The organism is Actinoplanes sp. NPDC048988 (assembly GCF_043197815.1).
In the GTDB taxonomy this organism is placed as follows: Bacteria; Actinomycetota; Actinomycetes; order Mycobacteriales; family Micromonosporaceae; genus Actinoplanes.
In genome coordinates this window covers 1-111,880 of the sequence record NZ_JBICTW010000027.1, presented here as the reverse complement: position 1 = coordinate 111,880, position 111,880 = coordinate 1, and the positions used below count along the sequence as shown (strand labels likewise).

At 70.3% G+C, this 111,880-nt stretch carries 102 protein-coding genes and 2 pseudogenes; 61 read left to right on the top strand and 43 right to left on the bottom strand.

Features of this window, described 5'->3' with window-relative positions:
• Positions 1 to 306, bottom strand: a pseudogene (locus ACGFJ7_RS44990) (hypothetical protein); the annotation flags it as partial.
• Positions 306 to 806, bottom strand: coding sequence for a sigma factor-like helix-turn-helix DNA-binding protein (locus tag ACGFJ7_RS44985; protein ID WP_360257666.1), 501 nt, complete (start codon positions 804 to 806; stop codon positions 306 to 308). The gene ACGFJ7_RS44985 and the pseudogene ACGFJ7_RS44990, both read right to left, overlap by 1 nt.
• Before the next feature lie 406 nt (positions 807 to 1,212).
• Between ACGFJ7_RS44985 and ACGFJ7_RS44980 the strand changes: the two genes are divergently transcribed.
• The 4 genes from ACGFJ7_RS44980 (at position 1,213) to ACGFJ7_RS44965 (ending at position 5,058) form a co-directional block, all read left to right on the top strand.
• Entirely contained in the window at positions 1,213 to 2,427 is a 1,215-nt protein-coding gene (locus tag ACGFJ7_RS44980; protein WP_392648440.1) for an MFS transporter, read from the top strand.
• Between the two features lie 79 nt (positions 2,428 to 2,506).
• Positions 2,507 to 3,649, top strand: a complete 1,143-nt coding sequence (locus tag ACGFJ7_RS44975; protein ID WP_360257670.1) for a hypothetical protein — start codon at positions 2,507 to 2,509, stop codon at positions 3,647 to 3,649.
• Positions 3,650 to 3,658: 9 nt separating this feature from the next.
• Complete coding sequence (locus ACGFJ7_RS44970; RefSeq protein ID WP_360257672.1) at positions 3,659 to 4,159, top strand: hypothetical protein; 501 nt, start codon at positions 3,659 to 3,661, stop codon at positions 4,157 to 4,159.
• Positions 4,156 to 5,058, top strand: coding sequence for an aldo/keto reductase (locus ACGFJ7_RS44965; protein ID WP_360257674.1), 903 nt, complete (start codon positions 4,156 to 4,158; stop codon positions 5,056 to 5,058). Before ACGFJ7_RS44970 ends, ACGFJ7_RS44965 begins: the two co-directional genes overlap by 4 nt.
• A gap of 14 nt (positions 5,059 to 5,072) precedes the next feature.
• On the opposite strand, the gene ACGFJ7_RS44960 is transcribed toward ACGFJ7_RS44965, so the two are convergent.
• On the bottom strand, positions 5,073 to 6,461 hold the full coding sequence (locus tag ACGFJ7_RS44960; protein WP_360257676.1) for a diguanylate cyclase domain-containing protein: 1,389 nt from the start codon (positions 6,459 to 6,461) through the stop codon (positions 5,073 to 5,075).
• Between the two features lie 81 nt (positions 6,462 to 6,542).
• Here ACGFJ7_RS44960 and ACGFJ7_RS44955 point away from each other — a divergent pair, with 81 nt between their 5' ends.
• The gene (locus tag ACGFJ7_RS44955) at positions 6,543 to 7,400 is read left to right on the top strand and encodes a virginiamycin B lyase (RefSeq protein ID WP_360257679.1); all 858 of its coding nucleotides are present in this window, start codon (positions 6,543 to 6,545) and stop codon (positions 7,398 to 7,400) included.
• Between the two features lie 4 nt (positions 7,401 to 7,404).
• Here ACGFJ7_RS44955 and ACGFJ7_RS44950 read toward each other — a convergent pair whose 3' ends face one another.
• Together ACGFJ7_RS44950 and ACGFJ7_RS44945 are read right to left on the bottom strand one after the other, a co-directional pair.
• Positions 7,405 to 7,533: a hypothetical protein gene (locus ACGFJ7_RS44950; RefSeq protein WP_360257682.1), complete on the bottom strand. Its 129-nt coding sequence runs from the start codon at positions 7,531 to 7,533 to the stop codon at positions 7,405 to 7,407.
• Positions 7,534 to 7,560: 27 nt separating this feature from the next.
• Positions 7,561 to 7,788: a hypothetical protein gene (locus ACGFJ7_RS44945; RefSeq protein WP_392648435.1), complete on the bottom strand. Its 228-nt coding sequence runs from the start codon at positions 7,786 to 7,788 to the stop codon at positions 7,561 to 7,563.
• A 60-nt stretch (positions 7,789 to 7,848) separates the two neighbouring features.
• On the opposite strand from ACGFJ7_RS44945, the gene ACGFJ7_RS44940 reads away from it, so the two are divergent.
• The 11 genes from ACGFJ7_RS44940 to ACGFJ7_RS44890 all read left to right on the top strand — a co-directional run bounded on the left by ACGFJ7_RS44940 (position 7,849) and on the right by ACGFJ7_RS44890 (position 17,489).
• Entirely contained in the window at positions 7,849 to 8,190 is a 342-nt protein-coding gene (locus tag ACGFJ7_RS44940; RefSeq protein WP_392648432.1) for an LLM class flavin-dependent oxidoreductase, read from the top strand.
• Positions 8,191 to 8,343: 153 nt separating this feature from the next.
• Entirely contained in the window at positions 8,344 to 9,135 is a 792-nt protein-coding gene (locus tag ACGFJ7_RS44935; RefSeq protein ID WP_392648430.1) for an ABC transporter ATP-binding protein, read from the top strand.
• The gene (locus ACGFJ7_RS44930; RefSeq protein WP_360257688.1) at positions 9,132 to 9,947 is read left to right on the top strand and encodes an ABC transporter permease subunit; all 816 of its coding nucleotides are present in this window, start codon (positions 9,132 to 9,134) and stop codon (positions 9,945 to 9,947) included. Before ACGFJ7_RS44935 ends, ACGFJ7_RS44930 begins: the two co-directional genes overlap by 4 nt.
• A gap of 29 nt (positions 9,948 to 9,976) precedes the next feature.
• The gene (locus tag ACGFJ7_RS44925; RefSeq protein ID WP_360257691.1) at positions 9,977 to 11,065 is read left to right on the top strand and encodes an ABC transporter substrate-binding protein; all 1,089 of its coding nucleotides are present in this window, start codon (positions 9,977 to 9,979) and stop codon (positions 11,063 to 11,065) included.
• 41 nt (positions 11,066 to 11,106) lie between these two features.
• Positions 11,107 to 12,135 (top strand): LLM class flavin-dependent oxidoreductase, encoded by a 1,029-nt coding sequence (locus ACGFJ7_RS44920; protein WP_392648426.1) that lies wholly within the window; start codon positions 11,107 to 11,109, stop codon positions 12,133 to 12,135.
• Positions 12,132 to 12,740: a cysteine hydrolase family protein gene (locus tag ACGFJ7_RS44915; protein WP_392648424.1), complete on the top strand. Its 609-nt coding sequence runs from the start codon at positions 12,132 to 12,134 to the stop codon at positions 12,738 to 12,740. The genes ACGFJ7_RS44920 and ACGFJ7_RS44915 overlap by 4 nt, the downstream gene beginning before the upstream one ends.
• Complete coding sequence (locus ACGFJ7_RS44910; RefSeq protein ID WP_392648422.1) at positions 12,737 to 14,071, top strand: NtaA/DmoA family FMN-dependent monooxygenase; 1,335 nt, start codon at positions 12,737 to 12,739, stop codon at positions 14,069 to 14,071. The genes ACGFJ7_RS44915 and ACGFJ7_RS44910 overlap by 4 nt, the downstream gene beginning before the upstream one ends.
• Positions 14,071 to 15,477: an MFS transporter gene (locus ACGFJ7_RS44905; RefSeq protein WP_392648420.1), complete on the top strand. Its 1,407-nt coding sequence runs from the start codon at positions 14,071 to 14,073 to the stop codon at positions 15,475 to 15,477. Before ACGFJ7_RS44910 ends, ACGFJ7_RS44905 begins: the two co-directional genes overlap by 1 nt.
• Before the next feature lie 155 nt (positions 15,478 to 15,632).
• Complete coding sequence (locus ACGFJ7_RS44900) at positions 15,633 to 16,415, top strand: riboflavin kinase (RefSeq protein ID WP_360257702.1); 783 nt, start codon at positions 15,633 to 15,635, stop codon at positions 16,413 to 16,415.
• A 107-nt stretch (positions 16,416 to 16,522) separates the two neighbouring features.
• Entirely contained in the window at positions 16,523 to 17,002 is a 480-nt protein-coding gene (locus ACGFJ7_RS44895; RefSeq protein WP_392648417.1) for an NADPH-dependent FMN reductase, read from the top strand.
• A complete protein-coding gene (locus ACGFJ7_RS44890; RefSeq protein ID WP_360257707.1) occupies positions 16,995 to 17,489 on the top strand; it encodes a flavin reductase family protein in 495 nt (164 codons plus the stop codon). The genes ACGFJ7_RS44895 and ACGFJ7_RS44890 overlap by 8 nt, the downstream gene beginning before the upstream one ends.
• Before the next feature lies 1 nt (position 17,490).
• On the opposite strand, the gene ACGFJ7_RS44885 is transcribed toward ACGFJ7_RS44890, so the two are convergent.
• Entirely contained in the window at positions 17,491 to 17,991 is a 501-nt protein-coding gene (locus ACGFJ7_RS44885; protein ID WP_392648414.1) for a pyridoxamine 5'-phosphate oxidase family protein, read from the bottom strand.
• Positions 17,992 to 18,201: 210 nt separating this feature from the next.
• Here ACGFJ7_RS44885 and ACGFJ7_RS44880 point away from each other — a divergent pair, with 210 nt between their 5' ends.
• The gene (locus tag ACGFJ7_RS44880) at positions 18,202 to 18,948 is read left to right on the top strand and encodes a serine hydrolase (protein WP_360257711.1); all 747 of its coding nucleotides are present in this window, start codon (positions 18,202 to 18,204) and stop codon (positions 18,946 to 18,948) included.
• Positions 18,949 to 19,158: 210 nt separating this feature from the next.
• Here ACGFJ7_RS44880 and ACGFJ7_RS44875 read toward each other — a convergent pair whose 3' ends face one another.
• Complete coding sequence (locus ACGFJ7_RS44875) at positions 19,159 to 21,951, bottom strand: S8 family serine peptidase (RefSeq protein ID WP_392648412.1); 2,793 nt, start codon at positions 21,949 to 21,951, stop codon at positions 19,159 to 19,161.
• Positions 21,952 to 22,137: 186 nt separating this feature from the next.
• Here ACGFJ7_RS44875 and ACGFJ7_RS44870 point away from each other — a divergent pair, with 186 nt between their 5' ends.
• Complete coding sequence (locus ACGFJ7_RS44870) at positions 22,138 to 23,565, top strand: Dyp-type peroxidase (RefSeq protein ID WP_392648409.1); 1,428 nt, start codon at positions 22,138 to 22,140, stop codon at positions 23,563 to 23,565.
• Between the two features lie 6 nt (positions 23,566 to 23,571).
• On the opposite strand, the gene ACGFJ7_RS44865 is transcribed toward ACGFJ7_RS44870, so the two are convergent.
• Positions 23,572 to 27,561 carry a tetratricopeptide repeat protein gene (locus ACGFJ7_RS44865; RefSeq protein ID WP_392648406.1) on the bottom strand — a complete coding sequence of 1,330 codons (3,990 nt, stop codon included), beginning with the start codon at positions 27,559 to 27,561 and terminating at the stop codon, positions 23,572 to 23,574.
• Positions 27,562 to 27,709: 148 nt separating this feature from the next.
• Between ACGFJ7_RS44865 and ACGFJ7_RS44860 the strand changes: the two genes are divergently transcribed.
• Together ACGFJ7_RS44860 and ACGFJ7_RS44855 are read left to right on the top strand one after the other, a co-directional pair.
• A complete protein-coding gene (locus tag ACGFJ7_RS44860; protein WP_360257720.1) occupies positions 27,710 to 28,303 on the top strand; it encodes a hypothetical protein in 594 nt (197 codons plus the stop codon).
• A 33-nt stretch (positions 28,304 to 28,336) separates the two neighbouring features.
• Complete coding sequence (locus ACGFJ7_RS44855) at positions 28,337 to 29,566, top strand: hypothetical protein (protein ID WP_360257722.1); 1,230 nt, start codon at positions 28,337 to 28,339, stop codon at positions 29,564 to 29,566.
• On the opposite strand, the gene ACGFJ7_RS44850 is transcribed toward ACGFJ7_RS44855, so the two are convergent.
• Together ACGFJ7_RS44850 and uxaC are read right to left on the bottom strand one after the other, a co-directional pair.
• On the bottom strand, positions 29,553 to 30,701 hold the full coding sequence (locus ACGFJ7_RS44850) for a mannitol dehydrogenase family protein (RefSeq protein WP_392648403.1): 1,149 nt from the start codon (positions 30,699 to 30,701) through the stop codon (positions 29,553 to 29,555). The two genes, ACGFJ7_RS44855 and ACGFJ7_RS44850, sit on opposite strands and share 14 nt — an antisense overlap.
• Positions 30,698 to 32,074, bottom strand: a complete 1,377-nt coding sequence (gene uxaC, locus ACGFJ7_RS44845; protein ID WP_392648400.1) for a glucuronate isomerase — start codon at positions 32,072 to 32,074, stop codon at positions 30,698 to 30,700. Before uxaC ends, ACGFJ7_RS44850 begins: the two co-directional genes overlap by 4 nt.
• Positions 32,075 to 32,173: 99 nt before the next feature.
• Between uxaC and ACGFJ7_RS44840 the strand changes: the two genes are divergently transcribed.
• Positions 32,174 to 33,391, top strand: a complete 1,218-nt coding sequence (locus ACGFJ7_RS44840) for a lactate racemase domain-containing protein (RefSeq protein WP_392648398.1) — start codon at positions 32,174 to 32,176, stop codon at positions 33,389 to 33,391.
• On the opposite strand, the gene ACGFJ7_RS44835 is transcribed toward ACGFJ7_RS44840, so the two are convergent.
• Entirely contained in the window at positions 33,304 to 34,359 is a 1,056-nt protein-coding gene (locus ACGFJ7_RS44835; protein ID WP_392648396.1) for a LacI family DNA-binding transcriptional regulator, read from the bottom strand. The two genes, ACGFJ7_RS44840 and ACGFJ7_RS44835, sit on opposite strands and share 88 nt — an antisense overlap.
• A gap of 67 nt (positions 34,360 to 34,426) precedes the next feature.
• Between ACGFJ7_RS44835 and ACGFJ7_RS44830 the strand changes: the two genes are divergently transcribed.
• The 3 genes from ACGFJ7_RS44830 to larC are packed head-to-tail and all read left to right on the top strand — an operon-like array spanning position 34,427 to position 37,183.
• Positions 34,427 to 35,275 carry an ATP-dependent sacrificial sulfur transferase LarE gene (locus tag ACGFJ7_RS44830; RefSeq protein ID WP_360257732.1) on the top strand — a complete coding sequence of 283 codons (849 nt, stop codon included), beginning with the start codon at positions 34,427 to 34,429 and terminating at the stop codon, positions 35,273 to 35,275.
• Positions 35,268 to 35,933, top strand: a complete 666-nt coding sequence (larB, locus tag ACGFJ7_RS44825) for a nickel pincer cofactor biosynthesis protein LarB (protein ID WP_392648393.1) — start codon at positions 35,268 to 35,270, stop codon at positions 35,931 to 35,933. The genes ACGFJ7_RS44830 and larB overlap by 8 nt, the downstream gene beginning before the upstream one ends.
• Positions 35,930 to 37,183 carry a nickel pincer cofactor biosynthesis protein LarC gene (larC, locus tag ACGFJ7_RS44820; RefSeq protein WP_392648390.1) on the top strand — a complete coding sequence of 418 codons (1,254 nt, stop codon included), beginning with the start codon at positions 35,930 to 35,932 and terminating at the stop codon, positions 37,181 to 37,183. The genes larB and larC overlap by 4 nt, the downstream gene beginning before the upstream one ends.
• On the opposite strand, the gene ACGFJ7_RS44815 is transcribed toward larC, so the two are convergent.
• Complete coding sequence (locus ACGFJ7_RS44815) at positions 37,119 to 37,757, bottom strand: TetR family transcriptional regulator (RefSeq protein WP_392648388.1); 639 nt, start codon at positions 37,755 to 37,757, stop codon at positions 37,119 to 37,121. The genes larC and ACGFJ7_RS44815 overlap by 65 nt on opposite strands.
• Positions 37,758 to 37,823: 66 nt before the next feature.
• On the opposite strand from ACGFJ7_RS44815, the gene ACGFJ7_RS44810 reads away from it, so the two are divergent.
• The 6 genes from ACGFJ7_RS44810 to ACGFJ7_RS44785 all read left to right on the top strand — a co-directional run bounded on the left by ACGFJ7_RS44810 (position 37,824) and on the right by ACGFJ7_RS44785 (position 44,687).
• A complete protein-coding gene (locus ACGFJ7_RS44810; RefSeq protein ID WP_360257740.1) occupies positions 37,824 to 38,645 on the top strand; it encodes an SDR family NAD(P)-dependent oxidoreductase in 822 nt (273 codons plus the stop codon).
• A gap of 14 nt (positions 38,646 to 38,659) precedes the next feature.
• Complete coding sequence (locus ACGFJ7_RS44805; protein WP_392648386.1) at positions 38,660 to 38,962, top strand: spore photoproduct lyase family protein; 303 nt, start codon at positions 38,660 to 38,662, stop codon at positions 38,960 to 38,962.
• A gap of 30 nt (positions 38,963 to 38,992) precedes the next feature.
• Positions 38,993 to 40,615, top strand: coding sequence for a recombinase family protein (locus ACGFJ7_RS44800; RefSeq protein ID WP_392648384.1), 1,623 nt, complete (start codon positions 38,993 to 38,995; stop codon positions 40,613 to 40,615).
• Positions 40,616 to 42,571: 1,956 nt separating this feature from the next.
• Positions 42,572 to 42,778 (top strand): hypothetical protein, encoded by a 207-nt coding sequence (locus ACGFJ7_RS44795; protein WP_392648382.1) that lies wholly within the window; start codon positions 42,572 to 42,574, stop codon positions 42,776 to 42,778.
• A gap of 136 nt (positions 42,779 to 42,914) precedes the next feature.
• Positions 42,915 to 44,069, top strand: a complete 1,155-nt coding sequence (locus ACGFJ7_RS44790; RefSeq protein ID WP_392648379.1) for a phage major capsid protein — start codon at positions 42,915 to 42,917, stop codon at positions 44,067 to 44,069.
• A gap of 246 nt (positions 44,070 to 44,315) precedes the next feature.
• On the top strand, positions 44,316 to 44,687 hold the full coding sequence (locus ACGFJ7_RS44785) for an HNH endonuclease (RefSeq protein ID WP_392648377.1): 372 nt from the start codon (positions 44,316 to 44,318) through the stop codon (positions 44,685 to 44,687).
• Positions 44,688 to 44,936: 249 nt separating this feature from the next.
• Here the strand turns inward: ACGFJ7_RS44785 and ACGFJ7_RS44780 are convergent, their stop codons facing one another.
• The gene (locus ACGFJ7_RS44780) at positions 44,937 to 45,656 is read right to left on the bottom strand and encodes a hypothetical protein (protein ID WP_392648374.1); all 720 of its coding nucleotides are present in this window, start codon (positions 45,654 to 45,656) and stop codon (positions 44,937 to 44,939) included.
• Between the two features lie 346 nt (positions 45,657 to 46,002).
• On the opposite strand from ACGFJ7_RS44780, the gene ACGFJ7_RS44775 reads away from it, so the two are divergent.
• Positions 46,003 to 46,299 (top strand): hypothetical protein, encoded by a 297-nt coding sequence (locus ACGFJ7_RS44775; RefSeq protein WP_392648372.1) that lies wholly within the window; start codon positions 46,003 to 46,005, stop codon positions 46,297 to 46,299.
• 62 nt (positions 46,300 to 46,361) lie between these two features.
• Here the strand turns inward: ACGFJ7_RS44775 and ACGFJ7_RS44770 are convergent, their stop codons facing one another.
• From ACGFJ7_RS44770 to ACGFJ7_RS44755, 4 genes are read right to left on the bottom strand one after another with little or no spacing between them, the layout of a single operon-like run.
• Complete coding sequence (locus tag ACGFJ7_RS44770; protein WP_392648370.1) at positions 46,362 to 46,586, bottom strand: hypothetical protein; 225 nt, start codon at positions 46,584 to 46,586, stop codon at positions 46,362 to 46,364.
• On the bottom strand, positions 46,583 to 46,843 hold the full coding sequence (locus ACGFJ7_RS44765) for a hypothetical protein (RefSeq protein ID WP_392648368.1): 261 nt from the start codon (positions 46,841 to 46,843) through the stop codon (positions 46,583 to 46,585). The genes ACGFJ7_RS44770 and ACGFJ7_RS44765 overlap by 4 nt, the downstream gene beginning before the upstream one ends.
• 53 nt (positions 46,844 to 46,896) lie before the next feature.
• A complete protein-coding gene (locus tag ACGFJ7_RS44760) occupies positions 46,897 to 47,562 on the bottom strand; it encodes a DUF2637 domain-containing protein (protein WP_392648365.1) in 666 nt (221 codons plus the stop codon).
• Positions 47,559 to 48,155 (bottom strand): helix-turn-helix domain-containing protein, encoded by a 597-nt coding sequence (locus ACGFJ7_RS44755; protein WP_392648362.1) that lies wholly within the window; start codon positions 48,153 to 48,155, stop codon positions 47,559 to 47,561. The genes ACGFJ7_RS44760 and ACGFJ7_RS44755 overlap by 4 nt, the downstream gene beginning before the upstream one ends.
• Positions 48,156 to 48,230: 75 nt before the next feature.
• Here ACGFJ7_RS44755 and ACGFJ7_RS44750 point away from each other — a divergent pair, with 75 nt between their 5' ends.
• Positions 48,231 to 49,031 carry a spore photoproduct lyase family protein gene (locus tag ACGFJ7_RS44750; RefSeq protein WP_392648360.1) on the top strand — a complete coding sequence of 267 codons (801 nt, stop codon included), beginning with the start codon at positions 48,231 to 48,233 and terminating at the stop codon, positions 49,029 to 49,031.
• Here the strand turns inward: ACGFJ7_RS44750 and ACGFJ7_RS44745 are convergent, their stop codons facing one another.
• Both ACGFJ7_RS44745 and ACGFJ7_RS44740 read right to left on the bottom strand, forming a co-directional pair.
• Complete coding sequence (locus ACGFJ7_RS44745; protein ID WP_360257745.1) at positions 49,032 to 49,583, bottom strand: hemerythrin domain-containing protein; 552 nt, start codon at positions 49,581 to 49,583, stop codon at positions 49,032 to 49,034. It lies immediately after the preceding gene.
• A 50-nt stretch (positions 49,584 to 49,633) separates the two neighbouring features.
• A complete protein-coding gene (locus tag ACGFJ7_RS44740; protein ID WP_392648357.1) occupies positions 49,634 to 50,443 on the bottom strand; it encodes an SDR family oxidoreductase in 810 nt (269 codons plus the stop codon).
• Positions 50,444 to 50,764: 321 nt separating this feature from the next.
• On the opposite strand from ACGFJ7_RS44740, the gene ACGFJ7_RS44735 reads away from it, so the two are divergent.
• Positions 50,765 to 52,462: an ABC transporter ATP-binding protein gene (locus tag ACGFJ7_RS44735; RefSeq protein ID WP_392648355.1), complete on the top strand. Its 1,698-nt coding sequence runs from the start codon at positions 50,765 to 50,767 to the stop codon at positions 52,460 to 52,462.
• A gap of 901 nt (positions 52,463 to 53,363) precedes the next feature.
• Here ACGFJ7_RS44735 and ACGFJ7_RS44730 read toward each other — a convergent pair.
• From ACGFJ7_RS44730 to ACGFJ7_RS44705, 6 genes are read right to left on the bottom strand one after another with little or no spacing between them, the layout of a single operon-like run.
• Positions 53,364 to 54,152, bottom strand: coding sequence for an ABC transporter ATP-binding protein (locus tag ACGFJ7_RS44730; protein ID WP_392648352.1), 789 nt, complete (start codon positions 54,150 to 54,152; stop codon positions 53,364 to 53,366).
• Positions 54,145 to 54,942, bottom strand: coding sequence for an ABC transporter ATP-binding protein (locus ACGFJ7_RS44725; RefSeq protein ID WP_360257753.1), 798 nt, complete (start codon positions 54,940 to 54,942; stop codon positions 54,145 to 54,147). Before ACGFJ7_RS44725 ends, ACGFJ7_RS44730 begins: the two co-directional genes overlap by 8 nt.
• A complete protein-coding gene (locus ACGFJ7_RS44720; protein ID WP_392648349.1) occupies positions 54,942 to 55,847 on the bottom strand; it encodes an ABC transporter permease in 906 nt (301 codons plus the stop codon). Before ACGFJ7_RS44720 ends, ACGFJ7_RS44725 begins: the two co-directional genes overlap by 1 nt.
• A complete protein-coding gene (locus tag ACGFJ7_RS44715) occupies positions 55,844 to 56,800 on the bottom strand; it encodes an ABC transporter permease (RefSeq protein WP_360257757.1) in 957 nt (318 codons plus the stop codon). The genes ACGFJ7_RS44720 and ACGFJ7_RS44715 overlap by 4 nt, the downstream gene beginning before the upstream one ends.
• Complete coding sequence (locus tag ACGFJ7_RS44710) at positions 56,800 to 58,296, bottom strand: ABC transporter substrate-binding protein (RefSeq protein WP_360257760.1); 1,497 nt, start codon at positions 58,294 to 58,296, stop codon at positions 56,800 to 56,802. Before ACGFJ7_RS44710 ends, ACGFJ7_RS44715 begins: the two co-directional genes overlap by 1 nt.
• Positions 58,293 to 58,970, bottom strand: a complete 678-nt coding sequence (locus ACGFJ7_RS44705) for a DUF1684 domain-containing protein (protein ID WP_360257763.1) — start codon at positions 58,968 to 58,970, stop codon at positions 58,293 to 58,295. The genes ACGFJ7_RS44710 and ACGFJ7_RS44705 overlap by 4 nt, the downstream gene beginning before the upstream one ends.
• Before the next feature lie 192 nt (positions 58,971 to 59,162).
• Here ACGFJ7_RS44705 and ACGFJ7_RS44700 point away from each other — a divergent pair, with 192 nt between their 5' ends.
• Complete coding sequence (locus ACGFJ7_RS44700) at positions 59,163 to 60,509, top strand: FAD-dependent oxidoreductase (protein ID WP_360257765.1); 1,347 nt, start codon at positions 59,163 to 59,165, stop codon at positions 60,507 to 60,509.
• Positions 60,510 to 60,712: 203 nt separating this feature from the next.
• Here the strand turns inward: ACGFJ7_RS44700 and ACGFJ7_RS44695 are convergent, their stop codons facing one another.
• Complete coding sequence (locus ACGFJ7_RS44695; protein WP_360257768.1) at positions 60,713 to 61,093, bottom strand: helix-turn-helix domain-containing protein; 381 nt, start codon at positions 61,091 to 61,093, stop codon at positions 60,713 to 60,715.
• Between the two features lie 66 nt (positions 61,094 to 61,159).
• On the opposite strand from ACGFJ7_RS44695, the gene ACGFJ7_RS44690 reads away from it, so the two are divergent.
• The 3 genes and pseudogenes from ACGFJ7_RS44690 to ACGFJ7_RS44680 form a co-directional block, all read left to right on the top strand.
• A complete protein-coding gene (locus ACGFJ7_RS44690) occupies positions 61,160 to 61,525 on the top strand; it encodes a DoxX family protein (protein WP_360257770.1) in 366 nt (121 codons plus the stop codon).
• A gap of 12 nt (positions 61,526 to 61,537) precedes the next feature.
• Complete coding sequence (locus ACGFJ7_RS44685; protein WP_360257773.1) at positions 61,538 to 62,401, top strand: LLM class flavin-dependent oxidoreductase; 864 nt, start codon at positions 61,538 to 61,540, stop codon at positions 62,399 to 62,401.
• A gap of 56 nt (positions 62,402 to 62,457) precedes the next feature.
• Positions 62,458 to 62,700, top strand: a pseudogene (locus ACGFJ7_RS44680) (peptidase S1); the annotation flags it as partial.
• Here the strand turns inward: ACGFJ7_RS44680 and ACGFJ7_RS44675 are convergent.
• The gene (locus tag ACGFJ7_RS44675) at positions 62,697 to 63,200 is read right to left on the bottom strand and encodes a cupin domain-containing protein (protein ID WP_392648344.1); all 504 of its coding nucleotides are present in this window, start codon (positions 63,198 to 63,200) and stop codon (positions 62,697 to 62,699) included. The pseudogene ACGFJ7_RS44680 and the gene ACGFJ7_RS44675 overlap by 4 nt on opposite strands.
• A gap of 69 nt (positions 63,201 to 63,269) precedes the next feature.
• Between ACGFJ7_RS44675 and ACGFJ7_RS44670 the strand changes: the two genes are divergently transcribed.
• Positions 63,270 to 64,883: a PAS domain S-box protein gene (locus tag ACGFJ7_RS44670; RefSeq protein WP_392648342.1), complete on the top strand. Its 1,614-nt coding sequence runs from the start codon at positions 63,270 to 63,272 to the stop codon at positions 64,881 to 64,883.
• On the opposite strand, the gene ACGFJ7_RS44665 is transcribed toward ACGFJ7_RS44670, so the two are convergent.
• Entirely contained in the window at positions 64,877 to 65,428 is a 552-nt protein-coding gene (locus tag ACGFJ7_RS44665; RefSeq protein WP_392648340.1) for a snapalysin family zinc-dependent metalloprotease, read from the bottom strand. The genes ACGFJ7_RS44670 and ACGFJ7_RS44665 overlap by 7 nt on opposite strands.
• Before the next feature lie 163 nt (positions 65,429 to 65,591).
• Between ACGFJ7_RS44665 and ACGFJ7_RS44660 the strand changes: the two genes are divergently transcribed.
• Together ACGFJ7_RS44660 and ACGFJ7_RS44655 are read left to right on the top strand one after the other, a co-directional pair.
• Positions 65,592 to 66,536, top strand: coding sequence for an aldo/keto reductase (locus tag ACGFJ7_RS44660; protein WP_392648337.1), 945 nt, complete (start codon positions 65,592 to 65,594; stop codon positions 66,534 to 66,536).
• A 94-nt stretch (positions 66,537 to 66,630) separates the two neighbouring features.
• Positions 66,631 to 66,882 carry a type B 50S ribosomal protein L31 gene (locus ACGFJ7_RS44655; protein ID WP_097329175.1) on the top strand — a complete coding sequence of 84 codons (252 nt, stop codon included), beginning with the start codon at positions 66,631 to 66,633 and terminating at the stop codon, positions 66,880 to 66,882.
• Positions 66,883 to 66,921: 39 nt separating this feature from the next.
• On the opposite strand, the gene ACGFJ7_RS44650 is transcribed toward ACGFJ7_RS44655, so the two are convergent.
• Both ACGFJ7_RS44650 and ACGFJ7_RS44645 read right to left on the bottom strand, forming a co-directional pair.
• Positions 66,922 to 68,223: an FtsX-like permease family protein gene (locus ACGFJ7_RS44650; RefSeq protein WP_392648335.1), complete on the bottom strand. Its 1,302-nt coding sequence runs from the start codon at positions 68,221 to 68,223 to the stop codon at positions 66,922 to 66,924.
• On the bottom strand, positions 68,220 to 68,951 hold the full coding sequence (locus ACGFJ7_RS44645; protein ID WP_392648332.1) for an ABC transporter ATP-binding protein: 732 nt from the start codon (positions 68,949 to 68,951) through the stop codon (positions 68,220 to 68,222). The genes ACGFJ7_RS44650 and ACGFJ7_RS44645 overlap by 4 nt, the downstream gene beginning before the upstream one ends.
• A 95-nt stretch (positions 68,952 to 69,046) precedes the next feature.
• Here ACGFJ7_RS44645 and ACGFJ7_RS44640 point away from each other — a divergent pair, with 95 nt between their 5' ends.
• A complete protein-coding gene (locus tag ACGFJ7_RS44640) occupies positions 69,047 to 69,955 on the top strand; it encodes a TetR/AcrR family transcriptional regulator C-terminal domain-containing protein (RefSeq protein ID WP_392648329.1) in 909 nt (302 codons plus the stop codon).
• Here the strand turns inward: ACGFJ7_RS44640 and ACGFJ7_RS44635 are convergent.
• Entirely contained in the window at positions 69,898 to 70,497 is a 600-nt protein-coding gene (locus tag ACGFJ7_RS44635) for a DsbA family protein (RefSeq protein WP_360257790.1), read from the bottom strand. The genes ACGFJ7_RS44640 and ACGFJ7_RS44635 overlap by 58 nt on opposite strands.
• A gap of 79 nt (positions 70,498 to 70,576) precedes the next feature.
• Entirely contained in the window at positions 70,577 to 71,365 is a 789-nt protein-coding gene (map, locus tag ACGFJ7_RS44630) for a type I methionyl aminopeptidase (protein ID WP_392648327.1), read from the bottom strand.
• 42 nt (positions 71,366 to 71,407) lie between these two features.
• On the opposite strand from map, the gene ACGFJ7_RS44625 reads away from it, so the two are divergent.
• Positions 71,408 to 71,674, top strand: a complete 267-nt coding sequence (locus ACGFJ7_RS44625; RefSeq protein ID WP_360257796.1) for a helix-turn-helix transcriptional regulator — start codon at positions 71,408 to 71,410, stop codon at positions 71,672 to 71,674.
• Here the strand turns inward: ACGFJ7_RS44625 and ACGFJ7_RS44620 are convergent.
• A complete protein-coding gene (locus ACGFJ7_RS44620) occupies positions 71,669 to 73,174 on the bottom strand; it encodes a chitinase (protein ID WP_392648325.1) in 1,506 nt (501 codons plus the stop codon). The two genes, ACGFJ7_RS44625 and ACGFJ7_RS44620, sit on opposite strands and share 6 nt — an antisense overlap.
• 110 nt (positions 73,175 to 73,284) lie before the next feature.
• Here ACGFJ7_RS44620 and ACGFJ7_RS44615 point away from each other — a divergent pair, with 110 nt between their 5' ends.
• Together ACGFJ7_RS44615 and ACGFJ7_RS44610 are read left to right on the top strand one after the other, a co-directional pair.
• The gene (locus ACGFJ7_RS44615; RefSeq protein ID WP_392648323.1) at positions 73,285 to 75,561 is read left to right on the top strand and encodes a glycosyltransferase family 2 protein; all 2,277 of its coding nucleotides are present in this window, start codon (positions 73,285 to 73,287) and stop codon (positions 75,559 to 75,561) included.
• A gap of 73 nt (positions 75,562 to 75,634) precedes the next feature.
• Positions 75,635 to 76,390: an SDR family NAD(P)-dependent oxidoreductase gene (locus tag ACGFJ7_RS44610; protein WP_392648320.1), complete on the top strand. Its 756-nt coding sequence runs from the start codon at positions 75,635 to 75,637 to the stop codon at positions 76,388 to 76,390.
• A 29-nt stretch (positions 76,391 to 76,419) separates the two neighbouring features.
• Here ACGFJ7_RS44610 and ACGFJ7_RS44605 read toward each other — a convergent pair whose 3' ends face one another.
• From ACGFJ7_RS44605 to ACGFJ7_RS44590, 4 genes are all read right to left on the bottom strand, one after another.
• Positions 76,420 to 77,268 (bottom strand): helix-turn-helix transcriptional regulator, encoded by an 849-nt coding sequence (locus ACGFJ7_RS44605; RefSeq protein WP_392648317.1) that lies wholly within the window; start codon positions 77,266 to 77,268, stop codon positions 76,420 to 76,422.
• A 119-nt stretch (positions 77,269 to 77,387) separates the two neighbouring features.
• Positions 77,388 to 79,091: a glycerol-3-phosphate dehydrogenase/oxidase gene (locus ACGFJ7_RS44600; protein WP_392648443.1), complete on the bottom strand. Its 1,704-nt coding sequence runs from the start codon at positions 79,089 to 79,091 to the stop codon at positions 77,388 to 77,390.
• Positions 79,088 to 80,605, bottom strand: coding sequence for a glycerol kinase GlpK (gene glpK / locus ACGFJ7_RS44595; protein ID WP_360257809.1), 1,518 nt, complete (start codon positions 80,603 to 80,605; stop codon positions 79,088 to 79,090). The genes ACGFJ7_RS44600 and glpK (ACGFJ7_RS44595) overlap by 4 nt, the downstream gene beginning before the upstream one ends.
• Positions 80,598 to 81,431 carry an MIP/aquaporin family protein gene (locus ACGFJ7_RS44590; RefSeq protein WP_360257812.1) on the bottom strand — a complete coding sequence of 278 codons (834 nt, stop codon included), beginning with the start codon at positions 81,429 to 81,431 and terminating at the stop codon, positions 80,598 to 80,600. The genes glpK (ACGFJ7_RS44595) and ACGFJ7_RS44590 overlap by 8 nt, the downstream gene beginning before the upstream one ends.
• Before the next feature lie 123 nt (positions 81,432 to 81,554).
• Here ACGFJ7_RS44590 and ACGFJ7_RS44585 point away from each other — a divergent pair, with 123 nt between their 5' ends.
• From ACGFJ7_RS44585 to ACGFJ7_RS44550, 8 genes are all read left to right on the top strand, one after another.
• Positions 81,555 to 82,307, top strand: coding sequence for an IclR family transcriptional regulator (locus ACGFJ7_RS44585; RefSeq protein ID WP_360257814.1), 753 nt, complete (start codon positions 81,555 to 81,557; stop codon positions 82,305 to 82,307).
• Between the two features lie 21 nt (positions 82,308 to 82,328).
• Positions 82,329 to 83,822 (top strand): glycerol kinase GlpK, encoded by a 1,494-nt coding sequence (gene glpK / locus ACGFJ7_RS44580; RefSeq protein ID WP_392648313.1) that lies wholly within the window; start codon positions 82,329 to 82,331, stop codon positions 83,820 to 83,822.
• Positions 83,823 to 83,851: 29 nt separating this feature from the next.
• Entirely contained in the window at positions 83,852 to 85,630 is a 1,779-nt protein-coding gene (locus ACGFJ7_RS44575; protein ID WP_392648311.1) for a hypothetical protein, read from the top strand.
• 84 nt (positions 85,631 to 85,714) lie between these two features.
• A complete protein-coding gene (locus tag ACGFJ7_RS44570; protein ID WP_392648308.1) occupies positions 85,715 to 86,902 on the top strand; it encodes a M20 family metallopeptidase in 1,188 nt (395 codons plus the stop codon).
• 93 nt (positions 86,903 to 86,995) lie between these two features.
• Positions 86,996 to 87,682, top strand: coding sequence for an SDR family NAD(P)-dependent oxidoreductase (locus ACGFJ7_RS44565; RefSeq protein WP_392648306.1), 687 nt, complete (start codon positions 86,996 to 86,998; stop codon positions 87,680 to 87,682).
• A gap of 71 nt (positions 87,683 to 87,753) precedes the next feature.
• Complete coding sequence (locus ACGFJ7_RS44560; protein WP_392648303.1) at positions 87,754 to 88,653, top strand: TolB family protein; 900 nt, start codon at positions 87,754 to 87,756, stop codon at positions 88,651 to 88,653.
• A gap of 544 nt (positions 88,654 to 89,197) precedes the next feature.
• A complete protein-coding gene (locus ACGFJ7_RS44555) occupies positions 89,198 to 89,659 on the top strand; it encodes a hypothetical protein (protein ID WP_392648301.1) in 462 nt (153 codons plus the stop codon).
• Positions 89,660 to 90,706: 1,047 nt separating this feature from the next.
• Positions 90,707 to 91,003: a hypothetical protein gene (locus ACGFJ7_RS44550; protein WP_360257832.1), complete on the top strand. Its 297-nt coding sequence runs from the start codon at positions 90,707 to 90,709 to the stop codon at positions 91,001 to 91,003.
• Here ACGFJ7_RS44550 and ACGFJ7_RS44545 read toward each other — a convergent pair.
• From ACGFJ7_RS44545 to ACGFJ7_RS44520, 6 genes are all read right to left on the bottom strand, one after another.
• Positions 90,987 to 93,305, bottom strand: a complete 2,319-nt coding sequence (locus ACGFJ7_RS44545; protein ID WP_392648300.1) for an FdhF/YdeP family oxidoreductase — start codon at positions 93,303 to 93,305, stop codon at positions 90,987 to 90,989. The two genes, ACGFJ7_RS44550 and ACGFJ7_RS44545, sit on opposite strands and share 17 nt — an antisense overlap.
• 117 nt (positions 93,306 to 93,422) lie before the next feature.
• Entirely contained in the window at positions 93,423 to 93,800 is a 378-nt protein-coding gene (locus tag ACGFJ7_RS44540) for a YccF domain-containing protein (RefSeq protein WP_360257836.1), read from the bottom strand.
• A gap of 28 nt (positions 93,801 to 93,828) precedes the next feature.
• Positions 93,829 to 94,602, bottom strand: coding sequence for a SigB/SigF/SigG family RNA polymerase sigma factor (locus ACGFJ7_RS44535; protein ID WP_360257838.1), 774 nt, complete (start codon positions 94,600 to 94,602; stop codon positions 93,829 to 93,831).
• Positions 94,599 to 96,461, bottom strand: coding sequence for a glycoside hydrolase family 15 protein (locus ACGFJ7_RS44530; protein ID WP_392648296.1), 1,863 nt, complete (start codon positions 96,459 to 96,461; stop codon positions 94,599 to 94,601). Before ACGFJ7_RS44530 ends, ACGFJ7_RS44535 begins: the two co-directional genes overlap by 4 nt.
• 114 nt (positions 96,462 to 96,575) lie before the next feature.
• A complete protein-coding gene (locus ACGFJ7_RS44525) occupies positions 96,576 to 98,375 on the bottom strand; it encodes an alkyl/aryl-sulfatase (RefSeq protein ID WP_392648293.1) in 1,800 nt (599 codons plus the stop codon).
• A gap of 34 nt (positions 98,376 to 98,409) precedes the next feature.
• Positions 98,410 to 99,000, bottom strand: coding sequence for an acyltransferase (locus ACGFJ7_RS44520; protein WP_360257845.1), 591 nt, complete (start codon positions 98,998 to 99,000; stop codon positions 98,410 to 98,412).
• Positions 99,001 to 99,230: 230 nt separating this feature from the next.
• Between ACGFJ7_RS44520 and ACGFJ7_RS44515 the strand changes: the two genes are divergently transcribed.
• The 9 genes from ACGFJ7_RS44515 (at position 99,231) to ACGFJ7_RS44475 (ending at position 111,760) form a co-directional block, all read left to right on the top strand.
• A complete protein-coding gene (locus tag ACGFJ7_RS44515) occupies positions 99,231 to 100,289 on the top strand; it encodes a Gfo/Idh/MocA family oxidoreductase (RefSeq protein WP_360257986.1) in 1,059 nt (352 codons plus the stop codon).
• On the top strand, positions 100,286 to 101,266 hold the full coding sequence (locus ACGFJ7_RS44510) for an NAD-dependent epimerase/dehydratase family protein (RefSeq protein ID WP_392648290.1): 981 nt from the start codon (positions 100,286 to 100,288) through the stop codon (positions 101,264 to 101,266). The genes ACGFJ7_RS44515 and ACGFJ7_RS44510 overlap by 4 nt, the downstream gene beginning before the upstream one ends.
• A gap of 8 nt (positions 101,267 to 101,274) precedes the next feature.
• Entirely contained in the window at positions 101,275 to 102,390 is a 1,116-nt protein-coding gene (locus ACGFJ7_RS44505; protein ID WP_360257988.1) for a DegT/DnrJ/EryC1/StrS family aminotransferase, read from the top strand.
• Entirely contained in the window at positions 102,387 to 103,016 is a 630-nt protein-coding gene (locus ACGFJ7_RS44500) for an acetyltransferase (protein WP_360257849.1), read from the top strand. The genes ACGFJ7_RS44505 and ACGFJ7_RS44500 overlap by 4 nt, the downstream gene beginning before the upstream one ends.
• Before the next feature lie 10 nt (positions 103,017 to 103,026).
• A complete protein-coding gene (locus ACGFJ7_RS44495; RefSeq protein WP_392648288.1) occupies positions 103,027 to 104,118 on the top strand; it encodes a DegT/DnrJ/EryC1/StrS family aminotransferase in 1,092 nt (363 codons plus the stop codon).
• A 100-nt stretch (positions 104,119 to 104,218) separates the two neighbouring features.
• The gene (locus ACGFJ7_RS44490) at positions 104,219 to 107,857 is read left to right on the top strand and encodes a DUF4082 domain-containing protein (protein ID WP_392648286.1); all 3,639 of its coding nucleotides are present in this window, start codon (positions 104,219 to 104,221) and stop codon (positions 107,855 to 107,857) included.
• 183 nt (positions 107,858 to 108,040) lie between these two features.
• Entirely contained in the window at positions 108,041 to 108,916 is an 876-nt protein-coding gene (locus tag ACGFJ7_RS44485; protein ID WP_392648285.1) for a hypothetical protein, read from the top strand.
• Positions 108,913 to 110,289, top strand: coding sequence for an O-antigen ligase family protein (locus tag ACGFJ7_RS44480; protein ID WP_360257857.1), 1,377 nt, complete (start codon positions 108,913 to 108,915; stop codon positions 110,287 to 110,289). The genes ACGFJ7_RS44485 and ACGFJ7_RS44480 overlap by 4 nt, the downstream gene beginning before the upstream one ends.
• A 13-nt stretch (positions 110,290 to 110,302) precedes the next feature.
• On the top strand, positions 110,303 to 111,760 hold the full coding sequence (locus ACGFJ7_RS44475; RefSeq protein WP_360257860.1) for a lipopolysaccharide biosynthesis protein: 1,458 nt from the start codon (positions 110,303 to 110,305) through the stop codon (positions 111,758 to 111,760).
• The last annotated feature ends 120 nt before the right edge of the window (positions 111,761 to 111,880 follow it).

Genomic DNA, 111,880 nt, shown 5'->3' with positions numbered 1-111,880 from the left:
CTCATAGCCGACCTCGTCGACGAGCTCGGCGCAGGCGTCGAGCATGCGTTGGACCCGGGCCACGCTTCTGCCCTGCACCGGAACCCGGCGCAGGGCGGGAACCGCGTCCGGCGCGGGCACTCCACCGCGACCGAGGGTTCGCCGGACCAGCTCGCCTGACGGGCCCCGATCGGCACCATGGCCCGGCTCGGCCAGGGAGGAGTCCTCGATGAGATCGTCGATCTCGCGCGCGGACACCGCGGCCGGCGAGTAGGGGGCCCGAGGCGTGGGTGCTTGTGCGGTTGTCCCCGCGTTTCGCTCGTCCATCACACCTCCTCCTGGCCTCGAAGGCCCTTGCGTGCGCGATGCAGCAACGCCGTGGTGGCGGCGATCGGCACTCCGAGCAAACGAGCGATCTGATCGTGAGTCAAGCCCTGCGCCTCGAGAACCAGGACACGCTGCCGACGCTCGGGGAGGGCCGCCCATCTCCCGATGATCTGCTCTTTGGCGATGACCTCGCTCTCCGGAGTCTTCCAGTCAGCGGACTCGGGCTCGGGCCGATCCGCGGTGGCCGCCACGGATCGGCTCCCGCTCCGCCGCCACGTGCGGAACGCGTTGGGGTAAGCGTCGATGCACATGCCGATGAAGTACGTCAGAGGGCTGGCGCCGCGATCGGGACTCCATCGTCCCGCGATCAGCCCGGAGCGCATCCATCCTTCGATGGTTCCGAGACCGTGCCGGGCGAGCCGCTCGGCGAAGCGCGTATATCCGTCGCCCTGGAAGCCGTTCGCCCGCAGGGCGTCGACAAGTTTCTGATCGCGAAGCAACTGGCCGTCGTCAGTGTCTTGACCCGATGTCGGCGATTCGGGGCCGGCGGAGGGGTCGTGGCGCGGAGAGGTCATTGTCTGTCCGCGACCACGCTCGATCTGTCACGGGTGGTGACCCGCGATGCGGTCGGGTGTATCACACCGAAAAGCTGGCATGCCGGCGTCATGCGTCACAGGCCTCGAACACATCACCAAGCACAACACGAATGGTGACGGAGGCCAAGATGCCCAACGGACGAACCGGTGATTCTCTGATCGACCTCCGGTCGGCGGTGATCGGAATCGGCGCTGCGGGTGTGGCGCTCGGCGTCGGAGTGCTCGCTAGCTGGGGCCATGCACCGGACGTATCGAGGTCGCTGATCCCATGTATTGGACGCATGCGTTCCGGCGGTGAAAAGTCGGTCGGGTGAGCACGTATCGCGCCGGGACGCCCGGCTACCGCCGGATCTGTCTGACTCTGTTCGCGGCCGGGGTGGCCACGTTCGCTCTGCTCTACAGCACGCAGGCGCTGTTGCCGAATCTCGCCGTGGCGTTCGGGGTGACGCCGGCGCAGAGTGCCTGGTCGCTGTCGCTGGCCACGGTCGGGCTGGGTGTGGCGCTGCTGGTCACCGGGCCGCTGTCGGAGAAGGCCGGGCGTACCCGTCTCATCCACCTGTCGCTCGCGAGCTCGGCCGTGGTCGGGCTGGCCTGCGCGGTGGCGCCGACCTGGCACGTGTTGCTGGGGCTTCGGCTGCTCCAAGGCGTCACGCTGGCCGGGCTGCCCGCGGTGGCCACCGCCTACCTGCGGGAGGAACTGCACCCGGACACGCACGCGCGGGCGGCCGGGCTCTACATCGGCGGCACCGCTCTCGGTGGCATGGCCGGGCGTCTGATCACCGGGTGGGCCGCCGAGGCGTACGGCTGGAGATGGGCCCTGGCCGCAGTGGCCCTGCTCGGCGTGGCCTGCGCCGTGGTGGTGGCGGTGCTGCTGCCGCGGTCGCGCAACTTCGTGGCCCGGCCGGCTGCGGCCATGACCCGGCGGGCGCTCAGTGATCCGGCTTTGCTGAGCCTCTACGCGATCGGGGCGTGCGCGATGGGCGCGTTCGTCGCGGTCTACAACGCCGTGGGTTTTCGCCTGACCAGCGCGCCGTTCCTGCTCGGCGCGGGTGCGGCCGGCGCCGTCTTCCTGGTCTATCCGGTGGGCACGCTGAGCTCGGCGGTCTCGGGCCGGTTGGCCGACCGGTACGGGCGGCGGGCGGTCATGCCCTTCGGCGCCGTCCTGACCGCCGTGGGGCTGCTGCTCACGCTGCCGGACAGTCTGCCGCTCATGGTGACCGGGCTGGCCGTGATGACCGCCGGGTTCTTCTGCGTGCACGGGGTGGCCAGCGGCTGGGTGCCGGTGCGGGCGCACGCCGGTGGGGTGCCGGCCGGGCAGGCGGCGTCGTTCTACCTGTTCGCGTACTACGCGGGCTCGTCGATCTTCGGCAGTCTGGCCGGTACGGCCTGGTCGCTGGGCGCGTGGCCGGCGGTCGTGGCGCTCGCGTCGGTCTTCGCCGGGATCAGTGGGGTGCTCGCGCTGAACCTGCGGCGCGTACCCGCTCTGGGCCCCGCGGCACAGGTGAACGCCGGAACTTCATCCTGAGATGTGGCTATTACGTCTCTTGGGCGAACTCGTCGGAGTGTTTTACGACTTTCCCGGTCGACTTTGATCAGATGGCCTTGTGGCCAGGCGAGTCTTTCTGCACATCGGTGCGCCGAAAACCGGCAGCACCTACATCCAGAACGTTCTCTGGGGCAACCAGGACACCCTGCGCGACCGGGCCGGCGTCCTCGTGCCGCACACGCTCTACGCCCACGACCAGGCCATGGCCGACCTGCGCGAGGTGCCCTGGTACGACCCGTCGTCCGGCTGGACCTGGGACCGGCTGGCCGGGCTGGCCAACGCCTGGCCGGGCGACGTGGTGATCAGCAGCGAGGGGCTCGGCGCGGCCACCCCGCCGCAGGTGGCACGCGCCTTGGCGAGCTTCGGCGAGGCGGAAGTGCACGTCATCGTGGCCGGGCGCGACCTGTGGCGCACGCTGCCGTCGATGTGGCAGCAGAGCATCCGGGGCCGCAGCACGTGGCGCTTCGAGGACTTCCTGTCGGCCGTGGAGAAGGGGCGCTACCAAGCCTTCTGGGACGAGCACACGGCCGACCGCATGCTGCGCCGCTGGGGTGACCCGCTGCCGCCCGGGCACCGCCACCTGATCACGGTACCGCCGGCCGGGTCGCCGCACGACACGCTGTGGCGCCGGTTCGCCGGGGTCGTCGGGGTGCCCGGCGACCTCTGCCGGCTCGAGGAGCCGACGGCCAACGTCTCGCTCGGCGCGGCCGAGATCGAGCTGCTGCGCCGGGTCAACCAGGCCCTGGGCGACCTCTACCCGCACCGGGTGCCCTACCAGCGGGTCGTCCAGCGGCACCTGGTCGACGCCGTACTCAAGCAGCGGGCCAACGCGCTGCGCTTCGGCATCGGGGCCGACCGGGCGGCCTGGGTGCTGGCGGTGGCCGAGGAGCAGATCGCCACCCTGCGCAACTACCCGTGCGACATCGTGGGCGACCTGGACGAGCTGCGCCCGGTGGCCGTGCCGGTCACCGGGCCGAGCCCCGACCAGCTGCCGGACACCCAGGTGCTGGAGGCGGCCATCGACACCATCGTCGGCATGCTCGGGCACGCGGCGTCGCTCGACCGGCCGCTGGAGAAGCGCTCCCCGGGGACGCTGAACCGGCTGCGGGGCATGCGGCGCCGGTTGCGCGACACGGTCACTTTCGGCACCCGCGTAACCGATCCGGCCGACCGGGTACCCGGGGCGCGCCCCCGGGCATAGCCTGGGCCCATGCCGTACGTCGCCGCCCGCGACGGCCGCCGGCAGCGCGGCCCTCAGGATCGGGCACCCTCCGTCCCCGAACGACTCGACGACCTTCGTGGCCACAGCGTGGGAGTGCTGGAACTCCCGCATCACATGGCCGCCGGCCACAAGTCCCGCCGCCGGTTCGACCTGGAAGACCCGGCGCAGCAGCGGCTGGCCTACCAGACCGTGCTGTGCCAGGCCTCGGACTGCTGCGAGATCAACGATCTCCTGCATCCCGGCGTGCTCCGCCGCCTGTGGCGCCACCTGCACATTCCTGACCGCGTCCGGCAGGCGTGGGAGAACCGCTACCCGGATCTGAACGCGCCCGCCCCGTCGTCCGAGACGAAGATCCCCACCGCCGAGCTGATCGCCCCGCGCACCGACGACGGCTTCCGGCGGGCCGGGCGCCGGCCGACCGCCTCGGTGCCGGCCGACCGCCTCACCGCCGCGCAGATGATCGCCGCCCGTACGGCCTCCAGCCGTTGATCTCGGTTCGGGGCGTCGGCCTGGGCCTGGCCGCCGTCGCCCGCCCCGGGTACATCAACCTGGGGCGCGACGCCGACCTGCCCGCCGACCGTACGGTGGAGTCGCTGCGCACGCTCGTCTTCGCGCTGCTCGACGACGCGTACGGCAAAGGGGTCAGGTATTTCGACGTCGCCCGTTCCTACGGGCGCGCGGAGGAGTTCCTGGCCGCGTGGCTGCGTGCCCGTGACCCCGAGGGCGTCGTGGTCGGCAGCAAATGGGGCTACACCTACACGGCCGGATGGCGGGTCGACGCCGACGTGCACGAGGTCAAGGACCACAGCGTGGCCACCTTCGACCGGCAGATCGAGGAGACCCAGGACCTGCTCGGCGAGCGCCTGGACATCTACCACGTCCACTCGGTCACCCCGCACAGCACGGCGCTGACCGACAAGGTGCTGCACCGCCGCCTGGCTGGCCTCGCCGCCCAGGGCATCATCGTGGGCGTCTCGACGAGCGGCCCCGCCCAGGCGACGGCGATTCGAGAGGCTTTGGCCGTACGGATCGACGGCGAGCCTTTGTTCCGCAGCATCCAGGCCACGTGGAACCTCCTCGAGCCGTCGGCCGGTCCCGCCCTGGCCGAGGCCCACGAACAGGGCTGCCTGGTCATCGTCAAGGAGGCCATGGCCAACGGCCGCCTGGCCTCGGCCGGCGAGCTGGGCGAGGCCCCGGACGCGGTCGCCCTGGCCGCGGCCCTGGCCCAGCCGTGGGCCAACGTGGTGCTGTCGGGAGCGGCCACCCTCGAGCAGCTCGACTCGAACCTGCGCGCCCCGGCCGTCGATGTCGACGCCGAAGCGCTCGCGCACCTGGCCGAGCCGCCCGAGGAGTACTGGTCACACCGCTCGACCCTCGCCTGGACCTGACCACCGCCCGGCCGTCACCGTGACGCGGCACCGACCCGCCGGGACTTCGCCTCGTACATGGCGCCGTCGGCGCGGCGCAGCACCGAGACGGCGTCGTCGCCGGGGGCGGCGCGGACCGCGCCCACGCTGACGCCGACAGAAGCCGGCTCGCCGGTGACCACGAACGGGGCGGCGAAGGTGGCCTCGATCCGGGGCACCACCTCGGCCGAGGCGTCGCGGCACAGGACGACGAACTCGTCGCCGCCGTAGCGGGCGAGCAGGTCGGTGTCCCGGACGCACGCGGACAGGCGTACGGCAACCTGTCTCAGCAGTTGATCTCCGGCCACGTGGCCCAGGCCGTCGTTCACCGCCTTGAAGCCGTCGAGGTCGCAGAACAGGATGAGCGGGGCTTCGCCGGCCGCCAGGGCGGCGTCCAGGCCGTCCAGGAACTTCTTGCGGTTGGCGAGGCCGGTCAGCGCGTCGTGGGTGGCCTCGTGGGCCAGCGCCCGCTCGGCCCGCGAGCGCTGCGCCGACAGCATGCCGATGCGGACCATCACCATGGGCACGATCACCGCGGTGCCGACCGCGAGCAGCACGGCGTCGATCGGCCGGCCGGCGAGCTGCTGCACGGCGGCCACGACCGGGTTGAGCGCGATCGCGCTGCCGAGGAAGGCCAGCCGGCCGGGGCCGAGCCGGTCGGCCGACACCGGGCCCGGGCGCTGCAGCTGATCCATCGAGCGGTCGGCGACGCCCGTGCCGGCCACGATGTAGCCGGCCAGGAAGAGCGTGTCGACCCAGCCCGGCCGGGTCAGCGGGGTGTCGGCCGCGTACCAGAGCAGGCTCAGGTTACCGATCAGGGCCAGCGGCAGGACCACGACGAAGGCGCGCAGGGCGAGCAGCGACTCGCGCCCGGCGCTCTCCACGCGCAGCAGGGCGCCCAGCATGCCGGCCAGGCACAACGCCATCACGAGCAGGCCCGCCCGCGAGCCGGCGGACAGCTCGCTGGCCTCGAGCCGGGGCTGCACGAGCACGGTCCAGAGCAGCCCGGCGAGACCCACGGCCATCACGGCCGCGTCGAGGATGCCGCCGATGTCGCCGCTCCCGTGCCGCAGCACGATCCACACCGCGGCCCCGAGCAGCAGCAGATGCCCGGCCACGATGAAGACCAGCGAGGTCAGGTCCCGGTTGTCGGTCAGGCCCAGCTGGACGGCCGCCCACAGCCCGCCCAGGTTGATGACGGCGAGCCCGGCGACGATGAGCACCGACGGCCCGCGCCGCTCGCGCAGGGCCAGAATCCCCGGCACGAGGGAGGCCGAGCCGATCAGGAAGTACAGCAGGGGGTGGGCGCCCTCCGGCGCCAGCGGGTAGGCCACCGCCGCCACGAGAGCCGCCAGGGCGTACGCGAGCAGGGGTACCCGGGACATGACGCGCCTATCGCCCGAGCGCTTGCGAACCTGAGCCGAATCGGGTTGCGAATCCGGCGTGGCCGGGCAGGATCGGACCCCGTGACAAAGATCGAGGAGTTCCCGGTGCCCGGCGGACCGTACGCCCTGGCGACCGGCGGCGACGGCGCCCTCTGGTTCACGCTGGTGTCCCGCGGGCAGATCGGGCGGCTCGCACCGGCGGCCACCTTCGACGTGGGCGCCGCCGCCCGGCCCACGATCATCGCCGCCGGGCCGGACGGGGCGCTCTGGTTCACCGCGTACGGCACGCACACGGTCGGGCGGATCACCACCGCGGGCGAGCTGACGGAGTTCACCCTGCCGACGCCGCAGGCGGGCCCGTTCGGCATCGCGGCCGGCCCGGACGGGGCGATGTGGTTCACCGAGAGCGCCGCCGACCGGATCGGGCGGATCACCGCCGACGGCACGGTGACCGAGGTTCCCACCGGTTCGTTCCCGTCCGCGATCGCGGCCGGCCCCGACGGCGCGATGTGGTTCACCCTCAACCAGGGCAACGCGATCGGCCGGGTCGGCATGGACGGCTCGACGGCGATCCACCCGCTGCCGACCGAGGGCGCGGCGCCGGTGGGCATCGCCGCCGGCCGGGACGGCGCCCTGTGGTTCACCGAGATCGGCGCGGGCCAGATCGGCCGCGTCACACCGGAAGGAGCCATCACCGAGTTCCCGCTGCCCGACCGGGCCGGGCGCCCGCACGCCATCACCGCGGGCACGGACGACCGGATGTGGTTCACCGAGTGGGCGGGCAACCGGATCGGCTCGATCACTCCCGGCGGCACGATCGAGTCATACGATCTGCCGACCCCCGGCAGCGAGCCGCACGGCATAGCGCTCGCCCCCGACGGGACGGTGTGGGCCGCCCTCGAGATCGGCGCCCTGGCCCGCTTGACGGGGCGTCGGTGAACGCTCACTGATCCAGGTCGGCCAGCGCCTCCGGCCGCAGCGCGTAGATGCGGCGTTGCACGTCCTGCCGGAGGTCGACCAGTCCGGTCTCCCGCAGCAGCCGCAGATGCCGGGACACCCCCGGGCGGCCCATCGGAAGTGTCGCCGCGCCGGTGCCGTCCTACCAGAGCAGGCGACGCGTGTTCCGGCCGGCGGGGCGGCGGCGGAACGTGCCCCACATGGCCCACGCGACGACCATGGCCAGGCCCTGCACGGCCCACAGGGCCAGGTTCCAGGGGTGTTCGTCCCCGAGCAGGAAAGCGCGGACGGCGATGGTGGTCAGGGCGACGGCCGCCGCGACGACCGCGATGAGGTTGCGGGTTCGGGGAGTCAGCCGGTCGGGGCTCATGGTGGGACTCTATCGCGCGGGTAGGCCGCGGAGCGTGGGCGCGATGATCGATGCGGTGATGTGGCCGGATCGGCCGTGGCGCGAGCTGCGGGGGAGTGGGAGCGGGCCGAGCGGCTCGGGATCGGGCGAGGGTGGCTCTGGGATCACCTCGTTCTGGGTGGACGGCCGGTCTCACACGACGCGTACGCCGTTCTCGCCGCTGCCGCGGCCACCACGACCACGATCGGGGTGGGCACGATGGTCACCGCGCCGAACTTCCGCCATCCCGTCACGACGGCCAAGGCGGCGCTCGCCCTCGACGATGTGAGCGGCGGGGCGACGCGGGTCGCCGTGTTGTGGCCGCGCGGTGACGACGCCGAGCGGCGGTTCGCCGTACTGGAGAAAGCCGAGTTAACGGCGTAGAAACCTCCGATACTTCTGGCCGAATCAACGCGTCTTTAGCTTCTTTCTCAGCTTGAGTCTCGCGAGTCACATCCTCGTATTCGCCTCGCACGCTTCTCCGGCTCCATTGACGATTTCTATCTGTCTGGAGACCGCTATGTTGGGAAATTCCGCATGAGCGGAGAAATCCGCGTCACCGGAGTGCGCCGGGTCTACGACATCGGCGCGGGCGGCTCGCTGACCGCCCTCGACGACGTCGATCTCACCGTGGAGACCGGCACCTTCGTCAGCGTCATCGGGCCCAGCGGCTGCGGCAAGTCGACGCTGCTGCGGGCCGTGGCCGGGCTGGAGACGCCGGACGCCGGCCGGATCACCGTCGGCGGGCTCACGCCGGAACGGGCCGCCGCCGACAAGATGCTCGGCCTGGTGCCGCAGACGCCGGCGCTGTTGCCGTGGCTGTCCGTTCTCAAGAACGTGTCGCTGCCGAGGAAGGTCAACCGCCGGAAGGGCCGGAACACGGCCGACATGGTGGATCTGCTGAGCAAGGCCGGGCTGGCCGACGTCATGCACAAACTCCCCTCGCAGATATCCGGCGGCATGCAGCAACGCGCGGCCATCGTGCGCGCTTTCGGCCTGCACCCGGACGTTCTGCTCATGGACGAGCCGTTCTCCGCGCTCGACGAGTTCACCCGCGAGGCCCTGCAGGAGCAACTGCTGGACCTGTGGGACGAGCTCAAGGCCACGGTCCTGTTCATCACGCACTCGGTCAGCGAGGCGGTCCGGCTGTCCGACCGCATCGTCGTGATGGCGCCCCGGCCCGGCCGGATCACCGACGTCATCGACATCGATCTGCCCCGGCCGCGCGGGCAGGCCCTTCTCAAGACCCCCGAGTTCCACGCGTACGAGGACCTCGTGCGTGACCGGCTCCGCGGTGCGTTCCACTACGCGAATGCGATCGCCTCATGACCATCGCTCTCGTGGCGAAGCCGCGCGCCACACGTAAACGAACCTTCGCCTTCCTGCACCCGGCGAAGTGGCTGCCGCTGGTGCTCATGCTGGCCGTGCTCGGCGCGCTGTGGCAGTGGGGCGCGGCCCGGATGCCGTACCTGCTGCCGCCGCTCGGCGACATCGGGCGGACGCTGACCGAGGACGCCGGCTACTACCTCGAGAACGCCCTCGTCACGTTGCGGGAGGCGGTCGGCGGCCTGGCCATCGGCACGGCGGTGGCGTTCGTGCTGGCCGTGGTGGTCAGCGAGTTCACGCTGGCCCGGCGGGCCATCATGCCGGTCGCGGTCATCCTCAACGTGACCCCGCTGGTGGCGATCGCGCCGGCGCTGGTGGTGGCGTTCGGTTTCGGGGCGGCGCCCAAGCTCATCGTGACCGGGCTGATCTGCTTCTTCCCGGTGCTCATCAACATGTCGATGGGCCTGCGGGCGGTGCCGTTGCCGGTGTTGCAGGTGTACCAGACCATGCACGCCTCCCGGCTCGAGACGCTCTGGTACATCCGGGTTCCCAGCTCGCTGCCGTATCTGTTCGCGGCGCTGCGGATCGTCTTCCCCCTCTCGGTGGTGGGCGCGGTCGTCGCGGAGCTTTCGGCCGCCGGGTCGTCCCAGGGTCTGGGTACGGCGATCAGCCTCGCCTCCTCCATGAACCGGCTGGCCGCCGTCTACGCGTCGATCGCGATCCTGGCCGTGCTCGGTTCCCTGCTGCTGCTCGTCGTGACGCTGCTGGAGCGCCGTCTCCTGCACTGGCACGAGACCCGCGCCGGCGCCAAATAACTCAACGCACCCTCTGACGGAGACTCCTCATGCGTACTCGCACCCTTTTTGCGGCTTTTTCCGCCGCGGCCCTGCTGATAGGCACCGCCGCCTGCGGTTCCTCCGACTCCTCGGACGAGGTGGCCGCCGCCGCGGCCGGCACGGCCATCTCGGCCGACCGCTGCGCCCAGAACAAGGCCGCCGGCAAGATCACCTACCTGTCGGGCTACCAGTGGCAGGCGTCGGCGTCGATCCTGGAGTACGCCGCGGCCAAGAAACTCGGCTACTTCGACGCGGTCTGCCTCGACGTCGCCATGCAGCCCGGCACCGGCGACACCAGCCAGAACACCAAGCTGCTGGCCAGTGGCAAGGTGACCGTGAGCCCGGTGAGCCAGCAGGACGTGCTCTCGGCCAACGCCAACGGCATCAAGGTCACGGGCGTCTCGTCGTACTCGAACGTGGGTCTCGAGGTTCTGATGACCAAGACCGACGTCACCGACCTCAAGCAGCTGGACGGCACGACGCTGGGCCAGAAGGGCGCCATGCCGGTCGGCGTGCAGGCCATGCTGGTGCGGGCGGGCGCCGACTTCGGCTCGGTCAAGCAGGTGACCGTCGGCTACGACCCGTCGGTGCTGACCCGCGGCCAGGTCACGTCGCTGACCGGCTTCATCTCCAACGAACCCAACCAGCTCAAGGCGGCCGGCACGCCGGTGACCGTCTGGCGGCCGTACGACTACAAGGTGCCCGGTTCGCTCGGCGCGATGGCCGTGAACCCGGACTTCGCGGCGAAGAACCCCACCGCCGTACAGGACTTCCTCCGGGCCGGCCTGCACGCCTTCGAATACTGCGAGGAGCACGGCGAGGAATGCGTGAAGGCGGCGGCCGACCTGACCGGCGCCGGATACGACGAGAAGCAGAACCTCGCCGTCTGGCAGACCGAGACCAAGGTCGTCCGGGACAGCCTGCCGACGGGCGCGGCGCTCGGTGCGATCGACACGAAGAACGTCACCGCGCTGGCCGAGATGCTGAACACGTACACGAAGACCTCGATCACGCCCGACCAGGCGACGAGCGAATTCGACCCTTCGTACGTGTCCGCGATCTATCAGGGTGACAAGCTGATCTGGCCCGCGCCGTAATTCGAGAACAGGAAACAGTTATGGCTAGCAAGGAATATGGCGTGTTCCTGCCGATCGGCAACGGCGGCTGGATGATCTCGGAGACGGCCCCGCACCCGGAGGCCACGTACGCCTACAACCGGCGGGTGGCGGTGGAAGCCGAACAGATCGGCCTCGACTTCATCATGTCGATGGCCAAGTGGAAGGGCTTCGGCGGCACCACCGACCACTGGGGACAGACGCTCGAGTCGATGACGATGATGTCGGCGCTGGCCGAGGCGACCTCCACGGTGAAGATCTGGGCCACCATGCACGCGAACATCCACCACCCGGCGGTGGCGGCCAAGATGTTCACCACGCTGCAGGACGTGTCCGGCGGGCGGGCCGGCATGAACATCGTGAACGGCTCCTACGCCGACGAGTTCCAGCAGATGGGGCTCTGGGACGCCGAGCTGTCGCACGCCGACCGCTACCGGATGACCGAGGAGTGGACGCAGGCCGTCAACCGCCTGTGGACCGAGGACGTCGTCACCATGAAAAGCGAATTCTTCACGCTCGACGCCTGCGAGTCCCGCCCGCACCCGGCGGTGCGGCCGACCATCATCAGCGCCGGCCGCTCGGCGGCGGGCCGCGACTTCCAGGCCCGGTACGCCGACGGGGCCTTCCTGAGCGCCGACAACCTCGACCAGATGCGTGAGTTCTCGCGATACGTCCACGACAAGGGCGCCGAACACGGGCGCGAGGTGAAGACGTACTCGATGCTGACAGTCGTCCTCGACGAGACCGACGCCAAGGCCGAGGCGAAGGCGGCCCGCTACGGCGAAGGGCTCGACAAGGAGGCGCTGATCGGCATGCGCACCTCGTGGGGCATCCCGGCCGACACGGCACGCGCCTGGGCCGACGGGGCGACCGGGTCGGAGGCGTTCCAGACGCCGTACGTGACCGGTGGCCCCGAGAAGGTCATCGAGCACATCGAACAGATCACCAGCGAGGCCGAGCTCGACGGCCTGATGCTCATCTTCCCGGACTACCACGCGGACATGCTGCCGTTCGGTGAGGCCGTGCTGCCCGCACTGCGGGGCAAGTCATGAGCGAGCTTCGTACGGCCCAGATCGTCGCCCTCGACGGTCGCAAGCCGGCCCTCGTCGTCGTCGACGTACAGCGGTCCTTCGCCGATCCGCCCGTCGTCGCCGACGCGGTCACCGCCATCGGCAAGCTCGTGGAGGCCGCCCGCGCCGCCGGCGTCACCGTGGCCTGGGTCGAGTTGGGCAGCGATCCCCGCAACCCCTGGCACGCGAGCCAGTGGCTCCGCGCCGGCGACCCCGAAGCCCCGTACGGACCGGAAGAACCCTGTGTTCTGGGCACCCCGGGCGCGCAGTGGTACGGCACCGGGCCCGCCGAGGGCGAGATCCGGGTGGTCAAGCGCGCCTACAGCGGCTTCCTCGGCACCAGCCTGGAGGCTCAGCTGCGCGCGGCCGGCATCGAATGGGTCGCCGTGTGCGGGCTCACCACCGAATGCTGTGTGGCGGCCACGGCCACCGACGCGTTCCAGCTCGACTGGCCCGTCCTGCTTCCGGTCGACGCCGTCGCGGCGTACGACAAGCAATTGCATGAAGCTTCTCTCGCCGCGCTCGCCCTGAACGTGGCCGTGCTGAGCGACAGCGACGAGCTCGCGAAACTGTGGGTGACGGCATGAGCGGCATGCACCTCGCCTTCGACCTCTCGTTCACGCACACCGAGGGCCGCTGGGCCCGGCGCGGCTCGTGGGTCGGCCGCGACTTCCCGGACCCCCGGATGTACATGGAACTGGCCCAGACCGCCGAACGGGCCGGCATCGGCATGCTGTTCTTCGGCGACGGCACCGGCATCCCCGACACGTGGCGCGGCTCCATCGACGCCGCCGTCGAATGGGGCGTGCAGTGGCCGCGGCACGACATGAGCCCGATCATCGCGGCCATGTCGACGGTCACCGACCACATCGGTTTCGGGCTGACCTACTCGTCGACCTTCATGCACCCGTTCTACGTGGCCCGGCTGCTCAACTCGCTCGACCACGTCACCGGCGGGCGGATCGCGTTCAACGTGGTCGCCTCCACCCGCGGCGCCGACGCCGCCAACTACGGCTTCGACCAGCTGATGGCCCACGACATGCGCTACGAGCGGATGGAGGAGTTCATCGACGTCTGCCAGGCGCTGTGGCAGTCGGTCGACACCGACGCCATCGTCCGCGACCGGCAGACCGGCCGCTTCGCCGACCCGGCCAAGGTGCGGGCCATCCACCACCACGGCAAGTTCTTCGACGTCCAGGGCCCGCTGCCGAGCGTGCCCAGCCCCCAGGTGGCGCCGATGCTGGTGCAGGCCGGCAACTCGCCGCGCGGGATCGCCGCGTCGGCCCGCTTCGCCGACCTGGTCTTCGGCTTCGGCGGCAGCCTGCCGTCGCAGCAGCGGCACCGCACGATGCTCGACGAGGCGCTGAAGGAAGAGGGCCGCGACCCGTCGCAGGTCGGCATCCTGTGGGCCACCCAGGTCATCGTGGGCCGCACGATGGACGAGGCGAAGGCCCGGCGCGACGAAGTGCTGACGTTCTGGAGCGAGGACGCGGTCGGCGCGTTCCTGTCCCACAACGCCGGCGTCGACTTCTCGAAGCTGCCGGCGTCGTTCCCGCTCGGCGAGCTGAAACGCCAGGCGGCCGAGGCGCGGGCCACGCCGGGCGGCCTGATCGGCACACTGCTGGCCGAACACGGCGAGGACTACCAGATGAGCCGTACGGAGTTCTTCGAGCACGGCTGGCGCAGCGCCACCGGCATGGACCACACGGTCCTGGGCGACCCGGCCACGGTCGCGGACGCCCTGGAGGAGAACTTCGCGGCCACCGGCGCCCGGGGCGGCTACATGCTGTCGAGCCCCCTGGCCATGCCGTCGGGCCTGGCCGACCTGGCCGAGCTGCTGGCACCGGAACTGCGCCGCCGCGGTGCGCTGGCCGCCCGCTACCCGGGCCGCACCCTGCGCGAAAACCTCGCGATCTGATGCGGCAACCCTCGGTGGCCGAACAGACGGTGCTGGTGTGCGCGCTGATCGCGACGGCCCAGATGACGTGGGGCGTCACGGTGCCGGTGCTGCCGGTCTACCTCGACTCGTACGGGATCGCGGTCGGCCTGCTCGGCCCGTTGGTGGCGGCCTTCGCCGTGGGGCGCATCATCGCCAACATCCCGGCCGGGCTGGCGCTGCGCCGGTTCCCGGCCCGGGCCTACCTCCGGGTGGTGCTCCTGGGGCTGGCCCTGGTGACGGCGCTGACCGGGCTGGCCACGACGGCGGGCGCGCTGATCGGTTTCCGGCTGGTCGCCGGGGTGCTCGGCGGCGCGGCCGTCACGGTGGGGTTCGCGCTGCTCGTGGCCGGGGCGCCGGCCGGGCGGCGGGGCGCGGTGATGGCCACGGCGACGGTGGTGCAGATGAGCACGGCGGGGGGCGGGGCGCTGCTCGGCGGGGCGGTGGTGGGGGTGGCCGGGCCGGCTTGGACCTTCGCCGTGGCGGCCGTGCCGGTGGTGGCGGTGTTGCTCTGGGAGGTGGCGCGACCGGCGGCACATTATTGGGCGTCCACCGCACCGGCCGAATCGCGCCCTCCGATGGAGCTCGCGCCGAGCGAGCTCGCGCCGACCGAGCTCGCGCCGACCGAGCCCGCGCCGACGGAGCCCGCGCCGACCGAGCACCCAACCACGGAGCCCGCCCTCCCAGGGGGAGCCCCCGTCGGTCAGTATCGCGGAAAGTCGCATGATCGGGTCGGGCGGCTGTGGACGAAGCGCTTCGGTGGAAAACGCGGAGCGCGCCCGGAACCCGTGGTAAAGCGGAGCTGGCTCCTGCTGGCCCTCTGCGCGGAGGCGTTCGCCACGTTCTTCGTGCGGTTCGCCGGTGAGCAGGGCCTGGTGCCCGTCTTGGCGTACGACAGTGGTGGCCTCCAACCGTTCACGCTCGGCCTGGCCACCGCGGCCGGGACCGTGGCCAGTCTGGCCGCGATGCCGCTGATCGCCCGCTGGGTGGATCGGGGTGCCCGGATCGCCCTGCTCGTGCCGGCGGGGATGGTGGGGGCGCTGGCGATGCTCTGCCTGCCGCTGCTGCATGTGCCGGCCGGGTTCGCCGTGGCCATCGTGGCGTACTCGCTGGCCACCAGCGTCATCGGCGTCCTGCCGGGTGTCATCACCGGTGACGCCTACCCGGCGTCGGCGGCCGGTGGGGTCATCGGCCTCACCCGCACCGCCGGTGACGTCGGGGCCGCGGTGGGGCCGCTCGCGGTCTTCGCGGTGGCCGGGTTCGCCGGCTACGAGGCGGCCTGCGCGGTTCTGGCAGTGCTGTTCCTGGTCGCCGCAGCCGGTTTGGTGACGGCGCTGCTGCGTCACCGCTCCCGGACGGCGGCCCCGGTCCTGGCGGTCGCCTCGTGACGGCCCATGGTCACGGCCTACGGCGCCGGCAAGAAAGGCGGTTCGGCGGTGACGGACGGTGGCGCGGTCAAGAGAGTGGGTCGTTGTTCGCGCGCGATGAAGGTGGGTCTGTGGTGACACACCGCGACGAAGGGGGCGGGTCTGTGGTGACGGGATTGACGGGCCGCGTAGTGCACGGCGCCGGCCGTGGGCGGCCGCTGGGCTTCCCCACGGCGAACCTGGCCGTCGAGGAGCCGGCCGCGCTTCCCGGGGACGGCGTCTATCTCGGCCTGTTCGCGCTCGACGGCGGGGCGGCCGCGCCGGCCCTGGTGTCGATCGGGGCCAACCCGACCTTCGGCGGGGAGGTGCGGACCGTCGAGGCCTACGTCCTGGACCGGGACGAGGACATGTACGGAAAGCGGGCCGACGTGCGGATTCTGACGCTCCTCCGGGAGCAGGAGCGGTTCGATTCGGTCGAGGCGCTTGTCGAGGCGATGGCCTCGGACGAACGCGCCGCCCGTAGGCTGTTGACCATGGGTGAGGACGCCGAGGAGCGGGGCTGGCGCCGGTTCGGGCCGGACAGCATCGAGCGGGCCATGCTGCTCGCCCTCAGCGACGAGCTCGGCGTCGACCTGCGGCCGCGCTCGGTCGATCTCGGCGACGGCACCCGGCTTGAGATCGAGGGCGCCGACGAGACGTACGGCCTCCTCGTCCAGATGGTCGGCAACCAGGGCACCTTTCGCTCCCTGCACCGCAACAAGGTGATGGCCGACATGTTCAAGCTGACCTGGCTGCGGTCGTCGATGTTCCCCGACAGCCGCATCGTGCTCTGTGTCAGCGAGACCGTGGCCCAGGTCTTCAGCCCGGCCGGCTGGACCACCCGGGCCGCCCGCGACCTCGGCATCGAGGTTCTGCTCTACACCGCCGACGGCAAGCTGGAGACCGTCGTAAGCAAGTAAGAGAAACTCCGCAGACGGCCGGTCTCATCCCTCTGTGCCTGGCGACCATTCCGGACTGCTCCGCGGTGGCTGATGTTCCCTGATAGTGAAGGAGTAACGCCTCCGCCATGAAGATCACTGTGCTTGTGGGCAACCCCAAACCCCTGTCCCGTACGAGGCTGACCGCCGACGCGGTGGCCGGCCTGTTCGGCGGCGCGGACCGGGTGGTCGACCTCGCCGACTACGCGGGCCGCCTCTTCACCTGGCCCGAGCCCGAGATCGACGAGCTCGTCGCCCGGGTCGCCGCATCCGACCTGCTGATCGTCGCGTCGCCGACCTACAAGGCGACCTACACCGGTCTGCTCAAGGCTTTCCTCGACCGGTACGGCTCGAACGGGCTGGCCGGGGTCACCGCGATCCCGGTGATGACCGGCGCCGCGCCCGACCACGCCCTGGCCGTCGAGGCGTATCTGCGCCCTCTGCTCGTGGAGCTGGGCGCGAGCGTACCCACCAGAGGTCTTTACATGGTGATGTCGCGGATGGACTCGCTCACCGACGTCGTCGAGGAGTGGGGCAAGGCGAACGTGGGGCTGGTGGGCCGTGACTGACACCGCCATCGCGAGCCGCGAGTTCCGCCGCGTCCTGGGCGGCTTCGCCTCGGGCATCACCGTGGTCACCGCCGTGGTCGACGGCGCGCCGGTCGGCATGACCTGCCAGTCGTTCTTCAGCCTGTCGCTGGATCCGCCGCTCATCGCGTTCTCGCCGTCACGGGCCTCGGCCTCGTATCCGCTGATCCGCGGGGCCGGCGCGTTCTGCGTGAACATCCTGGAGGCGGGCCAGGAGCAGTTGTGCACCCAGTTCTCCCGTACCGGCACCGACAAGTGGCGCGGCGTGAGCTGGCGGCCCGGCCGCACGGGAAGCCCGATCCTGGACGGCGTGCTGGCCTCCATCGACTGCACCCTCGAACAGGAGCACGAGACCGGCGACCACTACCTGACGATCGGCCGGGTGGTGGCGCTGGAGAGCGACCCGGACCGCCATCCGCTGCTGTATTTCAACGGCGCCTACGAGCGCCTGCACCGGCCGGCCGCGTGAGTCACAGGACGCGGGCCCGGTGGTCCTTGGCCAGGCCGTGCCGCGCGCACGGGGTGCGCGGCTCGCGGGGGCAGAGGACCCACAGGGCGGTCACCGAGGCCCGGTAGAGCCGGTACTGCGATCCGGCGGTCACGTCGTCACGGTCCAGCATCGTGACGTCGTGGCCGTCGCGCCGGGGGTAGCGCGCGAGCGCCGCGTCGACCTCGTCGGCGGGAACCTCGAACGCCTCGGCGTCGGCGTAGACGGCCCGCCCGTGGTACGGCTCCACCGTGGAGTCGAAGATGGCGAAGCCGACCCCCGGGCGGTCCCTGAGGTTGACCGGGTGCCGCGCGCTCGTCTCGGAGCACCAGAGGAAATCGCGCTCGCCGTCCGGCGCGAAGTAGACCGGCGAGGCCCACGGCCGCCCGTTCGTGTCGACGGTGCTCAGCGTCAGGTAGAGGTTGGACTCGACGATCGCGCGCGCGTGCTCGGCCAGCGACATCCCGTCATTCTCGCCGATCACGCGTGACGAATAGGATCAATCCCTCACGGTCTCGCCATTTTTGACCGTGTACGGCACCATGCTCGGGTGCAACGAACCCAACTCGTCTCGTTGATCGTCGCAGCGGTGGTGGCAGTCGGAGGCGGCGCGCTGATCGTTCAGGGCCTCCAGAGCGGCGGAGACTCCGGAGCGTCATCAGCTTCGCGCGGACCGTCACCGACACGTACCACCGTGGACCCGGCGATCGCCCTGCGCGCTCAGCGCCGCAAGCAGCTCACCGCCGCGCTCACGAAGCTGGCGCCGACAGTGCCCGAGTTCTCCGTCGCGGTCCTCGACCGCAAGACGGGGGAGCGGTTCGAATTCAAGGGCACCGAGCAATTCGACACCGCCAGCGTCGTCAAGGCCTCGATCCTGGCCTGTACGCTGCTGCAGGCCCAGGACGACGACCGCAAGCTCACCTCCGGGCAGCGGCAGCTGACGGCCAAGTCGATCCGCAACAGCGACAACGACGCCACCACCCAGCTGTTCGGCGCGCTGGGCAAGGTCGAGGGCCTGACCGCCTGCAACAAGCGCCTGGGCCTGACCCAGACCGCGGTGAACAGCGCCTGGGGCCTGACCCGCACCACCGCCGACGACCAGGTGCGGCTGCTGGCCGAGTTCGTCGACCCGAAAAGCCCGCTGTCGGTCAATTCCCGGCAGTACGCGTTCACGCTGATGACCACCGTCCAGGAGGACCAGGACTGGGGAGTCCCGGTCCTGGCCCGGACCGGCGAGGTCGCCACGGTCAAGAACGGCTGGGACACCCGCGACGCCGACAACGGCCTGTGGGCGGTCAACACGATCGGCCGCATCACGTCCACCGACAAGAAGACCGACGTCTCGGTCGCCGTCCTCTCGCACAACAACCAGACGTACGAGGACGGCATCGCCCTCGTCGAGAAGGTCGCCAAACTGACCAGGCAGTACCTGAAGTACTAGGGCGTATCTGGTGGATCACGCGGGGCTGCGGCGTGGCCCAGGCGGCGCCTGACGGCAGCTGCGGAAAGGCCACATACAACACCGGTATGCGACCTTCCCGCAGCCGACGCCAGCCACCACCTGGACCTCGCCTCACTCCCACGCGATCCACCAGATACGCCCTAGAAACGCGGCCCGGGAGAACCTCCCGGGCCGCGTCACTGCCGATGGTTAGCGTTTGGTGACGGTGGCGTCGCCGGTCCAGGTGGCCGAGTTGCCGGCCTTGTCGGTGGCGGTCGCCGTCAGGGTGTACGTGCCGGTCAGGCTGGTGGTGTTCCAGAGCAGGGTCCACGGCTCCTTGGCCGCCACCACCGTGTTGAGGATCTTGCCGTTCTGGCTGATGACCAGCTTGACCTGCTTGAGGCCGGCGTTGTCGCTGACCGTGGGCGCGAGCTTGACCAGGCCGCTCATGGTGGCCGGCAGGGCGACGTCCAGGACCGGGGCCTCGTTGTCGACCGTGAAGGTGCGGCTGAGCGTGCTGACGTTGCCGAGCTTGTCGGTGGCCCGCACGGTGAGCACCTGCGTCGCCGTCAGCGTGGTGGTGTCGACCTCGACCTGGTACGGGCCGGTGGTGTCCTCGCCGATGACCTGGTCGCCGGCGAGCAGTTCGACCGACGCGACGCCGGAGACGTCAGTGGCGGTCATGGTCGCCTGGACCGTGCCGCGCAGCGGGAGCGACGCGATCGGGGTCGGCCAGGCGATCTTCGGGCCGGCCAGGTCGGTCACGACCTTACGAGTGGTGGTGGCCACGTTGCCGACGGCGTCGGTGACGCGCACGCCGAGGGCGTACGTGGTGGAGGCCGTCGGCGTCCACTCGATCGACCACGGCGCCGACTCGATCGTCCGGATCACCTTGTTGATGAGCAGCAGTTCCATCTTCGCGGTGTCGTCCGACGGGTTGCTCAGCGCGACCGTGATCGGCCCGCCGGTCACGGCCGGCACGTCGGCGGCGGCCGAGGGCGCCGCGTTGTCGACGTTCACGGTCGTCGCGACCGTCGTGGTGTTGCCGGTGGTGTCGAACGCGGTCACGTCGAGGTGATAGGTGCCGGCCAGCTTGGCGGTGTTCCAGGTCAGCGTCCACGGGGCCTTGGCCGAGACCAGGGTGGCCAGCACCTTGCCGTCGTCATCGGTGACGACGCCCTTGACCTGCTTGACCGCGACGTCGTCGGCGACGGTCGGGGTGATCCTCACGGCGCCCTTGAGGACGCCCGGCACCGAGATCTCGACGGTCGGCGCGGTGTTGTCCAGGGTGAGGGCGCGGGCGATGGTGGTCACGTTGCCGACCTTGTCGGTGGCCCGCAGCGTCACGGTCTCCCCGCTGGCCAGGGTGGTGGTGTCGAGGTCGATGCGGTAGGGGGCGGTGTCGTCGCTGCCGATGACCTCGCCGCCGGCCAGCACGTCGACCGAGGTGACCCCGCTGGGGTCGGCGGCGGTGGCGGTCACCGCGACGGTGCCGCGCAGGCTGCCCTTGGGGGCCGGGGTGACCCACTTGAGCACCGGGCCCATGTTGTCGATGGTGACGGCGACGCCGGCCGCGGTGATCACGTTGCCGGAGGTGTCGGTGACGCGCACCTTCACGGTCTTCTGGCCGGCGAGGCCGGCCGTGTCCCAGTCGATGCTCCACGGCGCGGAGGTCGCGGTGGCGACGAGCTTGTCGGCGACGAACAGCTCCATGCGGGCCGTGTCGTCCGAGGGGGCGGTCAGGGTGACCGGGACGACGCCGGTGGCGGTGGCGGGGACGCTGAAGGCGGCCGACGGGGGAGTGTTGTCCCGGACCACCGGCGTGGGCGTGACGCCGCCGGTGATGGCCGCGAGAGCCTTCTCGGCGTTGACGCGACCCTGGGCGACCCAGGTGCCGACCGGGTCGGTGGTGCTCTCGACGGCGGCGCGGACCTGGTCGGCGGTGGCCGACGGCTTGGCGGCGCGGGCGAGCGCGGCGACGCCGGCGACGACCGGGCCGGCCGAGCTGGTGCCGGCGAACCAGTAGTACTTGTTGTCGGTGCCCTGCGCGTAGTTCTGGCCCGGCGCGGCCACGTCGACCCACGTGTTGCCCACGGCGTTGTAGTTCGACCAGGTGTAGCGAAGGTCGTTGGTGTCCGAGCCGGCCACGGCGATGGCGGCGGGCACGGCGGCCGGGTAGAACGGGGTCGTCTTGCCGTCGTTGCCGGCGGAGGCGATGACGACGACGTCGTGCGCGGCGGCGTAGGCGACGGCGTCGCGCACCACCTGGGTGTCGGTGGCGCTGCCGAGGGAGAGGTTGATGACGTCGGCGTCGTGGTCGACGGCGTAGACGAGGCCCTTGGCGATGAGGTCGGTGGTGCCCCGGCCGTCCGCGCCCATCACCTTGACCGGCAGGATCTGGCAGTTCCAGCAGACGCCGGCGATGCCGGTGGCGTCGTCGCCCTCGGCCGCGATGACCGAGGCGGCCTTCGTGCCGTGCCCGTTGTCGTCGACCGGGCTGGAGTCGTCGTTGACGAAGTCGTAGCCCGGCCGGATGCGCCCGGCGAGCTCGCTGATCGGGCTGACGCCGGTGTCGATGACGGCGACCACGACGTCGTCGCCGGTGGTGTAGCCCCAGGCGCCGGAGGCCTTGATCTTGGACAGGCCCCACTGCTGCGGGTAGCTGGGGTCGTTCGGGGCGTCGGTGGAGACGACCGAGGCGACGGCCTTGGGCTCGACGTAGGTGACGTCCGGGTTGTCGCGCAGCGCCGCGACGGCCTCGGCGCGGTCCCGGGCCGGAACCGTGACGGTCAGGCTGTCCAGGGCGGGCGTCGTGGAACTGCCCAGGACACTGATGCCCGGCTCGGCGTCGAGGGCGCTCACCGTGCCGGCCGCCGCGCTGTCGCTGCGCAGGCCAACGACAAGTGAGGACGGGGTGGGGTCAGCGGGCGCGGCGAGAGCCGGCGCGGCGGTGACAGCGGTCAGCGAGGCGGTCGCGAGGGCCGCGGCGGCTGCAGTCTTCATTCGGTTGGCCACGGGCTTGTCGATCGGTCGTGACCCACCCCACTCGACCAGAAAAAGGTGGAGGGGCCCTCGTCCGAAAGGATGATCGGCGGCAACGGGTCGCTGGCAGATTTAGGACAGCGGGGCGGAAACGGCGATCATCTGCGGCATCCTCCGGTGTGCAGATCCTTCACCGAGGGGACCACCGTGGCGATCTCAACCGATGCACCGAAGATCCAGGGCAACATCCTGCTGCCCTTCGGCGGCCGGTACCAGGCCTTTCTGACCCTGTCGTTCCGCAGCGACCGGCCGGGGGCCCGCGCGTGGCTGGGCGAGGCGGCCGGCCGGGTCGCGGGGACCGACGACGTCGAACGGGCGCTCGACGGCGACGACGAGGGTCAGGGCCGGGCCCGCCGGGGCCGGCGGCTCAAGCAGTCGGCGGTTCTGCTCAACGTCGGGCTCACCGCCACCGGCCTGACCCTGCTGCACCAGGAGGTGGCGGCCGACCTGGCGCCGTTCGACGCGTTCTGGCGGGGCCCGCTGGGCACTCGGATCGACCCCGACGGGCGGATCACGACGGCGCCGGCCCTGCTCGGCGACGTCGGCGCCAGCGACCCGGCCCGCTGGGTCGTCGGCAAGCCGGCCGGCGCGCCCGTCGACGCGCTGCTCACCCTGGCCGCCGACGACGAGCGGACGATCGGCGACGCGCTGCGCGACGAGCGCCGGCGGGCCGAGGAGGCCGGTCTCGTGGTGCTCTGGTCCGAGCAGGGCGAGGTGCGGCGCAACGAGGGCAACCGGCGGGTCGAGCACTTCGGGTTCGCCGACGGCATCTCGCAGCCGGGCGTGCGCGGCTTCAGTGACCCCGAGCAAAGCGGGGTGGTCGTCGCGCCCGGCGAGTTCGTCCTGGGCTACCCGGGCGAGCGCCGGCCGCAGAACTGGGCCCCGCGCCCCCGGCCGGCCACCTGGATGCACGGCGGCTCCTTCCAGGTGTTCCGCCGGATGACCCAGGACGCGGCCGGCTGGTGGCGCCGGATGGGCGGCAGCGGCGCCACGGCCGACGAGGCCGCGGCCAAGGCCCTGGGCCGGTCCCTCGACGGCACCTCGCTCGAGCCGGGCGCCGCCACCCGGAACCAGAACGATTTCACGTACGGCGGTGACGAGTCCGGCCGGCACACCCCGCTGTACGCGCACATCCGCAAGATGAACCCGCGCGCGGACGACGTGTTCCGCGACCGCGGCCACAAGATGCTGCGCCGGGGCATCACCTTCGGCCCGGCCTTCGACCGGGAGCGGCCGGACGACCGGGAGCGGGGCATCCTGTTCAACGCCTACGTGGCCAGCATCGAGGACCAGTTCGAGTTCCTGCTGCGGCATTGGGTGAACGACCCCAGGTTCCCGACCAGCGCCCTCAACGCGTACGGCCGGAGCCTCGCCGACAAGAACCGGGTCGACGGCCTCGACCCCGTCGTGGGTCTCAGCGAGGAGCAGGCGCGCGAGCGCCTGCCGCGGGACGTGGTCGACCGCATTCCGCGCCAGGCGTTCGGCGGCTTCGTGACGACGACCGGCGCGGTGTACGCCTTCGCGCCCAGCCTGCCCGCGCTCCGGCAACTCGCGGGGGAGGCGCCGATCGGGTAGTCGGGCTCAGGCGCCCTCGGCCTGCCGCAGCAGGGTCTCGAGGTCGGCGCCGTCGTCGGCCGCGATCCAGTCCGGCAGTTCGGGCAGGATCGGGCCGGGCGGCAGCAGCGTGCCGGTGAGCCGGCGGTACGCCTCGCGGTAGTCGACGCTGGGCGCGCGCCGGTAGAGCGTGCGGTAGATGTCGGCGGCCGTGTCGCGGGCCTCGGTGTCCTCGGGGTCGGCCTGCCACACCGCGTCCAGCACCGCGGCCCGCTCGTGCGGCTCGGTCCACCGCGTCGCCGCCTCGCGCAGCGTCTCGGCCGCGCGGGCGGCGTCGATCTCGCCGGCCACGGCCCGCAGGCGTACGGACATGATGAAGGCGCTCACCAGCGTGTCCCGCTCGCCGTGCTCCTCGGCCACCCGCAGCGCCTCGCTGTTGAGCCGCTCGGCCACCGCCGGGCGGTCCTCGGCCAGGTGCAGGCGGGCCAGCCGGTGCAGCCAGTCGCAGAGGAAGTACGGCGCGTCCAGCGCGCGGGCCATCTCGATGGCCCGTTCCAGCAGCCGCTGCGCCTCGCCCGGGCGGCCCTCGCCGGCGGTGATCGCGGCCAGCTCGGCCACCTGGTCGGCCATGCTGGAGGTGTCGCGCAGCTCGACCGCCACTCGCAGCGAGCGCATCGCGCACTTGCGGGCCCGGGCGTAATCGCCCTCCTTCCGGTAGATCTCGCCCACGTTGCCCGCGATGACGTTGGCCTCGTGCCGCGCCCCGATCTCGCGGGCCACCTCCATGGCCTGCCGGTACGAGGCGATGGCCTGCGCGTGGTCGCGGGCGCGCATCGCGGCCCAGCCGAGGTTGCCGGCGGTGTGCAGGATGCGGTGCCGGTCGCCGGCCCGGTCGGCCTCGGTGAGCGACCGGCGCAGGTGGTCGCGGGCCTCCTCGAGGCGGCCGCTGTTGAGGTGCACGAGGCCGATGTGGCCGAGCGCGGCGCTCATCGCCGACAGGTCCGCGCGCCGGGTGGCCAGCGCGAGGTGGCGCTCGGCCATGGCCAGGGCCTCCGGGTAGGAGCCCTGGCGGTAGAGCGCGAACGTCAGCCGGTCCATCGTGCGCGACAGGCCGGCCTCGTCGCCGAGACTCTCGAAGCCGGCTATCGCCCGTTCCAGCCAGGTCACCGACTCGGCGTAGGAGTGGGTGTACATCAGCAGGTCGCCGAGCTGGCGCTGGCCGGCCGCGACGATGTCGGCCCGGCCGGTGGCCCCGGCCACCAGCATCGCCCGCCGGTAGTGGTCCTCCGCCTCGGACCACTCGCCGGTGTGCTGGTGCACGGTGCCGATCTCGATGTGCAGCTCCGCCTGCTCGGCCCGGGGCAGCAGCGGCAGCAGCCGGCCGTAGTAGTACGTGGCCGCCTCGTTGGCGAAGATGGCCTTGGCCCGGTCGCCGGCCGCCCGGTACCAGAACCGCTGCTTGTCGACCCGCCCGGTGCGCGCGTAGTGGAACGCCAGGACGTCCACGTACTGCGGAAGCCGGTCGGGGTAGGCCGACTCGATGAACAGGCCCACCCGCTCGTGCAGGGTGGCCCGGGTGTCGTACGTGATGCTCTGGTAGGCCGTCTCCTGGGTGATCGGGTGCTTGAACTCGTACTCCGGCTCCGGCTCGGGTTCGACCTGCGGGGTCAGGTCGAGGTTGTGCAGCCGCCGCAGGCTGTTGGTGAGCTGGCGCCGGGTGCCGGCGGCCGGGTAGACCGAGTGGATCCACGGCGGCCGGAAGCGCCGCCCGATCACGCTGGCCACCTTGATGGCCGCCTTCTCGGCGTCGGTGAGCTGGTCGATGCGGGCCATCACGAGCCGCTGGAGGCTGCCCGGCGGGTGCAGTTCGGCCAGCGCGCCCGGATCGCCCGGATCGACGTCGTTGAGGTGCAGGTAGCTGACCAGCTCCTCGATGTAGAACGCGTTGCCGCCGGTCTGCTCGCGCAGGCTGCGCACGAGGCCGGCCGCGATCCGCGTGCCGGGGCCGTAGCGTTCCCGCAACCGCAGCAGGGTCAGCCGGTCGGCGTCGTCGTCGGTCATCGACGCCAGCGGCAGATCGACCACTTGATCGCGCCCGCTCAGCCGGTACGGCAGCGGCTCCCGGGAGGTGGCCAGGATCAGCACCGGCACGTCGGCGATGTGCCGGGAGATGAGGTCGAGCAGCGTCAGCGAGGCCGGGTCGATCCAGTGGCAGTCCTCCAGCAGCAGGATCAGGGGTTGCGCCGCGGCCCGGTCGAACAGGCAGGCCAGCAACGTCGAGCGCAGCAGGTGGTCACGGCCGGCCACGTCGAGCTGGGCGGTCAGCTCCGTGTCGTCCATCGGCAGGTTGATGACGGCGGCCAGCAGCGGCGCCCGCTGGCCGCTGCCGTCGTAGCGGGCGCTGCGCTCGGTGAGCAGCCGCCGCTGCTCGTCGATCGGCAGCTCCGGCGCGATCTCCAGCAGCTCGCGCCAGATCGAGCGCCAGACCAGGTAGCTGGCGCTGGTGCCGTGCGAGCGGCAGCTGTCGCCGTAGCCGGTGAAGCCGAGCTCGCCGGTGAGCCGGCACATCTCGGCGGCGAGCCGGGACTTGCCGACGCCGGCCTCGCCGTGCAGCCACACCACCCGGCCCGCGCCGCCGTGCACTTCGCGGACCACCCGGTCGAGCACGGCCAGCTCCCGCGACCGGCCGACCACCGGCCCGGGGGCGGGCGATGGCAGCGGGGCCGGCGCCTCGTACACCTCGACGACCGTCCACGCCGGAACCGGCTCGGCCTTGCCCTTGGCGGTCACGAACCGGGGGCCCTCGGCGATGAGGAGGTCGCGGGTGCGGTCGTACGTGGCCTGGTCGATCAGCAGCCGGCGGGCCGGCGCCGCCTGCATGAGCCGGGCGGCCAGGTTGACCGCGTCGCCGACCACCGCGTACTCGCGGCGCACGTCCGAGCCGACCTCGCCGCAGTAGACCGGTCCGGTGGTGACCCCGCCCCGGTACGGGCCGCCGGGCAGCGCCAGCAGTTCCAGGCAGCAGCGCAGCGCGCGTTCCTCGTCGTCCTCGTGGCTGACCGGGGTGCCGAAGACGGCGACCAGCACGGTGCCCTTGTCGTCGGCCATCAGGTGGCGCAGGTGCCCGCCGTACCGGTCGATGATGCCGACCCCGGCGGCCAAATAATCCTGCAGCGCCTGGACCGTGCCGGGGTCGTCGGCCGAGAGGTCGGGCAGGCGGACGAAGGCCGTGGTCACTTTGCGGTGCTCGTTGACCAGCTCGTGGCGGCCGGAGCGCAGCCGTTGCCGGATCGCCGGGTGCAGGAAGGGCTTGAGCAGCCGTTCGAGCTCGGCGCCGGGCAGCGGCGGTTCCTCGTCGCCGGGCCGGTCGCCGGCCGGGCCGGCCTTGTCCGCGAGCACGCGCAGCGCCTCGTCGGCGATGATCTCGCCGCGGCCGGCCCGGTGCAGCGCGTCGATCGCGTCGTCCAGCGCGGGGCCGGCGATCAGGTGTTGCAGGCGGATCGCGGGATCGCCGACCAGCATCACCTGCAACGGGCCGCCGGCCAGTCCGATCCGGATGGTCAGCGAAAGCGGCCCGTCCGGGGTTTCGACGGGCGCGACCGCGGCGGTGGCGGCGCGGATCAGCTCGGCGCACTCGATGGCCCGGCGGGCCACCTCGGGGGCGTCCTCGGGCGTGTGCAGGAAGGTGCCGACGAGGGCGTCGCCGGCGAAGTCGACCACGCTGCCGCCGGAGCGGGCGATGGTGTCGGCGGTCAGCTCGAACCAGTGATTGATGATCCTGGTCAGTTGCTCGGTGCCGTAGGCGCCGGAGCCGGCGAAGCTCTCCGTCATGGCGGTGAAGCCGACGACGTCGGCGAACAGGACCACCGCCTGGGCACGCTGGGTGATTGGCGGATTGCTGACACTCTCGGTCGCCACGCGAAGCCGGAGGGCGTAGTCGGGCAGGTAGGAACGCCAGGTCGCGGCGAGTTCGCTCACGATCTGTGACGAGGGGGTAACCGCAGACTCGTCGGTCACGCCTTGTGCCGCCACCCTTCGGATCCTACTGTCGGGTTCGCTCGGCTCGTTCGGGATTGTTCGTGCCGTCAACCTCGCCAATTTCGTCTATTTCGACATTTTCGTCAATGTCCTTGTTCGTCACTGTCGATCTTGAGGGGATACGGACATGAGTCAACCGCTCAGTGATGTCGCTTTCGAGCTCCGTGGCGCGTGCGTGCACTCCTTGCGGTTCGCCTTCGGCGCCCCGCTGGACTATCCGTACGCCCCACCCATCGCGGAAAGCAATCCACCGTCCGCTCTGTACCGTCGCGTGCTGGCCGCCTCGCCGCCGCCCAAGCGCGAGGGCGCGGCCTGGAACACCGGCCTGACCCTGGACGGCAAACCGTTCCAGCCGGACGCCTTCTCCGACCGGCTGGCCGAGGTCGTCCCGGACGAGGGCGTGCCCTCGCTCGACGTGCCCGAGCCCGAGACCGTCGTGCTCGACCAGATGATCACCGTCACCCGGACGCCGGGCACGATGGCCTTCCCGGGCCGCGACCACGGCAAGTACGTGCTGTCCACCCGGTACTGGACCCCGCGGACCGACGACGCCGAGGTCACCAAGGACGTCGACTACTACGGCGAGTTCCGGCTGGACTGGAGCCGGCCGCCGGTCGGCCCGTGGGTCGCGGTGAGCCTCGACGGCTTCTGGCCGGCCGAGCGCGACAGCGCCGACGTGGTCATCCCGCTCGGCGCCTGCGACGCGTCCTGCAAGGATTGACGTTCATCTAACCGACGTGATCCGATCGGGGACATGTGGCGCCGATTCGCCGTCCCCGCTGTCCTCACCCTCCTCCCCCTCCTGCTGATCCAGGCCCCCGCGCGGGCCGCGCTCCCGACCGCCGCCGTCGCCCTCGGCGACAGCTTCATCAGCGGTGAGGGCGCCGGCAACTACCAGCCCGTCGTCGACGCCTCCGGGCAGGCGCAAGCCTTCCCGGGGTGGTCGGCGGCCAACAGCAACGCCTACTTCTGTCACCGCTCGGCCGACGCCTCGCTGCTGAAGGCCACCCTGCCGGGCATCCAGGACCGCTTCAACCTGGCCTGCTCCGGCGGGCAGCCGGCCGACATCGCGACCGCGTCGAGCGCTCGCGAGAAGGGCCGCACGGTCGCCTCCCAGCTCGACCAGCTGCGCGCGGTCGGCCGCACCCACGACATCGACCTGGTACTGATCGGCCTCGGCTCGAACAACTCGTCGTTCACCTTCGGCGACGTGGCGGTCAAGTGCGCCAACCGGTTCGTGGCCGACGCCTGGACCGGGTGGTGGGAGTTCTGGGCCTATCTCGGCGGGCCGGTGCCGCAGGAACCGTGCGCGCCCGGCGACCTGGCCACGCCGGCCCAGCTGACGGCGGCCCAGGCCGAGACGGTCACGGCGGTCCGGGCCATTCTCCGTACGCTCGACGAGATCGACGCCGACGGCGTGCACCGCGTCGTCTTCCAGGACTACACGAACCCGCTGCCGACCGAGCTCGAGAGCAGCCTGCACGCCGAGGACGGCCGGGCCGACGACCGCGACAAGTTCCGGGCCCTGGGCGCCGAGCGGTACCGGGCGGGCTGCCCGATCCACCGGGCCAGCCTCGGCCCGGGGCACACGTTCTCGGCCGGCCTGGGCACGCTCGTGGCCGGCGTGCACGGCACGCTCAGCACCGAGTTCCCCGACCTGGTGTACCTGAACGTGCAGTCGGCCTTCGACGGGGCCCGGCTCTGTGAGCGGGCCGGCAGCCCCGGCAACGCGCTGGCCACGCCGATCCGGTTGCAGGACGGGCCGACCGGTGTGTTCCTGACCGACCTGGCCGGGCTCGACAAGCTCGACATCCAGCGGATCGCCAACGCCTGCGTCACCTACTTCCAGACCTGCCAGGAGTCGTGGCACCCGAACGCGGCCGGCCACGCCGTCCTCGCCCAGTGCCTGTCCGGGGCCGCGGTCGCCACCGCCCGTTCGGTCCGCTGCACCCGCTCCGCGAGCGGGACGATCACCGTGAGCTGACCCCCAGCTCGTCGTCGAGGGCGGCCACCAGGCCGTCGTCGGCGGCGAGCGCGGGATCCAGCAGGCCGAGCAGTTCGCGGGCGGTGGTCGCGGCCGCGAAGCGGGCCGCGCCGGTGTCGTCGACCGGGGCGCCGGCGCCGTGCAGGTGCCGGAGCCAGGCGGCCAGGATGCCGATCGCGCCGTGCGGCAGGCTCTCGCGCTCCCGCGACCACCGCAGCACCGGCAGGACACGGACCGGGATCTTCTGCGAGCCGTCCATGGCGATCTGCGCCAGCAGGTGCCGGATACGGGCGTTCTTCCAGCGCTCGACCAGCGCCGCCCGGTAGTCGCGGACCTCGCCGGCGGGCAGCGGCAGCGCGGCGGCCGCCTCGTCCCACCAGGTCTCCAGCCGGGCCCGGCACTCCGGGTCGTCCACGGCCTCGGCCACGGTGGTCAGGCCGCGGGCGCTTCCCACGTACGCCAGCAGCGAGTGGCCGCCGTTGAGCAGCCACAATTTGCGCTGCTCGTGGGGGAGCACGTCGTCGACGAAGCGAGCTCCGACGGTGTCCCAGGCCGGCCGGCCGGCCGGGAAGTCACCCTGCAGGACCCATTCGTGGTACGGCTCGGTGACGACCTCCGGCGCCGTCGAGGCCGGCGTGATCCGGTCGACCATGGTGGACACGAAGGAGACGTTCTCCTCGATCCAGCCGGCCAGGGCCGGATCCGTCCGGCGGGCCGACCGGAGAACCACGCGGCGGGTGACGGCGCCGTTGCCGGGCAGGTTGTCGCAGGGCACGATCGCGATCGGGCCGCTTCCCCGGTCCTTGCGCGCGGCCAGGCCCCTGACCAGGCGGGCGGGTACGTCCTCACCCGCGTACGCCTTCTCGGTGACCGTGAGAGTCACGATGGCCGTTTCCCGGTCGGCCACGAGCCTTTCCCAGGCGGCCGTGTCGGTGCCGGGATGCGTCTCGCGGATGGCGTCCGGCCAGGAGACGTCGTCGGTCTCCGGGCCACGGGTGACCAGCTTGTACCGCGGGTCCGGGGCATGCGCGGAGCGGCCGGTGAAGGCGGCGATGTCCCAGCCGTCGTTCGCCTCGGCCGTGTACCAGGCCTGGTGCGCGCGGAAGAAGTTGCCGAGTCCGAGGTGGACGATCACAGCTTGAAGACCTTCCGGGGCTGGTCGGTGACGAGGGCGGTGAGCGTTTCCAGGGCCTCGTCCTCGTCGAGGCGGTGGGTGCACACCAGGCCGGCCAGATAGCCGGCGTCGAGGCGGCGGGACATGTCGTGCCGGGCCGGAATCGAGCAGAGCGCGCGGGTGTCGTCGATGAAGCCGGACAGGCGGCTGAACCCGGCGATCTCGGTGACCGACTCCTGGAAGTGCCGGATGGCCGACGGGTTGTCGAGGAACCACCAGGGCACGCCGGCGTAGACCGACGGGTAGAAGCCGGCCAGCGGGGCGATCTCGCGGCTGTAGACGGTGGCGTCGACGGTGAACAGCACGAGGTGGAAGCCGGGGTCGGTGCCGTGCCGGGCCAGCAGGGGCGCCAGCGCCCGGGTGAACTCGACGGTGGTCGGGATGTCGTGGCCGGTGTCCGGCCCGTACCGCTGGAAGGTCGGTGGGTGATGGTTGCGGTGGATGCCCGGGTGCAACGTCATCACCAGGCCGTCCTCGGCCGACATCCGGGCCATCTGAAGCATCATGTGGCGGCGGAAGGCGGCGCCCTCCTCGGCCGAGATCTCGCCCCGCAGCGCCTTCTCGTAGAGGCGTTCCGGGTGGTCGACGGGCTCGGCCCGGGCGTCGGCGTGGCTGTGGTCGGCCGACACGGCCCCGTTCGCCTTGAAGTGGCGGCGCCGGCTCTCCAGAGCGGCCAGATAGCCCTGATAGTGGGAGACGTCCGTGTCGGCGGCGGCACCCAGACGTTCCACCTTCCCGGCCCAGCCGGGGGCGGCCGGCTCGAGATAGGCGTCGGGGCGGAAGGTCGGCGCGACCCGGGTCTTCACGGTCCGGGCCAGCTCGCGGTGCGGGCCGAGGTCGTCGGCCGGGTCGTCGGTGGTGGCCAGGAACTCGATGCCGAAGCCGTTCAACAGTTCCTGGGGCCGCTTGGCGGCGCCGGCGATCCGGTCGTAGAGGTCGTCCGCGTTCCCGGCCGACGGCCGCTCGGTGATGCCGTAGATGCCGGCGAACTCGGTTTCCAGCCAGTACCGCACCGGAGTGCCGCGCAGCAGCGCCCAGTTGGCACAGAGCAGCCGCCAGGCCTCCCTCGACCTTTGCTCGGTCAACGGGCCCTGGCCCACGCCGAGGCGGTCCAGCGTGACGCCGCCGGCGTGCAGCAGCCGGGTCACGTAGTGGTCGGGGGTGATGAACAGGGCCGTGGGGTCGGTGAACGGCTCGTCGGCCAGCAGCATCCGAGGGTCCACGTGGCCATGGGGGGAGATGATCGGCAGGTCGCGGACCGCCTCGTAGAGCCGCCGCGCCACGGGCCGTACCGCCGGATCCGCCGGCAGCAGCCGGTCCTCACGCATCGCCATGAGATCGAGGTTTCCCTCGCGGGGCGGGCACGGCAAGCGGTTGCCATGTGTTGCCCGGTCCGCTTGCCCCGGCACGGCGTCCGGGCGCAGGGTGGAGCCATGATCGAGCTCCTCGGCGGCCCGGACGTCACCCTGGACGACGCGGCCGTGCGCGACTACGTCCTGCGTACCCTCGCCTCGCACGACCTGGACGGGCGCAGCGTCTGCGTCATCGTGCCGGACGGGACCCGGAGCTGCCCGCTGCCGATGCTGCTCTCGGCGGTGCACGAGGCCCTGCACGGGCGCGCTTCGCACGTGACGGTGCTGGTCGCGCTCGGCACCCACGCCCCGATGACCGAGGACCAGCTGGCCGCGCACCTCGGCGGCCCGTACGAGGGCTTCGACGTCCGCAACCACGAGTGGTGGCAGCCGTCGGCGCTGACCTCGATCGGGGTCATCCCGGCGGCCCGGGTCGCCGAGCTGTCCGAGGGCCGGATGAGCCAGGACGTCGACGTGGTGCTCAACCGGGCCGTGGTCGAGCACGACGTGTGCCTGGTCATCGGGCCGGTCTTCCCGCACGAGGTGGTCGGCTTCTCCGGCGGCAACAAGTACTTCTTCCCGGGGGTGGCCGGGCAGGAGATCATCGACTTCTCGCATTGGCTGGGCGCCCTCATCACCAGCGCCTCCATCATCGGCACGCGCGGGGTGACGCCCGTACGGGCCCTCATCGACCAGGCGGCGGCGCTGATCCCGAGCCGCCGGCTGGCGCTCTGCCTGGTCGTGCAGTCCGGAACGGGCGCCCTGCACGCGGCCGCGCTCGGCTCCCCCGAACAAGCGTGGGCCGCGGCGGCCGAAGTGTCGGCCGAGACCCACGTACGCTATCTCGACGCCCCGGTCTCGAAGGTCTTGTCGATCATCCCCACGAAGTACGACGACATGTGGACCGGCGCGAAGGGCTTCTACAAGGTGGAGCCGGTCGTGGCCGACGGGGGACAGGTCATCCTGTACGCGCCGCACATCACCCGGATCGCCGCCATGCACCCCGAGATCGAGAAGATCGGGTACCACTGCCGCGACTACTTCCTGAAGCAGTGGGACCGGTTCAAGGGCTACCACTGGGGCGTGCTGGCCCACTCGACCCACCTGCGCGGGGCGGGCACGTACGACCCGGTCGCGGGCGAACGGCTCCGCGTGACGGTCACGCTGGCGACCGGGATCCCCGAGGACGTCGTACGGGCCGCGAACCTGGACTATCTCGACCCGGCCTCGGTGCGCCTCGACGATCCGGGCGCGTTCGTCGTGCCCCAGGCCGGCGAGGTCCTGTTCCGGCTGCGCTGAGCCGTCGACGTCCGCACGACCAGCCGCGAGGGCAACACCAGCGGCCCGGTGGTGCGCGGCACGGCGCCGTCCGCGATGGCCAGCACGGTCGTGACGGCCGTACGCCCCATCGCCCGCAGCGGCGCCGCCACGGTGGTCAGGGCCGGCGTCACCAGTTCGGCCGCCTCGATGTTGTCGAAGCTGACCACGCTGACGTCCCGCGGCACCCGCGCGCCCATCGCCGTGAGCCGCCGGATCAGCCCGATCGCCATCGCGTCGTTGTAGGCCAGAACGGCGCCGGCCGGCTGCCGCGCGAGGTCGGCGGCGGCCTCCGCGCCGCCGGACACGCTCGGCGCGTACGGGCCCAGACGCCGGCTGCCCGGCGCCAGCTCCCGCAGCGCGCGCCAGCGGATCCCGTCCGCCCACGACGCCTCCGGCCCGGCCAGGTAGGTGATGTCCCGGTGCCCCGAATCGGCCAGGTGCGCGACCGCCCGGCGGACACCGTCCGGGTTGTCGGAGATGACGCTGGGCACGTCGGCCACCGCCCGGTTGAGCACCACCACGGGCCGCTGCTTGGCGAGGGCCCGGATCGCCGAGTCCGACATGCGCGAGGTGGCCAGCACCAGCCCGTCGACGGCCGGGAGGGCCCGTTCCAGCCCCTCCCGCTCCCGGGTGCCCGACTCGCGGGCGTCGGTCAGCATCAGCGTGTAGCCGGCCTCGGTGGCCGCGTCCTGCGCCCCGCGGATGATCTCGGTGTAGAAAGGGTTCCCGATGTCGGCGACGCCAAGACCGATCATGTGGGTACGCCCGGACGGCAGCTCCCGTGCCAGCGGATGAGCCCGGTAGCCGAGCTCGGCCGCCACCCGCCGGATCCGCTCCGCCGTCTCGTAGTTGACCCGCCCCGGCCGCGCGAACGCCCGCGACACGGTCGACGCGGCCACCCCGGCCGCCCGGGCCACGTCGTAGATCGTCGGGGCCCGCTCAGCCACCACACACCTCCCGCAACATGTGGCAACCGCTTGCCGTCCCGCCCACCCCGGGCATCAAATAAGGATCATGACCGATCATCCCACCGCCTTCCCCGATGACGTCGCCGGGCGGATCGCCGAACTGCTCGACGGCGTCGAGCGGCTCGGGGTGGCCTTCTCCGGCGGGGTCGACTCGTCGGTGCTGCTGGCGCTGGCCGTCCGGGTGCTGGGCCCCGGGCGCGTGGTGGCGATCCTCGGGGTCTCACCCAGTCTGGCCGCCGACGAGCGGGCCGGCGCCCACGAGGTGGCCCGGCACATCGGCGTTCCCGTCGTGGAGATCCGCACCAATGAGGGTGAGGTGGCGGCATATCAGGCGAACGGGCCGGACCGCTGCTTCCACTGCAAGCACGAGCTCTTCACCCGCATCGACGACGAGGTGGTGGCGGCGCACGGCCTGGACGCGGTCGCCTACGGCGAGAACGCCGACGACGCCCGCCGCCCCGACCGCCCCGGCAGCCGCGCGGCGGCCGACCACCGCGTGCTGCGCCCCCTCGCCGACCTGGGCCTGGACAAGGCGGCGGTGCGCGGCCTGGCCCGCGCGTTCGGCCTGCCCAGCGCCGACAAGCCGGCCGCGCCCTGCCTGGCCTCCCGCATCCCGCACTTCACCCCGGTGACCAGGGAGAAGCTGGGCCAGATCGAGGCCGCCGAGGCCGCTCTGCGCCGGCTCGGCCTGGGCGACCTGCGGGTACGCCACCACGGCGACGTGGCCCGCGTCGAACTCCCCGCCGCCGACCTGGTCCGCGCCGTCACCACCCTGCGCGAGGACATCCACGCCGCGATCGTCGCCGCGGGGTTCCGCTTCGCCGCCCTCGACCTGGCCACCGGCATCCAGTCCGGCGCCTTCACCCTCCCCCTGGTCACGGCCGCCCATGCCTGATCCCGTCGACATCGAGGAATTCGCCCGGCTGGACGCCGAACGGTATGCCCGGCGGGGATATCCCGAGGCCGTGTACTGCGAAGGCAAGACGCCGGCGCAGGTCGCGGCCATCGCCGCGACCGGTGGGGGAGCGGGCGTCACGTTGTTCACCCGGGCCGGCGACGAGCACGCTTCAGCGGTTCTGCGGGAGCGGCCGGACGCCTTCCACGACCCGGACGCGGGGCTGCTGGCCCATCCGCCGGAGCCACCCGAGCCGTCCGGCGGGCTGGTCGTGGTGGTGGCGGCCGGCACCTCCGACCTGCGGGTCGCCAAGGAGGCGATGCACACCGCGCGGTATCTGGGCCGGGAGACCGAACTGGTCGTCGACGTCGGGGTCGCCGGGCTGCACCGGGTGCTCGCCCACCTGCCGCTCCTGCGCCGGGCCCGGGTCGTCGTGGTCGCCGCGGGCATGGACGGGGCGCTGCCCAGCGTGGTCGCCGGCCTGATCGCGGCGCCGGTCGTGGCCCTGCCGACCTCGGTGGGCTACGGCGCGGCCTTCGGTGGCCTGGCCCCGCTGCTGTCCATGCTCAACGCCTGCGCCCCCGGCGTCGCCGTCGTGAACATCGACAACGGCTACGGGGCGGGTCATCTCGCGGCCCAGATCGCGGCTGCCGCATGAGGCACGCCTGGATCGACGCCTCGGCCGGGGTGGCGGGGGACATGCTGCTCGCGGCCCTGCACGACGCCGGTGCCGGTCTCGACGCCATCCGGGCAGCCGTCGAGGCGGTCGTCCCGGGGTCGGTGGAGATCGGCATGCGGACCGTCTCGCGCGCCGGTCTGCGAGCGGTGAAAGCGGAGGTGCGGCCCCTGGCCGGCAACCCGCCGCACCGGACGTGGCAGGGAATCCGCGACCTGCTCGCGGCCGCCGATCTGCCTCCGGGCGTCCGTGAGCGGGCCCTGGCCGTCTTCGCGCGGCTGGCCGAAGCCGAAGCCACCGTGCACGGCGTGCCCCCCGAGGACGTGCACTTCCACGAGGTCGGCGCCCTCGACTCGATCGCCGACGTGGTCGGGGTGTGCGCCGCCCTGGACGACCTGGGGGCCGGCACAGTGTCGGCGGGTGAGGTCGCGGTCGGCTCCGGCCGGGTGCGGACCGCCCACGGTGAACTACCCGTCCCGCCGCCGGCCGTGGCCGAGCTCTCCCGGGACTGGCGGATCCGCGCGGGCGGCACCGGCGAACTGGCGACACCGACCGGCATGGCCGTCATCCGGGCCCTGGCCGCCCGGTGTGAGGATCTTCCGGCCATGAGTGTGGACGCGACCGGCGTCGGTGCCGGCGGCCGCGACACCCCGGGCCGCCCGAACGTCGTCCGGGTCTTCGTCGGCCGTACGGAAACCGCCGGTCCGGCCGAACCGGCCGTCCTGCTCGAGGCGAACGTGGACGACCTCGACCCGCGGCTGTGGCCGGGCGTCGTCGAGGGGCTGATGGCCGCCGGCGCCTCGGACGCCTGGCTGGTGCCCATCCTGATGAAGAAGGGACGGCCCGCGCACACCCTGAGCGTGCTCTGCGATCCCTCGGCGGCGCCGGCGCTGCGGGCCAGGATCTTCCAGGAGACCACCACATTGGGTGTACGGGAGTCCCCGCGCGCCAAGACCGCCCTGCCCCGTCTCTTCGTCCCGGTCGACGTCGGGGGGGTCTCCGTGCCGATCAAAGTCGGGCACCTCGACGGGGTGATAGTGCAGGTCATGCCCGAGTTCGCCGACGTGGCCGCCCTGGCCGCCCGGCAGGGCCGCCCCGAGCGGGCCGTGCTGTCCGAGGCCTTGGCCGCCGCGGCCGCGAACGAGCTCGTCGTCGGGGCGCCCCTGCCTAGCGCCGCGGCGACTCCAGGCCCCGCACCAGAGCCCCGGTCAGGCGGGCCAGCCGGGCCGTGAAGTCCGAGGCGGCGTGGGCCACCCGCTCGTCCTCGGCGTACAGCCGGGCCAGCGTGGCCGGCGGATGGGAGATCTGCCACAGACTGCCCGCGATGCTCGTGACCGCCGCGACGAGGTCCTGTGCGGCCTCCCGGGACAGGGAGGTGACGCCGCTGATGGCGTCGAGCAGCACCTCCAGGGCGGCCAGGGCGGCGAGCTTGTAGGCGTGGACGGCCTCGGCCGACACCTCCCGCTCGAGACTGAGCGGCACGTGCGCGAGCAGGTCACAGAAGAGCGGCCGTTCGGCCAGCGTCTCCGCCAGCGTTCCGGCCAGGTCCGCCGGTTCCAGGCGGGCCTCGACGGCGTGCGCCCATGCGGTCCACTCCTCGGCGGCCAGGGTCAGGAAGATCTCCTCACGGGAGCCGAAGTACCGGCGTACGCCCGAGACATGGACGCCCGCGGCCTGAGCGATCTCGGTCAGCGTGACGGTTCGGAGCCCCTGGGGCGTGGCGAGCGCCCGGGCGGCGGTGAGCAGGGCGGCGGTGCGCTCCTCTTTCGCCTCGACCGAGCGGGCGCGCTGAAAGGTGTGTGGCATGACACCAAGATAACGCAACATCATTGCGTTAACTTCGGTTGCGGGACGACAACAAAGGAGACAGCGATGAACTGGTTTGTCACCGGTAGTTCCCGCGGCCTCGGGCGCGCGATCGTCGAGGAAGCCCTCGCCGCCGGGCATCACGTCGCGGCCACCGCGCGGAACATCGGCGCGTTCGGCGACCTCGTCGAGACGTACGGGAAACGGCTATTGCCCTTGACCCTCGACGTCACCGACGCGGCGCGGGCGCAAGAGGCGGTCGACGCGGCGATCGAAGCCTTCGGGCACCTCGACGTCGTCGTCAACAACGCGGGCTACGCGAACCTCGTGCCGATCGAGGACATCACGCTGGACGACTTCCGCGCCCAGATGGACTCGGTCTTCTACGGAACTGTGTACGTGACCAAGGCCGCGCTGCCGCACTTCGTCCAGCGGCGCGCCGGGCACTTCATCCAGGTGACCTCGGTCGGCGGGCGGGGTACGGCGCCGGGCGTGGGCGCCTACCAGTCGGGCAAGTGGGCCGTCGAGGGCTTCTCCGGTGTGCTGGCCAAGGAGACCGGGCCGCTGGGGGTGAAGGTCACGCTGGCGGAGCCGGGCGCCATGCGTACGGACTGGTCGGGCTCGTCGATGGAGATCCCGCCCGTCTCGGAGAACTACGCGGCCACCGTGGGCGCGATGGGCGAGTTCCTGCGCGGGCGGGGCGGCCGGGAGCCGATCGACCCGGTCAAGGTGGCACGGGTCCTGCTCGACGTGACCGCCATGGAGGAGCCGCCGCTGCACCTGCCGCTGGGCCGCGACGCCGTCGACCTCGTGCGCCGCGAGATGGCGATCCTCAACGCGGAGGACGCGCGGTGGGCCGAGCTGGGACGATCGGTGGACTTCGACTAGGTACGGTGGGTTTCGTGCTAGACGTCAGCCGGATCTATTACGAGGCCGCCGCGGCCGAGTTGCCGCGCGGCAAAGAGGTCCTGGCGCGGTTTCCGGGCGCCACGCTGGTGGAGGTGGAGACCCACAATCGCATCCCCGAGTTGTATGGGGATGAGTCAAACGTGAATCGGTGGGTACGTATAAAGCAAGAGGCACTCGTCCTCGGGGTGAAGAAGTCGCTGAGCGCCCGTCCCAACGGGCGCTCAGCCGACTTCATCGCGCCGTCGACGGCCAACGGCTGTGCCATGGCCTGCCCCAACTGCTACAAAATTTCGTAGCACTTGGCGCCATCGTAGCCGCATGTCACGATGTTGACCATGATCCCCCGGAAACAACGTCCTACCTCGGGAAACTGGACGGCCCTCTACCTGCGGCTGTCCAAGCGCTCAACGGTGTCAGTGTCGATCGCGGCACAGCACGCGGACGGTCTCGCGTACATCGAGCACCAGGGGTGGACGGAGCCCGTTGTGGTGTACGCGGACGAGTCGTCCGCGTCTGACACGTCCAAGGTCCGGGAGGACTACGAAGCGCTACTAGCCGACGCTGGGGCCGGGCGCGTGGTCCGGATCGTGTGCCGTGATGATGACAGGCTGGTTCGTCAGCCACGCGAGCTTGAGGACTTGATCGACGTTCTTCAGCCGGAAGCCGTTCCCGTGTACTTCACAGCGGGGAGTGATCTGGACTTGACCACCAGCCGGGGGCGAGAGAACGCCCGCATCCGAGGCGCGATTGCCCGTGGCGAGGTTGAGCACAAGTCCGGGCGCCAAAAGGCCACAAACCGTTTCAAGGTAGCTAACGGGATTCCGTTGAAGGGTGTTCGTACCTTTGGGTACGAATTTAGCACGAACGCTAAAGGCGAACAGACTTTTGTGCAGGTGCCGGATGAGGCCAACGCTATCCGGTGGGCAGCTAATCATGTTATGGCCGGCGGTACGCTTGCCAGCGTTGCGCGGGAATGGAACAACCGTGGCTTTGTCACCCCAAAGACGAAGACTCCGTACCGCTTCCCTACCGTCAAGTGGACGCTGACTAACCCGCACATCGCTGGCCGCTTAGCGTACAATCCCAGCACTATTCTTGTGAAGAAAAAGAGCAACGATAAAGACAAGCCCAACTATCAGGCGCGCTACAAGAATGAGCTAACGATGGGCAACTGGGAGCCCATCATTCCTTTCGAGGATTGGCAAGACCTGGTCAATGTCCTCACGAGGACACGGAACAAGGCGGGTAATCACGTTCGCTATCTCGGGCCTGGGATCATCGAGTGCGGCATCTGTGGGGACACGCTCAAGACGGGCGTAGCGAACGCTGGCAGGAACCGGCCGGCAGACCGGCGGCGAACGTACAAGTGCCTCAATCGGCATATCTCACTGAACGCCGCGCCGATCGATGAATACCTAACGGATCTGCTTGTCAGCCTGCTCACCTCTGAGGATTTCGCGGACGCTATCGGGCCGCTAAAGACGATCGACCGTGAGGCGCTTGACAAGGAGCGCAAGAACTTGGATGAAGAGCTCATTCAATTGACGGACTCGTACAACCGCCGCAAGATTCGGCTGTTTCAGCTAGAGTCCGGAACCGAGAATATCGAAAAGCGGATTGCTGAAATTGAGCAGATGCTAGCCGAGTCGGTCGAGGAAACCGAGCGCGCAGCTCGGCTTCAACCGGCTAGCCGGGAGCAATTCGACGACGCGTCGATCGAACAGAAGCGGCTGTTCCTTCGGGATCTGCTACCGAAAGTCGTTGTGTTCCCCGCGGGCTCGAACCCAGCTCCAGCGACCCCCATCTATATTCATGCGTACGATCGTCGGGGCCGACTTAGGCCACTGCCCATTGATGATGAAGCGTACGAAGTCACGGCGAAACAATTTGAACACGCGGCGAAGTACGGGCGCTCGATACTGATGGCGGACGCTCCCGCCGCCACGTAATCCGAAGCGGATATCAGAACCTCCGTGGGTCAACCCGCGGGGGTTTCTTTGTATCGACATGCGTGATCCTTATCGGCGTGTGCCCTACGTTTGCTTGGTGAACCTGAGGCGGACCCCGGCATAGGGTCCGGTGTCTGCCAATCCCAACCCACCTCGGAGGTGCCCCCTGTTTGTTCCTGTCAACGTTCCTACCTGTGACCACGGGGCGCCCATGGTTCTCGATTCCGAGGGGCGCATCTGGGTTTGCACTGAGGTTGGCTGGTGTGAGCCGATCAGAGCAGAAGAAGCCCTCAGCGCCTCTGAGAGCGTCCAAGATCATCAACCCTATGCCGGGTACCCATCGGGCCGTTCTGACGCGCCTACGGCGACCCTAGGTGCCTCAAATGATCTTCCCGTGCAACACGGGGGGAAGCGAACACCGGATGTGCCCGCGGCCGGCGGGGTGAACGTCCGGGGTTGGCAGTACGCCATCAGGAACGCGCCCGCCGTCAAGCGGGAGCGCCAATCCCTCAGCACCCGGCTAGCCGTGGCGTTCGTGCTGAGCACGTACGGGGATCGGTACGGCCGCAACATCCGGCCGTCCTACCCGACGCTGGCTGACAGGCTCGGGTTCAGCCCTCGGGGTGGAGACAAGAAGGTAGGCGCCTACGTCCGCGCCCTGGTCGAGGACGGGTGGCTAACCGAGGAACACCACACCATCGGGCGTGGTGACACCAACGTGTTTCGCCTCAGCTTCCCTGAAGGGTTCCCTCAGGGGACCACAAGTAATACCAATCCCTAAAGGGATTGGTTATTAGAACTAAACTATCTAGGGTTCCTTCAGGGGAACCCATGTGGGTTACCTAGTTCAGGATCACCACCGAGAGGTGATCCGATGGGTGTGCCAGCTAGAACGCTGGCAACCATGGTTGTGTCTGCCTGTTGGCAACACCAGGGGATCTAAGCGCCTACCCCTCGGCGCAACCCTCAACCACCATGGGTGCGAGCCTGCGTAGGCTCCCCGCCTGGGCTGCTCTCGCTTGCTGCTCGTGCGGCTTCCTCCCGGGCTCGCCGCCGTTGAATGCGCTCGTACATTTGCAGAGTCGTTATGACGCAGCCGCCTTTGTCCCAATTGCCACCGCTGGGGTACTCCCCGGGCTTCAAACGCTTGAGTTCCATCGGGTCATCCTAGGTGGCCGGGCGGCGGGTCTAAGACTTTGGTCGATCCCCGGAAGGACCCATCGCCCTTGCGTCGCGTAAGTCTGAGGGGTGCGCCCCGAACTTGTGGGTTAGGAAACCGCGCCGCAAGAGCGCAGAAACCTGTGACCTGCAACTCATTCAATTTGGAATGGTTAAGGTTGCCGCGTTTTTAACCGGAAATACATAGTGGGAACCTACGGCGGTCCGTGGGTGACCTCGGTCTCATTTACGAGGTTCTACTTCCGATTCCACTGTTTGGAAGTGGATGTATTAAGTGAGGCGGTAAGCGCGTCAAAAAGTGTTGCGCAGGTCACCGGAGTTTCCGACTACGAAACCGCCGTTTGTAGCCGGATGAACTTAGTGAGGGTGTTCCCCTCGGTAACCTTGAGGGGAAGACATGATTCGCCACTGTTGGGTTTGCGCCGCCGAGGTCGCGCGTAACGGCGCCACAGGTAGGCATCCGCGCTATTGCGGTCCGGAATGCCGCCGTAAGGCCAAGAACGTTCGTGAAGCCACCGAACGTCAAGCTCACTGGGATGCGGTCTATAACCGCGGCCGGCAAGAGTTCCGCGCCGCTTACTTTCCCGCTGAGGGCGCCGCCTAGAGCGGCCGCAAAGACTTCTGTTAGTTAGCCGCAGAGGGCACACAGCCGCGCTTCCTGGTTGCGCGGGGGATCAAAACCAGGCACTCCCCGGGGGTTCGAACTGGTTACCCGAACCCGCCGGGGTTCTAACTTTCTGCCGTATACCAGATAGGCATCCAATGAAGCACACGGCCGTGACAGCGATGTTCGAGATCCCTACACCTGATCTCATCCGGATCATGCGTGAGTTCTCTGTGCGAGCCTCTGAGGCTGTCGAGAACAACGATCCGTGCCTAGCTCTCTATGGCGTCATCGGTTCGGCAGCACATGACGAACTCTTGCTACGCGAAGAGACCGGGATTTCCGTCGATGAGAACGGTCGACCGTTCCTCACGGTTTGAGTCAGCCATAACTGACTAGCACCACTCCTTAGGGCCTCACCGATCCGGTGGGGCCTTTTTTCATGCCCTTTTCAAGTCGGCCGCTACCGACTGTTGGGCGTCACCCCGTATTGGAGCAACACCCGTAATGGATTTCATGGCTCTTGCCGACACTGCCCTTAATCAGCGTGCCGCGCTTTTCGAGCAGCGTAAGAACGTCGCTAACGACGGTTCTCTATCGAACGCTGACAAGCGTTCCCGGATTGAGTCGATCGATCGGCAGATGGATGACCTTGAGGCTGAGGCTCGGGGTCACGTGAAGGCGGCCGAGTCCGAGCTTCGGATTAAGGAACTGAACGCTGAGGCCGCACGGATGGTGGCCGGCACGAACCGCAACAGCCGCAACTCTATGGAGTGGCGGAGCATCGTCCCCACCGAGAACGAGTGGCGCGCCCTGGTCGCTGAGGGCTCGCCCGCGGCCGGCGGCTACGCCGTCCCCACCAAGGTTGCCTCTGAGTGGATCGACAAGCTGCGCAACCAGTCTGTATTTATGCAGGCGCCGGGTCTGCGTGTGATCCCGTTCGATGGCGCTAAGTTCGTCATTCCTCAGCTCACCGCCTCGACCGATCCCGCGGTGGTCGGTGAGGGGAACGCGATTCCCGAGGGTTCGCTTACGTTCGCTGGCCCGTCGCTTACCCCGGTGAAGTACGCGGCTCTCTACCGCGCTAGCTCCGAGGTGATCGAGGATGCCAGCGTTGATGTTGAGGCGCTGGTCGGTGACACCCTGGTTCGGGACATCGGTCAGGTGGTCGATAAGGATGCGTTCTCCGGTGCTGGCAGCGCGACCGCGCTACTGGGACTGACGGCCGCGGGTAACTCGGCGGTCACCACTCTTTCGACCGGCAAGACCACCGTCACGTGGGCTGATGTGATCGCTGCCTACGGCCGGATTGCCGCTACTGGCAGCACTCCCACCGTGATTTGGGCTTCCGTCGACATGTGGACAGCGCTTGTGTCCGAGCGCGAGAACGGCGCTACGGGCGCTTTCCTGGCGCAGTCGGTTACGGCCGATCCTGCGCGTGCGGCCATGGGTCTCCCGCTGCTGGTGTCGAACAACGTTCCGGCGCGCACGGTGATCGTCGCGGACGCTTCCCGGATTTTCTGCGGCATCCGTCGTGACATCCGACTTGCTAAGTCGGATCAGTGGAAGTTCGACAGCGACACCATCGGCTACCGCGCTACCTACCGGATCGCGGGTTCTTTCGCTGCTGAGGCTACCTCGGTTCAGCGGATTGTCGCAGCGGCTAGCTAATTAGGAAAATGCGGTTCCGGTCTAGGGATTCTAGCCTCTCCCTAGGCCGGTTCCGTGATCCGTGAAAGCGTCATCAGAGGGCTTTCTTCCTTTCGCCTTTGGTGGCGTTCTTTCGGTTCACGGGTGGGTGTTCCGGGGTTGAGAGAGCGGTAGCGGCAGGGGTTTAGGGGTTCGGGACTTCGGTCCCGGCCCCTTTCTCTTTTTGCCTACTCAGTTGTACGAAATTACTAACGTTTTGGAGTTTCCGTGAATCGTCCTATCCATGAGCGCATCCTAGAGCGCTGCGCGATTTTCCATCCCCTCGATGGGGGTTGCGTCTATTGGACCGGCGCCGCCACAAAGAACGGGTATGGTGTCATCCGTCATCAGGGCAAGGCCGAGTATGTCCATCGTTTGATGGCCGCCTACTACGGGATGAACGTCGAAGGCAAGACGGTTGACCATCTTTGCCATGAGCGCCGATGCGTCCGAATGGAACATCTCAGCGTCTGCTCACGGGAAGAGAATAGTTGGCGGGAGAACTCGAAGATGTGGCGTGCGTTCTTCCGCTACATCCTCACTGAGGAAAGCCGACGTGAGGCGGAACAGCGGGCGGCCGGCGCCGGGGTGGCGGCATGAGCATCGAGAAAGCTAGGCACGCGGCACAGATGGCTATGTCTGGCGCCTTCCAGCATGAGCACACCGCGGGATACCTGAAGCGGCTAGCGGTCGGGCAGCAAGGCCGGACACCCGCTGAGGTCGAGCGGGATTGGATTCCCGATGCCTGCGAGTGTCACGGCTGGTTTCCTCAGTTCCGTTGCCATCAAGTTCAGGTCGAGCGTGCCGACCGTGCGTACCGCCCTCGCCGCCTTCTGCGACACTAATTGGTCACGAGGCTGAGTGATCCCTAAGGCGCATCGGATTGGTGATACCCAACTCTGAGCGCACGTCGGTTTGGATGTAATCCAACTGTCGTTGGAGATCTTCAATATCCTGCGATATTCGCCTACCAGCCTCACTGTTGGATATCGGGTTTGCGTCCATGTCTACAAGCGAGTTTACGGACGCTGCGCATTCGCCCGCAAGAATTAAGACCTTAGACATCAGGGCCGGAGGCGCCCATAGCGCAATATTGCGATGAATAATGTCAAGGGTCTTAAATTCCTCCAGGATCGATTTCATATCTTCAACCGAAGGCTCGTAACGCTCGTTTGGGTCAAGTCGGTGTGGCAACAGTTCCTCGGTTAGCCGAATAAAATTTGTAAAACTGGTAAGCAAAGCTGAATATGCGTCGAGTCGTTCGCGGTGCCATCGGGCCGCGTCTTCACGTTCCCATTGCTCCTGTCGCTCCGCGCGCTCACGCTCCCACCGATCCTTTTCTCGCCTCTCCTCAAGTTCCCATCGGTCACGCTCGCGGCTGCGCGCGGTCAAGTGGTTGATGACCGCTACCACAATGCTTGCCACGGCGGCCAAAACGGCGACTACTAGAGCGAGATTGGCATTATTGGTGGCTTGCTCGGTGGCCGGCGCCAGCGAGGGGGAAGGGCTTAGAACGGGAGTCGGGCTAAGAATGGGGGTCGGGCTAGGCGCGGGTGCAAACCAAAGCATGCTGACAGGGTGAGCGAATCGGTCAAGGTCATCAAGCCGTGGCGGACATTACTGCCACAAATTGTGATCTTGTGTCAGACTTTGCCCCATGCGGTTGCGCATCGCGCCCTCAACCGAGTAGGGGAGGGTGGCGTTAGCGAAGATCCGCTAGGCAGGTGTACTGCCGCCCCGCGGTCTAAGGCGCCCTGTTCGCCGCGCCCGATGCCGCTGGGATGCAGACTTAGGGACATCCGTCCTTTAGCTGCTCTGTCAGGGAAGGGTGAGTTATGGACACTAACCAAACAAATTCGAGGCGCACAGAAAGGTCGGCTTCGTCTTGAAGCTCGGCCGCTAGCGAGATCAGAACGTGCGAGAGCCCGACTCGTGGATTTGGGCTCTCCTGGCGATCATTGTCCTCCTCGTCGGACTGGCTTGGATACTCAAGGCGAACACCAGTAGCCGACCGGTAGACTTCATGATCCGCTTGAGCGCCGATCTGACCACGCATTTCAAACTGACAGCAGACATCCAGTACCGGGTGCCTCGTGACGGCGAGTCGGTTGATCCGTCCGTCATCGAGGGGCAAGCAACGCCACCACCTCTAGACCTGCCTGACGGCCAGGTTTCGCAGCTTCAGCCTGCGGAAGGTGGTGATGGTCCCTAGGGCTTGGGAGGCGGCACTCACACGAGTGCCGCCCTCTTCCTTTGTGGGTCGATCCGCAGCACTTAGGCCCAATCCGGGGCTTCCCCGTCGGGCCACTCCCAGATGAGGTTGAAGCGGCTGGCAGCGTCCGCGGGAAGGTCGAACGTCCCCACGAGCGCGTCTCGAACCATGTAGTCGAGTCCGGCAGGCGTCTCGGCGAAAGTCGCCACCGGCACGTCCTGAACCTCTGCGGTCAGGTACTTACCCTCACGTTCGACCTTGACCCGGTACGTGTGATCTTCGGTCACTCATCGTTCCTTCCTGCCACGGCCAACAGCCGGGATTCTTCGATCTTGATGATCCGGTACGCCTCACCGTCATCTGCGGCGCCGTCATAGTCGGCCACGTCGACCAGGCCGCACCCGAGCAGTGTCAGCAACCGGCCGACAGAATCGGGCAACTCGTCGCCGTAGTCGACGTGCCCTGAGAGGAAGTCGAACGCGTCATCCTCGGTGGCGCCGATGGCTTCCGCTAGCCCGGGGAGGTCGAGCCCTAGCCGGATCATCCGGCGCTCGATGAACCGGCTGTCCCGGTGGAACCTGAACGTGCAAACCCCGTTCATGCCGCAACACCCGCCATCACGGCCCGGATGCGACGTTCGCTGAGGTCGAGGCGCTTAGCCACCTCAGCGCGGGTGATGCCGGGGAAGCTGTCCTCAAGTTCCGCTATGAGACGGCGGGTCTCGGCGGCCGGGCGACGTTTCACGGTACGCGTCGGGCGGTCGATGTTGATCACGTTCCGGGGTTCGTTGACCGGAACATCGGCGGGTTCCGGCTGGTCGGCCGGTTGTTCCGCCACAGGTGCCGACTTCGATGCCGGGATGGTCGTGACCCCGGTTACCTGGTCGGCCGGCGCACCGGACCGCGACAGAACCTCAATCGCCAGCAGGAGCGCTACGGCCGGAACAGCGGCCACGATCCGCGCCCCCGCGGACGGCTGAGCGGACGCGATGTTCGCCCCGAGGGAAGCGACCACACCGAACACGAACGCGACCCGTGCCGACCAGCGGATGCGCCGCCCGGCCCGTTTGTCCTCGATCATCGCCATCGTGGCGACGATGAGCAGACCGTCGATAGCGAACGGCAGCGAGTAGGCGACCGCAGCAACCTCGCCGTAGTGGAGGCTCACGGCGGCGATGTGCCGGAACGATGAGGCGCCCGCGACCAGGGCGACCACGACGGCGGAACCGCGGGCAGCGACCTTGACCCAATCGATGTCCCTCATGCCACACCACCGATGGCTTCCGAACGGCACGGCGCACAGTGCGCGGCGAGCTGCCCGACGTGCCGGGAGCAACGGTCAGCACCGACAGCCGGGGGAAGAGCGGCGCCGCGACGCTGGAACGGCTGTGTACCCGATGCGGGGTTGTTGCTTTTGACTCCGGACGGGAGGAAGCGACGCCAGTCGCGGCGCGGAGCGCCCTTAGATCCTTCTGAGAACTTCGGAACTTCGGGTGTCACTGGGGCTGACGCAACGGCGCTCGATTTTGACGCTGCCTCGTTGCCGCTTGTCATAGTCGGTTGAGGCGCCGAAGTAAGCACCCGGTAGACGTTCGAGGCGATTCCAGCGACACGACGGACGGCCAGGCGGCCAAGGTTGACCAGCCGGGCCACGGCCCGCTGAACGGTGCGGAGCGAACACCCCACGATGTCAGCGATCGTCTGCGCGCTGGGGTACGCGTCCCCGTCGCGGTTGCTGTGAGTGGCGATCACGACCAACACCATCCGCTCGTTGGCGGACAGGTCGCGGGTGTCGCGGATGAGTTCACGGACGGCCGCTAGCGGGTGCTGGGGCGTCGCTTCGGTACTGTGGCTCACGGCGGGACTCCGATTCCCGTCATGACCTCGGTTGGGATTCACGGTCCCTTCCGAGGTCGCTCTATTTGGGCGTCAGTGTCCGAAACTTTGTCGCAGATGGCGTGCGCCTACTGTTACGTGCCGCGGCACAAGGGCTACTCCAACCCGATCACAGTCTTCGCCAACATCGACAAGATTCTCGGGTACGTGCAGCGGCACGCGGCCCGGCAGGGCGTGAAGCCGGCCGGCAACGAGTGTGACCCGCTCGCCTGGGTGTACGACATCGGCGAGAACTCCGACTGCAGCGTGGACGCTCTCCTGAGCGACAACGTCCGCGACCTGGTCGAGCTGTTCCGGTGGATCCCCACCGCGAAGGCGTCGTTCGCCACCAAGTACGTCAACCGGGATCTGCTCGACTGGGATCCGCAAGGGCGTACCCGGGTCCGCTTCTCGCTGATGCCGCAGGCCGACGCGAAGCTGCTCGACATCCGCACCTCGCCGATCGCCGAGCGGATCGCCGCCATCGACGACTTCGTGGCCGCCGGCTACGAGGTTCACGTGAACTTCAGCCCGGTCGTGGTGCGTGACGGCTGGCTCGAGGCCTGGGCCGAGCTGTTCGGCCAGCTCGACGCGGGGATCGGCGCCGCCGCCAAGCAGCAGCTCGCCTGCGAGGTCATCTTCCTGACCCACAACCGCGACCTGCACGAAGTCAACCTGGGCTGGCATCCCAAGGCGGAGGAACTGCTCTGGCGCCCGGAGCTGCAACAGCCGAAGCGGTCGCAGAACGGCAGCTGGAACGTGCGCTACCGCACCGGCAGCAAGGGCGCCTACGTGCAGGCCTTGACCGGCCTGATCGCCGAGCGGATCCCCTACTGCCGCGTGCGGTACGCCTTCTGACTACTTCGTGGCCCGCCCGGTCAGCTTGTCGCGCAGCCGGTCGACCAGGCCGACGCCGGGGCCGACGAGCTTGTGGAAGAGCTCGGCGTTCGGCGCGCTCGGGTGCGGCCGGGTCGGCGCCAGCTTCTTGGCCGTCTCCACCTTGCCGGCCAGCTCGACCAGCTCGTCGGCCGGCACGACCCGGCGCAGCTCGGGGAACTGCTCGCTCTCCTCGTCCTGCACGTGGTCGCGCAGCACCTCCTCGAGCTTGCGCAGCGCCTCGTCGAACTCGGGGCTGGAGACGTCGACGTCCTCGAGACGCTTCATCGTCTCCTCGAGCTCCTTGTGCTCCTCGACGTCGTGCTCGACGGACTTCTCGCCGTCCGGCAGGTACTTCTTCATCGCCGGGTAGACGTACATCTCCTCGGCGACGGCGTGGCGGACCAGCTCGCTGATCGCGGTGTCGGTCAGATCGCGGCGCATCATCGGGTCACGGATCGTCCAGATCTCCCCGATCAGGGCCGTGACGTCCCGGTGGTCGCTGGTCAGAACGTCGATGACGTCCTTGGTCATGATTGCTCCTCGGCTTCGGTAGGCCGTCCGAATACCCCGGTGAGGGTGGTCTATCCCTCACGCCACTGGTCGGTTGTCAGGTGCGAGCCGGCCTGCGGGCCCATCAGCAGCATCCCGCCGTCGACGACCCAGGACGAGCCGGTGACGTACGCGGCCGCCGGCCCCGCCAGCATCGCGACCACCGCCGCCACCTCGTTGGCGTCGCCCGGCCGGCCGGCCGGGATGCCGGGCCGGTCCACGGTGAACGGGTCGACGTCGTCGTTGCCGGTCATCGGCGTGGCGATCTCGCCCGGCGCCACCGCGTTGACGGTGATGCCGTGGCTCGCCAGCTCCTGCGCCATCACCTTGGTCAGCAGCCCGAGGCCGCCCTTGGCCGCGCAGTACGCGCCGGAGCCCACCCGCGGGGCGTGCTCGTGCACGCTGGTGATGTTGATGATCCGCCCGCCCCGGCCGGCGGCGGACATCCGGCGGGCGGCCCGCTGCGCGCAGAGGAACGGCCCGTCCAGGTCGACCGCGAGTACTTCGCGCCACTGCTCGTACCCGGTGTCGAGTACCGGCGTCGAGATGCCCGTGCCGGCGCAGTTGACCAGCACACCCAAACCGCCCAGGGCGTCGGCGAGCTCGTCCACCACGTCCGCCGCCCCCGGCAGCTCCGTCAGGTCGAGGCGGCGCAGCTCGGCGCGGCGCCCGGCCGCCCGTACCTTCTCGGCCGTGGCCTTGGCCCCGCTGTCGTCGGACCGGTAGGTGACGCCCACGTCGAACCCGCCCCGGGCCAGGGCGACAGCTATCGCCTCGCCGATTCCGGAGTCCGATCCCGTCACCACCGCAACCCTGTCGTATCCGTCATATCGCCTGGTCATGGCCCGGCGGATACCCCGTCGGCGGGCCGGTATTCATGTCATTCGACTTATCCGATTCCCAGGCCTCGCATATCGGCCGGACAACTTCCGAAAATAGTTTTCTCTCTGCAAGCGCCGCACGGCGGAAAACAAGAGAAAGGGCATGAGTCATGCCGTTCAACAACATCCTCCCGAAGAAGCGCGAAGAGCTCCCCCGCCCGCCGGCCGAGCTGAAGAAGAAGGACAAGAAGAAGAAGTCCGGGCCGCGTCGCGACGGGAACTGACGGAGTGGGGCCGGTCGGCAGGGCCGGCCCCCACCCCCTGATGAGCAGGAGAGCGGAAATGAACGGGTGGCCGACGATCAGGCGGTTCTGGCCGCTGGTGGCCGCCGACCGCAAGCTGGTCCTCCTGGGCGGCTCGCTCGCCGTCCTCGCGGCCGCGGCCGAAGTGGCCGCCGTGTATCTGTTCGGCGTCATCACCGACGACGTGCTGGCGGCCGGCGACATCCACGCATTCTGGAAACCGGCGATATCGTGGCTCGTCATCGCTGTCGCGGGCGCGGCCGCCTCATTTTCCGCCGGCCTTCTGGTCACCCTCGCCGGCGAACGATTCCTGTTGCGATTACGCGGCCGCATGTTCGCGCACGCGCAGCGCGTTCCGCTCGATTTCCTCGACCAGAGCCGCCTCGGCGACCTGATGACCCGGTTCACCGACGACCTCGAATCGGTCGAGGGTTTCGTCGTGTCCGGCCTGGTCCGCACGGCCACGGCGGCGGTCAGCGTCATCGCCTTCGCCACGGCCGCCCTTCTCGTACGGTGGGACCTCGCCCTCGCCTCGTTCGCCCTCGCGCCGCTGTTCCTGGTGGTGTCCCGGGCCATCGGCGGCCGCTTCCAGGCGGCCGCGGCCGAGGAGCGGGCCGGCAACGGCGGCATCGCCACGGTGGTCGAGGAAAGCCTTTCCAACCAGGCGGTGGTACGCGCGTACAACCGCCAGGAAGCCGAGCAGGACCGCCTGCACCGGCAGGGCCTGGTGTGGTTGCGGGCGCGGATGGCCGAGACCCGGCTGGGATCGCTGTACGGTCCACTGGTCGGTGTGGTCGAGACCATCTGTGTGCTGACCGTGCTGGGCCTGGGCGCCTGGGAACTGTCGGCCGGCCGGGTCAGCCTCGGCGGCCTGCTGTCGTTCGCGGGCTACCTCGGCTACCTGTACCCGCCGATGCAGACGCTGGGCCAGTTCCCGCTCGGCGCGGCCGAGGCGGCCGCCGCGGTGGAACGCCTGGACGACCTGCTGCGCGTCCAGCCCGCGCCCGTTTCCTCGTCCGAGGCCGGCTGGGCGGACGAGAACTGGCGGGCCCGGGGCCGGGTGGACGTCGACGGTGTCGAATTCAGTTATCCGCGAGCGAAAGGTCCGGCCCTCCGGGGCCTGTCGTTCACGGCGCATCCCGGCGACGTGGTGCTGCTGGCCGGCCCGAGCGGGTCCGGCAAGTCCACCGTGACGAAGCTGCTGCTGCGCTTCCACGACCCGACGGCCGGCCGGATCCTGCTCGACGGTGTCGACATCCGGCGCCTGCCGCTGCGCACGCTGCGCGCCAACGTCACCCTGCTGCACCAGGAGAGCCAGCTCTTCGCCGGCAGCCTCTACGACAACATCGCGTACGGCCGCCCCTCGGCGACCCCCGAGGAGGTGGAGGCGGCCGCCCGGGCCGCCGACGCGCACGATTTCATCGCCGCGCTGCCCGAGGGCTACCGTACCGACGTGGGCCACCGCGGCCGCCTGCTCTCCGGCGGCCAGCGCCAGCGGATAGCCATCGCCCGCGCCCTGCTGCGCGACACACCGGTCCTGATCCTGGACGAGCCCACCACCGGCTTGGACCGCGACTCGGCGGCCCGCGTCATGACCCCGCTACGCCGCCTGATGACCGGCCGCACCACCATCCTGATCACCCACGACACCCACCTCGACCTTTCACCGACCCGGGTGGTCCCCGTCGCCCCACACCCGGACGAGAAGCCCTCCGCGCCTTCACCTGCGACGCCCTGAGCGCCTTCACCTGCGACGCCCTGAGCGCCTTCACCGGCTACGTCTTCCGCGCCTTCACCGGCCACGCTCTCCGCGCCTTCACCGGCCACGCTCTCCGCGCCTTCACCGGCCACGCTCTCCCCGCCGTCACCGGCCACGCCGTAGGTGTCATCTTTTTCGGCCGCGCCGAGCGCATCGCCTCTCCCCAGCGCGCCGAGCGAATCGCCTCCCGGAACCTCGCCCTGCGCCGTAGCAGCGGGAGAGTCCATACACCCGGACGTTGTGGGTCTCTCCACTCATGTGGAGGTGGGACAGTGAGTCAAACCTTCCGGGCGAAGTCCGGCACCGGCGCAGTCCGGTTCGTTGAGGGCGCAGTTCCTTCGGCTCAGCGGGCCGCCTGCCGAGCCGGTAGCAGCGAGCCCGCGCCCTGCTCCCGACGCGGTGAATTCGCCATTTCATAGTGATTTACCGTATAAATCCAGGAGCGGTGGTTCGGCTCATCCGGTCCGCTGATGTGCCCGCGCGGGCACATCACGGTCGCGTTCCCCAACAGCGGCTTGCGGCCGGGATGCCCACCCGTGCGGGCCTGGCCGGTGCGCCGACCCGTCCGGAAACGCCGGGCGCGCCGACCCCTCCGCCCAGAGCCGAGACCCGCGCCGACCCTTCCGCCCAGAGCCGAGACCCGCGCCGACCCCTCGGCCCAGAGCCGGAGACCCGCGCCGCCCCCTCGGGCCAGAGCCGAGACCCGCGGATGGGCCGAGCGCGCCGACCCCTCCGTTCAGAGCGGAGACCCGCGCCGCCCCCTCGGGCCAGAGCCGAGACCCGCGCCGATGGGCCGGGTGGGGCGGTGGATGCCGCGCCGGCCGCCGCGGTGCCGGGGAGGCGCCACCTCGGCCGGGCGCGGGTTCCCGCCGGCCGCGGTTCAGTTGGTCAGGCGGGGAACGCTGGCCAGGAGCTTGCGGGTGTACGGATGGGACGGCGCTCCCAGGACCTGGGACGTGTCGCCCTGTTCGACCAGGCGGCCGTGTTCCAGGACGGCCGTGTGCCGGCACAGCTCGGCCACCACGCCCAGGTCGTGGGAGACCAGCATGATGGTGAGGTCCCGTTCGGCGCAGAGCGACGCCAGCAGGTCGACGATGCGGACGCGGGTGGTCAGGTCGAGGGCGCTGACCGGCTCGTCGGCCAGCAGGACCTTCGGGTCGCAAACGATGGCGCGGGCGATGGCGATCCGCTGCCGCTGGCCACCGGAGAACTCGTGCGGGTAGCGGCCGGCCGTGTCGGCCGGCAGGCCCACCGCGTCGAGGGCCTGGGCCACCCGGGCCGGGTCGGCGCCCAGGCCGAGACCGCGCAGGGGCTCGGCCACGATCCGGCCGATCTTGTGGCGGGGGTCGAGGGACGAGTACGGGTCCTGGAAGACCGCCTGGACGGAACGCCGGTACTCCCGCAGCCGTCCCCGGGTCAGCGGCCGGCCGCCGAACGTGATGGTGCCGGTCGTGGGCTGGGCCAGCCCGAGCAGCAGCCGCAACAGCGTGCTCTTGCCGGCCCCCGACTCGCCGACCAGCGCGACGTTGCGGCCGGCCTGCACCGCCAGCGACACGTCAGTCAGCGCCGGCGTGCCGCCGCGATACGAGAACCCGACGGCCTCGGCGGCGAGCAGAGACGAGGCGCCCGTGGACGCCGCGGAGATGGACGGGTGGGAAGAGTCAGTCACGGGCGGTCCGCTCCAGGGCGGCGTCGAAGCGGCGGGCGCTGTCGACGAGGGTTCGGGTGTACGGGTGTTCGGGGGCGGCTATCAGCGAGGAGATCGGGCCGGATTCGACGATGCGGCCGTTCCGCATGACGTGGGTGTCGTGGATGACCCGGGCCGCTACCGGCAGATCGTGGGTGATGAAGACCAGCGCCGTGCCGTGGGCGGTCGCCAGGCGGTCGAGCAGGTCGAGGATTTCCGCCTGTACGGTCACGTCGAGCGCGGTCGTCGGCTCGTCGGCGATCAGCAGGCGGGGGCGGCAGGCGATCGCCATCGCGATGGCCACCCGCTGGCGCTGGCCGCCGGAGAGCTGGTGCGGGTACGAGCGGGCGATCCGGTCGGTGTCGTCGAGCAGCACCTCTCGCAACGCCGCGTGCACGGCTTCGCGCAGCGCGGCGCCGCGCAGGCCACGGACGCGGCGCAGCGGCTCGGCGATCTGGCGGCCGGCGCGCATCAGCGGGTTCAGCGCGGTCAGCGGCTCCTGGAAGACGATCGCCGCCACCGGGCCGCGTACCGCCGTCCGCTGCCGTTCGGGCGCGCCGATCATGTCGACCCCGTCCAGGCGTACCTCTCCCGTCGCGGTCAGTCCCGGCGGCAGCAGGCCGGTGACCGCGAGGGCGGTCAGGGACTTGCCCGACCCGGACTCGCCGATCAGGCCGACCCGGTCGCCCTGGCCGACGGTGAACGAGACGTCGTCGACCAGCGTGGTGCCGCCGCTGCGGACGGTCAGCCCGGAAACGGAGAGCAGAGCCATCAGTCCTCCCGTCGATCGGAGCCGGTGGTGCGGGCGAGGGCGGGGTCGACGACCTCGGTGTAGTCGGCCAGTTCGAAAACGTCGACTGCGGCGCGGCCCCGGCGGCGTGTGGGGTCGGTCAGGTCGCGCAGGCCGTCGGCGGTCAGGTTCATGCCGATCACCAGGACGACCAGGGCGATACCGGGAGCCAGCGCGGCCACCGGTGAGGTCAGCACGGTGGCCTGGGCCTCGTACAGCATGCGGCCCCAGGAAGCGTTCGGCGGGGGCGTGCCCAGGCCCAGGTACGACAGGCTCGCCTCGGCCAGGACCGCCAGGCCCGCCTGCAGGGCCAGGTTCACCATCACGACCGGGCCGATGTTCGGCATGATGTGGCTGGCCACGATGCGTGGCCAGGACACGCCGGCGACGCGGGCCGCGGTGATGTAGTCGCGGGCCAGCACCTGCTTCACCAGCACCCGGACGAGCCGGGCCACGATCGCCGCCATGGCCAGGCCGATGGCCAGGATCGCGGTGCCCAGCGACGCGCCCGTGCCGGCCACGATGAGCATCGCCAGCAGCAGGGTCGGGAACGCGATCAGGATGTCCAGCACCACCGCGAAGGCGTCGTCGAGCCAGTGCGTCGCGAACCCCGCGAGCAGCCCGGCGCTCACCCCGAGCACGCCGCCCACCGCGACCGCGCCCAGCGCCGTGCCGATCGCGATCCGGCCGCCGATGAGCAGCTGCGTGAACAGGTCCCGGCCCAGCTTGTCGGTGCCCAGCAGGTGGTCGCCGCCGGGCGGCATGAGCCGGCCGCCTGACGTGTCGTCGGGCGGGAACGGCAGCCAGACGTACGACACCAGCACCGCGCCGACCACGATGAGCACCAGTACGAGCCCGATGACCAGGTGAAGGGAACGACGGTTCACGAGGCGCTCCGATGCAGCAGGCGGGGGTCGACCAGGCGCTGCGACACGTCGCCGAGGAAGCCGACCACCAGCACGGTCGCGGTGCTGACCAGCATCACGCCCTGGATGACCGGGAAGTCGTGCTCGCCGATGGCCTTGACCAGCAGGCCGCCCAGGCCGGGCAGCGCGAACACGCTCTCCACGACCACCGCCCCCAGGAACGTCGTCGCCAGCTCCATGGCGAGCACCGCGATGACCGGCACGGCCGCGTTGCGCAGCCCGTGCCGCCACAGGGCGCGCGCGGGGGAGGAGCCGAGCGACCGGGCCGTACGCAGGTAGTCGGCGCCCTTGACCTCGAGGACGGCCGCCCGGACGTACCGGATGAGAGACGCCGACATGACCAGCGCGACCGTGACGACCGGCAGGATCAGTGACTCGACGGCCGTACCGAAGTCGTTCCAGCCGTCCGGCGGGAAGCCACCGGCCGGAAGGACCTGGAGCTTCAAGGCGAACACGGTGACCAGCAGCAGCCCCACCCAGAAGGCGGGAACCGCGATGCCGAACTGGGCCACCGCGTTCAGCACCACCCCGTACCACCGATCGGCCCGGACCGCGGCCAGCGTGCCCACCGGCACCGCCACCACGACCGCGAGCACGAACGCGGCCAGCGTCAGCGGCACCGTGACCGGCAGCCGGGCCGCGATCTCCGGCGCCACCGGCAGCTTGCTGATCAGCGAGGTGCCGAGGTCGCCCGTGAACAGGTCGCCGAGCCAGGTGAGGAACTGCTTCAGCAGCGGTTCGTTCGTGCCCAGCTCCCGCCGGGCGGCCTCGATCTGCTCGGGCGTCGCGCCCACCGGGAGCAGCGCGTTGGCCGGGTCGCCCGGCAGGAGCCGCAGCAGCACGAACAGGGCCACCGCGGCGAGGAACAGCGATCCGAGCAGGATCGCCGTCCGTCGCAGCAGGTAGCCGGTCATCAGCTCTTGACGATGTCGTACGCCGGGAACTGCGCGTTCAGGCCGTTGAGGGGGTAGCCGGACAGCTTCGTCGAGGCCACCACGATCTGCGGGTACAGGTACAGCCAGTCGCTCGCCGCGTCGGTGGCGATCTGCTTGTTGGCCTGCTTCAGCAGAGCGGTCTGCTCGTCGGTGGTCTTGGCCTGCTCAGCCTGGTTGATCCACGCCGTGACCTGCTTGTTGTCGTAGCCCCAGTAGAAGGTGGGGTCGCCGTACCAGACCACGTCCCGATCGTTGACGTGCTCCTGCATCGTCGCCTGGAAGTCACGCTTCTGGTAGACCTTCGTGTACCACTGGTCGGCCGTGATCGTGTTGATGTTCACCGTGACGCCGACCTTCGCGAGCTCCGACTTGATGAAGGTCGCCGCGGTCGGGTGCGGGTCGTAGTTCGGCGTGTCCAGGGTGAAGGTGAAGCCGTTCGGGAAGCCGGCCGCGGCCAGCTTGGCCTTGGCCGCGTTCACGTCGTACGCGTTGACCGAGGTCAGGTCCTCGTACCACGGGTCGGTGGGCGGGACCATGGAGCCGATCACCGTGCCGTACTCGCCCCAGATGCTGTTCAGCAGCTTCTTCTTGTCGATGGCCTGGGTGATCGCCTGGCGCACCTCGGCCTTGTCGAACGGCGCGACCTTGTCGTTGAAGGCCAGCAGCAGCTTGGTCGTCGACTTGCCGTCGTTCACCTTGTACGAGGAGTTGTTCTTGAACTGGGCCAGCGCGTCCGGGCTCTGCTCGCTGGTGACGACGTCGACCGCGTTGGTGAGCAGCGCGTTGTTCAGCGCCGTGGCGTCCGTGTAGTAGTGGAAGACCACGCCGGCGTTCTTGGCGGGCGTACCCCAGTAGCCGTCGAACTTCGTCAGCGACAGCGTCGAGCCGCGCTTCCACTCGCCCAGCTTGTACGGGCCGGTGCCGTCGGCCTTGGTCGCGTAGTCGGACGCGGCCGAGTTGACGATCCAGACGTAGCTGAGGTTGTAGACGAACGAGATGGACCGCTTGGACAGCGTGACCACCACCGTCGCGTCGTCGGGGGTGGTGATGCTCTTGACGACCTCGAGGTTGCTCTTGCGGGCCGACTTGGAGTTCTCGGCGGTGACCCGCTCGATGCTCGCCTTGACGTCGGCCGAGGTGAGCGCCTTGCCGGACTGGAACTTGACGTTCGGCTGAAGGGTGAACGTGTAGGTGAGGCCGTCGTCGCTCACCTTCTGGCTCTTGGCCAGCAGCGGCTCGACCTTGCCGTCGTCGGTGAGCTTGTACAGGCCCTCGTACACGTTGCCGTTGAGCGCCTCGGTCACGCCCTGGCCGCCGCCGGCGGTGTTGTCCAGGTTCTGCGGCTCATAGACCGACCCGACCTGGATGGTGGCGGCGGCGTCCGATTTGCCGGTGGAGGAGGTGGAACCGCTGCCGCAAGCGGCCACCACACTCAGCGCGGTGACCGCCGCCAGCGAGGCCAGAAGCCTTCTCATACTTCGTATCCATTCTTGAACAGAGGGAGTTTCTCGCCGGCGTGGACCGGGACGGCGATGCGGTTCTGCGGTGGCGGCATCGGGCAGTTGTAGGCCGCGGAGAACCCGCACGGCGGCACGAACGCCTGGTTGAAGTCGAGGGTGATCTTGTTGGTGCCCGGCGTCAGCGTGGGGAACAGGAAACGGCCGGAATGGTAGGTGTCGACGCCGTTGGTGGGGTCGCCGAAGACCAGCAGGAGCGTGCCCTCGTCGTCGAAGGCGCTCAGGTTGTAGTCGCGGCCGGCGATGGTGAGGTGAATATCACCCGGCACCGGAAGATCGCGCGTTCGGCCCTCGTCGCGGGCGTGTTCAAAGGGCAGATACCGCGCTCCGGGCACCTCGGTCCAGGTGCCCTCAAGCACCCAGTCCTGCGCATATGGGTACGCCTCGATGCCTGCGAAGGCACGGATCGCGGGGGAGTCGGCATCCCAGAGGCGGACGCCGCGCTGCTCGATGCCCGTGATCAAATCACGGCGGGCCAGCGTGCTGGCGGTTACTGTGGGTGGCTGGCCCTGGAGGGCCGCGGCTGGGTCGTCGGCGCCCCAGCGGGTCTCGATCAGGGCGAGATTGCCGGTGGGCGCGGTGACCGAGCGCTCCCGCGCCTGTCGCCACGCAGCGTATTCGTCTGCCGTCATGGAGGGGCCTCAGCTAGTTGATCATGGGGTGTGCCATCGCAACCCTACATTCCCCATGGGTTTAATAGCACGGTGGGTCTCGTCACGCTCCGCTACGGAATATCACCCGGCGGGACCTCATTTGATCTGAACCTAGGTTGAGGTTTTACAGTTAGGTTCGCCTAACGTCGATCTTGTTAAGGAACCGCGACCATGAACCGCCCTCTGCGGGTTGCCGTCATCGGCGCCGGCCCGGCCGGCATCTACGCCGCCGACCACCTCATCAAGGCCGTCGAGAACGTCACCGTCGACATCTTCGACAAGCTCCCGACCCCCTACGGTCTGATCCGGTACGGCGTCGCGCCGGACCACCCGCGCATCAAGGAGATCATCAAGGCTCTCCACCGGGTGATGGACAACCCGCGGATCCGCTTCATCGGCAACGTCGCCTACGGCGTGGACGTCAAGCCCGAGGAGATGAGCCGCTTCTACGACGCGACGATCATCGCCACCGGCGCCGAGAAGGACCGTGAGCTCGACATTCCCGGCATCGACAAGCTGGGCAGCTACGGCGCCGCCGACTTCGCGTCCTGGTACAACGGGCACCCCGACGTCTCCCGCGACTGGCCGCTCACCGCCCAGAAGGTCGCCGTCATCGGTGCCGGCAACGTCGCCGTCGACGTGGCCCGGATCCTCGCCAAGACGGCCGACGAGCTGCTCGAGACCGAGATCCCGGACAACGTCTACCAGCACCTGAAGAACAGCCCGGTCACCGACGTGCACGTCTTCTCGCGGCGCGGCCCGGCCCAGGTCAAGTTCACCCCGCAGGAGCTGCGCGAGCTCGACCACTCGCCGAACGTCGACGTCATCGTGCACCCCGAGGGCATCGAGTTCGACGAGGGCAGCCTCGAGGCGATGCGCCAGACCCGGCACGTCAAGATGTGCGTGGACATCCTGCAGAACTGGGCCGTCCGTGACCCCCGCGAGGACCGCCCGCGCCGCCTGCACCTGCACTTCCTCCAGGCTCCGGTCGAGGTCCTGGGTGACGGCAAGGTCGAGGGCCTGCGTACGGAGACCCAGGAGCTCACCGGCGACGGCTGGGTCCGCGGCACCGGCGAGTTCACCGACTGGGACGTGCAGGCCGTGTACCGCGCGGTCGGCTACCTCAGCACCGCCCTGCCCGACCTGCCGTTCGACACCAGGACGGGCACCATCCCGCACGAGGCCGGCCGCATCCTCGACCTCGACGGCGAGCACATGCCCGGCATGTACGTGACCGGCTGGATCAAGCGCGGCCCGGTCGGCCTCATCGGCCACACCAAGGGCGACGCCAACGAGACGGTCACCAGCCTGCTGGCCGACGTCGAGAAGCTGCCGACCGCGCCGTCCCGCGAGCACGACGACGTGACGAACTACCTGCGCGGCCGCGGCCTGCCCATCACCACGTGGGAGGGGTGGCAGAAGCTCGACGCGCACGAGATCACCCTCGGCGAGCCGCACGGCCGCCAGCGCATCAAGGTCGTCGCCCGCGACGAGATGACCGACATCTGCAACGGCTAGCTAGTTCGGCGGGCCTTCCCGGTCGACGATCGGAAAGGCCCGCCGCACGTCCGTCAGAAACACCGAGCTTTCCCGGGCGTACGTCGTGACGCCCACCCACAGAGCCGCGAGCGCCGCCTGCACCTGCTCCCGCGGCGTAGCCCTGGCCGTACGCGACCGGCGGCGGACCGTCGACGAGGATTCGCATCGGTCGATCCTGCCTTTCAGCCGCCGCGCCGTGTCCCGTACGCGGCGCGGCTGGCCTCGATCGCCGGCACGTGCTCGATGGCCCACCCGGCGAGGGCCAGCGCCGGCCCGATGAGGCTTTTGCCCATGGCGGTCAGCGCGTACTCGACCCGGGGTGGCACCTCGCCGTACACCGTCCGGGAGACCAGGCCGTCGCGTTCCAGGCGGCGCAACGTCAGCGTCAGCATGCGCTGCGAGATGCCCGGAATCTGATGCTGAAGATCGGTGAAGCGGACCGTGCCCTGATCGAGCGTGGCCACGATCAGCAGCGTCCACTTGTTGCAGATCTGGTCGAGGATCGCGCGCAGCGTCCGGCCGCCGTCGCCGCGGATCACGCACGTGTGCCCGTACTCCGACATGTCACCCCCCAGGCACACGGATGTGCCTTTTGTAAGCCCGTCGAAAGTGCCCCATGATGCCTGATCATGGAGATCGCCTACTGGATCGTCGCCGGGCTGCTCGCCCTGGTCTACCTCTATTCGGGTGGAATGAAGATCGTGCGGAGCCGCGATCAGCTGCGCCCGATGATGGGCTGGGTCGACAGCATTCCACTGCCAGTGACCCGTACGATCGGCGTGCTGGAGGTCCTGGGCGCCGTGGGCCTGATCCTGCCGCCGCTGACCGGCATCCTGTCCGGGCTGGCCGTCGCCGCCGCCGCCGGCCTGGTGCTCGTCCAGGTCGGCGGGATCGTGCTGCACCTCGCGCGCGGCGAGGCCCGGCTGATCGGCTTCAACATCGTGCTTCTGGTGCTCGCCGTCGTGGCGGTCTGGCTCGCGACCGTCTGGGTGTGATCATCTATCGGCATGACCAGGATCGGATTCATGTTCGACCGTGACCGGCAGCCCGAAGAGCTGACCGGCTTCGCCACCGACCTCGAGCGGCTCGGCGCCGACGACTTGTGGGTGATCGAGGACCTCGGCTGGACCGGCTCGATCAGCTCGGCCGCGCTCGCCCTGGCCGCCACCTCCCGGCTGCGGGTGGGCATCGGCATCGCGCCGGTGGCGCTGCGCAACCCGGCGCTGCTCGCCATGGAGGTGGGCAATTTGGCCCGCGTGCACGAGGGCCGGCTGGTGGCGGGCGTCGGCCACGGCGTGCCGGACTGGATGCGCAAGGTCGGCGCCGACCGGACCCGCAAGCTGGCCCTGCTGGAGGAGACGATCGTCGGCACCCGGGGCCTGCTCGCCGGGGAGACCGTGACCCTGCACGGCCAGGAGGTGACGTTGGACGGCATCTCGCTCGTCCATCCGCCGCGTGTGGTCCCGCCCATCGTCACGGGTGTCGTGAAGCCGAAGTCGCTCGAACTGTCGGGTCGCGTGGCCGACGGGACGATTCTGGCCGAGGGCGCCGGACCGGCCGAGATCGCGGCCGCCCTGCAGCACATCGGGCGCGGGCGCGAGTCCGGGGACCGCCCGGCCCACGAGCTGATCGTCTTCACGTACCTGCGTACCGACGACTTCGGCGTCACCCGCGAGATGGTCGAGGGTCAGGCGGCCTGGCTCGGGGTGGATCCGTCGGAGATCTTCTCGCTGATCGGCCCGGCCGGCGAGATCCCCGGCAAGATCGAGGCTTTGCGCGCGGCCGGTGCCGACACGATCGTGCTGCGGCCGCTCGGCCCGGACCCGCTGGCCCAGGCCCGTACGGCCATGGAGGTCATCGGCTCGCGGTAGGCCCGGCCGAGATGCATTGATAGCCATCTATCAATGGCTACGGTGTGTCCTCCACCGGCACCGCCACCCGCATCATCGGCTGGGGCCCGACCTGCCCGACCCGTGGTCGCGGCTCCACCCCGCGAGTGGCCGACGAGCTGGACACGTCCATCGTGGCCGACAGCCGCTGCTGCGGCATCAACGCGGCCTACGAGATCTGCACCAACAACACGAACGGCAACGCCGGCGCCTGCTACGGCGACCTGCCCTCGATCCGCGCGTGGGCGAACACCCAGGTCGGCGGGCTGCCCGCCGCCTAGGTGGTCAGCCCGAACCGCTCCACGATCTCCGGCAGCCACTCCGGCTCGCCGAACCGCAGGCCGTAACGCTCCGCGAGATCGCCGCCGTCGGCGGCCGCCGACGGCCCGGCCGCGATCAGCTCCGCCACCTCGCGGAAGAAGTGTTCGAAGCCGGCCGGGGTGATGATCTCGATCATCCGGGCCGGCTTCGCGCCGGCGTTCCACATCGCGTGCAGCTCGCCGCGCGGCTTGGTGATGTAGCCGCCGGGCCCGAGCACCACCTCCCGGTCGCCCGAGCGGAAGCCGATCTCGCCCTCGGTGACTATCGAGTACTCGTCCTCCCGGGTGTGCAGGTGCGGCGCGACCAGCGCGCCGACCGGGAACGGATGCTCGACGACGGCCAGCTGGCCGCCGGTGTCCTCGCCCCACAACTTGAATTGCACGCCGATGTCGCCGAGGCTGCCCGATGTTCCGCCGCCCGGCGGCACCACCTTCAACGGCGATGGTTCCGATGTCGTCATGCGACGTGCCTACCGCATCCGGGCGCGGTGGGGTACTAGTAATTCGTGCTGAGGGCTATCGAATGGGCTGTGCTGGGAGTCGGTAGCGCGGCCGCCATCCTCTACGGGGTCCGCCGTCACCGGCCGGCCCGGACCGCGCCCTGGCTGCTGCTGGCCGGCGCCATCGGGGCGAGCGCCGCCGGTGACGTGCTGACCGCGGTGGGCCGGCCCGGCGTGGCCGGCGCCTGCTTCTACGCCATGTGCGTGCTGGTCGCCTGCGGCCTGCTGCAACTGACCCGGATCGGTGCCATCCTGGTCGACCGGGCGCGGCTCATCGACCTGCTCGCTCTCGCCTGCTCGGTGCTGCTGGTGGTGTGGGTGTTCGCCGTCGGCGACGCGAGCCGGCTCGGGGACGTCGCCGGGTCGTACGTCATCGGCGCCCTGCTTCTCCTGGCCGTCGTCGTCCGCCTGCGGGCCGCCGTGGGCCGCAACCTCTCGGCCACGCTGCTGGTCGTCGGCGCGGTGGGGGTGCTTGTCAGCGACATCGTGCAGCCGCTGTGGCCGGGCCGGGCCGGCGAGACCGGCTTCGTGGTGCTCTACCTGGCCTGGGGCGCCGCCGCGCTGCATCCGTCGATGGCCCGGCTCACCGAGCCCGCGACGCCGCGCCCGAGCCCGTGGCGCGGGCGCTGGGCGGCGCTGCTGGGCGTTTCGGTGGCCACGCCGCCGGTCGTTCTGCTGGTCGAGGCCGTCGACGGTACGGTCGGCGACGGCGTGGTCATCGCCGTGGCCGGCGCGATCACTCTGCTCCTGACCATCACCCGGCTGACCGACTCGGTGACCCTGAACCGCCAGGCCCTGACCCGCGAGCGCGCCCTGCGGCAGGCGAGCGCCGCGTTGGTCGCCGCCGCCGACACGGCGGCCGTCGACGAGGCCGTCCGCGCCGCGATCGCCGAGCTCATGCCGCCGGACGCCGTCCGCGGCACCGACTTCGCCCTCGACGACCGCCGGATCGCGCGCGAGGCGGTGCCCGGCGCGGGGGCCGGGCCGCCGCATCGCAGCTGGTGGATCGAGGAAGCCGACCACGACTACGCCACGCTGGTCTGCCCGCTCCGCCTGGAACCGCTCGCCGTGGCCCGCCCCGGCGGCGGCGCCCTGATCCTCGAGGGCCGCCGGGACACTCTCACCGCCACCCGCGACAGCCTCGAGGTGCTGGCCGGTCAGGCCGCGCTCGCGCTGGACCGGATCGCCCTGGTCGAGGCGGTCGGCCGCCGCGACAGCGACCTCTATCTGCGCGCGGTCATCCGCAACAGCGCCGACATCATGGTGGTGCTCGACGAGGACCAGCGCATCCGGTACGCCAGCCCCTCACTGCGCGCCCTGCTGGGTGCCGAGGAGCTGCCGCCGCTGGCCGCACTCGACGATCTGGTCCATCCGGACGATCGTCACCAGCTGCGCCGGGCCCTCGGCGGCTCCGGCGACGGGGTGGTGTTCTGCTCGCTGGTGCGGGCCGACGGGAGCCAGGTGCTCATCGAGGCCACGTACCGCGATCTGCGCGAGGACCGCCTGGTGCAGGGCTTCGTCGTCACCATCCGGCATTTAACCCAGGGCCATGAGCTGAAAGCGCGGCTGCGCCATGGCGACCACCTGGACGACCTACCGGCTCGGGTCAACCGGCGCAGCTCGCGACACAAGTTCCGTTACTGAAGCGCCGGCTGGCCGGCCCAGACGTAGACCTGGGGCGCGGTGGCGGCGACCGAGGCGAAGTTGCTGTTGACCGTGCTCGCCTCGCGCGTGTTCGGATAGGCGTTCGTGCACGACACCGGGGCGCTGCTGCCGGACATCAGGTCGGCGCACAGGCCGGTCCGCCGGTCGGGCAGGCCGAGGATGTGGCCGAACTCGTGGGCGGCGATCCGTGGCTGGGAGTAGCCGTCGTTCACGGCTTCGCGGCCCATGTACCAGCGGCCGTTGCCGAGGGAGGTGGTGTAGGTGCGCGGCCAGCCGTTGTCGGCGTACACCCGGATGTTGGGGGTCTGCCCGGACGAGACCGGCACCAGGCGCACGTTGGTGACCCGGCTGTTCCAGATCTGGGCGCCCTGGTCGACGACCGAGCGGAACTCCTGGGCCTGGCTGGCGTCGTAGTAGAGCACCCTGGGCGCGGCGGCGGCGGCCGGTCCGGCGCTGGTGGCCTGGAGCCCGGCGGCGGCGAGCGCGGTGGCGCACAGGGCCGCGGCGATCCGGCGGAGCAGCATGACGTCCTCCTTGAGGGGTTGCGGTGGTTCGAGCGTCCCCGCTAAATCGACGTTAATCAATGTCATAGGGCATATCGGCTACGGACTCTGCGCCATGTGATGCCGGTCGGCCCCGGCCGCGATAGCGTGCGAAGAGTTGATCAAAGGAAGGACAGCCACGTTCATGGCGACTCTCGGCAACTCCGGCATCGACGTCTTCCCGCTCTCGCTCGGCGGCAACGTCTTCGGCTGGACCAGCGACAAAGACACGTCATTCGAGGTTCTTGACCAGTACGTCGCGGGCGGCGGCAACTTCGTCGACACCGCCGACGGGTACTCGGCCTGGGCGCCCGGCAACTCCGGTGGCGAGTCCGAGACGATCATCGGGGAGTGGCTGCGCTCGCGCGGCAACCGCGACCGGATCGTCGTCGCCACCAAGGTCAGTCAGCACCCGCAGTTCCGCGGCCTGTCGGCGAGCAACATCGCGGCCGCGGCGGACGCCTCTCTGGGCCGGCTCGGTGTCGAGCACATCGATCTGTACTACGCGCACTACGACGACCAGGCGACCCCGCTGACCGAGACCGCGGCCGCGTTCGACGCGCTGGTCCGCGCGGGCAAGGTCCGCGCCATCGCGGTCTCCAACTACACCGGCGCCCGCATCCGCGAGTGGATCGACATCGCCCGCCGCGAGGGCTTCGCCCGGCCGGTGGCCGTGCAGCCGCACTACAACCTGGTCGCCCGGGCGAAGTACGAGGCGGACATCGCACCGGTCGCCGCCGGCGAGAACCTGGCCGTCGTGCCGTACTACGGCCTGGCCGCCGGCTTCCTCACCGGCAAGTACCGCACCGCCGCCGACCTGTCGAAGTCCCCGCGCGGCGGGGGAGCGGCCGACCTGCTCGAGAACGGCGGCCTCGAGGTCGTCGACGCCCTCGACAAGATCGCCCGTGACCGCGGCGCCGAGATCGCCACCGTGGCCCTGGCCTGGCTCCGCGCGCGCCCGCAGGTGGCCGCCCCGATCGCCAGCGCCAGCATCGCCGCCCAGCTGCCGGCACTGCTCGCCTCCGCGAGCTTCGACCTGTCCGCCGACGAGGCCGCCGCCCTCGGCACCGCTTCCGCCAGGTTCGCATAACCGCAGGTCAGCGGTGTGATCCAGCAGTCACTGAGGCGGGAATGCCGGAGCCCCCGGGCTGGTTGTGATGGACGTTCCTTTGGAGGAGATAGCCATGAAGAACGGCATTCACCCGGACTACCACCGCGTCGTCTACCGCGACCGCAACGCTGACTTCGCCTTCCTCACCCGCTCGACGGAGACCAGCAGGAACTCCATCGAGTGGACCGACGGGCAGACCTACCCGGTGATCGACGTTCAGATCTCCTCGGCGAGCCACCCGTTCTGGACGGGGCGCACCCGGGTCCTGGACACCGCCGGGCGCATCGAGAAGTTCCGCGCCAAGTACGCCCGCCACGGCAAGTGACGTGAAAGAACGGCCCCGGCCTCAGGCCGGGGCCGTTTTTCATGCCCGGATCGCGGCGGTGGCCGGGCCGCGCAGGATCCGGCGGGTGGTCTGAACGGTGGCGGCCGCGGTCAGGATCACGGCGAGGGCGACGATGATCCCGTACTGCCACGGGCTCGCCTCCGGCCAGAGCCGGCCGGCCCGGGCCGAGCCGAACGGCACGATGGTGAACAGCGAGGCCAGCGAGCCGCCGAGCACCCCGGTCACGGTGACCAGGACCACCTCGAGCGAGACCATCGCCAGCAGCTGACCGCGGGTGGCGCCGGCCAGGCGGTGCTGGGCGAACTCGCGCCGGCGGCGAGCCGTGGCGGCGATCAGGGTGTTCACCAGCATCACCGCCACGAACAGGGCGATCATCCCGACCACCACGTAGTTCAGTGTCTGGATGTCCCGGGCGTACTCGGGCTGGATCTGCCCCTCGGCCGCGCGGTCCTCGATGCCCTGCATGTACACGGTTCCGGTGGCGATGCCGGTGAACAGCAGCACCGGCATCACCGCCGCGGCCAGCTGACGCGACCGTGCGTGCACGCCGGTCACCGCGAGCTGTCCGGCCACGCCGCCCAGGGTCCGGACGGCCGGGCCGATGACGGCCGTGACCAGCCGCAGCAGTTCGGGCGCGAGCAGGGCCAGGCCGATGGCGGCCCAGATGCCGGCCTGGCCGGCGGTCTGCATCGCGTCGACGCCCTTGCCGTCCATCACCGTCGCGGTCAGGACCGAGCAGTTCGCCCCGGCCAGCAGGAACACCACCGCGCCGATCCGGCGCAGACGCGGCCTTTCCGGCCTGCCGCCGGCTTTCCCGGCCGTACGGCGGGCGGTCGCCCATGCCGCGGCCACCGCGCCCAGCAGCGTCACCCCGAAGCCGGTGCCCAGGGCGATCGGGCCGAACTGGAAGCCGACGGCGGCGTCCACCTGACCCGTGTCCTTGAGCAGCGAGAGCAGCACGCGGCCGAGCGCGTAGCCGACCGGCACGGCGGCCGCCGAGGCGAGCAGGGCGATCGCCGCCGCCTCCCCGACGATCATCCGGCGCAGCTGGGGCACGGTCGCGCCGGCCGAGCGCAGCAGCGCCACCTGATCGGCTCGCTGCCGCACCGACAGCGACAGGGTCGAGGTGACCGCGAAGGCCACGATGACCAGGCACCAGCCGCCGCCGACCGTGGCCGTCGTGGTCAGCGACTCGGTGTCGCCGGTGTCCATCAGGGAGGCGAACGCCATGAGCAGGCAGGCGCCGAGGAAGGCCGACACGAAGGTGGCGATGAAGCCGCCCGGCCGGTGCCGCAGGTTCCGCAGCGCGATGGCGATCATGCCGCGGTCCGGGTGGTGAGGTCGCCCAGGTGGGCGAGGCGCTCGGCCACGGCGTCGGCGGTCGGCCGGGCCAGCGATCCGGCCAGCCGGCCGTCGGCCAGGAACAGCACGGAGTCGGCGTGCGCGGCCGCCACCGGATCGTGGGTGACCATCACGACCGTACGGCCGAACTCGTGCACCGCCGCCCGCAGCAGGCCCAGAACCTCGCGCGCGCTGCGCATGTCGAGGGCGCCGGTCGGCTCGTCGGCGAAGATGACGGCCGGCTCGGTGACGAGGGCCCGCGCCACCGCTACCCGCTGGCGCTGACCGCCGGAGAGCCGCTCGGGCAGTTCGTGGGCCCGGTCGCCCAGCCCGAGGCGGCCCAGGATCGCCCGGGGGCTCCGGGACGACTTCCCGGCCAGGCGCGAGGGGAGCAGCACGTTCTGCTCGACCGTCAGCGACGGCAACAGGTTGTAGTCCTGGAAGACGAACCCGACCCGGCCGCGCCGGAACTTGGTGCGGGCGGTGTCCTTGGTGGCCGTCAGCTCGGTGCCGTCGATGAAGACCCGGCCCGCGGTCGGCTGGTCGAGCCCGGCCGCGCACTGCAGCAGCGTGCTCTTGCCGGAGCCGGACGGGCCCATGACCGCGGTGAACGTCCCCGCGGCGAAGCTTGCTGACACGCCGTCGAGGGCGGTCACCCCGTTGTCGTACGTCTTGTACAGCGATTCCACACGGACCGCGTCGTTCATGATGGTGCCCCTCCCGTGATCGGATGAGTACACCGTACGAGCGCACTAGTTGCGGTGTCGGTAGTGCTAACTCCCCCATGTGGTGCACTAGTGCGGTGGAACCCCTGTACCGGCGGATCGCCGCCCTGATCGAGGCCCAGATCAAAGACGGCGCCCCGGTGCCCTCGACGCGGCAGATCATGGCCATCCACGGCGTCGCCATGGCCACCGCCACCCGGGTCATCGCCCATCTGCGCGACACCGGCCTGGTCGAGACCCGGCCCGGCGCCGGCACGATCGTGGCCGGGAGCGCCGCCACGCCGCCGGACACGGAGGAGGTCGTCGAGGCCGCCATCGCCATCGGCGACGCCGAGGGGCTGGCCGCGGTCTCCATGCGCCGCCTCGCCGGCGACCTGGGCATCCCGACCATGTCGCTCTACCGCTACGTGCCGGACAAGGAGAACCTGGTCCTGCTCATGATGGACCGGGTGATGGCCGACAACCCGCCGCCGGCCACGCTCGACCCGGACACCGACGACTGGCGTGCCTGCGCCGAGGCGCTGGCCCGGCTCCAGTGGTCGATGTACCGCGAGCACCCATGGCTGGCCCAGGCCGTCTCGTTCACCCGGCCCCTGCTCGCCCCGCACGCGATGGCGCACACCGAATGGACGATGCGGGCGCTCCAGCGCCGCGGCTTCGACACCGAGACCCAGTTCACGGCCGCGGTGACGATCGCCAATTACGTACGGGGCACGGCGGTCAACCTCGAGGAGGAGGCGCGGGCCGAGCAGGAGACCGGCATGACCGACCAGCAGTGGCTGGCCTCGCAGGGCGACCGGTTCGAAGCCGTCCTGGGCACGGGGAAACTGCCGCTGATGGCCCGCTACATCACCGAGGGCGACCACGACTTCAACCTGGACGTGCTGCTGGAGTACGGCCTGCAGCGCCTCCTCGACGGACTTGCCGCTCAGTCGAAGGAGAGCCCGCCCGTACGGGTCCGCTTGAGCTCGAAGAAGCCGGGGTAGTTGGCCAGCGCCCGAGCCCCGTCGAAGATGCGCGCCGCTTCCTCGCCCCGCGGGATCTGGTTGAGCACCGGTCCGAAGAACGCGACCCCGTCGATGTGGATGGTCGGCGTGCCGACATCCTCACCGACCGGGTCCATGCCCTCGTGGTGGCTCTTGCGCAGCGCCGCGTCGTAGCGGTCGCCGGCGGCGGCCCCGGCCAGGGAGGCGGGAAGGCCGACCTCGCTGAGCGCCTCGGGCACCACGACGGCGAAATCCTTGTTGTCCTGGTTGTGGATCCGCGTCCCGAGCGCGGTGTACAGGTCGCGCAGCACCTCGTACCCGTGCTCCTCGGCCGCCGCGGTGACGACGCGGGCCGTGCCGAGCGACCGGTCGACGAGATCGCGGTACCAGTCGGGCAGGTCGCGCCCCTCGTTCAGCACGTACAGGCTCATCGGCTTCCAGCGCACCTCGAGCTCGCGCAGCGGCGCGACCTCGTGGATCCACCGCGACGTGATCCAGGCGAACGGGCAGGCGGCGTCGAAGTAGAAGTCGACCCGGGTCATGAAGGCTCCTCGGTTGTGGCTCGGCCCTCAGGCTAGATCCACGCGGACCCGGCCGGAGGGCCAAAGCGAGCTCAATCGATTAGGCCAATGCCGGGGTCTCGCCGGGGCGGCGGGTCAGGACGACCGGGCCGGTGTCGGTGACGGCGACCGTGTGTTCCGAGTGGGCCGTGCGGGAACCGTCGGCCGAGCGGATCGTCCAGCCGTCCTCGTCGAAGCGGATCTTGTCGGTGGTGACCAGGAACCACGGCTCGATGGCGATGGTGAGGCCGGGCGTCAGTTTCATGCCGCGGCCGGCGCGGCCGTCGTTCGGGATGTGCGGGCTCTCGTGCATCGTGCGGCCGATGCCGTGGCCGCCGAACTCGGTGTTGACGCGGAAGCCGTACCGCTTGGCGACGGCGCCGATGGCGGCCGAGATGTCGCCCAGGCGGCCGCCGGGCTGGGCGGCGCCGATGCCGGCCTCCAGGGCCACCTGGGTGGCCTCGATGAGGCGCAGGTCCTGCTCGGCCGGGGTGCCGACGACGACCGAGTACGCCGAGTCGGCCGTCCAGCCGTCGATGGCGACCGCCATGTCCAGGCTGAGCAGGTCGCCGTCGCGCAGCACGTAGTCGTGGGGCAGGCCGTGCAGGACGGCGTCGTTCACCGACAGGCACAGCACGTTGCGGAACGGGCCCTTGCCGAACGACGGCGCGTAGTCCCAGTACGACGATTCGGCGCCGCGCTCCTTGATGAGGCGGCGGGCGTGGTTCTCGAGGTCGAGCAGGTTGACGCCGACCGCGGCCGCGGCGCTGACCTCGGCCAGCACCTCGCCCACGAAGCGGCCGGTGACCTGCATGCGCTCGATCTCGGCGGAAGACTTCAACTCGATCACGGTATAGTTATACCACGCCGTTTTCGACGCTATAGTGACGGAATGGTTCGCCAACCGCACACCGCCGAACAGATCGCGGCCGGCCAGCGCCTTGGCATCGCCCTCCGGCAGGCCCGCGACGGCCGCAGTCTGCACGACGTCGCCCTCGCCGCCGGCATGTCACCCGAGACCCTTCGCAAGATCGAGGTCGGGCGCCTGCCGGCCCCCGCCTTCGGCACCATCGTGCGCCTCAGCGAGGTGCTGGGCGTTCCCCTCGACACCCTGGCCGACGCCTGGCGCGCCGGTATGTACGTCGAACGCGCCTCATAGGGTCTGCCACGGCGTGTCCGACGGGTCGTCGACCGGGGCACCCGGCACGTCGCCGAGGGTCCACCACTTCGCCTGGTACACGACGCCGTGGTACCTCACCCGGTCACCGGCCACGTAGGTCGCGGTCGGGTTCCAGGTGGCGTAGGCGATGGCCGTGGCCGAGGCCGAGGCGGTCGCCAGCGGCGTCTCGCCGGCCAGCACCGGGCCGATCAGCGTCCACGGGGTGTCGGCGGCGTTCGTCACCGGGGCGTCGGGGGTGTCGCCCTGCGTCCACCACTTCGCCAGGTAGACGTTGTGGTGCCAGACGACCTTCGAGTTCTTGGCGTACGCGGTCAGGGCGCTCCAGATCGGGTACGGCGACGTGGACGGATCGTCGGTGGGCGGCGCGGCCACGCCGGCCGCGCTCGACGGGCCGGTCGCCGGGTCGGCGGCCGTGAACTCGTTGAACAGCGCGGTGAACGCGCCCTGCTCCTGGTCGAGGCCGCTGCAACTGTTCGACACGATGGTGGTGTCGACGTAGTTCACGCCGCAGTTGTTGTCCCGGTTGGCCGACCACATCGACAGCCGCCGCAGCCCCTTCTCCCGCGCGAACGCGATGAGCGTGGACGCGTCGGTCAGCTGGAACCGCTCGTCGGCCGTGTCGTTCTGCCCGATCATCGGGGTGGCCGCGATCCGCTGCCATCCCTCACCCGTGCTGACGCCGTACGCGGTGGCGACCTGCCCGGCCAGCGAGGTCAGAGACGCCTCGACCAGGCTCGTCATCGTCCGGCCGGTGCCGGACGAGCCGTAGTCCATGGTGAGCGCGTTGACCCCGGCCACCGAGACGTTCGCCGCCAGCATCGCCTTCAGCGCGGCCACGCCCACGCTGGTGAGCCCGGACGTGCCCACCGGCAGCGTCAGCCACACGTCCAGGCTCTTGCCGGCCGCGTTCTGCTCGGCCTGCACCGTCCGTACGGCCTGGGCCCGGCGCGCCATGACCGCCGCGGTCTCCCGGCCGTCCTCGAGGTCGAAGTCGATGGAGGTGAGGCGGTAGCGGTCCACCACCGACCGGTAGGCGGCGGTCAGCTTGGCCTGGTCGGCGCACGCCGCCGCCAGCTCCTTGTTGCTGGCGCCGCCGAACGACGCCGTCACGTTGCCGCCGCGCTGGCGCAGCCGGGCGATCCGCCGGTCGAGGTCGATGCCGGTCGACGCGGTCGCCAGCGAGTACGCCGTACCCCAGCTGGGCTGGCAGACGACGTCGGTGCTGCTGACCACGAAGCCCAGCACCACGTTGCCGGCGGCGTTGGCCGACGGGTCCTCGAACGAGAACTGCGGGGTGTTGGTGACGTCCACGTACGGCGCGAACGACGACGTCCGGGCGGCGCCCGCGTCCAGCCGGTCCTGGACCGTGCGGAAAGCGAACGGCGCCGAGACCGCGGCGGCCACGACCACGACGACGAGCAGGATCCGCGGGACGGACAGCCGGCGCCGAGGTTCCGCGGCCGAGTCGGGGGATGACATGTGCGTTCCATCGGCGGGCCACGGCGGCACTTGAGGAACTTTCCTCAAGTGGGCCGGCGCGCGGCCGATCCGAGGGGCCGATCACCCTCCGACCCCCTGGGGAGACGTCCATGCCCGCGAAACGCAGGCGCCAGTGGGGCGCCGACCGGCGCACCCAGCCGCTGCCACCGGTGGCGGCGCCGGCGAGCGACACCCTCATCACGATGGGCCGTCTCGGCATCGTCGTCACCGTGCTCGCCTGGGCGGCCTACATCGTCGTCACGGTCGTCTCCCAGTTCGTCAACCGAGGCTTCCAGGGCATGCGGTTCACCTCGGAGACGACGGTCTACGTGGCCATCATGTCGCTGCTGACGATGTCGTCCCTGCTGTACCTGGTGGCCCGGCAGGGCGCTCTGTACCGCACCCGGGCGCACCGGCGGGTGCCGCGGGCGGTCATCGACGAGGCCTTCGACGACCGGCGGCCGGGCATGACGGTGCTCGTGCCCTCGTACCGCGAGGAGATCCCGACCATCCGCAAGACGCTGCTGTCGGCGGCGCTCCAGGAATATCCGGACCTGCGGGTGGTGCTGCTGCTCGACGACCCGCCGCACGCGAAGCGGGCCGAGCACGTCGCCGCGCTGGACGCGGCCCGGGCGCTGCCGGGCGAGCTCGCCGAGTGGCTGCGCGAGCCCCGCGAGCGCTTCGAACACCTCGACCCCGGGACGGCCGACCTGATCGCCGAATACCGCTGGGCCGCCGCCTGGTTGCGCGCCCGGGCCGCCGAGGAACCGGACGAGGACCACGTCGACCGCTTCTTCGCCGAGCAGGTGCTGGGCGCGATCGCGCGGGACTTCGACGACGTCGCCGGCGCGCTCGCCGCCGCGCTCGACGAGGGCGAGCCCATCCCGTACGACCGCAAGCGCCAGCTCGCCCACCGCCTCGCCTGGACCTTCCGCTGCGAGATCTCCAGTTTCGAGCGCAAGCGGTACGCCTCGCTGTCGCACGAGGCGAACAAGGCGATGAACCTCAACAGCTACATCGGGCTGATGGGCCGCGCGTACGAGGAGCGCGAGACCCCCGAGGGCACCGTGCTCGTGCCGTCGGCGGCCGGGACGCTCACCGTGCCCGACTCGGAGTTCATCCTCACCCTCGACGCCGACTCGATCCTGCTGCCCGAGTACTGCCTGCGCCTGGTCCACCTGTTCTTCCTGCCGGACAACCACCGGCTCGCGGTGGCGCAGACCCCGTACTCGGCCTTCCCCGGCTCGGCCACCCGGATGGAACGCCTCGCCGGCGCCACCACCGACCTGCAGCACATCGTCCACCAGGGCATGAGCTACCACGACGCGACGTTCTGGGTCGGCGCCAACGCGGTCATCCGCAAGCGGGCCCTCGACGACATCGTCGAGGTCGAGCACGAGGGCGGCCACGAGGTGCGCCGGTACGTGCAGGACCGCACCGTCATCGAGGACACCGAGTCCAGTCTGGACCTGGCCATCCACGGCTGGCGCCTGATCAACTACCCGGAGCGGCTCAGCTACAGCGCCACCCCGCCCGACTTCGGCTCGCTGGCCATCCAGCGCCGCCGCTGGGCCAACGGCGGCCTGCTCATCCTGCCCAAGCTGTGGCGCAACAGCCGCGAGCGCACCCAGCGGGGCGAGCACGGCAGCGCCGCGCAGACCTGGCTGCGGATCAACTACATGGCCTCGACCTGCTGGAGCAGCATCGGCCTGATCCTGCTGCTGGCCTACCCGTTCGACAGCAAGCTGCTGAGCCCGCTGATCGTGCTCGCCGCGCTGCCGTACTTCCTGGCCATGGCGAGCGACCTCAAACGCCTCGGCTACAAGCGCACCGACATCCTGCGCGTCTACGGCTTCAACCTGATCCTGCTCCCGGTCAACCTGGCCGGCGTCGTGAAATCGTTGCAGCAGGCGGTGACCGGCAAGAAGATCCCGTTCGCCCGTACGCCGAAGGTGGCCGACCGGACCTCGACCTCGCTGCTGTTCGCGGTCTCGCCGCTGCTCATCATCGCGTTCTCGGTCTACACGATCTGGCGCGACTACCAGTTGCAGAACTGGGGAAACGCGGCCTTCGCGACCCTGAACGCGCTGGCCGCGGGCTACGCCGTCGTCGCCTTCATGGGCGTACGCAACACGATCGTCGACCTGTGGCTCGGCTTCGTCGAGCACCTGTACGTCCCGGAGAAGCCGGCCAAGGCGGTCGTCCGCCGTCGCCGCCGCACGGCGCCCGAGCCCGCCCCGGCCCCGTGGCAGGAGGTCCTGTACCGCGGCGCCGCGGCCACCGCCACCGGCAGCTACCACGCCGAGGCGACCGGCTCGTTCCACATCCTGGCCTCGCCCCCGTCGGCTCCGCCGCAACACAACCGGCGCGTGTCGGACCGCTCGTGAAACTGTCGGGGCTCCTCGAAGGTGGGTCTGCCAGAACCAGTGTGAGGACGCCGTTTGTTCTTACGGTCTTGGTATGACATCCACTAACAAAACTGCAATCGTCACTGGATCCACGAGCGGCATCGGTGCCGCGATCGCCCGGGCGCTCGCGGCGGACGGGATCACCGTGCTGGTCACCGGTCGTGACGCCACCCGCGGGCGGAAGATCACCGAGGAGATCACCGGCGCCGGGCACCGAGCCGTCTTCGTGCCCTCGGATCTGGCCGGCGAGCCGGCTCGGGTGCGTGCCTTCGCCGCCGAGGCCCGCGAGGCTCTCGGCGGCACGGTCGACATCCTGGTCAACAACGCCGGGATCTACGTGACCCGGCCGACCCCGACGCTCGAGGACGACGACCTCGACCGGATGCTCGCCGTGCACATCCGGGCCCCGTATGTGCTGGTGGCCGAGCTCGCGCCGGCGATGGCCGAGCGGGGGCGGGGAGCGATCGTGAACGTCGGGTCGTGGATGTCGCGCACCGGTCTGCCGTTCGGCGCGCTCTACACCGCCACCAAGGCCGCCGACGAGCAGCTCACCCGGGCCTGGGCGGCCGAGTTCGGCCCGCGCGGGGTCCGCGTCAACGCGGTCGCTCCTGGCATCACCCTGACCGAGGGCAACGCGGCGGCGCACGACATGGCGAAGGCGAACGCGAAGGGCACCCCGGCCGGTGTGCCGGTTCAGCCGGACGACGTCGCCGCCGCCGTCGCCTTCCTCGTCTCGGACCGCGCCGCCATGGTGCAGGGCACGACGCTCGACGTCGACGGCGGCCTCACCGCCACCCGCCTGGCCTGATCCGTCCGGGGCACGACGGGCCGGCCCACTCAGCGGCTGGCCCGCAGCGAGCCCAGCAGCCGCAGGCGGTCGGCGTCGGCCGAGTCGGGCTCGGCGGTGAAGACCAGCATGACGGGTCCCGGGTTGCCCGGCAGGGGATAGGTGTCCCAGAACAGGTCGATGTTCCCCAAACCAGGCACCCGGAAGGTCTTGGTGCCGCTGACCGATTTGCGGACGTCGTGCCGTGCCCACAGCCGGCGGAACTCGGCGCTGCGGATGCTCAGCTCGCCCACGATCGCGGTGGCGCGCGGATGAGTGGGATCGCCGGCGACGGCGGCGCGCATCATGCCGATGTAGTCGAGGGCCTGCTGTTCCCAGCCGGGGCAGGTGCGTTGAGCGGTCCGCGTCTCGTCGAACATCAGCAGCAGCATGTTGAGCCGGCCGGGTTCATAGCCGGCCGGGTCGCCCAGCAGCGCCTGGGCCAGCGGGTTCCAGTCGAGCACGTCGAGGTGACGGCCGAGAACCACGGCCGGGGTGTCCATCACCCGTAACAGCCGGCGCGTGCTCTCCGGCACCCGTTCGGGACGGCGGCCGGCCTCGGCCGGCACCCGCCGCCGGACCGCCCGGGCCAATCCGAACAGGTGCCGGCGTTCCTCGTCGTCGAGCACGAGGGCGTCGGCGAGCGCGTCGAGGACGTCGTCGGACGGGCGCACCTCGCGACCCTGTTCCATCCGCTGGTAGTAATCGGTGCTCAGCCCGGCCAGCAGGGCCAGCTCCTCGCGCCGCAGGCCGGTGACCTTTCGCCGGCCGCCCGGCTCGAGGCCCACGTCGTCCGGGCTCAGCCGGTCGCGCCGGGCGCGCAGGAAACTGCCGAGCTCCTGAGCGTAGGGACTGTTCATCCTTTCAGTGTGCCGCGGCCCGAGCCGGCGAAGGTAGGTCTGGCCGACCTAGGCAGACGGCACCGGTCCCGGGCCCTCGAGCGGCATCTGCTTCCCGAGGGCCGCTTCGTGCGCAGGTCCTAAGGCCGGCTCAGGGGTACCACCTCCGGGGCGCCGAGGCGGGCGGCGTCGGCGGTCTCGTCGTCGGGTTGTTCCTGGGAGCGGCGTTCGGCCTCGACGCGCAGCCGGTAGCGTTCGACCTCGCGGGTGGTCTGGTCCTCGGTCCAGCCCAGGACGCCGGCCACCAGCGAGGCCGCGATCGGGGCGGCGGCCACGCCGCGGTCGAAGGTCTCGATCGAGATGCGGGTACGCCGGGTCAGGACGTCCTCCAGGTGGCGGGCGCCCTCGTGCGAGGCCGCGTAGACCAGCTCCGCCCGCAGGTAGTCCTCGGCCCCCTCGACCGGCGCGGCCAGCGACTGGTCGTCCTCGATGAGGGCGAGGACCTCGGTGACCAGCGTGCCGTAGCGGCCCAGCAGGTGCTCGACCCGGGCCACGTGCAGGCCCGAGTCGGTGGCCAGGACGCGGCGGCGGTTCCACAGGGCGGCGAACCCGTCGGCGCCGGCCAGCGGGACGTCGTGGGTGCAGGAGGGCGGGACCGAGCGGCCCAGGTTGTGCACGCACGCGTCCACGGCGTCCTTGGCCATCACCCGGTACGTCGTGTACTTGCCGCCCGCCACCACGACCAGGCCGGGCTGCGGGCTGCCCACGGTGTGCTCGCGGGACAGCTGCGACGTCGACTCCGACTCGCCGGACAGCAGCGGGCGCAGGCCGGCGTAGACGCCCTGCACGTCGGTCCGGCTCAGCGGGGTCGACAGCACCGTGTTGACGTGTTCCAGCAGGTAGTCGATGTCGGTGCTGGAGGCGGCCGGGTGGGCCTTGTCGAGGGCCCAGTCGGTGTCGGTGGTGCCGATGATCCAGTGCCGGCCCCACGGGATCACGAAGAGCACGCTCTTCTCCGTGCGCAGGATCAGCCCGGTCTTCGACTGGATGCGGTCGCGCGGTACGACCAGGTGGATGCCCTTGGACGCGCGGACGTGGAACTGGCCGCGCTCGCCGACCAGGGCCTGCGTGTCGTCGGTCCACACCCCGGTCGCGTTGATGACCTGCTGGGCTCGTACCTCGAAGGTCCTGTCGTGCTCGAGGTCGTGGACCCGCACCCCGGTGACCCTTTCCCCTTCCCGCAGGAATCCCACGACCTCGGTCCGGGAGGCCACGTGGGCCCCGTAGGCGGCCGCCGTGCGGGCCAGGAACATCGTGTGCCGGGCGTCGTCGACCTGGGCGTCGTAGTACTGCAGGGCGCCGATCAGCGCGTCCTTCTTCAGCGCGGGGCACTCGCGCAGGGCGCCGCGGCGGGTCAGGTTGCGGTGGCGCGGCAGGCCGCCGTTCATCGCCAACGTGTCGTAGAGCGTGACTCCCGTGCCCGCGTAGACCCGCTCCCACGCGTGGTGCTGCAACGGATAGAGGAACCGGACCGGCCGTACGAGATGGGGCGCCAGCCGGGTCAGCAGCAGGCCCCGTTCGCGCAGGGCCTCGCGGACCAGCGCGAAATCGAGCATCTCGAGGTAGCGCAGGCCGCCGTGGATGAGTTTGCTGGACCGGCTGGAGGTGCCCGACGCGAAGTCGCGCGCCTCCACGAGCCCGACCGTGAGGCCGCGGGTGGTGGCGTCGAGGGCGCAGCCCGCGCCCACCACGCCGCCGCCCACGACCAGCACGTCGAGCTCGGCGCCGGCCAGCGAAGCCAGCGCCGATTCCCGGTACTCCGGTGACAGAGCAGTCATGATCAGTCCACGTCCACCCAGTCGAGAGTGCGCTGCACCGCCTTCTTCCATTTCTCGTAGCCGCTGTTGCGCTGTTCCTCGTTCCAGGCCGGCTGCCAGCGCTGTGACTCGTTCCAGTTGGCGCGCAGCTCGTCGGTGTTCTTCCAGAAGCCGACCGCGAGCCCGGCCGCGTAGGCGGCGCCGAGCGCGGTCGTCTCGGCCACCACGGGCCGGCTGACCGGCACGCCGAGCACGTCGGCCTGGATCTGCATGGCCAGGTTGTTGGCGGTGATGCCGCCGTCGACCTTGAGCACGTCGAGGGTGACGCCGGAGTCCTGCGCCATCGCGTCGACCACGTCGCGGCTCTGGTAGCAGATGGACTCGAGGGTGGCCCGGGCGATGTGCGCGTCGGTGTTGAAGCGGGACAGGCCGACGATGGCGCCGCGGGCGTCGGAGCGCCAGTACGGCGCGAACAGGCCGGAGAAGGCCGGCACGAAGTAGACGCCGCCGCTGTCGGGCACCTGCGAGGCGAGGGCTTCGCTTTCCGCGGCCGACTTGATGACGTGGAGCTGGTCGCGCAGCCACTGCACGGCCGAGCCGGTCACGGCGATCGAGCCTTCCAGGGCGTACACGGGCGCCGCGTTGCCGAACTTGTAACAGACTGTGGTCAGCAGGCCGTTCTCACTGCGTACGAGATCGGTCCCGGTGTTGAGAAGCATGAAATTGCCGGTGCCGTACGTGTTCTTGGCCTCGCCGGGGGAGAAGCACACCTGCCCGACGGTCGCCGCCTGCTGGTCGCCCAGATCGCCGGTCAGCGGCACCTCGCCGCCGAGCGGGCCGGGCCAGCGTGCCACCCCGTACGTGTCCGGGTCGGACGACGGCCGGATCTCCGGGAGCATCGAGCGGGGGATGTTGAAGAAGCTCAGCAGTTCGTCGTCCCACTGCAGAGATTCCAGATCCATCAGCATCGTCCGGCTGGCGTTCGTCACGTCCGTGATGTGCCGGCCGCCGTCGACACCGCCGGTCATGTTCCACAGCAGCCAGCTGTCGGTGTTGCCGAAGATGGCGTCGCCGCGCTCGGCCGCCTCCCGTACGCCGTCGACGTTCTCCAGAATCCACTGGATCTTGCCGCCGGAGAAGTAGGTGGCCGGGGGCAGGCCGGCCTTGCGGCGGATCACGTCGCCCCGGCCGTCGCGGTCGAGGGCCGACGCGATCCGGTCGGTGCGGGTGTCCTGCCAGACGATCGCGTTGTAGTACGGCCGTCCGGTGGTCCGGTCCCACACCACGGCCGTCTCGCGCTGGTTCGTGATGCCGAGCGCGGCCAGGTCGCTCGCCTGGAGGTTGGCCTTCTGCATGGCCGTACGGACGACTGTCGTGGTCCGTTCCAGGATCTCCACCGGGTTGTGCTCGACCCAGCCCGCCTGGGGCAGGATCTGCTCGTGCTCGAGCTGGTGCCGGGCGATCTCGTTCCCGCCGTGATCGAAGATCATGAAGCGGGTGCTGGTCGTGCCCTGGTCCACGGCGCCGACGAAGTCAGCCACGGGTTGCCTCCTCCACTCTCTGGTCCGGGATGCGACCCGGCTCCTGCGGGCCGTCGGCCGGCAGGAACCGCCCGACGAGCACCTTGTACAGTCCGGCACCGAGCAGGCCGCCGATGATCGGCGCGACGATCGGTATCCAGAAGTAGAGATACCCGGTCTGATCGCGCCAGGCGCCACCGTAGCCGGTGAGGAAGCTGGCGAGTCGCGGCCCGAGGTCACGCGCCGGGTTGATCGCGTAGCCGGCGTTGGTGCCCCACGCCATGCCGATCGCGACCACGATGAGGCCGACGATGAACGGCGCCAGGTTCGCCTGGGGCGCCGTGTTGGCCGCGTCGGTGACGGCCAGGATGAGGAAGAGCAGGATCGCGGTGCCGATGATCTGGTCGCGGAAGGCGCCCCACTCGCCGACCGGCAGGCTGCCGTTGCCGGGCAGGGTGGAGAAGACGCCCTGGGTCTTGATGGTCAGGCCGGGGTCGGCCGCGTGCAGGACCTCGGTGTAGTTCCAGCGCACCAGCAGGGCGGCCACGAACGCGCCGAGGACCTGGGCCAGCGAGTACGGGGCGACCTTGCGCCACTCGAAGCCCTTGAAGGCGGCGAGCGCGATGGTGACGGCCGGGTTGAGGTGGGCCCCGCTGGTGCGGGCGGCCACGTAGACGCCGAGGGTCACGCCGAGGCCCCAGGCCCAGGCGATGCTGTCGTGGTCGCCGATGCCGGCTCCGGCCACCTGCGCGACGACGCCCACGCCGAAGAGGATGAGGATCAAGGTCCCGGCGAACTCGGCGGCCAGCTCGCCCCATAGTCCGGGGAGTTTCAGCCTTTCTGCCATGTGCCCTCCTTGGAAGATGCACCGGACGCTAGGTAGCCGGGGGAGCACGGGCAATGACGACCGTTCGACAATGCCGAACATTCGTCACAGTGGATGTTCACGCGGTGGCATAGAGTCGGCAACGTGCCCGGAACAGTGCAGTCCATCGAGCGGGCCGCCGCGGTTCTGCGCCTGCTGGCCGGCGAATCGGGCCCGCTCTCGCTGGGCGAGATCGCCCGCTCGCTCGACCTGGCCAAAGGAACCGCCCACGGCATCCTGGCCACCCTGCGGCACGTCGGCTTCGTCGACCAGGACCGCTCGTCCGGCCACTACCGGCTCGGCTCGGCCCTGCTGCAGCTCGGGCACGGCCACCTCGACATCAACGAGCTGCGCTCGCACGCCATCAACTGGGCCGACCCCCTCGCGGCCCGCAGCGGCGAGGCGGTCCGCGTGGGCACCGTCCACGACGGTCAGGTCCTCGTCGTCCACCACGTGTTCCGCCCCGACGACACGTTCCAGACCCTCGACGTCGGCAGCACCCTGCCCCTGCACGCGACCGCGCTCGGCAAGGTCCTGCTGGCCTACCGAGCTTATGCCCCTTTTGTGCAGGATCGTTTCACTCGCCGCACGATCCGTACGGCCGAGGCCCTCGAAGCCGAGCTGCACCGGGTCCGAGAGGCCGGCTGGAGCCTCGAGATCGAGGAGATGACGCCCGGCACCGCGGCCGTGGCGGCGCCCATCCGCGGCTCCGGCGGCCTGGTCGTCGGGGCCGTCGGCATCAGCGGCCTGGTCGAACGGATCTGCGACAGCCACTACCGCCCGCACCAGCACCTCGTCGCCCTCGTCCGGGAGGCGGCCCGCGCCATCTCCCGCGACCTCGGAGCCGCCCGACGCTGAAGCTTCCCTGGGAGGGAAACCATGACCGAGCGCTATGTGGTCGCCATCGACCAGGGCACCACGTCCACCCGGTGCATCGTCTTCGATCGCCGGGGCCGGCTGGTCTCCCTGGCCCAGCACGAGCACAAGCAGTACTACCCGAAGCCGGGCTGGGTGGAGCACGACGCCGCCGAGATCTGGCGCAACGTCGAGAAGCTGGCGCCCGAGGCCCTGCGCAACGCCGGCATCACCGCCGACCAGGTGGCCGCGCTCGGCATCGCCAACCAGCGCGAGACGACACTGCTCTGGGAGCGCGACACCGGCCTACCCGTCGGCCATGCGATCGTCTGGCAGGACACCAGGACCGACGATCTGGTACGGGACCTGCTCGGCGCCGAGGGCGCGAAAAAGGTCGAGCACGACTCGGGGCTGCCGATCGCCACGTACTTCTCCGGCCCGCGCGTGCGCTGGATGCTCGACCAGCGCCCCGACCTGCGCGACCGCGCCGAACGCGGCGAGATCCTGTTCGGCACCATGGAGACCTGGCTGATCTGGAAACTCACCGGCGGCCTGCACGTCACCGACGTCACCAACGCCAGCCGCACGATGCTGCTCGACGTGCACAGCCTCGACTGGTCGCCGGCGGCCCTCGAGTTCTTCGGCGTCCCGCGGGCCATGCTGCCCGAGATCCGGCCCTCGGTCGGCGTGTTCGGCACGGCCGTCGCGGGCTTTCCGGGGGTACGGATCGGGGCCGCCCTCGGCGACCAGCAGGCCGCGCTGTTCGGGCAGACGTGCTTCTCCCCGGGCGAGGCGAAATGTACGTACGGGACCGGAAGTTTTCTGCTCCTGAACACGGGCCAGGAGCTGGTGCGCTCGACGCACGGACTGCTCAGCACGGTGGCCTATCAGATCGAGGGCGGACCGGCCGCGTACGCGCTGGAAGGCTCCATAGCGATCACCGGTTCGCTGGTCCAGTGGTTCCGCGACCAGCTCGAGCTGATCGCCAGCGCGCCCGAGATCGAGACGCTGGCCCGCACGGTCGCCGACAACGGCGGCTGCTACATCGTGCCGGCGTTCTCCGGCCTGTACGCACCGTACTGGCGCAGTGAGGCACGCGGCGTGATCGTGGGCCTGACCTCGTACATCACGAAGGGGCATCTGGCCCGCGCCGTGCTGGAGGCGACCGCGTGGCAGACCCGCGAGGTGGTGGACGCGATGAACGCCGACTCCGGCCTCGACCTGACCACGCTGCGCGTCGACGGCGGCATGACGGCCGACAACCTGCTCATGCAGTCGATAGCCGACGTCCTGGACGTGCCGGTGGTCCGCCCACTGGCCGCCGAGACGGTGTCGCTGGGCGCGGCGTACGCGGCCGGCCTGGCCGTCGGCTACTGGCCCGACCTGGAGGGCCTACGGCAGAACTGGCACCGGGCCGCCCAGTGGCTGCCCACCATGGACCCGGCGGTGCGAGTCACCGAGTACCGCAACTGGCAGCGCGCCGTCGAGCGCACCTTCGACTGGACCCGGCCCTCATAGTTGTTCCTCATCGGCCAAAGGAGTGCGCAGTGGAGATCGGTCGCCTGCTCAGAGCTCTTCAAGACGTGGACAAGCGCGCCGAGCGCCTCGAGCCCAGTGATGTGATAGCGACCTATGTCAACGACCCCACTCTCGTCGCCGCGCTCACCAGCCGGGATAACGGCATCATCTATGGCCGCCGGGGTGCGGGGAAGACACACGCCTCCCGCTATCTCGCCGAGAAAAGACGACTCGAGGGCGACGCGGTCATCTACATCGACATGTCGACCGACCTGGGAAGCACGGGGAGTCTCTACTCCGACGATGACTATCCCGTAGCGGAAAGGGCCACCCGGCTGCTGGTCGACGCGATCTCGATCGTCCATCACCAGCTTCTGGAAAGTGCGCTCGCCGGAGCACCCGGTCCGGACATATCAACCCTGGAAAGGGTGCTGGATCATCTGTCCGAGGTGATCGTCAATCAGGCCGCCGAGGCCGAGACGTCCAGTACTGACGAATGGGGTTCGTCGTCGTCCGGCTCCCTCAACGCCAAGATCAGCAAGTCGCCGGAGGTGGGATTCGCCGCCAGCGGCGGAACGACTCGCAAGCAGGCGAGCGCGGGTCGTCGCAAAGCCAGCGGGCCGGTCCGGACGCGTGTACATTTCGGTGCCATAGCGCCACTTTTCAGGAGCATCTTCGCAAGCATTCCGGCCAAGCGTATCTGGCTGATCATCGACGAGTGGAACTCGATTCCGGTGGCGCTACAGCCCTATCTCGGCGAGATGCTGCGGCGCTTGTTCTTCACCATACCCAAGGTGACGGTCAGGATCGCCGCCATTCCGCAGCGTACGGAGTGGCGTGCCACTGTCACGCCGGGAAGCTACGTCGGGGTCGAGGTCGGCGCCGAGATATTCCCCATTCTCGATCTGGACGAGTTCGCCATGTTCCTCGACAACATCGACGGACTCGAGGACGAACGACGTGCGTTCCATTTCTACGGGGCGCTGCTCCTCAATCACCTCAACGGTGTGCTGGCTGATGAGGGTGGAAGCGTCGGTTCGGTCGAGGAACTGACGCAGGCGCTCTTCACCGGGCATGACGTGGTGGCCCAGCTGGCGGTGGCGGCCAACGGCGTACCCCGGGACGCCATAGCCATCGTGGCCCGGGCGGCTCAGCGGAGTCTCGGCAAGAGAATCACGGTCCAGGACATCGGCGAGGCGGCGCGGAAGCACTACCTGACGGTCAAGCTTCCTCAGATCAACGCCAGCCCGGTGCAGCGCAGACTTCTCGACGACATAGTGGAACAGGTCGCGGCCAGAGGCTCCTCCGGCTTCTTCCTGGTCCGTGAGATCGACACCCGATCGGCGAATCTGGCGCGACTCGTCGACGATCGGCTCATCCACGTCGTGAAACGCGGCTACACGCGCGATCCGGAGTCGCAGGCCTCGTACGACCTGCTCCGTATCGACTACGGAAGCTTCGCCGAGACCGCCCCGCCGGCCGAGCCGCGGGTCCGGGAGCTCATACCGAGGTTCGCCGTCGAGCACGGTCCGGATCCGGCGGCGGAGGCCCGGCTGCGGGAGGAGATCTTCCAGCCGGACGTCTTCCGGGTGGACGACCGGGTCGTTCAGGACGACTCGATCACCTGGCGGCATTCGAGCTCTCATACCGGTACCGGCGGGGTGCTCATCGGCTACGGGAACGGGGTGGTCTACATCCGGGACGGCAAGGCTCCCGACAACTCCCTCGTCGTGGTCGGGCTGGACGACTGGCACCAGTTCCTCTCCGGAGTCAAGCGGAGCGAGTTCGACATCAAGGATCGGGAGTAGGGCCTGAGGTAGGGCTAGGTATACCCCGTTCAGGGGGTCTGGCATCAGTGTGCCGCCCGGGTCCTCCCCGGCAGGCTGATGGGCATGTCGCACACCGTAAGCCGACGCCTGTTCCTCGGTGGCGCTGCCGCCGCCGGCGTGGCCGCCGCCCTGCCGTCACCCGCCCTCGCCACCACCCGTCCCGGCGCCGACCTGATAGCCCTGCGCCGCGACCTGCACGCTCATCCGGAAGGACCTGGGCAGGAGGAGCGGACCGCCTCCGTGGTGGCCCGGCGCCTCCGCGCTGCCGGCCTGGAGGTCACCACCGGTGTCGGCGGCCACGGCGTCGTCGCGATCCTGCGCGGCGAGCGCCCCGGCCGTACTGTCGCCTACCGGGCCGACATGGACGCCGTGCCGCCGTCCGACCAGATGGGCGGCGGCGACGCTCCCGCCCATCTCTGCGGCCACGACCTGCACACGACGATCGGCGTCGGCATCGCCACCACCCTGGCCCGGCGCCCGGTCGCGGGCACCGTCGCGTTCGTGTTCCAGCCCGCCGAGGAGAGCCTGAAGGGCGCCGCCGCCATGCTGGCCGCCGGCGTGCTCGACCTGATCCGCGCCAGTGAGATCCACGCCCTGCACTGCGGCCCGTTCCCGGTCGGCGACCTCGCCGTCACCCCCGGCACCGGCCTGCCGGGCCAGGACCGGGGCTCGGTCACCCTCCCGACTCCGGAGGCCGCGACCGCGTTGGCCGCCGACATCAATTCCTTGAGTACGGTCGCTCGCCCGGTCACGCCGAGGGACCTGTCCCGCATGGTCGCCGACATTCAGAAACCGGACGGCCCGCTGTCCCGTTTCGTCGTCGCCCAGGCCCGGGCGGTGGGGAACGAGGTCCAGTTCTCCTACCGCTGCTGGCCCGCCTCCCGCCACCCGGAGATCCGCGCCAAGATCCGTGAGAAGGCGCGCGCCGCCGTCACGTTCCCGGCCGACCCGTTCCCCGCGATGGTGTGTCCCCGCCCCGACGCCGAAGCCCTCGAACAGCACCTTGAGCGCACGGCCGGCCGCTCCCGGGTCCGCACGATCCGCGCCGCCCTGCCGTTCAGCGGCGAGGATTTCGCCCTGTTCCTCAACCGCCTGCCCGGCACGTACTCCTTCCTGGGCGTCCGCCGCCCGCACGCGGGCATCGAGACCAGCTTTCCGCACTTCGCCACCTTCGACCCCGACGAACGGGCCATCACCCACGGCGTGCGAGTCATGTCCAGTTGGCTCACCCGCCGCGCCGCGGGGCTGTGAACAGACGCACTTCCTCTTGCTCGCGCCGCCGGATGCCGGGTTGGGTCAGTGCGTGCTTGCTGACGCTCGACCGGTTTCCGTGGGACGTTCCGCGTGACGCGGCTGGCGGTGGTCACCGGCGCCGGGCGCGGCTTGGGGGCGGCACTGGTCGGCCACCTCGCCGGGCAGGCGTGGGAGGTCGTCGCGTGTGTGCGCACCGAGGCCGCGGCGGCGGCCCTGGGCCGGGAGCGGGTCACGGTGGTGGTGCAGGACGTTCGGGAACCGGTGGGCGCGGCCCTGCTCGGCGCGGTCGGGGATCGGCCGGTCGACGCCCTGGTCAACAACGCCGGGATCGGGGCGCCGGCCCGTCCCCTGGCCGACACCGACCCGCGGACCATCCTCGACAGCGTCGACGTCAACGTGGCCGGCCCGCTGCGCCTGGCCCAGGCGTTGCTGCCCGGCTTGCTCGCCGCCCCGGCCCCGCTGATCGTCAACGTGTCCTCCCGGCTCGGCTCGCTCTCCGCCCAGGCCGCCGGCGACTTCGCCGGCCGCGGGACCAGTTACGCGTACCGCGTTTCGAAGGCCGCCCAGAACATGCTGACCATCGCCCTCGCGGCGGAACTGGCCGGCCGGGTCCGCTGCTGGGCCGTCCATCCGGGAGCCCTGACCACCGCCATGGGCGCCGCCGACGCCACCACCCCGGCCGAGGTCGCGGCCGCCCGCCTCGCCCACCTGCTGGACAGCACCGAGACCACCTCGCCGCGCTACCTGTCCCTGGACGGTTCCGATCTGCACTGGTGACCGTGCGTGAGCGGGGTAGCGGGCGTACACCATGGAGTGTCAGGATCTTGGATATGCAAAGGAACAGAATCATGATCGTCGCGGGGGCGATCACGGCTTTCCTCGCCGGCATGCCGGCCGTTGCCAGCGCCGCCCCCTCAGCCCAGCCCCAAGGCCGCCTCCTGTTCATCCGCACGGTGGACTCGCCGCGCGGCAGTGGCCCGGTGCAGAGCGTCCGGCCCGACGGCAGTGCGCTCACCGACCTCAACCTGAACGTCTCGTGGTACTCGTCGCCCGACTACTCCCCGGACGGCCAGCGCATCGCGTACGTCACCCAGGGCCCGGACGATTTCTTCCCCACCGTCTACACGGCCGCCGCGGACGGGACGGGAGCGCAGCCGTTCAGTCAGGCACCGTGCGGTCCCTCCAGTCCCCGCTGGTCGCCGAACGGCACCACCATCGGCTTCGAGGCCTGCGGTGACATCTACAAGAGGGACTTCGGTGGTCCGCTCACGCCCATCACGGGCGCGAACAACGATGGCACGAATCTGAGCTTTTCGTGGGCTCCGCAGGGCAAGCGGATCGCCACCGCCGGCCGGGTCGACCCGGGCCTGCACGTGTGGAAGGCGGACGGTTCCGCCAGCCGCCAGGTGAGCGACCTGTCGACCGCCGACGACGTGGACTGGAACCCGAAGAGCAGCAAGCTGGCGGTCTCGTCGGGCGACGACCTGTGGTTCGTCGACGCCACCACCGGCGCGAAGAAGCAGGTCACGAACACGCCGGACGTGGCGGAGGACAACGTCGTCTGGTCGGCTGACGGCAAGTGGCTGGCCTACAGCGAGAGCGAGGTGCAGCAGGTCACCGATCCGGACAGCGGCGAAAGCTACCCGGTGCGGGTCAACCCGCAGGTCTACGTCGTCGACGCGGCCGGCAAGCACCGGCACGCGGTCGGCGTACCCGGCATCCCGACCAGCTGGCGCGCGCAGTCCTGACGTCCACCCTCCGTGCCGTGGGGCCGCAAGGCCCCACGGCACTTCTCCGCCCGGCTCCGGCTCGTAGCTGACCGCGGCGGCCTGGCCGCGCAGCAGCAGCGAGTCGAGTGATTCGTGCCTCGGGGAGCGCATCCGCAGGGCCTGGTGGGCCGGTCATCAGCAGCGCCGCGCAGATCAGCACCGCCAGGGCCGCCGTCGCGGTCAGGACCGCGCGGTGGGTGGTGCGGCGGAAGCGGTGCAGCAGAAACAGTTGCAGGGCGAGTACCAGAGCGCCGACACCGAGCGTGGTCAGAGGGGCGTGCCCGCGGGACGGCACCAGCATTTCCGCGCCGGCCATACCGGGGACGTCGTGGGACTCCCACGACAGGATCGCCAAACCGGCGAGGACCGCTCCCGTCGACGTCGCCCACACCATCGGTTCACCGGGACCCACCTCACCGTTCACATTCCGAGTCAACATCGTTGATCCCGTACGGCATCACGGCTTTGACGCTCTTCTAACGCGGCCCGGGATGCTTTTGACGGCGCGTTCACACTGGTACGGGTGACGACCGATCCCACCCTCGACCGCATCGGCGAGGCGGTCGCGACACACCACGCGCGCGGCGACAGGGACGCCGCCCGCGAGATGTTCGCACGCCTCTGGACCGAGATCGGCGGCGAACAGGGCGACCCGCTGCACGTGTGCGTGCTGGCGCATTCGGCGGCCGACGTGCAGGACGACGTCCACCAGGAACTGCTCTGGGACGAGCGGGCCTTGGCGGCGGCCGCCCGGCTCACCGACGACCGGGTGGCCGAGGCCGGGGTGCCGCTGTCGGTGGCCGCCCTCCGCCCGTCCCTGCACCTGAGCCTGGCCGACTGCCACCGCCGCCTCGGCGACTTCACCCGAGCCCGCGAACACCTCGCGCGGGCCCGAGAGGAAATCGGCGCCCTCGGCGACACCGACTACGGCCGCCTGATCAGAAACGGTCTGGACCGGCTGACAGAGCAGCTGAGTTCCCCGTAGCGGCCCCCATCCCGACGGTCATCGCGACACTCTCGGCCATCGCGAGGCCGTCGGCCATCGCGACGCCCGTCGGTTATCGCGACGCCCGTCGGTTATCGCGACGCCCGTCGGTTATCGCGACGCTCTCGGTTATCGCGAGGCCGACGGTTATCGCGAGGCCACCGGCTATCGCGACACTCCCGGCCGGCGCGCCGTTGGTCATCGCGATGCTCTTGGCCGGCGTGCTCTCGATCGGTGCGCTCTTGGCCGGCGCGCCGTCGGCCGGTGTGGCGATCAGGGCCGGCGCGGCCCGCGCTGGGTGCGCCCACCCGGGCACCCTCTGGGCCGCTCCACCCGCCGAGGACGACGTAGCCGCCTGCCCGGGATGCCGCACCTGCTGTCCTCGCGCCGAGGATGGCTGGAGTACTCGGGAGGGCAGCGGCGTCGCCGACCGAAAGGACGAGCGCCCAACGGCTGATGGGAGAGCGGAGCTCGTGCCGCGCGTAGGCCGCTTCAATCGGCGCCTCGCACACCCTCGAGTGCCGGCCGACGGATCTGGCGCGTCGCCCTGGCCGAGTTCCAGACCGACGGATCCGGCGCGTCGCCCTGGCCGAGTTCCGGGCCGACAGATCCGGCGCGTCGCCCCGGCCGAGTTCCGGGCCGGACGGACCGGCGTGCGTCCTTGAGCGGCCGGCCTCGATGAGAGTGGCATCTCCGTCCGGCACCTCGAAACGGCCGGTCAGGGCGTCGGAAGGCGGGGCTCGGCCGATCTCGTGCAGGGAAACACCCTCCGCCGCCACGGCCGGATTGTGGCGCCCGCCGGAAGTGGTTCCGCTGCGTGCGATGGTCGCTCAGGCCTGCCCTCCGCTGACCACCATCTCGTTGTCGGCCGAATCGTTTGCGCGGGGGGAGAACGCGGCGACCGTGGGCAGGGGCGGCGGCCGGCCATGACGCGGGCCGGGCTGTGCGTGGTGCCGTTCGATCTAGGTGGGGTTCCTGCTGGCTGGTAGGCGGGGGTGGGCGCTGGCCTCGATGACATCCGCGCGCGGAAGGACGAGGGTAACTGACATGTCGACCATGACCCGCAGCAAGAGCGAGGCGACACCCCAGCGCATCCGTTTCGCCGTACGGAGGCCCGCCGTGCGGACCACGTTCGACACCGCCCGGGCCGAGGCGCTGTTCGCGTCGCGGCTTCAGCCCTCCGACCAGCCCTCGGCGGAGCAGGCGCGGGCCGCCATCACGGTCACGCTCCGGGCGCTCGGGATCCGCGGCTGCGCGGCCCGGCTGGCCGAGGAGTCGGGGGAGCACCCGGAGGCCGCGGCCCGCCGGATGAGCTGGGCCGTCGCCCTCATTCGCTCGATGTGACCTCCGCCTTGCGCACCTTCACGCGCAGGTGCTTCATCAGCGGCTGGCCGCTCTGCGGGCTGTAGTCGCCGGCCGCGCACAGCACGTTCATCTCCGGCATGTAGCCGGCGGCGTTGCCGGGCGGGATGTCGTAGGCGACCGCGCGGTAGCCGTAGACGCTGCGGGTCGTGCCGTCCTTGGCGTACGACGTGACGTCAACCCGATCGAACTCGGACAGGCCGAGCCGCCGCATGTCGTCGCGGTTGAGGAAGACGGCGGTCCGCAGGTTGCTCAGGCCGCGGTAGCGGTCGTTGTCCGAGTAGACGGTGGTGTTCCACTGGTCGTGCGAGCGCATCGTTCCCAGCATCAGGCAGCCGTCGCCGGGGTCGAGGGCCGGCACGTCGCTGTCGGAGAACGCGGCCCGGCCGGTCGGGGTGAGCCACACGCGCTCGCGGGCCGGCTGCCGGAGGCGGAAGCCGTGCGGCTGCCGCGCCCGGTGGTTCACGCCCTCGAAGCCGTCGAGCACCCGGGCCATGGTGTCCCGGATGCGGTCGTAGTCCGCCACGTACTGCTTCCACGGCGTACGGCTGCCGGGCAGTGAGGCCTGGGCCAGGCCGGCGATGATGGCCGGCTCGGAGAGCAGGTTTGGTGACGCCGGCCGGCGATGGCCCCGGGACGCGTGGACCATGCTCATCGAGTCCTCGACGGTGATCACCTGCTCGCCCGACGCCTGCACGTCACGCTCCGTGCGGCCCAGGCAGGGCAGGATGAGCGCGTCCGCGCCGTGGACCAGATGGCTGCGGTTGAGCTTGGTGCTGACGTGCACGGTCAGGGCGCACTTGCGGAGACCGGCGATGGTGTACGCCGTGTCCGGCGCCGCCATCGCGAAGTTGCCGCCCATGCCGACGAAGACCTTCACCCGGCCCTCGTTCATGGCCCGCAGCGTGGCGACGGTGTCGAGCCCGTGCGCACGCGGCGGATCGATCTCGCAGACCTCGGCCAGCCTGTCGAGGAAGGCGGGGGAGGGCCGGTGGTCGATGCCGCAGGTCCGGTTGCCCTGCACGTTGCTGTGGCCGCGGATCGGGCACGGGCCGGCGCCCTCGCGCCCGATGTTGCCGCGCAGCAGCAACAGGTTGACGATCTCACGAACCGTGTCGACACCGTGGTCCTGCTGGGTGACGCCGAGGCACCACGAGATGATGGTGCGGTTGGCCGCGATGTAGGAGTCGGCGAGCCTGCGGATGGTCGCCTCGTCGACCCCGGACGCCTCGACGATCTCCGCCCACGAGGTGCCCGCGCAGCGCGCCTTGTAGGTCGCCAGCCCGGTCGTGTGGCGGGCCAGGAACTCGTGGTCGAGGGCGTCGCGCTCGAACACCACCTTGGCCACGCCGCGCACCAGCGCCAGGTCGCCGCCGATCCGCGGCTGCACGTCCATGCTGCCGGTCGGTGTCGCGTGGAAGGTGCCCATGGCCAGGAACTCGTGCGGCACGATGGTGCGCCGCGAGGCGGCCTCGACCAGCGGGTTGACGTGGACGATCGTGGCGCCTCGCTTGTACGCGTCGGACAGCGCCGTCAGCATGCGGGGCGCGTTCGACGCCGCGTTGACGCCCATGACCCAGATCAGGCCGGCTTTTTCCCAGTCGGTGATGTCGACGGTGCCCTTGCCGGTGCCGATCGACGCGGTCAGCGCCCGGCCGCTCGCCTCGTGGCACATGTTCGAGCAGTCGGGCAGGTTGTTCGTGCCGAACTCGCGCACCCACAGCTGGTAGAGGAAGGTGGCCTCGTTGGCCAGCCGCCCCGAGGTGTAGAAGGCGGCCTCGTCCGGGCTGCCGAGCGCCCGCAGATGGCGCCCGGCCAGGGCGAACGCCTCGTCCCAGCCGATCGGCACGTACTTGTCGGTGGCCGCGTCGTAGCGCATCGGCTCGGTGAGCCGGCCCTGGTTCTCCAGAGCGTAGTCGCTCCAGCCCGACAGCTCGGTCACGGTGTGACGGGCGAAGAAGGCCCGGTCGGTACGCTTGCCGGTCATCTCCCACGTGACGTGCTTGATGCCGTTCTCACACAGGTCGAGATGCAGGCCTTTCGGGTCGTCGGGCCACGCGCAGCCGGGGCAGTCGAAGCCGCCGTTCTCCTGGTTCATCTTCAGCATCGCCCGCACACCGGTGACCGGCTCGCGGCTGCGCGCCAGCACCTGGCCCACCGACCGCGCCGCACCCCAGCCCGCCGACGGGTGCGTGTAGTCGCGCTGGGCGACCGCCCCGGCGCCGCCCGGGCCGCAGCCGGGCGCCTGCGAACCGGGCGCGCCCTGGCCCCTCAACTCGTCCATACCTACTAGACAACTGGCGGCCCCGAAACGCTGCATAGGGCCGCCGTCACATCGGTGCCGACGCAGTTGATCAAGCCCCTGGTCAGGCTGGACGCCACTTTTCAAACCTGCCGAGCGTCACAGGTCGACGATCTCGCGGCCCAGCGGCCAGAAGGCGGCCGGCACCAGTTTGAAGTTGGCGACGCCGAACGGGATGCCGATGATGGTGACGCACTGGGCGACGCCGGCGACGATGTGGCTCAGGGCCAGCCACCAGCCGGCCAGCACGACCCACAGGATGTTGGCCAGGCCGGAGGCGACGCCGGCGTCCGGGCGGCTGACGATCGTCCGCCCGAACGGCCACAGCGAGTACACGGCGAGCCGCAGCGCGGCCACCCCGAACGGGATAGTGACGATCAGCGCGAAGCAGATCAGTGCCGCGACCCCGTACGCGATGGCCAGCACGAAACCGCTGCCGAAGATGAACCAGAGGACGTTCAGGATCAGTCGCACCACTCCATCATGACCGCCGGACGCCAGCGGGTCAGAGCTCGAGGTACCGGCGGAGCTTGCCGAGAGCCCGGGTGCGCAGGCGGGAGACGTGCATCTGGGAGATGCCCTCGAGCTCGGCGATCTGGCGCTGGGTCAGGTTGCCGTAGAAGTCGCGGGCCAGGATGCGCTGTTCCCGCTCGTCGAGGGTGTCCAGGGCCGGGCCGAGGGCCAGGCGCAGGTCGACCATCGCGTACCCGCGCTCCTCGACGCCGAGGGTGGAACCCAGGTCGGACTCGCCGTCCGCGCCGGCCGGCGCGGAGAGGCTGGCCGCCGTGTACGCGCCGGCGCCCTCCATGCCCTCGATCACCTCCTCGACGCCGATCCGCAGGTCCTCGGCCAGGTCGGCCACGCTCGGGCGGCGGCCGAGGCGGTGGGTGAGGTCGTTGTCGGCCTCGGCGAGGGCCGAGCGCAGTTCCTGCAGGCGGCGCGGCACCCGCACCGACCACGTACGGTCCCGGAAATGCCTCTTCAGCTCGCCGACGATGGTCGGTACGGCGAACGTGGTGAATTCGACGCCACGCGACCCGTCGTACCGGTCGACCGCCTTGACCAGGCCCAGCGCGGCCACCTGGATCAGGTCCTCGGCCGGTTCGCCGCGGCCGATGTAGCGGTAGGCCAGGTGCCGGGCCAGCGACAGCCACGCCTCGATCGCCCGCGCCCGCAGGGCCGGGTAGGCCGGATGCCGGGAGGACAGCCGGGCGACCGCGGCCACCAGGTCGCGGGCGTCCCGGCCGAACGCCGGTGGCGCGGTGGTGACGGCGGTCATCGGGCCGGCATCGCCGTGTGCCGGCGGGCCGCGGCCCGGGGGTGCCGGTCGAGCTCCCGGTCGAGGGTGACCGCGGCGTCGATCAGGGCCAGGTGGGTGAACGCCTGCGGGAAGTTGCCGAGCTGTTCGCCGGTGAGCCCGATCTCCTCGGAGAACAGGCCGAGGTGATTGGCGTACGTCAGCATCTTCTCGAAGGTGAGCCGGGCCCGGTCGAGCTCGCCGGCGGCGGCCAGGGCGGAGACGTACGCGAAGGTGCACAGCGAGAACGTGCCCTCGGAGCCCTGGAGGCCGTCCGGTGAGGCCGCCGGGTCGTACCGGTAGACCAGGCTGTCGGTGACCAGCTCCTTCTCCATGGCCTTGAGCGTGGAGACCCAGCGCGGATCGGCCGGCGTGATGAAGCCGACGGTCGGCATGCGCAGCAGCGACGAGTCGAGCACCTCGGTGCCGTAGTGCTGCCGGAACGCCTGCCGTTCCGGGCTCCAGCCGCGCGTCATCACCTCGGTGTAGATGGCGTCACGCTCGCGCCGCCACGTCTCCAGCGGCGCCGGGCGGCCGTGCTCGGCGGCCATCCGCAGGCCCCGGTCGAGCGCGACCCAGCACATCAGCCGGCCGTAGGTGAAGTCCTGCCGGCCGCCGCGGGTCTCCCAGATGCCCTCCTCGGGCTGCGACCAGTTCGCCGCGACCCAGTCGAGCAGGTCGCGGATGGCCAGCCAGCCCTGGTGCCCGGGGGCCAGCCCGTTGCGCCCGGCGACGTAGATGCTGTCCATCGCCTCGCCGTAGATGTCGAGCTGAAGCTGACCGGCCGCGCCGTTGCCGATCCGCACCGGGGCCGAGCCCCGATAGCCGCTCCAGTGCGGCAGGATCTCCTCGCTCAGGTCGCTCGACCCGTCGACCCGGTACATGATCTGCAGCGGGCCGCCGCCGTTCTTCTCGGTCTGCTCGTCGACCCGGTCGCGCAGCCAGGCGGCGAGCGCCCACGCCTCGTCGCTGAAGCCGAGCGAGAGCAGCGAATACACCGAGAACGACGCGTCGCGGACCCACGTGTAGCGGTAGTCCCAGTTCCGTTCGCCGCCGATCTGCTCGGGCAGGGCCGCGGTGGGCGCGGCGATCAGCGCGCCCGTGGGGGCGTACGTCATGAGTTTGAGGGTTATCGCCGACCGGTTGATCATCTCGCGCCAGCGGCCGGTGTAGGTGCAGCGGCCCAGCCAGGACTCCCAGAAGTCGACGGTCTGGTCGAACAGCCGCAGCGCCTCGGACACCCGGACGGCCTCCAGGGGACCGGTGACGCCGGTCTCGAGCAGCGCGCCGCGCACCTCGCCGGCGCTCAGCCGCAGCTCCGCGTGGATGTCGCCCTCGGCGTCGACCCGCGCCTCGGTGCGCCGGTCGGTGGGCTCGCGGATCAGCCGGACCGTCAGCGCGCTGCGGGGTCCCTCGAAGAGGACGCCGTCGTCGGCCATCCGGGTCTCGAACGACTCGCGGGCGTAGTCGAAGCGCGGCGACACCTCGATCGAGAAGGCCATCTCGCCGCGGACACAGCGGACCAGCCGGACCAGGCGGTGTCTCTTCTCGCCGCCGTCGATCGGCATGAAGTCGACGACCTCGCCCACGCCGCCGGCTGTCATGAAGCGGGTGACGAGCACGGCGGTGTCGGGCAGGTAGAGCTGTTTGGCGGTGTAGTCGTCGGTGGCGGGCCGGATCGCGAACCGGCCGCCGCGATCGGGGTCGAGCAGCGCCCCGAAGACGCTGGGCGAGTCGAAGCGCGGCGCACAGAACCAGTCGAGGGTGCCGTCGACGGCGATCAGCGCCGCCGTCTGGAGGTCGCCGATCAGTCCGTGATCGGCAATCGGGTGGTCGGACATGGCGGCCTCCGCGTGGCCGAGCGGTACAAGGTCACGAGCAGCATGAGTCGTTCTCCGCCCCGTCGCCTCATGCGCCAGGGGTGAAGCGGGGTTCATCCACCTCGAGCGCGACTGCTACGGCGTCACGATCGCGAAGGCCGGGTCGGGGTCGTCGAGCAGCTCCACGAGCACCTGCAGGACCTTCGGGTCGCCCTCGGTCGCCACCCCCTCGATGCCCTGGCCGGCCAGGATGCCGATCAGCTGCGCCTTGGTCAGGGTCAGCCGCAGGTCGGCCCCGGCCGCGGGCTCCGCCGGCCAGTGGATCAGCGCGCCGTTCGACAGCGTCGTCCGGTACGCGGCGCCGAGATCGGTGAACCGCCAGTCGATGGTCAGCGACGACGACCACGCCCGCGGGCCGTTCAGGCGGATGGCGATCGAGTCGAAGAGCTGCTCCACGGTGAGGGCGGTGATCATTCCGGCCGCGCTCACCGACGAGCCCTCCATGACGATGCCCCGGCGGAGCTCGGTCGCCCCGACCAGGTAGAAGTTGCGCCAGGTGCCGCTCTCCGATCCGAAACCGAGCCGCTCGTACACGTCGGCCAGCAGGGCCTTGGCCTGCGCGTTCGTGGGCTCGGCGAAGACGGCGTGGTTGAGCAGCTCGGCCGCGAAGCGCAGGTCGCCGTCGCCGGCGTAGGCGCGCGCCTTGGCGACGACCTCAGCCACGCCGCCCATGCAGTCGACGTACCGGCGAGCCGACTCGGCCGGCGGGTGCTCCCAGAGATGGGCCGGGTTGCCGTCGAACCACCCCAGGTACCGCTGATACACGGCCTTGACGTTGTGGCTGACCGAACCGTAGTAGCCGCGCGCGTGCCAGGCGCTCTCCAGCGCCGGGGGCAGTTCGATCGTCTCGGCCACCTCCGGCCCGGTGAGGCCCTGGTTCATCAGGCGCAGGGTCTGGTCGTGCAGGTACGCGTACAGATCGCGCTGCTGGGACAGGAACGCGACAATCCGGTCGCGCCCCCAGGCCGGCCAGTGATGCGAGGCGAAGGCCACGTCGGCGCGGTCGCCGAACAACGTGATCGCCTCGTTGAGATACCGGGACCAGACCCGGGCGTCGCGCACCACGGCGCCGCGCAGGGTCAACACGTTGTGCAGGTTGTGTGTCGCGTTCTCGGCCATGCAGAGCGCCGCGCGGTCGGGGAAGAAGAAGTTCATCTCGGCCGGCGCCTCGGTGCCCGGCGTCACCTGGAACACGATCCGGACGCCGTCGACCACCTCCTGCTGGCCGGTGTGGGTGATGTCCACGGTCGGCGCCAGCAGCGAGATGGAGCCGATCGAACTGGTCTGGCCGAGCCCGGTGCCGATCAGCCCGCGCGGGCTCCGGGGCAGCGGGCTCCCCGTGTGGTACATCCCGCGGCGCAGCATCGCGGTGCCGGCGTACACGTTCTCGGCCACCGCCGCCTCGAGGAACCCCTGCGGGGCCAGGATCGGGACGTCGCCGTCGACCACGCCGCGCACGCCGCCGAAGTGGTCGACGTGCGAGTGGGTGTAGACGACGCCGGTGACCGGCCGGTCGCCCCGGTGCTCCCGGTACAGCCGCAGCCCGGCGGCGGCGGTCTCGGCCGAGATCAGCGGGTCGATGACGATCACACCGGTGTCGCCCTCGACCAGCGTCATGTTGGACAGGTCGAGACCGCGTACCTGGTAGATCCCGTCGGTGACCTCGTACAGCCCGTGCTTGGCGCAGAGCTGCGACTGTCTCCACAGGCTGGGGTTCGCGGTGTCCGGGCACTCCGCGCCGAGAAACGCGAAGGAGTCGTTGTCCCAGACCACCCGGCCCTCGGCGTCGGTCACCACGCACGGGTCCAGCGCGCCGATCAGGCCGCGGCTGGCGTCGTCGAAGTCGGTCCGGTCCTCGTATCGCAGCTCCGTCATGGGGCCAGCCTGTCCGGCCGTCCCCGGCCGGGCATCACTCGGCGGGAGTGAGACGCCCGCCGGCCTCCACGTAGACGGCCTCGGTCGCCGGGCACACCCAGGAGCCGTCGCCCTTGTCGACGAGCGGGCGCCCGGCGTGGCCGACCCAGCCGACGCGGCGGGCGGGCACGCCGACCACGAGGGCGAAATCGGGCACGTCCTTGGTGACGACCGCGCCCGCGGCCACCAGCGCCCAGCGGCCCACCGTCACCGGAGCCACGCACACCGCCCGGGCGCCGATCGCCGCGCCCTCACCGATCGTCACGCCCACCGCGTGCCAGTCGTCGCCGGTCTTCAGGCGGCCCTCGGGCGTGACGGCGCGCGGGTACTCGTCGTTGGTGAGGACCGCGGCCGGGCCGATGAAGACGCCGTCGCCCAGCCGGGCCGGCTCGTAGACCAGCGCGTGGTTCTGGAGCTTGACGTTGTCGCCGAGGACGACTCCCGGGCCCACGTACGCGCCGCGGCCGACGATGCAATTGCGGCCCAGCACGGCATCTTCCCGGATCTGCGCGAGATGCCAGATTCGGGTGCCTTCGCCGAGAGATGCACGGGTATCGACGTCGGCCGTCGGGGCTACGTGAGTCATAGCCGGGCAGACTATCGGCCCGGAAACCAGAAAAGGTGTCGCGAAATCGACCCGGCGGCCCAATCCAACCGATGGTCGTCGTCCACTTTGACCGTCAGTCGTACGACCTCAACCGAACGTACCGGCGGCCCCTGGGGGCCTCGGCCGGAATTCGGCCCGGCCCCTTCCTTCAGGCCCACTGGGATCGATAGCTTCCGGCACGGAACCCGTCCACCGTGCACCGGATGAGGATGTTCGTGACTACTCCCATCGGAATCGCCGTCGTCGGGGCCGGCTACTGGGGCCCCAACCTGGTCCGCAACTTCCAGGCCACGCCGGCCTTCCGGCTGCGCTGGCTCTGCGACCTCGACGTCGAGAGGGCCCGCCGTGTTCTCGGCGGCTACTCGACCGTCCAGGTCACCGCGGACCTGGACGAGGTCCTGGCCGACCCCGAGGTTCAGGCCGTCGCCATCGCCACGCCCGCCGGCACTCACCTGCCGGTCGCCCTGGCGGCACTGCGCGCCGGCAAGCATGTCCTCGTGGAGAAGCCGCTGGCCGCCACGTACGAACAGGGCCGTGAGCTGGTCGAGGAGGCCGACCGCCGCGGCCTGACCCTGATGTGCGACCACACCTACTGCTACACGCCGGCCGTGCTGCGGATCCGTGAACTGCTGCGCTCGGGCGAGCTGGGGGAGCTGCACTTCCTCGACTCGGTGCGGATCAACCTGGGCCTGGTCCAGCGCGACATCGACGTGGTGTGGGACCTGGCGCCGCACGACCTGTCCATTCTCGACTTCGTTCTGCCCGATTCGGTACGGCCGGTCGCGGTCGCCGCGCACGGAGCCGACGGAATCGGCGCGGGCCGGGCATGTGTGGCCTATCTGACGCTGGAGCTCAGCAACGGCGCGATCGCCCACATCCACGTCAACTGGCTGTCCCCGGTCAAAATCCGCACGACCATCGTCGGCGGGTCGAAGCGGACGCTGGTCTGGGACGACCTCAACCCGAGCCAGCGGGTGGCCATCTACGACCGCGGCGTCGACGTGGCCTCGCCCGACGAACTGGGCGACGAGCAACGGCGTGACATCCTCGTCTCGTACCGCTCGGGCGACATGGTCGCCCCGGCGCTCACCGAGCGGGAGGCGCTGCGCACGATGGTCGACGAATACGCGCGGGCCATCACCACCGGCGAGCCGGCGCTGACCGACGGCCGGTCCGGGCTCCGCGTCCTCGAAATCCTCCAGGCGGCCTCGCGTAGCCTGGCCGAGGGCGGCACGATGATCAAACTCGATGAAGGGCACATGGCGTGACGGGCGTACAGATCGAGGGCGCGCGCGCCCTCGTCACGGGCGGGGCGGGCACCATCGGCTCGCACGTCGTCGACGAACTGGTTCGCGGCGGGGCCGCCGAGATCGTGGTGCTGGACAACTTCGTCCGCGGCCGGCGCGACAACCTGGCCTGGGCGCTGGAGAACGGCCCGGTCGAGCTCATCGAGGGCGACATCCGCGACGTCGAGCTCGTCAAGCGGGTGACCGCCGGCAAGGACCTGGTCTTCCACCTCGCCGCCATCCGCATCACGCAGTGCGCCGAGGAGCCGCGGCTGGCCAACGAGGTGCTCGTCGACGGCACGTTCAACGTGGTCGAGGCGGCGGCCGAAGCCGGGGTCAAGAAGCTGATCGCCTCGTCGTCGGCGTCGGTCTACGGCCTGGCCGAGCAGTTCCCGACCACGGAACGCCACCACCCGTACAACAACGACACCTTCTACGGCGCCGCGAAGGCCTTCAACGAGGCCACCCTGCGCAGCTTCCACGCCATGAAGGGCCTCGACTACGTCGCCCTGCGCTACTTCAACGTGTACGGCCCGCGGATGGACATCCACGGCCTCTACACCGAGGTGCTCATCCGCTGGATGGAGCGCATCGACGCCGGCAACCCGCCGCTGATCCTCGGCGACGGCCTCGCCACGATGGACTTCGTGCACGTGGCCGACATCGCGCGGGCCAACATCCTGGCCGCCGAGGCCGACGTCACGGACGAGGTCTTCAACATCGCCAGCCAGACCGAGACGAGCCTGCGCGATCTGGCCGCCGCGCTCAGCGAGGTCATGAAGAGCGACCTGCAGCCGGAGTTCGGGCCGGCCCGCGCGGTCAACGGCGTCACCCGCCGCCTGGCCGACACCAGCGCCGCCACCGAGAAGCTCGGCTTCACCGCCCAGTTGTCGCTGCACGAGGGCCTCGAGGGCCTCGTCGACTGGTGGCTGGCCTCGCGGGAAAGCACAGTGAAGTGATCCCCGTGATGATTCCCCAGCTGGGTGAGGAGGAGGCGCAGGCCGCGGCCGACGCCGTCCGCTCCGGCTGGGTGGCTCAGGGCCCGCGTGTGGCCCGCTTCGAGCAGGAGTTCGCGGCGGTCGTGGGTGCGTCGCAGGGCGTCGCCGTCAGCTCCTGCACGACCGCGCTGCATCTGGCTCTCGTCGCGCTGGACGTCAAGCCGGGCGATGAGGTCGTCGTCCCGTCGCTGTCGTTCATCGCGACGGCCAACGCGGTCCGCTACGTCGGCGCGACCCCGGTCTTCGCCGACGTCGACCTGGCCACGGGCAACCTGACGGCGGAGACGATCGACGCCGTACGGACGCCGCGCACCCGGGCGGTCATCGCCGTCCACCAGGGTGGCGTCCCGTTCGACACCGAGGGGCTGCGCAAGGCGGCCGCCGGCTGGGGCGTCGAACTGGTCGAGGACGCGGCCTGCGCGGCCGGCTCCACGGCGTACGGCCGGCCGGCCGGCACCGGCGCGACGCTGGCCGCCTGGTCGTTCCACCCGCGCAAGCTCATCACCACCGGTGAGGGCGGCATGGTGACGCTCGACGACGCCGACCGGGCCGTGCGCCTGAAGCGGCTGCGCGAGCACGGCATGAACGTCTCCGCGGCCGACCGGCACAAGAGCAGCCAGCCGGTGCTCGAGGCCTACCTGGAGACCGCCTACAACTACCGGATGACCGACATCCAGGCCGCCGTCGGTCTCGTCCAGCTCGGCCGTCTTGCGGCCCTGGTGGCCGACCGTCGCGAGAAGGCGGCGCGGTACCACTCGCTGCTGGCCGGTATCGACGGTCTGGTGCCGGTTCGCGACCCCGCGTACGGCGAGACCAACTACCAGTCGTTCTGGGTGCTCATCAACGGCGAATACGGGACGAACCGCGACGATGTGCTGGCCGAGCTGGCCCGCCGGGGCGTCTCGGCCCGGCGTGGCATCATGGCGGCCCACCTGGAGCCCGCCTACGCCGACGTCACGCCCGGGCCGCTGCCGGTGACCGAACGCATCACCCGCGACTCGCTCATCCTGCCGCTGCACCACCAGCTCACCGAGGACGACCAGAACCACATCGTGGATGTCCTGCGGGAGCTGGCCAGGCCGTGACAGACCTGGTCATCGTCGGGGCGGGCGGCTTCGCGCGGGAGACCGCGTCGGCCGCCCGCGCCGACTTCAACGTCCTGGGCTTCCTCGACGACAACCCCGACCTGCACGGCACGACCCGCTCGGGCCTGCCGATCCTGGGCGCCGTCTCCCGGGCGGCCGACATGGACGCCGCGGTCGTGGTCTGCGTGGGCAATCCCCGCAACTTCACGGCCCGGCGCGGCATCGTCGAGCGGCTCGGCCTGCCCGTCGAGCGATACGCCACCGTCGTGCACCCGTTCGCGTCGGTCGGCGCGGGCAGCACGATCGGCCCCGGCACGGTGCTGCTGGCCGGCACGGTCCTGACCGCCGACGTCGCCGTCGGATCGCACGTGGCCGTCATGCCCCAGGCCGTGCTCACTCACGACGACCGGGTCGGCGACTACTGCACCATCGCCTCCGGCGTCCGGCTGGGCGGCGGCGCGGTGCTCGACGAACAGGCGTACGTCGGCAGCGGCGCCCTGATCCGCGAGGGCGTCACCATCGGCGCCCGATCCCTGGTCGGCATGGGTTCGGTCGTGCTGCGCGACGTTCCCGCCGGCGAGGTCTGGGCCGGCAACCCGGCCCGCCTGATCCGCTCAACTTCTTAGGAGCCAGCACATGTCCCGGATCCCGCTCGTCGACCTCGCCGCCGCCCACGCGGAGGTGGCCGAGGAGGTCGAGGCCGGCTTCAAGCGCGTCATCGCCGAGACCGCCTTCGTCGGCGGGCCCGAGGTGGCCGCGTTCGAGCAGGAGTACGCCGCCTTCTCCGGCCTGGCCCACTGCGTCGGCGTGGCCAACGGCACCGACGCCCTCGAGCTCGCGCTGCGGGCCGTCGGGGTCGGGCCCGGCGCCGAGGTCATCCTGCCGGCCAACACGTTCATCGCCACGGCCGAGGCGGTCGCCCGCTGCGGCGCGAAGGTCGTGCTCGTGGACTGCGACCCCCGGACGTACCTGATCGACACCGACGCCGCCCTCGCGGCCGTCACCCCGGCCACCAAGGCCGTCGCGCCCGTGCACCTCTACGGCCAGATGGCCGAGGTCGAGAAGCTGGCCGCGGCCGGTGTCGCGATCGTCGAGGACGCCGCCCAGTCGCAGGGCGCGACCCGGCACGGCCGCGCGGCCGGCGTCGACGGCATCGCCGCCACCAGCTTCTACCCGGGCAAGAACCTTGGCGCGTACGGCGACGCGGGCGCCGTCGTCACCTCGTCCGGGGAACTGGCCACCACCGTCCGTACGCTCGGCAGTCACGGTGGCCTGAAGAAGTACCACCACGACCTGGTCGGCGTGAACAGCCGCCTCGACGGGCTCCAGGCGGTGGTGCTGCGGGCCAAGCTGGCCCGGCTGGCCGACTGGAACGACCGCCGCCGCGCCGCCGCCGCCCGCTACCACGAGCTGCTGGCCGGCCTCGACATCGTGCTCCCGGAGACGCTCGAGGGCAACGAGCACGTCTGGCACATCTACTGCGTGCGTATCCCCGGCGGCCGGCGCGACGCCGTCCTCGCCCGCCTCAACGAGGCCGGCATCGGCGCCGGCATCCACTACCCGATCCCCGTGCACCGTACGGGCGCTTTCGGCGGCCTGGGCGGATCCTTCCCGAATGCCGAGGCCGTGGCCCCGGAAATCCTCTCCCTCCCGATCTATCCGCAGATCACCGGTGAGCAGCAGAACCGGGTGGCCGAGGCGCTGGTCACCGCCTTGCGGCAGGAATGACCCGACAGGCGTTGGAGATCATCCGACCGGTGGAGTACGTCCTGTCAGGACGTGCCCCTAAGGTCTGCGGCAAGTAGCGGAAAAGGAATTCGAGGACACGATGGATAGAGCAAGGGCGCTTATCGCCGCCGCAACCGCCACGGTGCTGGGGGCCGCGGTACTCATCGGGTTGGGCCCGTCGGCGGTCTCGGCCGCCTGCTCGACGAACAACGTCGTGTGCGAGAACGCGCTGACCGGCACGCCGGACGGCGAATGGAACATCACCGGCGCCGGCGACGACTCCATCCAGGGTTTCGCCACCGACATGAGCGTCAACGCCGGTGAGACCGTCACCTTCAAGGTGCGGGCCGAGCACGCGTTCACCATCGAGATCTTCCGGATCGGCTACTACGGCGGCGCCGGCGCCCGCCGCATCACCACGCTGCCCGCCACCTACCCGGCGCAGAACCAGGACACCGCCTGCGTCGACGACGACACCACGCAGATCTACGACTGCGGCACGTGGGCTCCCTCGGCGACCTGGCAGGTGCCGGCCGGGCAGGTCTCCGGCGTCTACTTCGCGCTGCTGACCCGCACCGACGGCGGCTCCAGCCACATCTCCTTCGTGGTGCGCAACGACGCCAGCCACTCCGACGTCCTCTTCAAGACCTCGGACGCCACCTGGCAGGCCTACAACACGTACGGCGGGGCCAGCTTCTACGGCGGCCCGCAGGGACGCGCGACCAAGCTCAGCTACAACCGCCCCTTCGCTACCCGGGGCGCGTTCGACGGCCGCGACTTCCTGTTCAGCAACGAGTACCCGATGATCCGCTTCCTCGAGCGCAACGGGTACGACGTCACGTACACCACCGACGTCGACGCGGACCGTCGCGGCGCGCTCATCGCCAACCACAAGGTGTTCCTCTCCGTCGGCCACGACGAGTACTGGTCGGGCGCGCAGCGCACGTTCGTCGAGGCGGCCCGCGACTCCGGCACCAACCTGGCCTTCTTCAGCGGCAACGAGGTCTACTGGAAGACCCGCTGGGAGACGAGCAAGGACGGCTCGAACACGGCGTACCGGACCCTGGTCTGTTACAAGGAGACCTGGGACAACCGCAAGAGCGACCCGTCGACGGAGTGGACCGGCACGTGGCGTGACCCGCGCTGGAGCCCGCCGTCCAACGGCGGCGTCCCGGAGAACTCGCTGACCGGCACCATGTTCATGGCCAACAGCGACGACATCACCATGCAGGTGCCGGCGGCCAAGGGCAAGAACCGCTTCTGGCGCGGCACCGAGGTGGCGGCGCAGACCTCCGGCGCCAAGCAGCTGGCCAAGCACAGCATCGGTTACGAGTCGGACGAGGACATCGACAACGGCTTCCGCCCGGCCGGCCTGATCCGCCTGTCCGAGACCACCGGCCCGACCCCCGAGTACCTGCGCGACTTCGGCCAGGTCGTCTCGGCCGGCACCACCACGCACCACATGACGCTCTACAAGGCGGCCAGCGGCGCCCTGGTCTTCGGCGCCGGCACCATCCAGTACGCCTGGGGCCTCGACGACCACCACGACAGCGAGTGGGACATCGAGCCGGTCGACAAGAACATGCAGCAGGCGGTCATCAACCTGTTCGCCGACATGAAGGTGCAGCCGGCCACCCGGATGAGCACCCTGCTCGCGGCCAGCGCCTCGACCGACACGGTGGCGCCGACCGCCGTCATCACCTCGCCCGCCGGCGGCGCCACAGTGGCCAACGGCTCCCAGGTGACGGTCTCCGGCACGGCCTCCGACACCGGCGGCGGCGTGGTCGCCGCGGTCGAGGTCTCCCTCGACAACGGCGTCACCTGGCACCCGGCCAACGGCACCACGGCCTGGTCGTACACGGGCAACGTGACCGGCGACGGCGTGGCCACCCTCAAGGTGCGCGCGGCCGACGACAGCGCCAACCTGAACAGCAACCCGACCACCCGGGCGCTCACCCTGACCGGCTCGACCTCGCTGTTCGGCAACAAGGTCCCCGGCACCCCGGCCTCGACCGACACCGGCGCCACCGAGCTCGGCATCAAGGTGACCCCGCAGACCGACGGCTTCATCAAGGCGGTCCGGTTCTACAAGGGCACCGGCAACACCGGCACCCACACCGGCAGCCTCTGGACCGAGGGCGGTGACCTGCTCTCCAGCGGCACCTTCGAGAACGAGACGGCCACCGGCTGGCAGACCCTCACCCTCTCGCCGGCGGTGCCGGTGGTCGCGGGCACGACGTACGTGGCCTCCTACAGCGCGCCGAACGGGCACTACGCGGCCGACTCGTGGGCCTTCGCCTACCGTGGCCTGAACGCGGCGCCGCTGAGCAGCCCGCGCAGCCAGGACTCGGGCGGCAACGGGGTGTACGGCGAGCCGGGCGAGTTCCCGGTCCGGTCCTACGCGGCCACCAACTACTACGTCGACGTGCTGTTCGACTCGTCGAGCCTGACCGCGCCGACCGTCCTGACCGTGACGCCGACGCCGGACGCGCTCTACACGCCCGTCTCGGTGCAGCCCGCGGCCACGTTCAGCAAGCCGGTGAACGCCGCGGCCATCACCTTCACGCTCGTCAACGACGCCGGCGCCAACGTGGCCGGCACCATCGACTACGACGGGCCGACCCGTACCGCCCGGTTCGTCCCGGCGGCCGCGCTGACCGCGGGGGAGACGTTCACGGCCCGGGTGGCCGCGTCCGACGCCAACGGCAACGCGATGGCCCAGCCCAAGGTGTGGAAGTTCACCACCGACCCGGCCCAGACGACCGTGAACAGCCTGTTCCCGGCCGACCAGACGCCGGACACTGCCGCCGTCAAGGACTCCCGCGGCACCACGCTCGGCGTGAAGTTCACCCCGTCCGTGGACGGCACGGTCATCGGCATCCGGTTCTACAAGGGCACCGGCAACGGCGGCACGCACGTCGGCAGCCTCTGGTCGGCCGCCGGCAGCCGGCTGCGGCAGGCCACCTTCGTCAACGACTCGGCCACCGGCTGGCAGAGCGTGTACTTCGACGAGCCGTACAAGGTCGACGCCGGCACCACCTACGTCGCCTCGTACTACGCCCCGCGCGGCAACTACGCCGCCACCAGCGGCTACTTCAACGGCCAGCGCGTCAACGGCCCGCTGACCGGGGTCGGCGGCAACAACGGCCTCTACACGTACGGCGCCGACGTCTTCCCGACGAGCTCGTACGGCAACACGAACTACTGGGTCGACCCGATGTTCGTGGCCGCCCCTGAGGAGCCGCAGCCGCCGCAGCCGACCGTTCCCGCGGGCGCGGTCACGGTCTGGCCCAGCACGGCCACGCCGGCCAACGCGAGCTGGAACGACTCGGCCGCCATCTCGGTCGGCGTCCAGTTCACGACCGACGTCGCGGGCGTCGTCAACGGCATCCGCTACTACCGGGGCGCGGGCAACAACGGCACCCACACCGGTACGCTGTGGAACGCCGCGGGCGACCCGCTGATCACCGGCACCTTCGTGAGCGAGACGGCGACCGGGTGGCAGACGATGCTGTTCTCCCAGCCGTACGCGATCTCGCCCGGCACCGTGTACACGGTGTCGTACTCGACGACGACCGGCCACTACGCGGTGACCTCGGGCGGCCTGGCCGCGGCGACCCACAACCCGCCGCTGCACGTGCCGGCCACCGGCGGTGTCTTCAAGTACGGCTCCGGATTCCCCGGCACCCGGTCCAGCCACAACTTCTGGGTCGACCCGGTCTTCACTCCCAACAGCTGAGCACGCGATGAACGGACGATGAGCATGCGATAGAAAGACGCGCCGGGTGTCAGTTGTCCGATCCAAACTGGACCCGAAGTACGGATGGCCTGGCGCCGTCGGAGGACGTTAGTGTCATCCCGGCGTCAGCGGAATGTGCGACATGCCGGTGCACCGGGGGTGTGACCGGCCGAGGGGAACGGCATGGATTTCTGGGACCTTACCAAGCTCATGATTCGCCGCTGGTATGTCTCGGTTACGCTCTTGCTGGTCACGATAGCCGCGACGGGCTACGCCGCGACCGAGATCAAGCCGGACTACGCGATCACGTCGTACGTCCAGCTGATCCCGCCGACGGTGGCCTCCGACCCCAACAAGGTCATTTCGGTGCAGAACCCGTGGCTGGCGCTCGGCCTGTCGTCGCTGAGCAACGCGGCCACGGTGGCCACGCAGGACCAGACGTTCCTGGACGCGCTCAAGAAGAAGGACGAGAGCGCCAGCTTCGAGATCACCATCTCGGACAAGAACCCGGTGGCGATCATCGCGGTCGTCGCGCCCACCCTCGAGGAGGCGCAGTCGGCCACCACCGAGGTGACGAACCACTACGAGAAGTCGGTCGTGGCGCTGCAGACGCAATACAACGTCAAGAAAGCCGACATGATCACCGCGTACCGGCTCGACAAGGGTGAGAACCTCAAGCGCCCCGGCGGAAAGGTCAAGCGGGCCGTGGTCGTCATCTTCGCCATCGGCATCCTGCTCACCGGCGGCCTGACCATCCTGGTCGACACGCTCCTGCGGCGCCGCAAGCGCCGCAAGGGCGGCGACGCCGGCGTCTCGCCCGAGATGCCGCCGGGCGCGGCCGCCATCCCGCTGAACGGCACCTTCCCGTCCGTTCCGCAGATGAACCGGCCGAACGTCAACGGCGACGCCGACAAGACGAAACCCCTCGGCCAGTACGCCCGTGGCGGCGCCCCGCAGCAGAACGGCCGCGACCCCGGTGCGGAAACCATCGTGATCCCGTCCATGCCGCGGGCCCGTCAAGGCGGTGAGCGGGGCAACGATCGCGGCAGGCGCACTTGAGCGCCCCGCCGATCTCGGCGAGAGACCTAGAACCGGCGCTGTTCGCCGACCAGATGTACGCGACCCGCCGCCGGCTGGTCAAGCTGGACGCGGCGTTCGCCCTGGCCTTCGTCATCGCCTGGCTGACCCTCATCCCGTCCCGGCTGATCATCCCGGGCACCACGGCCGACGTCGGCCGGCCCGGCACGGTCCTGTGCGTCCTGCTGTTCTGCTGGTGGCTCGCCACGCGTCTCAGCCCCGAGCTGGTGATGCCGGGGCCACAGCCGATCCGCTGGGCGGCACTGTTCTTCTTCCTGTCGCTGCTGGTCTCCTACGTCATCGCCTTCGCCCGGGGTCTGACCCCGCTGGAGGCGAACGCGGCCGACCGGTCCCTGCTGGCCGGCGGGGCGGCGTTCCTCGGCGTCATCCTGGTGGCGGCCGACGGCATCTCCAACTGGAGCCGGCTGCGCTTCCTGCTGCAGGCGTTCGTCTGGTGCTGCGTGTACATGTCGGTCATCGGCCTCCTGCAGCGGGTGCTGCCGGTCAACATCGTCGAGTACATGCAGGTGCCCGGCCTGACCAACCTCGGCGTGCCCGGCTTCCAGGTGCGCGGCAGCGGGTTACGCGTGCCGGCGACGACCACCCACTACCTGGAGCTGGCGGCGGCGCTGTCGCTGGCCGTCCCGATCGCCATCCACTTCGCCAAGTTCTCGGCCAAACAGATCGTCCGGGGCCTGTACGGGGCGGCGGCGTTCCTGATCGTGGCCGGCATCCTGGTCACGATCTCGCGTACCGGAATCATCTCGATCTTCATCGCCCTGCTGATCCTCATGCCGCTCTGGACGTGGCGGACCCGCTACAACATCATCGCGATGGGCATCGCCGCCGTCGTCGCCATCTCGGCCATCCAGCCGTCCACGGTCCGCACCATCTACGACATCTTCGCCGGGGCGAGCGAGGACTCGAGCATCCAGGTGCGCACCGAGCGGTACGCGATGGTCGGGAACTACTTCAGCCAGCGCCCCTGGTTCGGCCGCGGGTCCGGCACGTGGGAATGGCCCATGTACCAGTTCCTGGACAACCAGTGGATGCGGACGGCCCTCGAGAACGGCATCGTCGGCATCGTCGTGCTGGCCGGACTGCACCTGACCGCGATCACGGTCGCCGCCATCGCCATGCGCCGGGCCGAGACCAGCGAGCAGAAACACCTGTGCCTGGTGCTCATCTCCACCCAGGTGATGGCCCTGTTCATCACGTACACGTTCGACTGCCTCACCTACACGACCTACTCGCTCTCGCTCGGCATGACGGTCGGCCTCTGCGGCGCGGTGTGGCGCCTCACCCACCCGTCCCGGGAGATCCGGACCTCGGCTCCGCGCTGGTCCCGGGTGTGAAAGGAACATTTCGGTGGAAGAGCCGCTCGGCAAACTAGTCAAGCGGGGCCTCGGCTGGAGCTTCGTCAGCAGCCTGGCCACACGCGCCGGCACCGTCCTCAGTGGCATCATCCTGGCCCGGCTGCTGTCGCCCGCCGACTACGGGCAGTTCACCGTCGCCCTGGTCGTCCTGATGATCCTGGTCAACATCAACGACCTCGGCATCGAGCCGACACTGGTCCGCTGGGCCGGCAAGATCGAGAAGATCGCCCCGACCGCGACCACCCTCATCTTCGCGGCCAGCTGCCTGGTCGCGGCGGCGGCGTTCTTCGGCGCGCCGGGCATCGCGTCGGCCCTGAACGCGCCGGAGGCGGCGGGCATCGTCCGGTTGCTGGCCGTCTCGGTCGTCATCAACGGCCTGTTCGCGGTCCCGTCGGCCATGCTGACCCGCAACTTCATGCAGGGGCGCCGGGCCACGGCCGACCTCACCGGCATGATCGTGACCCTGGGCCTGTCCATCGTGCTGGCATCATTGGGCTTCGGCGCGTGGAGCCTGGCCTGGGGCCGCTTCTTCGGCAACCTGGTGAACGGGGTACTGCTGCTGGTCTTCACCCCGCAGCGCTTCCGGCCGGGCTGGGACCGCGAGGCGGCGGGCCACGTCCTGCGGGGCGGCCTGCCCATCGCGGGCACCCTGCTGCTGGCGGTGGGGCTGATGAACCTCGACTACATCGTGGTCGGGCGCCTGATGAGCCCGGAGGCCCTGGGCCTCTACCTGATGGCCTTCAACCTGTCGAGCTGGCCGGTCAGCATCCTGTCGGTGGCGGTGGCCCGCGTGTCGGTGCCGGCGTTCGCCCGCCTCCAGGACAACCTGCCGGCGCTGAGATCGGCGTTCAGCCGCTCCCTGACCCTGATGCTGATCCCGACGTCGCTGGTGGTGGCGGGGCTTGCGGTGTACGCCCTGCCGGCCACCCGGGTCGTGTACGGCTCGGAGTGGTCGGGGGCGGCGGCGGCCCTGACGTTCCTGGCCATCCTGGGCGGTCTGCGGGTGGCGATGCAGCTGGCGGCCGATTTGCTGACGGCCGTGGGCAAGGCCCGCCTGAACATGTACATCCAGGCGGCGTGGATCGTGGCCCTGCTCCCAGCCCTGATCATCGGGGTGTCCCACGCCGGGATTCGGGGGGCGGGCATCGCCCACCTGATCGTGGCGCTGGCGGTGGCGTTTCCCCTCCACCTGGCGGCGGTGGCTACCGTGTCGATCCCGTGGTCGGACGCTGTTCGGGCCTGTGTCCGGCCGGTGCTGGCGGGGGTGGCGGCGGCCCTGGTCGGTGTCGGGGTTCAGCGGGTGGTCGACGGGGATCTGTTGACGCTCCTGCTGGGGGCGGTTCTCAGCACGGCGGCGTTTGCGGTGGTTGCCTGGCCGGCGTTGAAGTTGATTCGCACTCCTGCTCCGGAGGAGCCGGTTGCGGTGTCGGGGATCGTGGCTGCTCGGTGAAGTAGGGGATTCTTGCGCTGGGACTGTTGAGGGCCGGGTGTGGCCGACCCTGACTGGCTGGGGAGCGCTTTACGTCTGGGTCGGCCACACCCGGCCCTCAACCTTGCGTGGGGTTTCGGT

What these genes read in the sequence shown, in the direction of transcription:
- ACGFJ7_RS44970 (WP_360257672.1), top strand. Translation starts at nt 3,659, where the DNA reads ATGCCGTACGTCGCCGCCCGCGACGGCCGCCGGCAGCGCGGCCCTCAG.
- ACGFJ7_RS44960 (WP_360257676.1), bottom strand. Translation starts at nt 6,461, where the DNA reads ATGTCCCGGGTACCCCTGCTCGCGTACGCCCTGGCGGCTCTCGTGGCG.
- ACGFJ7_RS44950 (WP_360257682.1), bottom strand. Translation starts at nt 7,533, where the DNA reads ATGGGCCGCCCGGGGGTGTCCCGGCATCTGCGGCTGCTGCGGGAGACC.
- ACGFJ7_RS44945 (WP_392648435.1), bottom strand. Translation starts at nt 7,788, where the DNA reads ATGAGCCCCGACCGGCTGACTCCCCGAACCCGCAACCTCATCGCGGTC.
- ACGFJ7_RS44935 (WP_392648430.1), top strand. Translation starts at nt 8,344, where the DNA reads ATGAGCGGAGAAATCCGCGTCACCGGAGTGCGCCGGGTCTACGACATC.
- ACGFJ7_RS44930 (WP_360257688.1), top strand. Translation starts at nt 9,132, where the DNA reads ATGACCATCGCTCTCGTGGCGAAGCCGCGCGCCACACGTAAACGAACC.
- ACGFJ7_RS44925 (WP_360257691.1), top strand. Translation starts at nt 9,977, where the DNA reads ATGCGTACTCGCACCCTTTTTGCGGCTTTTTCCGCCGCGGCCCTGCTG.
- ACGFJ7_RS44915 (WP_392648424.1), top strand. Translation starts at nt 12,132, where the DNA reads ATGAGCGAGCTTCGTACGGCCCAGATCGTCGCCCTCGACGGTCGCAAG.
- ACGFJ7_RS44910 (WP_392648422.1), top strand. Translation starts at nt 12,737, where the DNA reads ATGAGCGGCATGCACCTCGCCTTCGACCTCTCGTTCACGCACACCGAG.
- ACGFJ7_RS44905 (WP_392648420.1), top strand. Translation starts at nt 14,071, where the DNA reads ATGCGGCAACCCTCGGTGGCCGAACAGACGGTGCTGGTGTGCGCGCTG.
- ACGFJ7_RS44895 (WP_392648417.1), top strand. Translation starts at nt 16,523, where the DNA reads ATGAAGATCACTGTGCTTGTGGGCAACCCCAAACCCCTGTCCCGTACG.
- ACGFJ7_RS44875 (WP_392648412.1), bottom strand. Translation starts at nt 21,951, where the DNA reads ATGAAGACTGCAGCCGCCGCGGCCCTCGCGACCGCCTCGCTGACCGCT.
- ACGFJ7_RS44860 (WP_360257720.1), top strand. Translation starts at nt 27,710, where the DNA reads ATGAGTCAACCGCTCAGTGATGTCGCTTTCGAGCTCCGTGGCGCGTGC.
- ACGFJ7_RS44855 (WP_360257722.1), top strand. Translation starts at nt 28,337, where the DNA reads ATGTGGCGCCGATTCGCCGTCCCCGCTGTCCTCACCCTCCTCCCCCTC.
- uxaC (WP_392648400.1), bottom strand. Translation starts at nt 32,074, where the DNA reads ATGGCGATGCGTGAGGACCGGCTGCTGCCGGCGGATCCGGCGGTACGG.
- ACGFJ7_RS44840 (WP_392648398.1), top strand. Translation starts at nt 32,174, where the DNA reads ATGATCGAGCTCCTCGGCGGCCCGGACGTCACCCTGGACGACGCGGCC.
- ACGFJ7_RS44830 (WP_360257732.1), top strand. Translation starts at nt 34,427, where the DNA reads ATGACCGATCATCCCACCGCCTTCCCCGATGACGTCGCCGGGCGGATC.
- larB (WP_392648393.1), top strand. Translation starts at nt 35,268, where the DNA reads ATGCCTGATCCCGTCGACATCGAGGAATTCGCCCGGCTGGACGCCGAA.
- larC (WP_392648390.1), top strand. Translation starts at nt 35,930, where the DNA reads ATGAGGCACGCCTGGATCGACGCCTCGGCCGGGGTGGCGGGGGACATG.
- ACGFJ7_RS44815 (WP_392648388.1), bottom strand. Translation starts at nt 37,757, where the DNA reads ATGCCACACACCTTTCAGCGCGCCCGCTCGGTCGAGGCGAAAGAGGAG.
- ACGFJ7_RS44810 (WP_360257740.1), top strand. Translation starts at nt 37,824, where the DNA reads ATGAACTGGTTTGTCACCGGTAGTTCCCGCGGCCTCGGGCGCGCGATC.
- ACGFJ7_RS44800 (WP_392648384.1), top strand. Translation starts at nt 38,993, where the DNA reads ATGTTGACCATGATCCCCCGGAAACAACGTCCTACCTCGGGAAACTGG.
- ACGFJ7_RS44790 (WP_392648379.1), top strand. Translation starts at nt 42,915, where the DNA reads ATGGCTCTTGCCGACACTGCCCTTAATCAGCGTGCCGCGCTTTTCGAG.
- ACGFJ7_RS44780 (WP_392648374.1), bottom strand. Translation starts at nt 45,656, where the DNA reads ATGCTTTGGTTTGCACCCGCGCCTAGCCCGACCCCCATTCTTAGCCCG.
- ACGFJ7_RS44765 (WP_392648368.1), bottom strand. Translation starts at nt 46,843, where the DNA reads ATGATCCGGCTAGGGCTCGACCTCCCCGGGCTAGCGGAAGCCATCGGC.
- ACGFJ7_RS44760 (WP_392648365.1), bottom strand. Translation starts at nt 47,562, where the DNA reads ATGAGGGACATCGATTGGGTCAAGGTCGCTGCCCGCGGTTCCGCCGTC.
- ACGFJ7_RS44745 (WP_360257745.1), bottom strand. Translation starts at nt 49,583, where the DNA reads ATGACCAAGGACGTCATCGACGTTCTGACCAGCGACCACCGGGACGTC.
- ACGFJ7_RS44740 (WP_392648357.1), bottom strand. Translation starts at nt 50,443, where the DNA reads ATGACCAGGCGATATGACGGATACGACAGGGTTGCGGTGGTGACGGGA.
- ACGFJ7_RS44735 (WP_392648355.1), top strand. Translation starts at nt 50,765, where the DNA reads ATGAACGGGTGGCCGACGATCAGGCGGTTCTGGCCGCTGGTGGCCGCC.
- ACGFJ7_RS44725 (WP_360257753.1), bottom strand. Translation starts at nt 54,942, where the DNA reads ATGGCTCTGCTCTCCGTTTCCGGGCTGACCGTCCGCAGCGGCGGCACC.
- ACGFJ7_RS44715 (WP_360257757.1), bottom strand. Translation starts at nt 56,800, where the DNA reads ATGACCGGCTACCTGCTGCGACGGACGGCGATCCTGCTCGGATCGCTG.
- ACGFJ7_RS44710 (WP_360257760.1), bottom strand. Translation starts at nt 58,296, where the DNA reads ATGAGAAGGCTTCTGGCCTCGCTGGCGGCGGTCACCGCGCTGAGTGTG.
- ACGFJ7_RS44705 (WP_360257763.1), bottom strand. Translation starts at nt 58,970, where the DNA reads ATGACGGCAGACGAATACGCTGCGTGGCGACAGGCGCGGGAGCGCTCG.
- ACGFJ7_RS44700 (WP_360257765.1), top strand. Translation starts at nt 59,163, where the DNA reads ATGAACCGCCCTCTGCGGGTTGCCGTCATCGGCGCCGGCCCGGCCGGC.
- ACGFJ7_RS44695 (WP_360257768.1), bottom strand. Translation starts at nt 61,093, where the DNA reads ATGTCGGAGTACGGGCACACGTGCGTGATCCGCGGCGACGGCGGCCGG.
- ACGFJ7_RS44690 (WP_360257770.1), top strand. Translation starts at nt 61,160, where the DNA reads ATGGAGATCGCCTACTGGATCGTCGCCGGGCTGCTCGCCCTGGTCTAC.
- ACGFJ7_RS44685 (WP_360257773.1), top strand. Translation starts at nt 61,538, where the DNA reads ATGACCAGGATCGGATTCATGTTCGACCGTGACCGGCAGCCCGAAGAG.
- ACGFJ7_RS44675 (WP_392648344.1), bottom strand. Translation starts at nt 63,200, where the DNA reads ATGACGACATCGGAACCATCGCCGTTGAAGGTGGTGCCGCCGGGCGGC.
- ACGFJ7_RS44665 (WP_392648340.1), bottom strand. Translation starts at nt 65,428, where the DNA reads ATGCTGCTCCGCCGGATCGCCGCGGCCCTGTGCGCCACCGCGCTCGCC.
- ACGFJ7_RS44660 (WP_392648337.1), top strand. Translation starts at nt 65,592, where the DNA reads ATGGCGACTCTCGGCAACTCCGGCATCGACGTCTTCCCGCTCTCGCTC.
- ACGFJ7_RS44655 (WP_097329175.1), top strand. Translation starts at nt 66,631, where the DNA reads ATGAAGAACGGCATTCACCCGGACTACCACCGCGTCGTCTACCGCGAC.
- ACGFJ7_RS44650 (WP_392648335.1), bottom strand. Translation starts at nt 68,223, where the DNA reads ATGATCGCCATCGCGCTGCGGAACCTGCGGCACCGGCCGGGCGGCTTC.
- ACGFJ7_RS44645 (WP_392648332.1), bottom strand. Translation starts at nt 68,951, where the DNA reads ATGAACGACGCGGTCCGTGTGGAATCGCTGTACAAGACGTACGACAAC.
- ACGFJ7_RS44635 (WP_360257790.1), bottom strand. Translation starts at nt 70,497, where the DNA reads ATGACCCGGGTCGACTTCTACTTCGACGCCGCCTGCCCGTTCGCCTGG.
- ACGFJ7_RS44625 (WP_360257796.1), top strand. Translation starts at nt 71,408, where the DNA reads ATGGTTCGCCAACCGCACACCGCCGAACAGATCGCGGCCGGCCAGCGC.
- ACGFJ7_RS44620 (WP_392648325.1), bottom strand. Translation starts at nt 73,174, where the DNA reads ATGTCATCCCCCGACTCGGCCGCGGAACCTCGGCGCCGGCTGTCCGTC.
- ACGFJ7_RS44615 (WP_392648323.1), top strand. Translation starts at nt 73,285, where the DNA reads ATGCCCGCGAAACGCAGGCGCCAGTGGGGCGCCGACCGGCGCACCCAG.
- ACGFJ7_RS44610 (WP_392648320.1), top strand. Translation starts at nt 75,635, where the DNA reads ATGACATCCACTAACAAAACTGCAATCGTCACTGGATCCACGAGCGGC.
- ACGFJ7_RS44605 (WP_392648317.1), bottom strand. Translation starts at nt 77,268, where the DNA reads ATGAACAGTCCCTACGCTCAGGAGCTCGGCAGTTTCCTGCGCGCCCGG.
- ACGFJ7_RS44590 (WP_360257812.1), bottom strand. Translation starts at nt 81,431, where the DNA reads ATGGCAGAAAGGCTGAAACTCCCCGGACTATGGGGCGAGCTGGCCGCC.
- glpK (WP_392648313.1), top strand. Translation starts at nt 82,329, where the DNA reads ATGACCGAGCGCTATGTGGTCGCCATCGACCAGGGCACCACGTCCACC.
- ACGFJ7_RS44570 (WP_392648308.1), top strand. Translation starts at nt 85,715, where the DNA reads ATGTCGCACACCGTAAGCCGACGCCTGTTCCTCGGTGGCGCTGCCGCC.
- ACGFJ7_RS44560 (WP_392648303.1), top strand. Translation starts at nt 87,754, where the DNA reads ATGATCGTCGCGGGGGCGATCACGGCTTTCCTCGCCGGCATGCCGGCC.
- ACGFJ7_RS44550 (WP_360257832.1), top strand. Translation starts at nt 90,707, where the DNA reads ATGTCGACCATGACCCGCAGCAAGAGCGAGGCGACACCCCAGCGCATC.
- ACGFJ7_RS44545 (WP_392648300.1), bottom strand. Translation starts at nt 93,305, where the DNA reads ATGGACGAGTTGAGGGGCCAGGGCGCGCCCGGTTCGCAGGCGCCCGGC.
- ACGFJ7_RS44535 (WP_360257838.1), bottom strand. Translation starts at nt 94,602, where the DNA reads ATGACCGCCGTCACCACCGCGCCACCGGCGTTCGGCCGGGACGCCCGC.
- ACGFJ7_RS44530 (WP_392648296.1), bottom strand. Translation starts at nt 96,461, where the DNA reads ATGTCCGACCACCCGATTGCCGATCACGGACTGATCGGCGACCTCCAG.
- ACGFJ7_RS44525 (WP_392648293.1), bottom strand. Translation starts at nt 98,375, where the DNA reads ATGACGGAGCTGCGATACGAGGACCGGACCGACTTCGACGACGCCAGC.
- ACGFJ7_RS44520 (WP_360257845.1), bottom strand. Translation starts at nt 99,000, where the DNA reads ATGACTCACGTAGCCCCGACGGCCGACGTCGATACCCGTGCATCTCTC.
- ACGFJ7_RS44515 (WP_360257986.1), top strand. Translation starts at nt 99,231, where the DNA reads ATGTTCGTGACTACTCCCATCGGAATCGCCGTCGTCGGGGCCGGCTAC.
- ACGFJ7_RS44505 (WP_360257988.1), top strand. Translation starts at nt 101,275, where the DNA reads ATGATTCCCCAGCTGGGTGAGGAGGAGGCGCAGGCCGCGGCCGACGCC.
- ACGFJ7_RS44495 (WP_392648288.1), top strand. Translation starts at nt 103,027, where the DNA reads ATGTCCCGGATCCCGCTCGTCGACCTCGCCGCCGCCCACGCGGAGGTG.
- ACGFJ7_RS44490 (WP_392648286.1), top strand. Translation starts at nt 104,219, where the DNA reads ATGGATAGAGCAAGGGCGCTTATCGCCGCCGCAACCGCCACGGTGCTG.
- ACGFJ7_RS44485 (WP_392648285.1), top strand. Translation starts at nt 108,041, where the DNA reads ATGGATTTCTGGGACCTTACCAAGCTCATGATTCGCCGCTGGTATGTC.